The organism is Streptomyces sp. CA-251387, from assembly GCF_050936625.1.
Classification (GTDB): Bacteria; Actinomycetota; Actinomycetes; order Streptomycetales; family Streptomycetaceae; genus Streptomyces.
The window spans coordinates 2165675-2278842 of sequence record NZ_JBNJMJ010000001.1 but is presented as its reverse complement, the minus strand read 5'-3'; the positions used below and the strand labels follow the sequence as shown (position 1 = coordinate 2278842).

Sequence of the window (113168 nt, the reverse complement as noted above, 5' to 3'; positions counted from 1 at the left end):
CTTCACGCCGGCGCACACCACGGTGATCCGCGTGCGAGCCAGCAGCCCCAGGTCGGCCGACTCGTCCTGCGTCACCGTCCACTCCCGGTGCACGCCGCCGAGCCCACCCGTCGCAAACATCCGTACGCCTGCGAGAGCCGCCAGCAGAGCGGTCGCCGACACCGTGGTCGCCCCGCTCGCTCCCGAAGCCACCGCGAGCGGCAGGTCACGGTGCCCCAGCTTGCGGATACCGTCCTCGTTCGCGATCCGCTCCAGCTGCTCCTTGTCCAGTCCGACATGGGGCCGACCGTCCAGCACGGCGATCGTCGCGGGCACGGCGCCCTCCCGCCGTACGACGTCCTCCAGCTCCAGCGCCACCTGCAGATTGCGCGGGCGCGGCAGCCCGTGCGCAATGATCGTGGACTCCAGAGCCACCACGGGTCGACGCGCGTCGATCGCCTCTCGCACCTCTTCGGACACCACCAGCACCACGCGCCTGCCTCCTGTCTGTCGGTCTTCCCTCATCTCTGGCGGGCGGCGCACCGGGTCAAACCCTTGCGGCCTGTGGGAGACGACACCAGCCTTGGGTGCATGACGGACAACACTGCGCGTCTCGACCATGTCGTCCTCTGGGTACGTGACCCGGTGGCGTCGGCCGACTTCTACGAGAAGGCGGTCGGCATGGAGCCGGTCAGGCTCTCCGAATTCTCCGCGGGGGCTGTTCCGTTCCCCTCCGTGCGCCTCAACGAGGAGACGATCCTCGACCTCATGCCGCTCACCATGGCGGAGCGCATGCAGATGCTGCCCGGCAGCGTCGCCAGCTCCGGCCACCCGGTCAACCACGTCTGCCTGGCCCTGACCGGAGACGACTTCGACGCCCTGCGGGCCCGCCTGGAAGAACGCGGCGCGCCCGTGTCGGACATCTCCCACGACTCCTTCGGCGCCCGCGGCAAGGCCAAACGCAGCTTCTACTTCCGCGACCCCGACGGCAACGTCTTCGAGGCCCGGCACTACGACTAGCCTGCCGCGGTCTCACCCAGTCCGCCGGGGCCTCAGCCGTCCACCGAGACGTCCCGCGCCCGGCGCCTGCCCCGCGTGAACAGTGCCAGCGCCGCCAAGGGGACGAGCAGACACGCGGCGGTGAAGTTCAGCCAGGCGTAGCTCGCCTTGGCGACCACGAGCCCGGCCGCCGCTCCGCCGATGCCTGCGGAGGCGTTCATGATCAGGTCCGACAGCCCCTGAGCGGCGGCCCGCGCGGGCTGCGGCACGGAATCCGTGAGCAGCGCGGAACCGGAGACCAGCCCGGCCGACCAGCCGAGCCCGAGTACGAAGAGCCCGATGGCCGTCTGCCCGTGACTGCCGCCGGCCGTACCGGCGAGGAACACCGCGCAGGCGAGCAGCCCCACAGCGAGCCCGATCCCGGACAGCCGCCCCAGCCGGTCCGACAGCCGCCCCATGAGCGGCGCGAACGCGTACATGCCCGCGATGTGCCCGCTGATGACCAGCCCGATCAGATCGATGCCCGCCCCGTGATGGGCGAGGTCGACCGGAGTCATCGACATCACCGAGACCATCGCTGTGTGCGCCACGGCAACCGTCACCACCGCGAGCCGGGCTCGTTGCGAGGCTGCCACGGCGGCCAGCCCGGCCCGCAGCGAACGGGCCGCGGGCGACTGCTCCTCGGCCGGTGCGAGAGCACGCGCCGTCAGCAGCGGGTCCGGCCGCAGCAGTACGGCCACCACGACCGCGGATATCAGGAAGATCCCGGCCGCCCACAGGAACGGGCCGGCCGCCGCAGGTATCCCGAGGCCCGTGACGCTGCGGCCGGCGGGCGAGGCGATGTTCGGGCCGAGGACCGCGCCGATGGTCGTCGCCCATACGACCAGGGAGATGGCCCGGGCCCGCCGCTCCGGCTCGGCCAGATCGGCCGCCGCGAACCGCGCCTGCAGATTCGCCGACGAGGCCGCGCCGAACGCGGCCATCCCGCACAGCAACAGCGGAAAGCTCCCGACGCGGGCCGCGACCACCGTGACACCGGCACCCACCGCCCCGATGAGATAGGCCAGCACGAGCCCGGGACGGCGCCCGCGCGCGGTCATCAGCGCGGCCAACGGCATCGACAGCACCGCTGTACCGGCGACGGTCGCGGTGGGCGCGAGCCCGGACAGCGACTCGGTGCCGCTGACCTCCGTGGCGAGCACGGCCGCGAGCGCGATGCCGGTGGCGACACCCAGCCCGCCCAGGATCTGCGTCGTGATCAGCACGGCCGTCGTACGGCGCCGCAGGGCCGGCAACCGGTCGGGCGTGACGGACGCGACGACCTGCCGCTCGACGGCGGTCACGAGGCGCACCCGCCCGTGCGGCGCGCCGGACCGGACCACCGGGGACAGCACACCGGACCGGCCGCGTACGGGTGGGTGAAAAGTGTCGTCACAGGCGCAGTCTCCCCCTCTTCTCTCGCCCGCCCAACCCGGTCAAGGACCGGGCCCGACCGGGTGAAGGACCAAGAAGCCTCTCAGAACAGCGGCTCCGGCAGTACCCCCTCCAGCGCGAGCAGCCTCCGCTTGGTCTCCAGGCCGCCCCCGAAGCCGCCGATGCCGCCGTCGCTCTCCACGACCCGGTGACAGGGCACCACGACCGGCAGCGGATTGGCGCCCATCGCCATCCCCACCGCCTGGGCGGCGCCCGGCTGGCCGACCCGCCCGGCCAGATCGCCGTACCCGACGACCGTGCCGTACGGGACGCCGGCGGCCAGCTCGCGCAGGACCTGCCGGTTGAAGCCGGAGATGAGGGACCAGTCCAGCGGCAGCTCGAAGTCGCGCCGCGTACCCGCGAAGTACTCCTCCACCTGACGTATCGCCTCGGAGAGCAGCGGAGAGCCAGGCGCCTCCACCGGCTCGGTGCCCAGCCGGGACGCCAGATGCTCGAGTGCCTTGTCGCGCACCTTCTCCGTGGCATGGAACACGACACTGACCAGGCCGTCGCGGGTCGCGGCCAGCATCAGTGGACCGATGTCGGTACCGACGACGGCCCACACGACCTGCTGCTCGTACTGCCCATGGCTGTCCATGCGCCCACCGTACGACCCACCACTGACAACGCCCCGGGAGCGGGCCTCGGCCCCTGCACAGACCTCAGGCCCTCGGACAGGGCGTCCCGCACCACGTCGGGATGGTTGGTGATGATGCCGTCGACGCCGTACCCGGCGACCAGCCGGGCGGTGTCCGCGTCGTTCACGGTCCAGGTGAAGACCTCCAGCGGCCTGCCGTGCGGACCGGTGAAGGCGTGGACGGAAGCGACGTAGCCCCTGGAGATGGAGCCGTACGCGGGATTGATCTGGTCGGCGAAGGTCGCGTACCCGGCGAGGTCCGCCGCGGGCGGCGTCCCGAGGAAGCCGGTCCTGACGGCCGGCTTCAGCTTGTGGACGGTCCGCATGCTGTCGGCGCTGAAGCTCTGCACGATGAGCCGGCTCGCCAGGTGGGGCGGATCGAGCCAGCCCCCGTCGTCCAGCACCTCGAGGGTCTGCTGTTCGATGCCCGGGTACAGCTCGGGGTTCTTGATCTCCAGGAGCAGCTTCTGGTGGTGCAGCTCCACGCGGTCCATGAACTGTTCCAGCGTCGGCACGCGCGCGCCCGCGTACGCGGGGCCGAACCAGCTGCCCGCGTCCAGGCGGGCGATCTCGGCGGCGGTGAAGTCCTTCACCTTCCAGGGCGCCCGGTCGGGGAAGACCTGCTCCACGTCGGTCGTGCGCTTCAGGTTGTCGTCGTGGAGGACGACAAGCTCGCCGTCCCTGGTGCGCTGTACGTCGTTCTCCACCCAGTCGATGCCCAGTTCGGCGGCCTTGTCGACGGCGGCGAGCGTGTTCTCGGGGGCGTAGGCGGAGGCTCCCCGGTGAGCGATGACCGTGGGCTGCTCGGCGCCGGCCCGGGCGTCGGAGGCGGGAAGCAGCAGAGCGGCGGTTCCCAGGAGCGCGGTCGTCATGGCGGCTACGGCGCGCGCGTGCATGCGTACTCCTCGCGTCGAACGATCACGGACAGCTCAACTGTGACAGCAGACGGTCAACGACGAAGGAGTACAGAATGGCCACAGAATGAATGGAGTTGCCCAGGCCCGCTCACTCGTGCCGCACAACTGGGGCAAGGCCGTGTTTCTTTGCCGGAAAATCGTTCGACCATTCCGGTGGGAGTTACCCTCTGCCTCAACCCTGACCGCTCGGGCGGTGCTGGGAGGGGGCGCATTTCACGGGGTTCCGGGACGTAAAAGGGCGGGAAGGGCAGCCGCGTATGCAGGGCACGATCGACGGTTTCAGTTACGGACTCGTCACACCGCTGGTGGCCTACCTCATGGCCTGCCTCGGCGGTGCCCTCGGCCTGCGCTGCACCACCAGATCGATGCTCGTCTCGCAGTCCTGGCGCCCGGGATGGCTCGCTCTGGGAGCGGCGGCCATCGGCTCCGGCATATGGACCATGCACTTCGTCGCGATGATGGGGTTCACGGTCAAGGAGACGCCGATCCACTACGACAAACCCATGACGTTCGCGAGCCTGGCCGTCGCCATCGTCATGGTGGGCATCGGGATCTTCATCGTCGGTTACAAGGGCGCCAGCGGAACGGCCCTGTTCACCGGCGGCACCATCACCGGTCTGGGCATCGCCTCGATGCACTACCTGGGCATGGCCGGCATGCGGCTCGACGGCAAGCTGGAGTACAACACGATCACCGTGGCCGTCTCCGTCGTGATAGCCATGGTGGCGGCCACCGCCGCGCTGTGGGCCGCCGGACAGGTCAGAGGATTCCTGTGGAGCGTGGGCGCGAGCCTCGTCATGGGCCTCGCCGTCAGCGGCATGCACTACACCGGCATGGCCGCCCTCAGTGTCCATCTCCACGGCACGGGATCCCCCTCCACGGGCGACTCACCCGCCGCCCTGCTGGCGCCGATGCTGGTCGGCCCGCTCGCCTTCCTCCTCCTCGCGGGCGCCGTCGTACTGTTCGACCCGAAGATGGTCATGGGGAAACCCACAGTGGCCCCCGTCGAGCACAAGCCGGGTGTCCCGGCCCACGCCACCGTCCCGCACCCGACCCGTCGGCCGCCGCTGCGCCCCCGCCGCTCCCCGGAGCCCCGAGGGTCCCGGACCCCGCAGAACCACTGATCGGGCCGCGTTGTCAGTGGCGGGTCGTACGGTGGATTCCATGCGGCCCGTTTCCAGCATCGAACGCACGGTGGCGCCCTTCGAGGTCGTCAGCCCCTACCAGCCCAGCGGCGACCAGCCGCAGGCCATCGCCGAGCTCGCCCGGCGCATCGAAGCCGGCGAGAAGGACGTCGTCCTGCTCGGCGCGACCGGCACAGGCAAGTCCGCCACCACCGCGTGGATGATCGAGAAGCTCCAGCGCCCCACCCTGGTGATGGCGCCGAACAAGACGCTCGCCGCCCAGCTGGCGAACGAGTTCCGCGAGCTCCTGCCGAACAACGCCGTCGAGTACTTCGTCTCGTACTACGACTACTACCAGCCCGAGGCCTACGTCCCGCAGTCGGACACCTACATCGAGAAGGACTCCTCGATCAACGAGGAGGTCGAGCGCCTGCGCCACTCCGCGACCAACTCGCTGCTCACCCGCCGCGACGTCGTCGTGGTCGCCTCGGTCTCCTGCATCTACGGCCTCGGTACGCCGCAGGAGTACGTGGACCGCATGGTCCCCCTCAAGGTCGGCGAGGAGATCGACCGGGACGAGCTGCTGCGCCGCTTCGTGGACATCCAGTACACGCGCAACGACATGGCCTTCACCCGCGGCACCTTCCGGGTGCGCGGCGACACCATCGAGATCTTCCCGGTCTACGAGGAGCTCGCCGTCCGCATCGAGATGTTCGGCGACGAGATCGAGGCCCTCTCCACGCTTCACCCCCTCACCGGCGAGATCATCAGCGACGACCAGCAGCTGTACGTCTTCCCGGCCTCCCACTACGTCGCGGGCCCCGAGCGCATGGAGCGGGCCGTCAACGACATCGAGAAGGAGCTGGGGGAGCGCCTCGCCGAACTGGAGAAGCAGGGCAAGCTCCTGGAGGCCCAGCGCCTGCGGATGCGTACGACGTACGACCTCGAGATGCTCCGCCAGATCGGCACCTGCTCCGGTGTCGAGAACTACTCGATGCACTTCGACGGCCGCTCGCCCGGCTCCCCGCCCAACACCCTGCTGGACTACTTCCCGGACGACTTCCTGCTCGTCATCGACGAGTCGCACGTCACCGTGCCGCAGATCGGAGCCATGTACGAGGGCGACGCATCCCGCAAGCGCACCCTCGTCGACCACGGCTTCCGCCTGCCCTCCGCCCTCGACAACCGCCCCCTGAAGTGGGAGGAGTTCCAGGAGCGCATCGGGCAGACCGTCTACCTGTCGGCGACCCCGGGCACCTACGAACTCTCCCGCTCGGACGGCCAGGTCGAGCAGATCATCCGCCCCACCGGCCTCGTCGACCCGGAGGTCGTCGTCAAGCCCACCGAGGGGCAGATCGACGACCTGGTCCACGAGATCCGGCAGCGCGTCGAGAAGGACGAGCGCGTCCTGGTCACCACCCTCACCAAGAAGATGGCCGAGGACCTCACGGACTACTTCCTGGAGCTCGGCATCCAGGTGCGCTACCTGCACAGCGACGTCGACACGCTGCGCCGCGTCGAGCTGCTGCGCGAGCTGCGCGCGGGCGAGTTCGACGTCCTGGTCGGCATCAACCTCCTCCGCGAGGGCCTCGACCTGCCCGAGGTGTCCCTCGTGGCGATCCTCGACGCCGACAAGGAGGGCTTCCTGCGCTCCGGCACGTCCCTGATCCAGACCATCGGCCGCGCGGCGCGCAATGTCTCCGGCCAGGTCCACATGTACGCCGACAAGGTCACCCCGGCGATGGCGAAGGCCATCGACGAGACCAACCGCCGCCGGGAGAAGCAGGTCGCCTACAACAAGGCGAACGGCATCGACCCCCAGCCGCTGCGCAAGAAGATCAACGACATCGTCGCGCAGATCGCCCGCGAGGACGTCGACACCGAGCAGCTGCTCGGCACCGGCTACCGCGCGAAGAAGGACGGCCGCGGCACCAAGGCCCCCGTGCCTTCCCTCGGCGACAAGGCGGCCAAGGGCGCGAAGGCGGGCAAATCCGCCAAGGGTAAGGCCAAGGAGACGGTGCCGACCGACCGGCCGGCGGCCGAGCTGGCCGAGCAGATCGAGGAGTTGACGGAGCGTATGCGCGCCGCAGCCGCGGATCTGCAGTTCGAGATCGCGGCCCGGCTGCGCGACGAGGTGTCCGAGATGAAGAAGGAACTGCGCCAGATGAAGGAGGCGGGCCTGGCCTGACCGGCCACGGGCGCCGGTCACCGCCCCGATACCGGCGCCCCGAACCGCCTTCGGGGGCCCGCCAAGCACGCGCTGTGTTGCAAGACCGACACAAAGTGCGGACCGGGGTACGGCACTGTCAGTGCCCCTGCGTAGGGTTCTGGTCATCCGCGGAGTCCGCGGCCAACAGGGGACAGCTCGAGAGGGGAATCAGCACGTGACCGTCAACATGACCAAGGGTCAGGCCATCAGTCTGCAGAAGAACGACGGCGGCAGCCTGACCGCGGTGCGCATGGGTCTCGGCTGGCAGGCGGCTCCCCGGCGCGGCCTGTTCGGCTCGCGGACGCGGGAGGTCGACCTCGACGCCTCCGCCGTCCTGTTTGCGGACAAGCAGCCGGTCGACGTCGTCTTCTTCCGCCACCTGGTGAGCGACGACGGCTCCGTGCGCCACACCGGTGACAACCTCGTCGGCGGTGTCGGCCAGGGCGGCGACGACGAGGCGATCCTCGTCGACCTGGCGCGTGTCCCGGTCCACATCGACCAGATCGTGTTCACCGTGAACTCCTTCACGGGCCAGACCTTCCAGGAGGTTCAGAACGCGTTCTGCCGCCTGGTAGACGAGACCAACGGCCAGGAACTCGCCCGCTACACCCTCGCGGGCGGCGGCGCCTACACGGCCCAGATCATGGCGAAGGTGCACCGCAACGGCCCGGGCTGGACGATGACGGCCCTCGGCACCCCGGCCAACGGCCGCACCTTCCAGGACCTGATGCCGTCGATCCTGCCGCACCTGTAGGACCTGCAAGGCGGCCCGGCGAGCGGCACACGACACGACAAGCGACACAGGGGGACGAAGGCATGACGGCCGAGCTGGTGCGGGGGCAGAACCACCCGCTCTCCCAGGCCCGTCTGGAGATCCGGGTCTCGGCCGGCACGCCGATCGTGACCGCAGCCACGCTCGGCGACGAGCAGGGCAGGATCCACGGGGTCGAATGTGTGGCCCACCCCGGCGCCCCCACCCTGCCCGGCCTCGAAGTCTCCCGGCAGGCGGCCGCCGACCATCGCCTCGCGGTGGACCTGGACGCCATGCCGGAGGCCGTCCACCGCGTCAGTGTGCTGCTCGCCCTGCCGACCGGGAGTGGAGGAGGCCCGACCCGGTTCGGGGCCGTCGCCGCTCCCTTCGTCGCGATCACCGGCCTCGACGGCACCGAGGTCGTCGGCTACACCATCACCGGCCTGGAGGCCGAGTCCGCAGTCGTCGCCCTGGAGCTCTACCGTCGCCAGGGCGCCTGGAAGGTCCGCGCGATCGGCCAGGGCTACGCCGGCGGCCTCGCCGAACTCCTCACCGACCAGGGCCTGCCCCAGGCCCACCAACTCGCCGTCAGCATCAACGAAGCGGTGGCCCAGGGCATGGCCCGCTCCGTGCCGGCACCCCCGCCACGGACCGACGGCGACCGCTCCCGGCAGGCGGCCGCACCGGCGCTAGGCCCGGACCAGGGCGGCCCCGCACCACAGGGCGCCTCCAGCCCCGTCCCACCGCAGCCGACGTCGCCCTACGGCACCCAGGAACCGGGCGTGCCCGGCCAGCCGACACCGCCGTCGACCTCCCCGTACGGCACCCAGACGCCAGGAGTGCCGGGCCAGCCCACGCCGCAGCCGTCGTATCAGGGCGGAAGCGGCGCCACCGACCCCACCCAGCCGTCCGCACCGACGGGCGGCGGGCCGATCGACTACAGCCACCCGCGCCGCCAGAACGCGGCTCCGCCGCCGCCCCCGCCGACCGCGCCCCCCGCCCAGCCGGGGCAGCCCGCGCAGCCCGTGGCGGGTGATGCCACCGGTTGGTCCATGGAGGAGCGGCTCTACAACCAGGTGTGGGGCATGTTCGAGGACCTGGCCCGTACGACCGCCGCCTACCGCAGCGCGGTCGACTTCGCCGACTCGCGCATGGAGAAGGAACTCGACCAGGTCCTGTCGGATCCGCGCAGCAGGATCGGCGGACAGGGCGACGCCGCACGTGAGGCGGCCCAGGCCAAGCACGCCCAGCTCGTCAACCAGGCCAGGGCCACGCTCGACCGGGACATCGCCCAGCTCACCGCGGAGTCCGAGGTCGTCGAGCCCGCACTTCCGCCCGCGTACGCACGCTGGGACAACCCCGTCTGGCACGGCTACCGCGTACCGATGGAGATACCCATGGCCCTGCGGCTGGGTGACCTCCACCTGCCCGAGAGCGACCGGTTGCGCATCCCCATGCTGGTCCGGCTGCCGCTGGAGCGCGGCCTGTGGATCGACAGCGGACCCGGCGGGTCGCTCGACGGCTCGTTCACGGACTCCCATGACCTGCGGCGTCTCGCGATGGAGGAAGCCGTGGCGCACGCGGCACGGCTGCTCGCCGTCTATCCGGCGGGCGAGTTCACCGTGCACGTCATCGATCCGGCAGGGTCGGGCGCACAGGCACTGGCACCCCTGGTGCAGACCGGTGTGCTCGCGGCCCCGCCGGCCCTGGGCGCGGCGGGAGTCGCGGACGTCCTGGCACGGCTCACTCAGCGCGTCGACCTGGTGCAGATGGCGGTGCGCGGTGGTGCGCCCGACTCCCTGCCGCCCGGTTTCGACACCTCCGAGCAGCTGCTGATCGTCAATGACTTCCCGCACGGCTTCGACGACCGGGCCGTGAACCAGCTGCGCTACCTGGCGGACGAGGGTCCGGCTGTCGGCGTCCACCTGATGATGGTCGCGGACCGCGAGGAGGCCTCCGGCTACGGCCCGTTGCTCGACCCACTGTGGCGTTCGCTGCTGCGACTGACCCCCGTGCCGGACGACCATCTCGCCGACCCGTGGGTGGGGCACGCCTGGACTTACGAGCCCTCCCTGGTACCGCCCGACAGCCAGGTGCTCCAGCAGGTGCTCGCGCAGGTCGCCGCAGCCCGGGCCAAGCACTGGTAAAGCGCCTCTGACCAGCACACTTGGCACTTCTTTTGCCAAGTACTTTACCTTTCCTTGGTGATTGGGGTACTGTTCATCCCACGGAGGGGAGTACTCCCTGTCTGCTGCGACGTACCCGTCAATACGGATCCGGCCAGATCCCGGGGCGTCGGCCCATCGTGGGTGGAAGAGACCTCCGGCGCGCGACGACGCTGACATTTGCCGTTACGACTGCCGGAGGCGCAGTGGAAGTTTCCACGACCCTGTGGGTCCTGACCATCGTGGGCCTTGCCGCCCTGATCGCGGTCGATTTCTTCATCGGCCGCAAGCCGCATGACGTGTCGATCAAGGAAGCCGGAATCTGGACGGTCGTCTGGATCGCCCTGGCGGGCCTCTTCGGGCTCGGCCTGCTGATCTTCGGCGGCGGACAGCCCGCCGGAGAGTTCTTCGCGGGCTTCATCACCGAGAAGTCGCTGAGCGTCGACAACCTCTTCGTCTTCGTCCTGATCATGGCGAAGTTCGCCGTGCCGTCCCAGTACCAGCAGCGAGTGCTGCTCGTCGGTGTCCTCATAGCCCTGGTGCTGCGGGCCATCTTCATCGCCGCGGGCGCGGCCATCATCGCCAGCTTCTCGTGGGTGTTCTACCTCTTCGGCGCCTTCCTGATCTGGACCGCCTGGAAGCTCATCCAGGAGGCCCGGGCCGACGAGGAGGACGAGGAGTACGAGGAGAACAAGCTGCTCAAGGCCGCCGAGCGCAGGTTCGGTGTCGCCGACCGCTACCACGGCACCAAGCTGTGGATCCAGGAGAACGGCAAGCGGGTCATGACCCCGATGCTGGTCGTGATGCTGGCGATCGGCACCACCGACGTGCTGTTCGCCCTCGACTCCATCCCGGCGATCTTCGGTCTGACGCAGGACCCGTACATCGTGTTCACGGCCAACGCCTTCGCGCTGATGGGTCTGAGGCAGCTGTACTTCCTCATCGGCGGCCTGCTCAAGAAGCTGGTCCACCTCAGCTACGGCCTGTCGATCATCCTGGGCTTCATCGGCGTCAAGCTGGTGCTGCACGCGCTGCACGAGTCCGGCGTCCATGTCCCGGAGATCAGCATCCCGGTCTCGCTCGGTGTGATCTGCTCGGTCCTGATCGTCACCACGATCACCAGCCTGAGGGCCTCCAAGAAGCAGGCGGCGGCCGAGGCGGCGCAGGAGCGGAGCGAAGGCGCTCCGAAGGACAGCATCGACGTCTGACCACGTCGGACGTAGGAAGAACCAACACCGGGAGTGGTGCCCAGCGAATTGCCGAGCACCGCTCCCGGTGCTTCGTTGGGTGCTGGTGTCCCCGGCCGGGGACACAACAGCCGGGGGGTGGAGGCACCCGTGGACGCACCCATGAAGTTCGTGCAGATCATCGACTTCGAGACCGAACGCATCGACGAGATGCGGGAGCTGGCCCATGAGACGCAGCAGCGCTTCGAGGGCCGCAGCGGCGGCCCCACACGCCGTCTCGTCCTCAAAGACCGGGGCCAGGCCAACCGCTACCTCGTAGTGATCGAGTTCGACTCCTACGAGGACGCCATGCGCAACAACGACGACCCCGAGACGACCAAGTTCGCGGAGCAGATGGCCGCACTGTGCAGCAGGCCGCCGTCCTTCACGGACTGCGACGTACAGGAGATGACCGATTTCGCGTAGCGACATACGACACACAGGGCCCCCGCACCCCGAGGGCGCGGGGCCGCCCGACGGCCACAAGGACCGGAATGCGAACCCCCAGGGCCTCTGCGACGATCGCTCCATGATCGCTCGGCTCAGGCCGCTCACGACCCGGTGGACGTCCTTCATGCCGGTGCTCGCGGTCGTCCTGCTGGTCTTCACCTGGGGACGGGACCTGCCCGGCGCGGTCGTCGCGCTGGTGACTGTGGTCCTCGCGGGAGCCGTCCTGGCCGCCGTACACCATGCCGAAGTGGTCGCCCACCGGGTCGGCGAACCCTTCGGTTCCCTCGTCCTCGCGGTCGCCGTCACGATCATCGAGGTCGCCCTGATCGTGACCCTGATGGCCGACGGCGGCGACAAGAGCTCCACCCTGGCCCGGGACACGGTCTTCGCCGCTGTGATGATCACCTGCAACGGCATTGTCGGCCTGTGTCTGCTGGTCGCCTCGCTGCGGCACCGTACAGCGGTCTTCAACCCCGAGGGCACAGGAGCCGCGCTCGCGACCGTCGCCACCCTGGCCACGCTGAGCCTGGTGCTGCCGACGTTCACCACGAGCAAGCCCGGCCCGGAGTTCTCCAGCGTGCAGCTGACGTTCGCCGCGCTCTCCTCGCTGATCCTGTACGGCCTGTTCGTGACGACGCAGACCGTGCGGCACCGCGACTACTTCCTCCCCATCACCCGGCAGGGCGAGGTGATCACAGCGGACGACCACGCCGACGTACCCTCCGCCCGCGGCGCCTTGATCAGCCTGGGGCTGCTGGGCCTGGCGCTGATCGGCGTGGTCGGCCTGGCCAAGGGGGTGTCGCCGACCATCGAGTCCGCAGTGGCGGCCGCCGACCTGCCCCATGCCGTCGTCGGCGTGATCATCGCCCTGCTGGTGCTGCTCCCCGAGACGATCGCCGCGCTGCGCTCCGCCCGCAGAGACCGCGTGCAGACCAGCCTGAACCTCGCGCTGGGCTCGGCGATGGCCAGCATCGGCCTGACCATCCCCGCGGTCGCCCTGGCCTCCATCTGGCTCTCGGGCCCGCTCGTCCTCGGCCTCGGCCCCACCCACATGGTGCTGCTCGCCCTGACGGTCGTGGTGAGCTCGCTGACGGTGGTGCCGGGGCGGGCGACGCCGCTGCAAGGAGGCGTCCATCTGGTGCTGTTCGCGGCGTATCTGGAGCTCGCGATCAATCCATAGCCGCCGCGTTCCGCAGCCGCTGTGGCTCCGCGGCGATCGTCGTGCGGAGCTGCGGTGTCCCGGAGCCCGTCACCCGGTGGCGGGCTCCGCCGCCACAGCGGGCACCGGGCGCGTTTCGGGAAGCAGCGCGAAGCAGCCCAGGCTGAGCAGCGCGATGCCCGTCAGATACGCCCCCACCCCCCAGGGCACCCGACCGCCCTGCTCGGCCAGCGCCGTGGCCGCGATCGGCGTGAGCGCGCCCCCGAGGACGCCACCGAGGTTGTAGCCCACCGCGGCGCCCGTGCAGCGCACCCGGGGCTCGTACAACTCGGGCAGATACGCTGCGATCACGGCGAACATCGTGATGAACGCGATCATCGCCCCGGCGAACCCCAGGAACATCGGCAGCGGCGCGCCCGTCGCGAGGAGCGCGACCATCGGGACCATCCACAGGGCCGCGGCAGAGCACCCGATCAGGCAGAGGGGCCGTCGCCCGTAACGGTCGCCGAGGAGAGCCATCACCGGTGTGAGCGAGCCCTTCACCACCACCGCGCTCATGACGCAGGTCAGCATGACGCTGCGGCTCACCCCGAGCCGCTCCGTGGCGTACGCGAGGGACCAGGTCGTTACGGTGTAGAAGATCGCGTATCCGATAGACAGCGCCCCGGCCGTCAGCAGCACGAGCCGCCAGTGGTCGCGTACGACCTCGGCGAGCGGCACGCGCGCGTGGTCGTCGATTTCGAGGAACCGGGGGCTCTCGGCGAGCGACGACCGCAGCCACAGCCCCACCACCGCGAGCACACCCGCCGCCCAGAACGGCACGCGCCATCCCCACGCGGCGAACTGAGCCTCGGAGAGCGTCGCCGACAGCCCCAGCACCACACCGTTGGCGAGCAGGAAGCCCAGCGCGGGCCCGACCTGCGGGAAGCTCGACCACAGCCCGCGGCGCCCGGCAGGCGCGTGCTCCACGGTCAGCAGGACGGCCCCGCCCCACTCGCCGCCGATGCCCAGCCCCTGCAGGAAGCGCAGCACGAGCAGCAGCAGGGGAGCGGTGACACCGATCGTGTCGTACGTCGGCACGCAGCCGACCGCGACCGTGGAGGCACCGGTCAGCAGCAGCGAGGCTACGAGGACCGGCCGGCGTCCGTGCCGGTCCCCGATGTGCCCGAACAGCACCGACCCCAGGGGCCGCGCCACAAAGCCCACGCCGAACGTCGCGAAGGCGGCGAGGGTCCCCGCCACGGGCGAAAACGTAGGGAAGAACAGCGGGCCCAGGACCAGCGCCGCCGCGGTCCCGTAGACGAAGAAGTCGTAGAACTCGATGGCCGTCCCGGCGAGCGAGGCCGCCGCGAGCCGCAGCATGGAGGGTGCCCTTACGGTGCGTACGTCGTGCATGCTGCGTCAACTACCCACAGTGACCACGGGTTACGGGGGCGTACGGGCGCGCCGGGCCCTCCTCAGTACGTGACGGTGATGCGCCGGGCGAGGCCGTCGACACGGACGATGCCGCCGTAAGGGATGACGAGTTGCGGATCGGTGTGGCCGAAGTCCACGTCGAAGACGATCGGGGTGTTGGGGGCATATATGCCCATGGCCCGCAGCACTGCCTCACGCTGCGCGGCGGCGTAACGTGCGCCCTGTTCGGGGCTGTTGGGGCGCTCGAAGGACCAGGTCCTCGCCCGGCCCATGAGCAGCGCCGCGAAGCGCCGCAGAAGCCCGCGCTCGCCCATGTTCCGCAGGGTCCGGAAGACCTCGTCGGCGCTCGGCATGTCCTCCGACGTCTCCAGGAGCAGCACTCCGCCGTCGTATGCCGACAAGTCGCGCGAGATCTCGCGGTCGGCCATCAGCAGCCAGCCGACGATCTCCAGGCAACCTCCCCAAGTGCGGCCTTCCACCGCCCGGTCGGCATTGACCCAGGTCCATCCGTCGGCTGGGCGCATCTCCGGCTCCGCGTCGAAGGTCGCCGGGTCGGCCCAGTCGCCGTTGATGTCGCTCCAGCTCTCGGCCGGCTTGAGTTCGTACTCGCCCGAGGTGAACAGCGCGGCCCGCAGCGAGTCGGCGGTCTGCGGGTGCATGGCGCCGGGGCGGCCCAGCTCGCACATCACGGTCGCGCCGTGAAAGCCGACGATTCCGGTGTTGTACAGAAACATGAGCAGGTTCGTGTTGTCGCTCATGCCGAAGAACGGCTTCGGGTTCGCCCGGATCAACTCCCGGTCCAGCAGCGGCAACACGGTGATCTGGTCGTCGCCGCCGATGGACGCCATGACCGCCTTTATGCCGGGGTCGGCGAACGCGGCGTGGATGTCGTCGGCCCGCTCCTGCGGCGTCGAGCCCACCTTGCGGGTCGCCGGGTACTCGACCGGTTCGAGACCGTAGTCCTTGCGCAGCCGCTCCAGGCCCAGCTCGTAGGGGCGCGGGAAGAGCGCGGGCAGACCTGCGGAGGGGGAGATGACAGCGACGCGATCGCCGGGTAGGGGCTTCGGAGGGTACGAGATCATGGTCATGACCGGAGGGTAGGACCCATGGCGTGATGCATGCACCGTGATAAACCGGGGTCTGAGCAGCGGTCCTCGACGGGCCGCCCGACCCCGAACGGACCGGAGGAACCGTGCCCCGCACCCTGGCCAACGCCCCGATCATGATCCTCAACGGCCCCAACCTGAACCTGCTGGGCCAGCGCCAGCCGGAGATCTACGGCTCCGAGACCCTGGCCGACGTGGAGGCCCTGTGCGCCAAGGCGGCGGCTGCGCACGGCGGCACGATCGACTTCCGGCAGTCCAACCACGAGGGCGAGCTGGTCGACTGGATCCACGAGGCACGGCTGAACCACTGCGGGATCGTGATCAACCCCGGCGCCTACTCGCACACCTCGGTGGCGATCCTGGATGCGCTCAACACCTGCGACGGGCTTCCTGTGTTGGAGGTCCACATCTCCAACATCCACAAGCGCGAGTCGTTCCGGCACCACTCGTACGTCTCCCTGCGCGCCGACGGCGTCATCGCGGGGTGCGGTGTGCAGGGGTACGTGTTCGGTGTGGAGCGGGTCGCGGCGCTGGCGGGAGCGGGACAGGCGCACACCTGAACCCCGATCGGCAGGTAAGTACCGCCGACCATTGCGGGCGGTCCTTACAGCCGCCCCGCCTCCACGATCCGCCGCAGGAAGCGCCGCGTGCGCTCCTGCCGCGGATCGCCGAAGATCTGCTCAGCTGTGCCGCGCTCCAGCACCACACCTCCGTCCAGAAAACAAACCTGGTCGGCGACCTCGCGGGCGAACCCCATCTCGTGGGTGGCCAGCACCATCGTCATCCCGTCCTCCTTCAAGTCGCGGACGACGGCGAGGACTTCGCCCACGAGCTCCGGGTCGAGGGCGGCGGTGATCTCGTCGAGCAGCAGCAGCCGGGGACGTACGGCCAGGGCGCGGACGATCGCGACCCGCTGCTGCTGACCACCGCTCAGCCGGTCCGGGTACTCGCCCGCCTTGCCGGCCAGCCCGAGCCGCTCCAGCAGCTCACGCGCGCGTGCCTCGGCCTCCGCCCGGGACACGCCGTGCACCCGGCGCGGGGCGAGGGTGATGTTCTCCAGGACCGTCATGTGCGGGAAGAGGTTGTACGCCTGGAACACCACGCCGATACGGCGCCGTACGGCGTCCTGGTCGACGCGCGGATCGGTGATCTCCTCGCCGTCCAGCCAGATCGCGCCGTCGTCGATGTCCTCCAGGAGGTTCGCGCACCGCAGCAGCGTGGACTTGCCGGAGCCGGAGGCACCGATCAACGCGGTCACCGTGTGCGGGGCGACCTCCAGGTCGACATCCCGCAGCACGATCGAGCTCCCGAAGGTCTTGCGGACGGACTCCATGCGCAGCACAGGCGCGTCGCTCAAAGAGCTTGCGTCGCTCACAGGGCTCCTCCTTGGGCGCGCCGACGGTCCATCCGGGCCGTCACCCAGTCCGTGAAGCGGGTCATCGGGATGGTCAGCGCCACGAAGACCAGGCCCGCGACGATGTACGGCGTGTAGTTGAGGCTGCGGCCCACGATGATGTCCGCGGCCCGTACGGCGTCCACCGCACCGCCGATCGACACCAGACCGGTGTCCTTCTGCAGCGACACCAGGTCGTTGAGCAGGGGCGGCACCTGACGGCGCACGGCCTGCGGCAGGACCACGTGCCGCAGCGCCTGCCGGTTGGTGAGGCCGAGCGAGCGGGCCGCGGCGCGCTGCGAGGGGTGGACGGACTCGATGCCGGCGCGGAACACCTCGGCGACGTACGCCGAATACGTCAGCGTCAGCGCCGTGCCGCCCAGCAGCACCGGATCGACGGTGACGCCCTGCAGCCGCAGCGCGGGGACCCCCAGCACGACGATCATGAGGTTAATGATGAGCGGAAGGCCCCGGAAGAAGTCCGTGTACGCGGCCGCCAGCACCCGCAGCGGGAAGAACACCGGGCCACGCAGGGTGCGGGCGACGGCGATGAGCATGCCGAGGACCAGCACGGCCGCGCCGCAGATCAGCAGCAGCCGGACGTTGAGCCACAGCCCTTCGAGGACCTTCGGGACCGCCTCGCGCGCGTACTCCCAGTTGAAGAACGTCTCCTGGGTGCGCGGCCAGCCCGGCGCATTGACCACGACCAGGTAGAGCACGACCCCGGTGACCAGGGTGGAGAGGGCCGCGATCGCCGTGGCGCGGCGGGCGCGGGCGCGCTTGTAGCGCTCGCGGGCGAGACGTCGTTGCGAGGGGACGTAACCGTCGTCGCCCGCGCCGGGCATGCCACCGTTGTCGTCCGCGCCCTCGTGGCCGGACCTTTCCTTCGGGACCGTCACTTGCCGGACTCTTCCTTCGTGACCGTCACTTGAGCACCGGAGCGTCGACGGCGTCCGACAGCCACTGCTGCTCGAGCTTGTCCAGGGTGCCGTCCTCGCGCAGGGTGTCCACGGCGTCCGTCACGCACGCGGTGAGTGCGCTGCCCTTGTCGAGCACGAGCCCGAACTGTTCCGGCGTACCGCCCTGGTTCTCGAACTGCCCGACGATCGTCGCGTCCGTCACCTCGGCGGCGGTGATGTAGAACGCGGTCGGCAGATCGACGACGATGGCGTCGACCTGGCCGTTCTTCAGTGCGGACTTGGCCTGGTCGTTCTTGGCGTACGCGGCGGCCTGCTGCGTCGGCTTCACCACGTCGTCGATGTAGTCGAGGCTGGTGGTGCCCACCTGGGCGCCCAGCTTGAGGCCTTTGAGCTCCGCGATGCTCTTCGCCTTCGCGGCCTTGGTGCCCTTCAGCGCGATGACGGCCTGGCGGACGTCGTAGTAGCCGGAGGAGAAGTCCACGGCCTTCTTGCGCTCGTCGCTGATGGACACCTGGTTGATGTCGAAGTCGAAGGTCTTCTCGCCTGGTGCGAAGGCCTTGTTGAACGGCACGCTCTGCCAGACGACGGCGCCCTTGCCGTAGCCGAGCTGCTTCGCCACGGCATAGGCGACCGCCGACTCGAATCCCTCACCGTTGGCGGGCTTGTCGTCCTTGAACCAGGGCTCGTACGCCGGCTCGTCGGTTGCGATCGTCAGCTTGCCGGAGGTCTTGGTGGCCAACTTGCCCTTGGCGCAGGTGTTCCCGGCCGACCCGGACGGCGTGTCGGCGGCCTTGCCCTCCGGCTGCGGGGCACAGCCGAGAGCGGTGGCGAGGAGTGCTGTCGTTGCGACGGCGACGGCGCGACGCAGCGCGCGAGGGGCAAGGTGCATGGCGGGAGATTGACAGTACACCGTCGTGTTTGTCGAGGTCGCGACGGCAATCGTCCGCATAGTGGGAACGGGTGTTGCGTTCCTGTGAACACGTCCCGCCGCAGCCACAGCCGCAGTCGCCGGGGCCGCCGGTCGAGGGCGGGGATTGGGAGACCGGCGGCCCGTACCGCTCAGGAGCCGTCATCCTGCGCGGGGCTGCTTCCAGTTGACTGCGCAACAACGTCCGCCGGGAGCGCGCGCATGGCACCGGCGCGTGTGAACGATTCACACGGGGCGCGTACGCGGGGAGTGCACGGCGCGCATGCTCGCCGGTTGCGCGTCCAGCGGCCCGGCGGTCACCAGCCCCGCGCGTGCCACTCCGGCAGATGCGGCCGCTCCGCGCCCAGCGTCGTGTCGTTGCCGTGCCCCGGGTAGACCCACGTCTCGTCCGGCAGCACGTCGAAGATCTTCGTCTCGACGTCGTGGATCAGACTGGCGAACGCCTTCGGATCCTTACGGGTGTTGCCCACGCCGCCCGGGAACAGGCAGTCCCCGGTGAACACATGGGGGTGCCCGTGCGGGTCGTCGTAGACGAGGGCGATCGAACCCGGCGTGTGCCCCACCAGGTGGCGCGCGGTGAGTTCCACGCGCCCTACCCGGATGGTGTCGCCGTCGTCGACCAGGACGTCGGTCGGCACCGGGATGCCTTCGGCGTCGTCGCGTCCGGCGTACGTGCGCGCGCCGGTGGCCTCGACGACCGCGGCGAGCGCCTGCCAGTGGTCGCCGTGCCGGTGCGTGGTGACGACGGACGCGATGCCGTCGTCACCGATCATGCCGAGCAGCGCGTCCGCGTCGTTGGCGGCGTCGATCAGCAGCTGCTCGTCCGTGGCCCGGCAGCGCAGCAGATAGGCGTTGTTGTCCATCGGGCCGACCGCGATCTTGGTGATCATCAGGTCCTTGAGCTCGTGCACGTCGGCGGGGCCACCGACGGTCACCTGTCCGCTGTACGTCATGTCGGCAGCCTATAGCGGCAGGGCGGTCCCCGGGCTGTCCAGGCTCCCCAGCGGCAGGGCGGCCCGGGGAACGGACCACGGCGGCGAGGCGGCCCCGGGGACCGTCCAGGTGCTACAGCGGGGGAAGCGACGGCAGCGAGCCGCCCTCCACGCTCAGGCCGGATCCGTCGCGGCGCCCGGCGAGCCAGCCGAGCAGCTCGGGTGCGGGACCTCGGACGGTGACCTCGGCAGCGCCCTCCTCCCGGCCCGTGCTCCACGCGCGCGTGCCGTCCGTGAGACGGGTCGGCGGTACATCGGGGTGCCCGGTGAACCTCTCCGCGAGGAAGTCGATCTCGCGCTCAACGAACTCCGCCGGCAGGTCCTCCAGCTCGTACCCGATCCCGAGATCCACGTGGTGCAGCTCCACCTCGACCCACCGCCGGAACGGCACCCGGGCCGCCACGTCGGTGACCCCGTTGCGGAGCTCCACCGTGCGCGACCAGTCCGCGGGCGCCGCTCCCGTCTCCTGGAAGCGGGCCGCGCTCTCGCGCACGTCGGAGAGCTGGGTGTCGAGAGGGCGCGGGGCATCCCGTTCGATGTCGGCGTCCCGAGCGGTGGCGGAGAGGTACATGGGACGCCCTTCGAGGACGTTCACGAGGGCGTCGGCGTTGCGGGCGAGGTGCGCGAGGACGTGGCCGCGGGTCCAGCCGGGGAGCCGTGACGGCTCGGCCACGGACGCGTTGTCCAGTTTGGCGGCTGCGGTGAGCAGCCGGTCGGTCGCTTCACGTACAGACGCCAGGTCACGAGCGTGATCAATCATGCTGCTGACACTAGCCCCGCCACACCTTTGGGTGAAGGTGGTGAACGCGTGCCGTAAATCGAATGCGCGTGCTATAGGGTCGGTCGTGACGTCGGGCATGCTGGAGGGCCCGGGATTGTTGTCGCATCCGGGAATCCGACCGGCGTTGTCAGTGGCTCCCCCTAGTCTGAGAAAGCACGGGGGCCTCGAATCCGGGAAAGCACGGGGGCCTCGCCCCCCTGTCACTTCTCTCAAGAAAGGTGCGGACCGGCGTGGCCGACCGTCTCATCGTCCGTGGAGCGCGCGAGCACAACCTCAAGAATGTCTCGCTCGACCTCCCGCGCGACTCGCTCATCGTCTTCACGGGCCTGTCGGGGTCGGGCAAGTCCTCGCTGGCCTTCGACACCATCTTCGCCGAGGGGCAGCGGCGCTACGTGGAGTCCCTGTCGTCGTACGCCCGGCAGTTCCTCGGCCAGATGGACAAGCCGGACGTCGACTTCATCGAGGGCCTGTCCCCGGCGGTCTCCATCGACCAGAAGTCGACCTCGCGCAACCCGCGCTCGACGGTCGGCACCATCACCGAGGTCTACGACTATCTGCGACTGCTCTTCGCGCGCATCGGCAAGCCGCACTGCCCCGAGTGCGGCCGCCCGATCTCGCGCCAGTCGCCGCAGGCCATCGTCGACAAGGTCCTGGAGCTGCCGGAGGGGAGCCGCTTCCAGGTGCTGTCGCCGCTGGTGCGCGAGCGCAAGGGCGAGTTCGTCGACCTCTTCGCCGACCTCCAGACCAAGGGCTACTCCCGCGCGCGCGTGGACGGCGAGACGATCCAGCTGTCCAACCCGCCCACGCTGAAGAAGCAGGAGAAGCACACGATCGAGGTGGTCGTCGACCGCCTCACGGTGAAGGACTCCGCCAAGCGCCGCCTCACCGACTCCGTGGAGACCGCCCTCGGCCTGTCCGGCGGCATGGTCGTGCTCGACTTCGTCGACCTCCCCGAGGACGACCCCGAGCGCGAGCGCATGTACTCGGAGCACCTGTACTGCCCGTACGACGACCTGTCCTTCGAGGAGCTGGAGCCGCGCTCCTTCTCCTTCAACTCGCCCTTCGGCGCCTGCCCCGAGTGCACTGGCATCGGTACGCGCATGGAGGTCGACCCCGAGCTGATCGTCCCGGACGAGGAGAAGTCCCTCGACGAGGGCGCCATCCACCCCTGGTCGCACGGCCACACCAAGGACTACTTCGGCCGCCTGATCGGAGCCCTCGCGGACGCGCTGGGCTTCCGCACGGACATCCCCTTCGCGGGTCTGCCGCAGCGCGCCAAGAAGGCCCTGCTGTACGGCCACAAGACGCAGATCGAGGTCCGCTACCGCAACCGGTACGGCCGCGAGCGCGTGTACACGACGCCCTTCGAGGGTGCCGTCCCCTTCGTCAAGCGCCGGCACAGCGAGGCCGAGAGCGACGCCAGCCGTGAGCGCTTCGAGGGCTACATGCGCGAGGTGCCCTGCCCCACCTGTGAGGGCACCCGCCTGAAGCCGATCGTCCTCGCGGTCACGATCATGGAGAAGTCGATCGCCGAGGTCTCCGCGATGTCGATCAGCGACTGCGCGGACTTCCTGGGCGAGCTGAGGCTCAACGCCCGCGACAAGAAGATCGCCGAGCGCGTGCTGAAGGAGGTCAACGAGCGGCTGCGGTTCCTGGTCGACGTCGGCCTGGACTATCTGTCGCTCAACCGTGCGGCCGGCACGCTCTCCGGCGGCGAGGCCCAGCGCATCCGCCTGGCCACCCAGATCGGCTCCGGACTCGTCGGCGTCCTGTACGTCCTCGACGAGCCGTCCATCGGCCTGCACCAGCGCGACAACCACCGGCTCATCGAGACCCTCGTCCGGCTGCGCGACATGGGCAACACGCTCATCGTCGTCGAGCACGACGAGGACACCATCAAGACCGCCGACTGGGTCGTCGACATCGGCCCCGGCGCCGGTGAGCACGGCGGCAAGGTCGTGCACAGCGGCTCTCTGAAGGAGCTGCTCGCCAACGCCGAGTCGCAGACCGGCCAGTACCTGTCCGGCAAGAAGTCCATCCCACTGCCCGACATCCGCCGCCCGCACGACCCGTCCCGGCTGCTCACGGTGCACGGCGCCCGTGAGAACAACCTCCAGGACATCGACGTCTCGTTCCCGCTGGGCGTGTTCACCGCGGTCACCGGCGTGTCCGGCTCCGGCAAGTCGACGCTGGTCAACGACATCCTGTACACGCACCTGGCCCGCGAGCTCAACGGCGCGCGCAACGTCCCCGGGCGGCACACGCGCGTGGACGGCGACGACCTCGTCGACAAGGTCGTGCACGTCGACCAGTCGCCCATCGGCCGCACCCCGCGGTCGAACCCGGCGACGTACACCGGCGTCTTCGACCACATCCGCAAGCTGTTCGCCGAGACCACCGAGGCGAAGGTCCGCGGCTACATGCCCGGCCGCTTCTCCTTCAACGTCAAGGGCGGCCGCTGCGAGAACTGCGCGGGCGACGGCACCATCAAGATCGAGATGAACTTCCTCCCGGACGTGTACGTCCCGTGCGAGGTCTGCCACGGCGCCCGGTACAACCGGGAGACCCTGGAGGTCCACTACAAGGGCAAGTCCATCTCCGAGGTCCTGAACATGCCCATCGAAGAGGCCATGACCTTCTTCGAGGCCGTCCCGGCGATCAACCGCCACCTGAAGACGCTCAACGACGTCGGTCTCGGCTACGTCCGGCTCGGCCAGTCCGCGACCACCCTGTCCGGCGGTGAGGCGCAGCGCGTGAAGCTCGCCAGCGAGCTCCAGAAGCGCTCCACCGGCCGCACGGTCTACGTCCTCGACGAGCCGACCACCGGTCTGCACTTCGAGGACATCAGCAAGCTGCTGAAGGTCCTCTCCGGCCTGGTCGACAAGGGCAACACGGTCATCGTCATCGAGCACAACCTCGACGTGATCAAGACCGCCGACTGGGTCGTGGACATGGGCCCCGAGGGCGGCGCAGGCGGTGGCCTCGTCGTTGCCGAAGGCACACCTGAGCAGGTCGCCGGGGTGCCCGCCAGCCACACCGGCAAGTTCCTGCGCGAGATCCTCGGCGCCGACCGGATCAGCGACGCGGCCTCGGTGAAGGCCCCGCGCAAGACGGCGGCCAGGAAGACGGTCGCGGCGGCATCGACGGCGAAGAAGACGGCGACCGCCAGGACCACGAAGCCGGCCAACAACAAGGCCACCGACAAGGCGGCCGGGGCCACGAAGAAGACGGCAACCGCGAAGAAGTCGACGCGGGCCCGCAAGGCCTGAGGCTCGCGGGCAACGAGCCCGAACAAATCCTGAAACGTGCGGCGCCCCGCGGGAACTCCCCGCGGGGCGCCGCACGTTCCCTCATCAGCCGCCCGATCCCTGCGGCTGCGACGAACCTTGACTCCTCAACAGCGGAATGGAACGGAACCCAACGCCTCCTAGAAGTCCCCCAGTTCGGAGGCGTACGGCGGTTCAGCCCCCGCCCGGGAACAGGTGATCGCGGCAGCCCGCGCCGCGAACCGCAGCAGCCGTGTCCAGCCGTCGGCGCCCAGTCCCACAAGCGCCTCGGCGGACAGAGCGTCCTGGGCGGCCAGGCCGTGCAACAGGGCCGCGTTCACGGTGTCGCCCGCACCGATCGTGTCCACGACGTCGACCTTCTCGCCCGGCACGGCGTGCACCGCGCCGTCCCGCGTGAAGGCGATCAGCCCGTCACCGCCCTGAGTGATCACGACGGCCGCAGGTCCCGCGGCAAGCCACTCGCGCGGAGTGCCGCCCAGCCACAGCGCGTCCTCCTCGGAGAGCTTCAGCAGCGACACCGACGGCAGCCAGCTCTTGAACCGCGCCCGGTAGCCGTCCGGGTCGGGGATCAGGCCGGCCCGGATGTTCGGGTCGAGCGCGGTGAACACCCCTTGCGCGGCCGCGCTCCGCATCAGCTCCTCATAGGCGCTCGCCCCCGGTTCCAGGACGAGCGAGCAGGTACCGAAGGACACCGCGCGCGCCTCCGCGGGCAGCGCCCTGGGTGCCGTGAAGAGCCGGTCGGCGGTGCCCTCGACATAGAAGGAGTACGCGGCCGACCCGTTCGCGTCGATGGTCGCGACCGCGAGGGTTGTCGGCTCCATGCCGCGCTGCACGGCCGATGCATCGACCCCGGCCTTCCGCAGCCCGTCGAGCAGTGCCTCTCCGAAGGCGTCGTAGGACGTGCGGGAGTAGAAGGCGGTGGGCGAGCCGAGTCGGCCGAGGGCCACCGCGGTGTTGTAGGGGCCGCCGCCGAGCGCCGGCTTCAGACCCGCAAGGGCGCCCGGGCCCTGCGGTACCAGGTCGATCAGAGCCTCACCGGCGACGACGATCACGAGACGGTTCCTTTCACGGACGACAGGGGCTGGTCGGGACTGTCGGATGGCAGGGGCTGTGCGGTGGCCTCGGGCTTCCCGGACCCCTCTGGCACTGCGGACCCCGCCGGCATCCCGGGCCTCGTGGATATCACCGCCCGCCCGAGCGTCTCGGGTGTCCCGGCCTTTTCGGATCGCCGGGCCCGCCCGGACCGCGGCGGCTGTTCGTCGCAGCCGCACGACGTGCGATGCACGAAGGTGCACGGGAGACGCACCGTCCGGGCGGGCCGGTCCGGCGAGGCAAGGCGGTCCAGCAGCACACGGACCGCCTCAGCGCCGATGTCCCTGCTGGGCTGCGCTATCGCGGTGAGCCGGGGCGAGAACAGATCGGCCCAGGCGAAGTCGTCGAAGCAGCACAGTGCGATGTCGTCGGGCACGGACATGCCGCGGTCACGCAGGGCGCGCAGGGCGCCGATCGTCATCGCGTTGTTGGCGGTGACGAGCGCGGTGGGCGGTGCGGCGAGAGCCAGCAGCGCGGCGGTGGCCTGTTCGGCGCCGGCCGACTCGGAGTCGCCGTGCACGACGAGGTGTTCGTCGTAGGCGAGCCCGGCGGCGGCCAGGCCGTCCCGGTATCCGGTGAGCCGCTCGCTGGTGGTGCTGAGTCCGGGCAGGCCGGCGACCAGGGCGATCCGCCGGTGGCCGAGTCCGGCGAGATGGGTGACCAACCGGGCCACGGGTTCGGCGCTGTCGGCGCAGACCTGGTCGAAGCGGGGTGAGCCGTCCGCAGAGGTGTCGACCACGCGGTCGAGGAGGACGGTCGGCACATGGTGGCGGCCGAGGTAGGCGACCAGATCCCGGGGGTCGGCGGAAGGCGCGACGATCATGCCGTCCACCCGGCGTTCGTGTAGCAGTTGGACGACCTTGCGTTCATGCACCGGATCGTCGTGCGGGTCGGCGATGAGCAGGCTGTAGCCGTGTTCCAGGGCCGCGGCCTCGACGCCCTGGAGGATCTCCGTGAAGTACGGGTTGCTGATCGCCGACACCGCGAGCCCTATGGACCGGGTGCGGGAGGTGACCAGGGAACGGGCGAGGGTGTTGGGCGTGTAGCCGAGCTCGTCCATGGCGTCCAGCACCGCCTGGCGGGTGTGGGGCAGCACCGGCCGAGTGTCGTTCAGCACATGGGAGACGGTGGCCACGGACACGCCGGCGCGCCGGGCGACGTCGGCCATGGTCGCCATCGGGATCCCCTCCCTGTTCCGCCTGTGCCGCGCCCCTCCCCGGGGCGCGGCGGGTCTTCTGGCCGGGAACGTATCCCATTCGGAGCCGGACGTAAACGCTTGCGCAATCGTTTACGTCCCCTCCAGGCCTGCCAAGGGGAACGTCAGGCCGTGCTCGGATCAGAACGTGGCGGTCAGCCGGGCCGAGGCCAGGGTGGTGCGAGGGCGCCTCACTCCCACTCCCACCCGATGCCCACGATCCCCGTCCGCACCCGTGGCTCGACAAGGTGGACGGAGTGGTGCAGGCCGCTGAGGGCCAGTCCCTGGTGGCCGCTGCGGGGCGCTGCCGCCGAGTGCTGGGCGAAGCGGTGGCAGCGGACGGGGAGGGCGTTCTCGGCGAAACGGACCTGGAGGGCGTACTGGCCGCCCGCAAGCGGAAAGCCGCGGGCGTATTCACGGGACACATCGGCCGTGCCGTCCTCGACGCCGTAGCGGAAGAGGTAGGTGTCGCCGGCCCGCAGACGCCTGTCGAAGAGCATCTCGGCCACGAGGACACCGGTGTCGTGGTGCCACCGGACCCGTCCCGTGCGGCAGTTCTCCAGAGCCCGCACCGTCATGCGCTCCGGTACGCACCCCGGGTCGCCGTGATGGACGGCGACGAAGCGGTCCACGCCGTCCTTGTGGGCGCGCACGATGTGGTGGGACTCGCGCCCCGCCAGCTCACGGCGCGCGCCGATCCGTACCCGCTCGTGGTGGGCGAGGGTGTGCACGCCGCCGTCGACCGGCCAGTCCAGCTCCGCCAGCAGCTGCTCCAGGACGCCCGACGCCTCCACCAGGGAGCGGTAGGAGCGAGCCGCCGGCCGCTGAAGGGCCGCGTGGTCGTCGGCCTCGGCGAGCAGCCGGATCAGGGACTCCTCCGGCAGTTGGAGTATCTCCTCCAAGGCCCGTACCGCGCGCAATGACTCGGGGCGCTGCGGTCGGCGCGCCCCCTGCTGCCAGTAGCTCAGGCTGGTGACGCCCACCTTCACACCGCGACGGGACAGATGGTGCTGCACGCGCTGCAGCGGCAGTCCCCGGGCGGCTATCGCGGCGCGCAGGGCGACGTGGAAGGGGCCGCCTTGCAGGGCCGTGTCCAGTTCCGCGGTGGCGACGGCAGGGATGTCCGCGTGCTGTGTGGCGTGCGGCATGCAGGGGCCTTTCTGTGGTTGTTCACAACGGTTGGTCGGACCGTTCGCGCGGCTCGTCGGGGCCACCCCGTGGGCACGGCAGGGGGCTTCACATCCGTACGCCGTGGTTCACGGCCCCGAGTTCCCCCGCATTGAAGCGTGTTGACCAAGTCCCGACAACACCTGATGTCCGACGGCGGCGCACGGCTGGCCGAGTCCCGATGCCTTCGCGTGCCCGGCTGCCTCAAGTCGCGGGAGGTGCCCCGAATCCGGATGTGCATGCGGGCATGGCAGGGTGTGGCCGTGCATTCGACGGATGATCAGCCACGGCCCCTGGCGACTTGCTGGCTGTACTGGATCGCGGTACCGACCGGTGACCAGGCCGGGGTCATGGCGACACTGGGGCTCAGCCGGTCCAGGCCGGTGACCTTCGCGGAGGCCGAGGTGATCATCGACGAGGACGGCCACGGAGGGGCGGACGACAATCCCGACGGACTGGCCCGGGTGTACGTGAGCCCGGAGGTCGACGGATGGACCTTGGTCATCGGCCCGTGGTGCGACCCGTGCGGCAGCGCGCGCAGCGATGAGGTGCTGCGTCTGTGCGGGGAGCTGAGCGCACGGTACGGCCGGGCACAGGCGTACTACTACGGCATGCAGGGCGATGGTTCAGCCTGGCTCGTCACCGAGCGTGGCACGGTGCTGCGACGTTACAGCGAGACGGGGGAGGGCGAGGACGCCCTGCTCACCCTCGGCGAACCGCTGCCCTTCGAAAGTGCCCGGCGGGAGGAGCTGGGACTGCCACCGACCTGGGACGAGGCGACGGAGAGCGACGACGACCAGGACGAATGGAAGTGGGCCGCGTTCGATCTCGCTCCCGGGATCGCCGCCGCTCTGGGCGTCAGCCCGCTCACGCTGACGGCCGACACCCGGGTGCGTGGCACGGGCGTTCTCGCGATCACGAACGCCGCCGTGGCGGACCGCGCGGCCGACGGCGGCCCACGAGGGCCACGCTGAGGTCCTGAGCCGGTCTGTTCGCCCCCGCCCACAGCGTGCACGGACACGTCACCGCGGTGTCCGGCACCGGGCCCCGGAACGCGGCATGACCACCCCGTGCGGCGGCCGTTCTCCCGTCGCCGGCGTCCCGCCGAGCGCGCAGCCGGGTTGTCCACAGCCTCGCCGGACTGTCACCCCTCGCCAGTAGGGTGTGAGACATGGCCGACCCCTCCAGCTACCGCCCCAAGCCGGGACAGATCCCGGACTCTCCCGGGGTGTACAGGTTCCGCGACGAGCACCGCCGGGTGATCTACGTCGGAAAGGCGAAGAGCCTGCGCCAGCGCCTGGCGAACTACTTCCAGGACCTGGCGGGCCTCCACCCGCGCACCCGCACGATGGTCACCACGGCCGCGTCCGTGGAGTGGACCGTGGTGTCCACCGAGGTCGAGGCCCTGCAGCTGGAGTACTCCTGGATCAAGGAGTTCGACCCCCGGTTCAACGTCAAGTACCGCGACGACAAGAGCTACCCGTACCTCGCGGTGACGATGAACGAGGAGTACCCGCGCGTGCAGGTGATGCGCGGTCACAAGAAGAAGGGCGTCAGGTATTTCGGGCCGTACGCGCACGCGTGGGCGATCCGCGACACCGTCGACCTCCTCCTGCGCGTCTTCCCCGTGCGCACCTGCTCGGCCGGCGTCTTCAAGAACGCCCGCCGCACCGGCCGCCCCTGCCTGCTCGGCTACATCGGCAAGTGCTCCGCCCCCTGCGTGGACCGCGTCTCCGCCGAGGAGCACCGTGAACTGGCCGAAGAATTCTGCGACTTCATGACCGGCCGCACGAGCACCTATCTGCGCCGTCTGGAGAAGCAGATGATGGAGGCGGCCGAGGAGATGGAGTACGAGCGGGCCGCCCGCCTGCGCGACGACATCGAGGCCCTGAAGAAGGCCATGGAGAAGAACGCGGTCGTGCTCGCCGACGCGACCGACGCCGACCTCATCGCCGTCGCCGAGGACGAGCTGGAAGCGGCCGTGCAGATCTTCCACGTCCGCGGTGGCCGGGTGCGCGGCCAGCGCGGCTGGGTCACCGACAAGGTCGAGGAGATCACCACCGGCGCCCTCGTCGAGCACGCCCTCCAGCAGCTCTACGGAGAGGAGACCGGGGACGCCGTCCCCAAGGAGGTCCTCGTCCCGGCCCTGCCCGAGCCGGTGGAGCCGGTGCAGGAGTGGCTCACCGGGCGACGCGGCTCGAACGTGTCGCTGCGCATCCCGCAGCGCGGCGACAAGCGCGCCCTCATGGAGACCGTCGAGCGCAACGCCAAGCAGGCTCTCGTCCTGCACAAGACCAAGCGCGCCTCCGACCTGACCACGCGCTCGCGCGCGCTGGAGGAGATCGCGGACGCTCTCGACCTGGACAGTGCCCCCCTCAGGATCGAGTGCTACGACATCTCGCACCTCCAGGGCGACGACGTCGTGGCCTCCATGGTCGTCTTCGAGGACGGGCTGCAGCGCAAGAGCGAGTACCGCCGCTTCCAGATCAAGGGCTTCGAGGGCCAGGACGACGTCCGCTCCATGCACGAGGTGATCACCCGTCGCTTCAAGCGCTACCTCGCCGAGAAGGAGAAGACGGGGGAGTGGGCCGACGGCGAGAACGCTCTTGCGACCTCCGACGCGGACAGCACCCTCACCTCCGACGCACAGAGCACGCTCACCTCGCCCGGCGAGCCCCTTACCAACGGCCTCAAGGACGACGACGGCCGCCCCAAGCGCTTCGCCTACCCGCCGCAGCTCGTCGTCGTCGACGGTGGGCAGCCCCAGGTCGCCGCCGCCAAGAAGGCCCTCGACGAGCTCGGGATCGACGACGTCGCCGTGTGCGGCCTCGCCAAGCGCCTGGAGGAGGTGTGGCTGCCGGACGACGACGACCCGGTGGTCCTGCCCCGCACCAGCGAGGGCCTCTATCTGCTGCAGCGCGTCCGAGACGAGGCCCACCGTTTCGCGATCACCTATCAGCGCACGAAGCGGGCCAAACGTTTCCGGGCGAGCCCGCTGGACGACGTGCCGGGGCTCGGGGATGCGCGCAAGCAGGCACTGCTGAAACATTTCGGTTCGTTGAAGAAACTTCGATCCGCCACCATCGACCAGATCTGCGAGGTGCCCGGCATAGGCCGCAAGACGGCCGAGACGATCGCCGTGGCGCTTGCCCAGGCGGCACCGGCCGCACCCGCCGTGAACACGGCGACTGGAGAGATCATGGAGGAGGAACCCTCCACCATGGGTTCCAGCGGGGAGCCCGTACGGACGGGCGCCCCGGACGAGCGACGGGGGCAGGAGACATGAATGTGAACAAGCACGACGGGCAACAAGGCCACAACGGAGACGGAGCACAGGTGAGTACCGGCACGAACGGCGATACGGCCGGACTTCCCGAGGCGGCCATCCCGGAGCTGGTGATCATCTCCGGCATGTCCGGGGCGGGCCGCTCGACGGCGGCCAAGTGTCTGGAGGACCTCGGCTGGTTCGTCGTCGACAACCTCCCGCCCGCGCTGATCCCCACCATGGTGGAGCTCGGCGCCCGCTCCCAGGGCAACGTCGCCCGGATCGCGGTGGTCGTCGACGTCCGCGGCCGGCGCTTCTTCGACAACCTCCGTGAGTCCCTCTCCGACCTCGACACGCGGGGCGTGACGCGCCGGATCGTCTTCCTGGAGTCCTCCGACGACGCCCTGGTGCGCCGCTTCGAGTCGGTGCGCCGCCCGCACCCCCTCCAGGGCGACGGCCGTATCGTCGACGGCATCGCCGCCGAGCGCGAGCTGCTGCGCGAGCTGCGCGGCGACGCCGACCTGGTGATCGACACCTCCAGCCTCAATGTGCACGAGCTGCGGGCCAAGATGGACGCCCAGTTCGCCGGCGAGGAGGAGCCCGAGCTGCGGGCCACCGTCATGTCCTTCGGCTTCAAGTACGGCCTCCCGGTCGACGCCGACCTGGTCGTGGACATGCGCTTCCTGCCCAACCCGCACTGGGTTCCGGAGCTGCGCCCCTACACCGGCCTGAACGAGGAGGTCGCGGCGTACGTCTTCAACCAGCCCGGCGCGAAGGAGTTCATCGACCGCTACTCCGAGCTGCTCCAGCTGATCGCGGCCGGATACCGTCGCGAGGGCAAGCGGTACGTGACCATCGCGGTCGGCTGCACCGGCGGCAAGCACCGCTCGGTCGCCACATCGGAGAAGCTCGCAGCGCGCCTTGCCTCCCAGGGCGTGGAGACGGTGGTCGTGCACCGGGACATGGGACGCGAATGACGGGACGTACTCCGCGGCTGAGCAGGCTGCGCCGCGCGGTGCCCGAGTCGCGCGCCGGCCGGCCCGCCGAGGCCCGCGGTGCCAGGCCGCGGCGCCGGGGCACCCAGCCCAAGGTCGTCGCCCTCGGCGGCGGTATGGGCCTGTCCGCCTCGCTCGCCGCGCTGCGCCGGATCACCGGCGACCTCACCGCCGTCGTCACCGTGGCCGACGACGGCGGCTCCAGCGGGCGCCTGCGCGACGAGCTGGGCGTGCTGCCGCCCGGCGACCTGCGCAAGGCGCTGGCCGCGCTGTGCGGGGACGACGACTGGGGCCAGACCTGGGCCCGCGTCATCCAGCACCGCTTCCACTCCAAGGGCGACCTGCACGACCACGCGGTGGGCAATCTGCTGATCGTCGCGCTGTGGGAGCAGCTCGGCGATCATGTCCAGGCCCTCGACCTGGTCGGGCGGCTGCTCGGCGCGCAGGGGCGCGTGCTGCCCATGTCCGCGGTGCCGCTGGAGCTGCAGGCCCTGGTCAAGGGGCACGACCCGGACCGGCCCGAGGAGGTCGACACCGTGCGCGGCCAGGCCACCGTGGCCCTCACCCCCGGCGAGGTGCAGTCGGTGCAGGTCGTGCCGCACGATCCGCCCGCCGTTCCGGAGGCCGTCGCCGCCGTCCGGGACGCGGACTGGGTGGTGCTCGGTCCGGGCTCGTGGTTCTCCTCGGTCATCCCGCACCTGCTCGTCCCGGAACTCCTGGACGCCCTCATCGAGACGAAGGCGCGCCGGGTACTCTCGCTGAACCTCGCGCCGCAGCCGGGAGAAACCGAAGGCTTCTCCCCGCAGCGTCATTTGGAGGTTTTGGGACGACACGCCCCTAAACTCGCCCTGGACGTGGTGCTGGCCGACGAGGCCGCCGTGCCGGACCGGGATGTGCTCACCGAGGCCGCCAAGCGGCTCGGTGCCGCGGTCGAGCTGGCCCCGGTGGCCCGGAGGGACGGGACGCCCCGGCACGACCCGGAGCTGCTGGCCGCCGCGTACGACCGTATTTTTCGGATGCATGGAAGGATCGGCCCATGGCGATGACGGCAGCGGTGAAGGATGAGATCTCCCGGCTCCCCGTCACCCGGACCTGCTGCAGGAAGGCGGAGGTCTCCGCCATTCTGCGGTTCGCCGGCGGCCTCCACCTGGTCAGCGGACGGATCGTGATCGAGGCGGAGCTGGACACCGCGATGGCGGCCCGCCGGCTCAAGCGGGACATCCTGGAGATCTTCGGCCACAGCTCCGAGTTGATCGTGATGGCGCCGGGCGGGCTGCGCCGCGGCTCGCGCTACGTCGTGCGCGTGGTCGCGGGCGGTGACCAGCTGGCCCGGCAGACCGGCCTGGTCGACGGGCGGGGCCGCCCGATCCGCGGCCTGCCCCCGCAGGTGGTCTCCGGGGCCACCTGCGACGCCGAGGCCGCCTGGCGGGGCGCCTTCCTGGCGCACGGTTCGCTCACCGAGCCCGGCCGCTCCTCCTCGCTGGAGGTGACCTGCCCGGGCCCCGAGGCAGCGCTCGCTCTGGTCGGCGCCGCCCGTCGGCTGTCGATCGCGGCCAAGGCCCGCGAGGTGCGCGGCGTGGACCGCGTGGTCGTCCGGGACGGCGACGCGATCGGCGCCCTGCTGACCCGGCTCGGCGCGCACGAGTCGGTGCTGGCCTGGGAGGAGCGCCGCATGCGCCGCGAGGTGCGCGCCACGGCGAACCGTCTCGCCAACTTCGACGACGCCAACCTCCGCCGCTCGGCGCGCGCGGCCGTCGCCGCCGGCGCCCGCGTCCAGCGGGCCCTGGAGATCCTCGGTGAAGAGGTCCCCGAGCACCTCGCCGCCGCCGGACGCCTGCGCATGGAGCACAAGCAGGCATCCCTGGAGGAGCTGGGCGCCCTCGCCGACCCGCCGCTGACCAAGGACGCCGTCGCCGGCCGTATCCGCCGGCTGCTCGCCATGGCCGACAAGCGGGCCCAGGACCTCGGCATCCCGGGCACGGAGGCCAACCTCTCCGAGGAGCTTGCGGACAACCTCGCGGGATGACATAAGGGATCGTCAACGTGCCGGTGCCGACGCCCACTTGGGACGTCGGCACCGGTATTTGTCAGTCTTTGCGGCACTCTTGACTGGACCGTGAAGTGGCATGAGCCTGGCAGTCATTCGTCACTGTGGCGAAACACTGCTAGGGGGGTTCATGAGACCCAGAGCGAGATCGATCCTCGCTGCCGGTGCGCTCCTGATAGGCGGAGCGAGCATCGCACCCATCGCCCAGGCACAACCGGGCAGTTCACAGGAGACAGACCCGAACGAGGTCAAGGTCTTCCGCGCCGAGGTCACCAAGAAGCAGATACCCCTGCTGCTCGCGGCCGGCCAGGACGGCCACGAACTCAGTGAGCAGGCGCCCGAGAAGGGCACGGCCACCGTCGAGGTCTACCTCACCGACGACCAGGCCAAGAAACTCGAGAAGCAGGGCGTCGAGCTCACCGAGCACGACCTCTCCGCCAAGGCCGAGGCCCGTACCGAGAAGGCCGCCGAGGGCGTGTACCGCCCGTACAGCGGAAGCGGGGGCCTCAAGGAGGAGATCGTCCGGACGGGGCAGGAGAACCCCGGCCTCACCAAGGTCGTCTCCATCGGCAAGACCATCAACGGCCAGGACATCCTGGCGGTCAAGCTCACCAAGAACGCCAAGAAGACGAAGGACGGCGCCAAGCCGTCCGTCCTCTACGTCTCCAACCAGCACGCGCGCGAGTGGATCACGCCGGAGATGACCCGGCGCCTGATGCACTACTACCTGGACAACTACAAGACCGACAAGCGCGTCAAGAAGATTGTCGACTCGACCGAGCTGTGGTTCGTCATCTCGGCCAACCCCGACGGCTACGACCACACCTTCAAGGACTCCACGACCCGCCTGTGGCGCAAGAACCTGCGGGACATCAACGGCGACGGTGCCATCAGCACCGGCGACGGCGTCGACCTCAACCGCAACTTCCCCTACAAGTGGGGCTACGACGACGAGGGTTCGTCCCCCAACCCCACCAGCGAGACCTACCGCGGCGCGTCCCCGGCATCCGAGCCGGAGACGCGGGCGATGGACGCCTTCCAGAAGCGGATCGGCTTCGACTACGGCATCAACTACCACTCCGCGGCCGAACTCATCCTCTACGGTGTCGGCTGGCAGGTGGCCACCGACAGCCCGGACGACGTCCTCTACAAGGCGCTCGCCGGCACGCCGGAGAACCCCGCCGTCCCCGGCTATCACCCGCAGGTCTCCTCGGAGCTGTACACCACCAACGGCGAGACCGACGGCCACGCCTCGAACGTCAACGGCACAGCGATGTTCACGCCCGAGATGTCGACCTGCCAGACCGCGTCGAACATCGACCCGAACGACCAGTGGAACGCGCGGGACTGCCAGTCGGTCTTCAACTTCCCGGACGACGAGAAGCTGATCCAGGACGAGTTCGCCAAGAACGTCCCGTTCGCGCTCTCCGTCGCCGAGTCCGCCGCCAAGCCCGACCAGCCGAAGTCATCGGTCGGCCTGAGCGCCGCCGACTTCACGCCGGCGCCGTTCACCACGTCGTACTCCCGCGGCGCCGACCAGGAAGTCTCGGTCGTCGCACGGAAGTCCGTGCGCGACAAGGAGCTCAAGTACCGCGTCAACGGCGGCCGTACGGAGGACATGGCGCTCAGGCCCTGGAAGGGCGGCGAGACGTACGGCGGTGAGGACAACCTCTACTTCGACGAGTACCGGGCCAAGGTCGCCGACGGTGACCCGGGCGACAAGGTCGAGGTGTGGTTCACCGGTGAGACCAGGAGCGGAAAGAAGGTCTCCAGCGAGCACTTCACGTACACGGTGGCGCAGCGGCCGCGCGCGGACGTCCTCGTGGTCGCCGAGGAAGGCGCCACCGCCACGCACGCGCAGAAGTACGTCGACGCGCTGAAGGCCAACGGCCGCAAGGCGGTCGTCTGGGACGTCGCCACGCAGGGCGCGCCCGACGCGCTCGGTGTGCTGAGCCACTTCGACACCGTCGTCCACTACACCGGCGCGAACGTCCCGGGCAACGCCACCCAGCTCCAGCTGCGCGCCTTCCTCAACGAGGGCGGCAAGCTGATGGAGGCGGGCGAGCAGGCCGGCGGCGCCGTCGATCTCGGCGGTGGCACCCTGTCGAACGACTTCAGCCAGTACTACCTGGGTGCCTACTCCCGTACGTCGACCCCGGGGGCCACCGGCTTCACCGGCTCCGGCAAGCTCGGCGGCTTCACCGGAGCGCTCGGCGACGCCACCGGCAATCCGCTCGACAAGGCCGGTACCTACGCCGTCACCTCGGACGAGCTGCCCGCCGCCACGTACCCGCAGTTCGCCAGCGCGGGCGCGGGCCAGTTCGCCGGGACCGTCAACCCGTACGGGCCCTACGCGGGCTCCTCCATGGCGGCCGCCGTGCACACCGACGACGCTTACAAGCGGCTGACCAGGACCGTCGACCTCACCGGAGTGAACGCGGCGGACAAGCCGGCGCTGCGCACCCAGCTGCTGTGGGACGTCGAGCCCGGCTACGACAACGTCCTGGTCGAGGCCCACACCACCGGGGCGGAGGACTGGACGACGCTCCCCGAGGCGGGCGGTGCCACCAGCACCACCGTGCCGGCGGACTGCGAGGCCGGGTTCTACGTGGCCGAGCACCCGTGGCTGGCCCACTACCTCAGCGTGGCCAGCAGCGGCTGCACCGCGACCGGCAGCAGCGGCTCGTGGAACGCCCTCACCGGTGCTTCCGAGGGCTGGAAGCAGCTCAGCTTCGACCTGAGCGCGTACGCCGGCAAGTCGGTCGAGCTCTCGATTAGCTATGTCAGCGACCCGTCCTTCGGCGGGCACGGCGTCCTCGCCGACGAGACCTCGCTCGTCGTCGGCGGTACGGCGACCGAGACCGAGGGCTTCGAGACGTCGCTCGGCGCCTGGAAGGTGACCGGACCGCCCGCGGGCAGCCCGGCCGCACTCAAGGACTGGACGCGCACCGGAGCGCTGTTCCAGACCTATGGAGCGGTCACCACGGACGACACCGTGCTGCTGGGCTTCGGCCTGGAGCACGTCTCCGCGGCCGCCGACCGCAAGGCGCTCATCGGAAAGGCCCTCGACTCACTTGACGAGTGACACGCCGAGGTCAACTGTGCGCGACGCAGAGTGACCAAATCGAGTGATCCGGGCTTTCGGGCGAGGCGGTCCGTACCCCTACTGACGGGTACGGACCGCCGTGCCGTGTATGAGGCATCTGGATGTCACCACGGCGGCCTCAGAGAGGTAGGGTCGTAGGCGGTCGGGGACATCCCAAATAGAGCTCGCCGGCACCGCATGGCCGGCGTACCAACGAGGAGATCGGTTCGTGACGATCCGCGTAGGCATCAACGGCTTCGGTCGTATCGGTCGCAACTACTTCCGCGCGCTGCTGGAGCAGGGTGCTGACATCGAGATCGTGGCTGTCAACGACCTGGGTGACACTGCGACCACCGCTCACCTGCTGAAGTACGACACGATTCTGGGCCGCCTCAAGCAGGAGGTCACCCACACCGCCGACACCATCACGGTCGACGGCAAGACCATCAAGGTCCTGTCGGAGCGCAACCCCGCAGACATCCCGTGGGGCGAGCTGGGCGTCGACATCGTCATCGAGTCGACCGGCATCTTCACGAAGAAGGCCGACGCCGAGAAGCACATCGCCGGCGGCGCCAAGAAGGTCCTCATCTCGGCTCCGGCCTCCGGCGAGGACATCACCATCGTGATGGGCGTCAACAACGACAAGTACGACCCGGCGAACCACCACGTCATCTCCAACGCCTCCTGCACCACCAACTGTGTGGCGCCGATGGCGAAGGTCCTCGACGAGAACTTCGGCATCGTCAAGGGTCTGATGACCACGGTGCACGCGTACACGAACGACCAGCGCATCCTGGACTTCCCGCACAAGGACCTGCGCCGCGCCCGTGCCGCCGCCGAGAACATCATCCCGACCACCACGGGTGCCGCCAAGGCCACCGCGCTGGTCCTCCCGCAGCTCAAGGGCAAGCTGGACGGCATCGCGATGCGCGTCCCGGTCCCGACCGGCTCGGTCACCGACCTCGTCCTGGAGCTCGGCCGCGAGGTCACCAAGGAAGAGATCAACGCCGCCTTCCAGAAGGCAGCCGAGGGCGAGCTGAAGGGCATCCTCGAGTACACCGAGGACCCGATCGTCTCCTCCGACATCGTCAACGCCCCGGCGTCCTGCACCTTCGACTCCTCCCTGACCATGGTCCAGGAGGGCAAGAACGTGAAGGTCATCGGCTGGTACGACAACGAGTGGGGCTACTCCAACCGCCTCGTCGACCTCACGGTCTTCGTCGGCAACCAGCTCTGATATCCAGAGCAGGCACCTTGATGTGAGTCAGGGCTCGGGCGGCGCAGGGACGCGTCGCCCGAGCCCTGACTCACGTGCAGAACAGAGCTGTTGGATCACGAGCGCTTCCGAGCGATCACGAGCCCTTCTCAGGAGTCCCCTACATGAAGACGATCGACGAACTTCTCTCCGAAGGCGTCGCCGGCAAGCGGGTCTTCGTCCGCGCCGACCTGAACGTGCCGCTGGACGGCACCACCATCACCGACGACGGCCGTATCCGCGCCGTCCTGCCCACCGTCAAGGCCCTCACCGAGGCGGGCGCCCGCGTGGTCGTCGCCTCGCACCTGGGCCGCCCCAAGGGCGCCCCGGACCCGGCCTTCTCCCTCGCTCCCGCCGCCGCCCGCCTCGGTGAACTCCTCGGCGCCGACGTGGCGTTCGCGACCGACACGGTCGGCGACTCCGCCCGGGCCACGGTCGCCGGCCTCACCGACGGCCAGGTCGCCGTCGTCGAGAACCTCCGCTTCAACGCGGGCGAGACCAGCAAGGACGACGCCGAGCGCGCCGCCTTCGCCGACCAGCTCGCCGCCCTCGCCGACGTCTACGTCGGTGACGGCTTCGGCGCGGTGCACCGGGGGCACGCCTCGGTGTACGACCTCCCGGCCCGCCTGCCGCACTACGCCGGCCACCTCATCGCCACCGAGGTCGGCGTCCTGAAGAAGCTCACCGAGGACGTCAAGCGGCCGTACGTCGTCGCGCTCGGCGGCGCCAAGGTCTCCGACAAGCTCGCCGTCATCGACCAGCTGCTCGGCAAGGCCGACCGCCTGCTCATCGGCGGCGGCATGGCCTACACCTTCCTCAAGGCCAAGGGCTACGAGGTCGGCATCTCCCTCCTCCAGGAGGACCAGATCCCGGCCGTTCAGGAGTACATCGAGCGCGCGGAGAAGACCGGCGTCGAGCTGGTCCTGCCCGTCGACGTCCTGGTCTCCACCGAGTTCCCGGACCTGAAGACCAAGGCCCCGGCCAACCCCACGACCGTCGCCGCGGACGCCATCCCCGCCGACCAGGAGGGTCTGGACATCGGTCCGGAGACCCGCAAGCTGTACGCCTCGAAGCTCGCCGACGCCGCCACCGTCTTCTGGAACGGCCCCATGGGCGTCTTCGAGCACCCCGACTACGCCGAGGGCACCAAGGCGGTCGCCCAGGCCCTCGTCGACTCCAAGGGCTTCACCGTGGTCGGCGGCGGCGACTCCGCCGCGGCCGTGCGCACCCTGGGCTTCGACGAGAACGCATTCGGCCACATCTCGACCGGTGGCGGCGCCTCCCTCGAATACCTCGAGGGCAAGACGCTCCCCGGCCTCGCCGCACTGGAGGACTGACCTTTTATGAGCACGCGCACGCCGCTGATGGCGGGCAACTGGAAGATGAACCTCAACCACCTCGAGGCCATCGCCCACGTCCAGAAGCTCGCCTTCGCCCTCGCGGACAAGGATTACGAGGCCGTCGAGGTCGCCGTCCTGCCGCCCTTCACCGACCTGCGCTCCGTGCAGACCCTGGTCGACGGCGACAAGCTCCGGATCAAGTACGGCGCCCAGGACATCTCGGCGCACGACTCCGGCGCCTACACCGGCGAGATCTCCGGCCCGATGCTGGCCAAGCTGAAGTGCACGTACGTGGCGATCGGCCACTCCGAGCGCCGCCAGTACCACGCCGAGACCGACGAGATCGTCAACGCCAAGGTCAAGGCCGCCTACAAGCACGGCCTCACCCCGATCATGTGCGTCGGCGAGGAGCTGGACGTCCGCGAGGCCGGCAACGCCGTCCCGCACACGCTCGCCCAGGTCGAGGGCGGTCTGAAGGACCTCCCTGCCGAGCAGGCCGAGTCCATCGTGATCGCCTACGAGCCCGTCTGGGCCATCGGCACCGGCAAGGTCTGCGGCGCCGAGGACGCCCAGGAGGTCTGCGCCGCCATCCGCGGCAAGATCGCCGAGCTGTACTCGCAGGAGCTGGCCGACAAGGTCCGCATCCAGTACGGCGGCTCCGTGAAGTCCGGCAACGTCGCCGAGATCATGGCTCAGGCCGACATCGACGGCGCCCTGGTCGGCGGCGCCTCGCTGGACGCCGACGAGTTCGTCAAGATCGTGCGGTTCCGCGACCAGTGAGTATGCGCTAACGGCGATTCGTCGTACCCTTGCGGGGCCGAAGCTGTTATTTGGAGCCTGAAGCTTCAAGAAAGGCTTCGGCCCCGTCGTTATCCGAATCCGAGGAAGTTGGTCCAGCCGTGGTTCTGGGGTTCTCCATCGCCCTGATCGTCTTCAGCCTGCTGATGATGCTGCTGGTGCTGATGCACAAGGGGAAGGGCGGCGGCCTCTCCGACATGTTCGGTGGCGGTATGCAGTCGTCCGTCGGCGGCTCCTCGGTCGCCGAGCGCAACCTCGACCGGATCACCATCGTGGTCGGTCTGCTCTGGTTCGCGTGCATTGTCGTGTTGGGCATCCTGATGAAGGTGAACAACTGACCGGCACGCACATTCCGTACGTAAGGCCCCATGTTCGGTACGCGCAGCTGAGCGCGGCCTATCATGGGGCTTGCGTCTTGGTGTGGGGGATCTGTAACTCCAATCACTGGACGCGCGTTGGGCCTTACGTAGACTGAGGCGCTCGCAGCGAAGCGAAACGCCGACTCGCTTCGCGGCACCATCACGCAGGGAGTTACGACCGTGGCAAGTGGCAACGCGATCCGAGGAAGCCGGGTCGGGGCGGGGCCGATGGGCGAGGCCGAGCGCGGCGAGTCCGCGCCGCGGCTGCGCATCTCCTTCTGGTGCTCCAACGGGCACGAGACGCAGCCGAGCTTCGCCAGCGACGCGCAGGTACCCGACACCTGGGACTGCCCGCGCTGCGGCTTTCCCGCAGGACAGGACCGGGACAACCCGCCGGACCCGCCGCGCACCGAGCCCTACAAGACGCACCTGGCGTATGTACGGGAACGGCGCAGTGACGCCGACGGCGAGGCGATCCTCGCCGAGGCGCTCGCCAAACTGCGAGGCGAAATCTAGAAGTTGAGGACCGGCCCGGCATCCCAGGATGTCCGGCCGGACCAGCTCCACGCACCGGCGCCGATCCGCTCGCGGACCGATTGTCAGTGGTGCCCTCTACGGTTTGTTCATCGATGGTGTGCATCGATGGACCGTGAGGGGGAGTTGTGGCGACGGCTGAAGCGGCGGACCTGCGTGCGCCCGCGTGGCGCGGGGGGTTCGGACGGCTGTGGAGCGCCGCCGTGCTCTCCAGCTTCGGTGACTCCCTGCGCACTGCTGCCCTGCCGCTCCTCGCCGTGACACTGACGGACCGGCCACTGGTGATCGCCGCCGTCACCTCCTGCGGCTATCTGCCGTGGATTCTCTTCGGGTTGCTCGGCGGCGCTGTCGCCGACCGGGTGGACCAGCGGTGCGCGATGTGGATGGTCGACGCGTTACGAGGCCTGCTGGTCGGTGCTTTCGCGATGGCCGTGGCGCTCGGTCACGCCTCGATCGGCCTGCTCATCGCGCTGGCCTTCACCCTGACCGCGCTCCAGACGCTGTTCGACAACGCCTCCACGGCACTGCTCCCCGCCCTGGTGGACCGAGAGGCCCTCGGCAGTGCGAACGCCCGCCTCATGACAGGTCAGCGCATCGCCGGTGGGTTGGTCGGCGGGCCGGTGGTGCCGGTGCTGCTGGCAGGGGGAGCCGCCGTTCCCTTCGCGGCCGACGCCGGCACTTTCCTGGTGGCGGCCGTACTCGTGGCCTCGCTGCGGACCGAGGCACCCGAGCGGAAGCCGGCCCCGGCCGGCAGCACCCTGCGCCGGGAGATCGCGGACGGACTGCGCACCCTGTGGCACGACCGGGCCCTGCGAGGCCTGTGCGCCGCCACCGCACTGTGCAACATAGGCATGGGCGCTCAGCTCGCCACGCTGGTCGTCCTGGTGACGGGATGGCTGGACGCCGGTGCGGCGGGGTATGCGGCGGCGGGTGCCGCGTTCACCGTCGGCGGCCTGGCCGGGGGAGTGGTGAACGGACGGATCGTGAACCGTCTGGGCCGGATGCCGGCGGTGCTGCTCGCCGGCACGGTGCAGACCGCGGCCCTCGTCGTCATGGGCACCGTGCGCAGCCTGGCCGTGCTGCTGGCCGCCCTGGTCGTCTTCGGGCTCATGGGCATGGTGTGGAACGTCAACACGACGACGCTCATGCAGCAGCGCAGCCCCGCCGAGCTGCTGGGCCGGGTGGCCTCGGCCTTCCGGACCCTGGCCTTCGCTGGGGTGCCGCTCGGCGCGCTGCTGGGCGGTGCCGTCGCTTCCGCCTGGGGGCTCAACACCCCGCCGCTGCTCACGGCCGCCTTCTTCGTGCTGGCCGTCACCGCGTTGATACCGGCGCGCAAGCCGGACGTACCTGTTGTTGCGCCGGACGACGACGCCACGACGGCTCACGCGCCGCGCTGATCAATTAGGTTGGAACAGCTGGGACAGGCACGAAAGAAGGCTGAAGTCGGACATGAACGCAGACGGCCGTACCAGGCTGAACCGGACGCCCGAGTGGACCGCGCTGGCCAAGCACCGCGAGGAGCTGGGCGAGGTGCAGCTGCGGGAGCTGTTCGCCGCCGACCCGGGCCGCGGTGCGGGGTACACGCTGCAGGTCGGCGACCTGCACATCGACTACTCCAAGCACCTCGTCACCGACGAGACGCTGCGGCTGCTGCGCGAGCTGGCCGCCGCCACGGACGTGTTCGGGTTGCGGGACGCCATGTTCCGCGGCGAGAAGATCAACACCACCGAGGACCGCGCCGTGCTGCACACCGCGCTGCGCGCGCCGCGCGACGCGGTGATCGAGGTCGACGGGGAGAACGTCGTGCCGGCTGTGCACGCCGTCCTCGACAAGATGGCCGACTTCGCCGAGCGGGTCCGCTCCGGCGCCTGGACCGGCCACACCGGCAAGCGCATCAGGAACGTCGTCAACGTCGGCATCGGCGGCTCCGACCTGGGCCCTGCGATGGCGTACGAGGTGCTGCGCAGCTTCACCGACCGCGACCTCACCGTCCGTTTCGTGTCGAACGTCGACGGCGCCGACCTGCACGAGGCCACCCGCGACCTCGACGCGGCGGAGACGCTGTTCATCATCGCGTCCAAGACGTTCACGACGATCGAGACGATCACCAACGCCACGTCGGCGCGCAACTGGCTGCTGGGCGAGCTGAAGGCGGGTCAGGAAGCCGTCGCCAAGCACTTCGTCGCGCTGTCGACGAACGCCGAGAAAGTCGCCGACTTCGGCATCGACACGGCGAACATGTTCGAGTTCTGGGACTGGGTCGGCGGGCGGTACTCGTACGACTCGGCCATCGGGCTCTCGCTCATGATCGCCATCGGTCCGGACCGCTTCCGGGAGATGCTCGACGGCTTCCGGCTCGTCGACGAGCACTTCCGCACCGCGCCCGCCGAGGCCAACGTGCCGTTGCTCCTTGGTCTGTTGGGCATCTGGTATGGCAACTTCCACGACGCCCAGTCTCATGCGGTGCTGCCGTACAGCCACTATCTGTCGAAGTTCACGGCGTATCTGCAGCAGTTGGACATGGAGTCCAACGGCAAGTACGTCGGCCGGGACGGGCAGGAGGTCGACTGGCAGACCGGGCCGATCGTGTGGGGCACGCCGGGCACCAACGGGCAGCACGCCTACTACCAGTTGATCCACCAGGGCACCAAGCTGATCCCGGCGGACTTCATCGGCTTCGCCGAGCCGGTCGCCGAGATGAGCGACGAACTCAAGGCGCAGCACGACCTGTTGATGGCGAACTTCTTCGCGCAGACGCAGGCGCTGGCGTTCGGCAAGACGCCGGACGAGGTGCGCGCGGAGGGGGTGCCGGAGGAGCTGGTGACCCACAAGACGTTCAAGGGCAACCACCCGACGACCACGATCCTCGCGCGTGAGCTGACGCCGTCGGTGCTCGGGCAGCTGATCGCGCTGTACGAGCACAAGGTGTTCGTGCAGGGCGCGGTGTGGAACATCGACTCCTTCGACCAATGGGGCGTCGAGCTCGGCAAGGTCCTCGCCAAGCGTGTCGAGCCCGCGCTGACCGAGGGCGCGGACGTGCCGGGGCTGGACGCGTCGACGAAGGCGCTCGTCGCCAAGTACCGGGAGCTGCGCGGACGGCAGTGACGGGTCCCTCCGGGGGTTGCGCGGGGCGCCTATGAGCTCGGTGCCTTCTGTTTGATGGCGGCTGCGGGTTGTATGTGGTCGGTCGCGCCCACGCGGCGGAGCCGCATATCGACACAGCACCGCGCCCCTGGTCGGGTGCAACGACTGCGCCGCTGCACCCGACCTCAGGCGACCGCGCTCAAGGTGTCCGCGAGGCGGCGGCGTGCCGCGCGGGAGGCGGGGACGGCGGCGAGCGCGGCTGCGCCCGTGACCGCCGCGGCGCAGAACAGCAGCAGGAGCGCGGCGGACGGACCCTGGGCGATCCCGGCGCCGATGCCGCTCGATCTGCCCTGTTCGTCGATCAGCCAGTGCGCGAGGGGCGTGCCCAAGGCCGTGCCGATGACGACCGCGGCCAGGGCGGTGCAGGCCGTGGACGTGACGGTGATCGCGGTGATCTGCCGTGGGGACAGGCCCATGGCCTTGAGGGCCAGCAGGTCGCGCTCGCCCTCGCGGACGGTGCCGCCGATCGCGGTCAGCAGTTCGATGAGGCCGATGAGGGCCAGGACGGCGATCAGGCCCACGACCACGCCACGCAGGGGTGAGAGCCCTTCGGCGGGGTTGGGTACGGCGTGGACGTCCAGGCGTCCGTGCCCGGCGTCGGCCAGGCGGCCGGCGACGTCGTGCGGGTCCGCGCCCGGGCGGAGGCGCAGCTCGTAGAGGGTGGGGCCGAGGGCCGGGTCGTTCTCGCGGAGGGTGTCGAGGGAGGTGGAGATGACGCGGCCGGCGTTCTCCGGCTCGATACTGCGGCCCACGATGTGCAGGATCTGCGGCTGATCGCCCACGGTCATCCGCACCCAGTCGCCGACCCGCACGTCCAGCAGATCGAGCAGCCCCTGCCCGGCCACCGCCTCGTCGCGCCCGCGAGCGGGACGGCCCTCGGCGAGGGCGTACGGGTAGGGCTCGGCGCGGGTGCCGAGGCCGCGCAGGGCGATCGTGGCGGTCTGGCCGGGGACCAGGGCGGCCACCTCGACGCCCGGGTAGGCGGCGGCGACCTGCGGATCGCGTTCCAGCAGCGCGCGGGCGTCCAGGTCGGAGAGGCCGGAGTCGGCACGGGCGGTGAGGGCGGTCGGCAGGCCGATCCGGTCCGGCCTGCTGTCGAAGCGGTCGATGGTGGTCCACGCGCTCATCGCGACCACGATCAGCAGCAGCGGCAGCGCGAGCCGGGCGACCGTGGCCGGCGACCGCAGGCGGCGCGAGAACGCCCGGTGCCAGCCCAGCACCAGAGCGGGCGGCAGCCCCAGCCCGAGGGCGCGGCGGGACAGACCGGACAACCGCCCGGCCGGTGGAACCGCCGGTCGCAGCCCCAGAACGCGCCGGACGGCGCTCGTCAGGCGCCTGCCCGACAGAGCCGCTACGGATGGTGATCCGAGGGTCCGGCCGGTCGGGCCGGATGGACCTGCGTCCGTCGGTGGAGCCGCCGCGGAGCGTGTTCCGAGGGCCCGGCCCGTCACACCGGACAGGCCACCGCCCATCGGTGCCGCAGGCCGCGGCACCGGTACCGGAGGCACGCGCCCCGCCCGCCACGCCGCGAGCCCCGTGGTCGCGCCGATGAAAAGCACCGCGCCCACCGGCACGGTGAACAGCGCCACGGTGTGCCCGGGCAGCCCCTGCCACACCCCGACCGCGTCCCCGAGCCGCCCCGGGATACGGCTGCCCAGGGCCTGGATGAGGGACGCCGCGGCCACGGCACCCAGCAGCGCGTAGGCGAGGTGCTGCAGCAGGAAGACGCGTACGACCTGACCCGGCGTGAAGCCGATCGCCTTCAGCACCGAGATGTCCCGCAGATGGCCGCGGATACGGGTGCCGATCGCCCCGTGCACGGCGAGCCCGGCGGCGACCAGCGCGCCCAGCCCGAACAACCCCAGCACCTGCCCGAGCAGCCGGTTGTCGCCCTGCGCCTCGGCCCGCGCCTGCTTCCAGGTGGACACCTCGCTGACCGCGCCGGCGCCCAGCACGGTCACGGCGCGCTGGACGGCGTAGTCGGTGTCGTCGGGATCCGTCAGGCGCAGCCCGATCACCTGGCCGCCCGGGTTGCGCACCGCGGACGGCGGCGCCCAGACGAGCCCCGGCTGCTCGCCGGGCCGGTAGCGCGGCTCGGCGCTGTCGGCGATGCCGAGGACGGTAAGGGTCCGGCCGGTGCCCGGCAGGGTGAGGGTGTCGCCGGGGGCGGCCAGGAGGGCGCGGGCCAGGCGGCTCTCCAGGACGACGCCGTCGGGGTTCGCGGGGTCCAGCCAGTGCCCGGAGGTGAGGAGCGGGCGGTCGACGGCGGGGCGCTCGGGCGTGCCGCGCAGTTCGACGGAGGCACGGGTGCCGCGGGAGGAGAGGGTCGTGGAGGCGGTGGGGTAGGGGCCCGCGACGGACTCGACGACGTCGTCCAGCTCGGCCAGCTTGCCGGTGTCGGCCGCGGAGCCGGTGTGCAGCCAGACGTGCGCGCCGTGCGCCTGGGTGAAGACGCGCTGCCAGGGATTGGTGGCGTAGCCGAAGAGCGCCGTGGCCAGCAGCAGCGACACGACGATCCCGGCCGTGGCCAGGACGAGGAACAGCGCCTCGCCGCGGTGCGTACGCAGATCGGAGTGCGCCCAGCGCAGGGTGGCTCGCACGGGCCTCAGCCTCGCCGCTCGCGCGCGGAATGCGGACGGCGCGCCTCGCGCCCTGCGGACCCGGGAACCCGCGGCTCGGCCCGCCCTCGTCGCCCGCCCGCTGTAGACACGAGCACCCGCGCCCCGGCCTGGCTCCGGGACTCGTGTGCGTTCAAGCGGCTCGTCGGCCGACGGTCGTACACCCGCATGTCAGTCCTTGAGTTCCAGCACACCGGATATGCCCGAGCGGCGGGACGGGGGCGTGCCGTCCAGTTCAGCGTCGTCCGCGATCCGGCCGTCGAAGAAGCTGATCACGCGGTCCGCGGCGCTCGCCAGCCGTGCGTCATGGGTGACCAGGACGATCGTCTGGCCCCGCTGGTGGAACCGGGCCAGCAGCCGCATCACCTCACGGGTGCCCTTGCTGTCCAGGCTGCCCGCGGGCTCGTCGGCCAGCAGCAGCGGCGGACGGTTGACCAGGGCCCGGGCCAGCGCGACCCGCTGCTGCTCGCCGCCGGACAGCTCGCCGGGCATGCTCCGCTCCTTGCCCGCGAGGCCCAGCTCGGCCAGCAGCTCCGCCCGCTCGGCGCGGGCCCGCTTCGGCGGGACGCCGGCCAGCAGGGCGGGCAGCTCGACGTTGTCGGCGACGGAGAGGTCGGAGACCAGGTTGAAGAACTGGAAGACGATCCCGATGCGCTTCCTGCGCTCCACCGCCCAGCGGGCCTCGCGCCACGCGTCCGCGCACTCGCCGTCCAGCCAGATGCTGCCGCTGTCGGGTCGCTGCAGTCCCCCGAGGAGATGCAGCAAGGTCGACTTACCGGCACCGGAAGGGCCGGTGATCGCCACGAACTCGCCCTGCCGCACCGAGAGATCGACCCCGCGCACGGCATGCGCCGGAGCGCCCTCGCCGTAATGCGTCTTGACCAGGCCCTCGGCGCGCAGCACAGGGCTCCCGGGACCGTCCTCGGGCACCGCGGCACCGTCGGCGCCCAGCACAGGAGTGGAATCGTCGCTCACTCCAGCTCCTCCAGCTCTTCCTGGCACCGCTCCAGCCAGTCGAGGTCGGCCTGCAGATGCAGCATCGCGCCCTCTATCAGCAGATGGGCGATGCGGTTGTCCCGGTCCTCGGCGGCGGCCAGCTTCGACAGTTGACGCATGGTGTTCAGGTACTGGCGCCGCTGCTTGTTGATGAGGGCGATCTGGTCCGCGAGACCGGTCTGCGGGGCGAGGGCCAGCTTCATGAAGAACTCGTCCCGTACCCGCGGCTCGTCCTCGGGCTCCTCGAACCAGGCGCGCAGCGCCTCACGCCCGGCATCGGTGAGGTGGTAGACCTTTTTGTTGGGCCGGCTGGACTGCTCGACGTCCTCGCCCTCGATCAGTCCCTGCTTCTCGAGGCGGCCGAGGGTCACATAGATCTGGCCGACGTTCGGCTGAGGGTACGCGGAGCCCAGCATCTGCTCAAGGTCCTGCTTGAGCTCGTACCCGTGGGCCGACCCGCGCGCCAGCAGGGCCAGGAGGGGCAGCCGCACTCGCGCTCTCCTCCTCGCATCCTGGGTAATGTGCCGCAAGGCCCTAGGGCCTGGCGCCACTCTCCCGCCTGCCCGCCCTTCGGGCGGACGACGGTAGATTGCCGCCAGGCCCTAGTATCGCGCATACCTAACAGGTATACATGGCCCCTGGATCCGAGCGAAGATGCCCGGTGCCGGTATGCAAGGAGGAACCTATGCGGTGGATACACGCCGCCGGTAGGGGCCTCCTCGTCCTCGTTGTGATCTTGGCGGGTTACGTCGCCTCCGGTGCCCGGGGTGACGAGAACACCGCGAGCGGCAGGGGGCCGCTGACCCTCGCCACCGCCGGAGACCTCACCGGCTATCTCGGTTCCGTCCTGGAGGGATGGAACCGCACCCACCCCGGCGAGAAGGTCACCCTCGTCGAGCTGCCGGACTCCGCCGACGAGACCCGCGCGCAGATGATCACCGACCTGCGCGACGGCGACGGCGGCCGCTTCGACGTGCTCAACATCGACGTCAGCTGGACCTCGGAGTTCGCCGCGGCGGGATGGATCCGGCCCCTGCCCCGCGACCGCTTCCCCCTCGACAGCTTCCTGACGCCGGTCGTCGACACGGCGACCTACGACGACCGGCTCTACGCCGTCCCGTACGTCACGAATGCCGGGCTGCTCCTGTATCGCAAGGACATCCTGGCCAAGGAGGGCGTCGACCCGCCGCGCACCTGGGCCGAACTCGAGCGGGACGCCAGGACGATCGCGCCGAAGTACGGGCTCGACGGCTACGCCGGCCAGTTCCTGCCGTACGAAGGGCTCACCGTCAATGCCGCCGAAGCCGTCTACTCGGCGGGCGGCTCGATCCTCGGCGACGAGGGCGAGCGTGTCACCGTGAACTCGAAGGCGGCCCGCGAGGGCATCGGCTTCCTCGCGCGCGGCGTACGGGAGGGCTGGATCCCGAAGCGGGCGCTGACGTACAAGGAGGAGGAGTCCAAGCAGGCCTTCCAGGACGGCCGCCTGCTGTTCCTCCGCAACTGGCCGTACGCCTATGCCGTCGCGTCGGCCAAGGGCTCACCGGTCGCCGGGAAGATCGGCGCCGTACCGCTGCCGGGTCGGGACGGGCCGGGCAAGAGTGTCCTCGGCGGCTCCAACCTGGCCGTCAGCGCCCACGCCCGGCACCCCGACTCGGCCGCCCGTCTGATCGCGTACCTGACCAGCGAGCGCGTCCAGCGCCAGGTCCTCACGCGCGGCGCGCTGCCACCCGTACGCGCCGACCTGTACCGGGATCCGGAGCTGGTGCGGGCGTTCCCGTACCTGCCGACCCTGCGCGAGAGCGTGCGCACGGCCCAGCCGCGCCCCAAGAGCCCGCGCTACGACCAGGTGAGCCTGGTGGTGCAGGCGATCGTGCATGACGCGATGACCGGGCGGGACACGCCCGAGGCGGCGGTTCGCCGGCTGGCGCGGGAGCTCGACGCCGTCGCGCGCTGAGTAGTTACTCGTTAAGTAACGCGGACATCTCATCTTGGCGCTTCTCGCCCCCTTATGTCCGGAATTACCTGGCCAACTGCCCAGTAGCTTGTGCTCTTTTCATTGACACCCTCGCGACACGCCTACTTAACATGCATGCATAACTGCTGCCCTTCACAGAGACAGGTCAATGGGTTGGTGAACAGGCACCACTGGTGGCGCGACGCGGTGATCTACCAGGTGTACGTCCGCAGCTTCCTCGACAGCACAGGCGACGGGGTCGGCGATCTCGCCGGGGTCCGGGCCGGACTGCCGTATCTGAAGAAGCTCGGGGTGGACGGGATCTGGCTGAGCCCCTTCTATCCCTCGCCGCAGCACGACCACGGCTACGACGTGGCCGACTACTGCGACGTCGACCCGCTCTTCGGCGACCTCGCCGAGTTCGATCTGCTGGTCGCAACAGCCCGGCAGCTCGGCATCAAGGTGCTGCTCGACATCGTCCCGAACCACTGCTCCAGCGAGCACCCGTGGTTCGCTCAGGCGCTGGCCGCCGAGCCCGGCAGCGCGGCCCGTGCCCGCTTCCACTTCGCCGACGGCCGCGGCGCCGACGGGTCCGAGCCGCCCAACAACTGGCACTCCATGTTCGGCGGCCCGGCCTGGAGCCGGGTGACCGAGGCGGACGGGCGGCCCGGCCAGTGGTACCTGCACATGTTCGCGCCCGAGCAGCCCGACTGGAACTGGCGCAACCCCGAGATCGGCGCCGAGTTCGACCGCATCCTCCGCTTCTGGCTGGACCGCGGCATCGACGGCTTCCGCATCGACGTCGCCGCCGGCCTCTACAAGCACCCGGAGCTGCCCGACTCGGACGACCCCGAGGCCGACGCCCGCACCCGCGACTCGGTCAACCCGCTCGCCTGGAACCAGCCCGAGGTGCACGAGGTGTGGCGCCAGTGGCGTTCCATATGCGAGGAGTACACCGCCCGCGACGGCCGCGAGCGGCTCCTGGTCGGCGAGGTGTCCGTCCCGACCGCGCGTGAGCATGCCCTGTACGTCCGCTCCGACGAACTGCACCAGGCCTTCTTCTTCGACCTGCTCAGCGCCCCCTGGGAGGCCGACGCCTTCCGCAAGGTCATCTCCGAGGCCATGCAGGACATCGCCGGCACGGGCTCCACGGTCACCTGGGTCCTCAACAACCACGACCAGGTCCGTACCGTCACCCGCTACGGCGAACCCGCCACCGAGGGCAGCGGCCTCGGCGCCGCCCGCGCCCGCGCCGCCGCGCTGCTGATGCTGGCGCTGCCCGGAGCCGCGTACATCTACCAGGGCGAGGAGCTGGGCCTGCCCGAGGTCGTCGATCTGCCCGACGACGTGCTCACCGACCCGATCTTCCGCCGCACCGGAAGCCGCGCCCGCATCCGCGACGGCTGCCGGGTGCCGCTGCCGTGGTCGGGACAGGCGTCGCCGTTCGGCTTCACCTCCGGCGTGGAGAGCGCCAAGCCCTGGCTGCCGCAGCCGGACTACTTCGCCGAGTACGCGACCGACCGGGCCCTGGCCGACACCCGCTCCTTCTGGCACCTGTACCGCGACGGCCTCCAACTGCGCTCCGCACTGCCCCAGTTGGGCGAGGGCACGCTGCGCTGGCTGGACAGCCCGCCCGGCGTCCTGGCCTTCGTCCGCGGTGACGGCCTCGTCTGCGCCGTCAACTTCGGTACGGCTCCCACGTCGGCGCCCGTCTCCGGCACCCCGCTGCTGTCGAGCGGCCCCTGCCCGGCCGGGGTGCTGCCCGGTTCCACCGCGGCCTGGTGGATGAGCGACGGGACCGAGCTCACCACCGCCTGATTTTCCGTCAGTTTCCCCATCCTCGAAGGGACATCAACGATGATGCGACGACGTACCACCCTGCTCACCGGCTGCACCGCCCTCGTCCTGGCGCTCGGCGCGACAGCCTGCGGCGGCGGACCGGTCTCCGCCGGCGGCGGCGACAAGGCGCTCAGCGGTCAGACGGTCACCGTGGCCGGAGTCTGGACCGGCACCGAGCAGAAGAACTTCCAGAAGGTGCTGGACGCGTTCAGCGAGAAGACCGGCGCCAAGACCGAGTTCGTGTCCACCGGGGACAATGTCTCCACCGTCGTCGGCAGCAAGATCGAGGGCGGCAACGCCCCCGACGTGGTGATGGTCCCGCAGCTCGGCGTGCTCCAGCAGTTCGCGAAGAAGGGCTGGCTCAAGCCGTTGTCCGGTGCGGCCCAGAAGTCGGTGGACACCAACTTCGCACCCGTCTGGAAGAACTACGGCAGCGTCGACGGCACCCTCTACGGCCTCTACTTCAAGGCCGCCCACAAGTCGACCGTCTGGTACAGCCCCGAAGCCCTCGCCCAGGCGGGCGTCGAGGCGCCGAAGACGTACGACGAGATGCTGAAGGCCGGCCGGACCGTCTCCGACTCGGGCCTCGCCGCGTTCTCGGTCGCCGGGCAGGACGGCTGGACGCTGACCGACTGGTTCGAGAACGTCTACCTCTCGCAGGCCGGACCCGAGAAGTACGACGCCCTCGCCGCGCACAAGCTGAAGTGGACCGACGCGTCCGTGGTCGAGGCGCTCAGCACCCTCGGCAAGCTGTTCAAGGACAAGCAGCTGATCGCGGGCGGCCAGAAGGAGGCCCTCAACACCGACTTCCCGGGCTCGGTCGAGAAGGTGTTCGGGCCGAAGCCCGAGGCGGGCATGGTCTACGAGGGCGACTTCGTCGCGGGTGTCGCCAAGGACCAGTTCGGCAAGTCGATCGGCGAGGACGCGAACTTCTTCCCGTTCCCGGCGGTCGGCGGTGGCGAGGCGCCGGTGGTCAGCGGTGGTGACGCGGCCGTCGTCCTGAAGGACGGCAAGAACCAGAAGGCCGGCATGGCCCTCCTGGAGTACCTGGCGACGCCGGAGGCCGCGGCGGTCTGGGCCGAGGCGGGTGGCTTCCTGTCCCCGAACAAGAACGTCGACCTCGCGTCGTACGGCGACGACGTCACCCGGGCGACCGCCAAGTCCCTCGTCGCGGCCGGGGATTCGGACTCGGTCCGCTTCGACATGTCCGACCAGGCCCCGGCGGCGTTCGGCGGCACCAAGGGCGCCGGCGAGTGGAAGCTGCTGCAGGACTTCCTGCGCGACCCGTCGGACCCGAAGGGGACCGCGGCGAAGCTGGAGGCCGCGGCGGCCAAGGCGTACCAGGGCCAGGGCTGACCGGTCATGACCGCCACACTCGTGAAAGAGACGAGCCCGGCGCCCTCCACGGGCGCCGGCAAGGCGCGGGGCCGCCGCACCCGGCGGCGCGGCCGGATCATCGCCCTGCTCTTCGTCTTCCCCGCGCTGCTCCTGCTGGGCGCGCTGGTCGTCTACCCCGTGCTGTTCTCCGTCGGACGCAGCTTCTTCGACGCCTCCGGCACCCGTTTCGTCGGCGGCGAGAACTACGCCGAGATGTTCCGCGACCCGGCCACCCTCAAGGCCATCCGCAACACCACGATCTGGGTCGTCGTGGCCCCGGCCCTGCTGACCGGCCTCGGCCTGATCCTGGCCGTGCTGGTGGAGAAGATCCGCTGGGCGACCGCCTTCAAACTGCTGCTGTTCATGCCGATGGCGGTGTCCTTCCTCGCGGCCGGCATCATCTTCCGGCTCGCGTACGACGAGGACCCCGACAAGGGCGTGCTGAACGCCGCCGCCGTGTCCGTGCACGACGCCTTCACGGGCACGTCGACGTATCCGACGGCCCGGGCGCGCGACGGGCAGGGGCTGACGAAGGGGGCGGACGGCTCGTACCGCACGAGCGCGAGCGCGTCTGCGGGCGAGGCGGTGACGCTGGGCCTGGTCGGCGTCCTGCCCGCCGACCTGCCCGGGGATGCTCGGCCGGCGTATGCGGCAGCGGAGCGGAAGGCGGGCCCCGGTGAGCTGCGCGGGGTCGTGTACCTCGATTTCACTCCCGGCGGGGGAGGGGAGCAGGGCAAGGTCGACCGGCGCGAGAGCGGGCTGCCGGAGATGAAGGTCGAGGCGGTGCGGGCCGGGAAGACGGTCGCTTCGGCGACTACCGCGTCCGACGGTTCCTTCCGCTTCGAAGGGCTGGACGACAGGTCGTACACGGTCAAACTGCCGGCCTCGAACTTCGCCGCGCCCTACGAGGGCATCTCCTGGCTCGGTCCCACGCTCGTCACGCCGGCGATCATCGGGGCGTACCTGTGGATCTGGACGGGCTTCGCGATGGTCCTGATCGGCGCGGGCCTGTCGGCCCTCCCCCGGGACGCGCTGGAGGCGGCGCGGATGGACGGCGCGAACGAGTGGCAGATCTTCCGGCGGATCACGGTGCCGCTGCTGGCGCCCGTCCTCACGGTCGTGTTCGTCACCCTCGTCATCAACGTGATGAAGGTCTTCGACCTCGTCTACATCATCGCGCCCGGGCCGGTGCAGGAGGACGCGACCGTGCTCGCCACACAGATGTGGCTGGTGTCGTTCGGCGGCGGCAACAACCAGGGCCTGGGCAGCGCGCTCGGCGTACTGCTTCTGCTGCTGGTCATCCCGGCCATGGTCTTCAACGTCCGTCGTTTCCGAGGGAGTCAGCGATGAACGCGGCCATGAACACGGTCAGGCGCGGCCTGGGCAACGGGCTGGTGCAGGCCTTTCTGGTGGTGATCGGCCTGGTGTGGCTGACGCCGCTGGCCGGGCTGTTCCTGTCGTCACTGCGGTCCGCCGAGGACACGGCGAAGGGCGGCTGGTGGACGGTGTTCGCCAGCCCCGGCCAGCTGTCCTTCGACAACTACTCGGCGCTGCTTCAGAACGCCGGGATCACCCAGGCCTTCTGGAACACCGTGCTGATCTCCGTGCCGGCGACCTTGCTGGTGGTGGTCATCGCGGCGCTCGCCGGGTACGCCTTCGCGTGGCTGGACTTCCCCGGGCGGGAGGCGATCTTCCTGGTCGTGGTGGCGCTGCTCGTGGTGCCCGTGCAGATCGGGCTGCTGCCGGTCGCCAAACTCTTCGGCCAGCTGGGCCTGTTCGGCACGATTCCCGGTGTCGTCCTCTTCCATGTGGCGTACGGGCTGCCGTTCGCCGTGTTCCTGCTGCGGAACTACTTCGCCGAGATGCCGAAGGAGATGCTGGAGGCGGCGCGGATGGACGGGGGCAGCGAGTGGCGGATCTTCACACGGCTGGTGCTTCCGGTGGGGCGGCCGGCGATCGCCTCACTGGCCATCTTCCAGTTCCTGTGGGTGTGGAACGACATGCTGGTGGCGCTGCTGTTCGCCGACAGCGCCTCCCAGCCGCTGACCGTGGAACTCCAGTCGCAGATACGGCAGTTCGGCAGCAACATCGATGTGCTGGCGCCGGGGGCGTTCGTGTCGCTGGTGGTGCCGGTGGTCGTGTTCTTCGCGTTTCAGCGGCACTTCGTGCAGGGGGTGATGGCGGGGTCCGTGAAGTAGCGCGGACACCTTGCCGTGGCGCGGCTGTGCGGCACATGTGCTTCGGGCCCTCACTTCACTGAGAAGCGAGGGCCCGAAAGGCGTTCACGGAGACGCTGTTGGATACAGCGACCTCGGCAGCTGCGATGCCGCCGCCGAGTCCAGCAGCCACAGGGTCCTCGAACGGCCGTACGCCCCCGCTGCCGGTGCCTGGATCTCGCCCGCGCCCGACAGCGCGATAGCCGCGGCCTGCGCCTTGTCCTCGCCGGCCGCCAGGAGCCACACCTCGCGGGCCGAGCGGATCGCCGGGAGCGTGAGGGTCACGCGGGTCGGCGGCGGCTTCGGGGCGCCGTGGACGCCGACGACCGTGCGTTCCGTCTCGTAGAGCGCCGGGTGCTCCGGGAACAGCGACGCCACGTGGGTGTCCGGGCCCACGCCCAGCATCAGGACGTCGAACGTCGGAACCGAGCCGTGGTTCTCCGGGCCCGCCGCCTTCGCCAGTTCCTCCGCGTACGCGGCCGCCGCCGCATCCGCGTCCGTGCCGAACGGGCCGTCCGACGCCGGCATCGCATGCACCCGCTCCGGGTCCAGCGGCACCGCGTCCAGCAGCGCCTCGCGTGCCTGTGTGACGTTGCGCTCCGGGTCGCCCTCGGGGAGGAAGCGCTCGTCGCCCCACCAGAGGTCCAGCCGGGCCCAGTCGATGGCGTCCCGGGCGGGGGCGGCCGCCAGCGCGGCCAGCAGGCCGTTGCCGTTGCGGCCGCCCGTGAGGACCACGGACGCGGAGCCCCGGGAGGCCTGCGCGTCCACGATCTTCGTGATCAGCCGGGCCGCCGCGGCCTGGGCCATCAGCTCCTTGTCGTGGTGCACGACCAGCTGCGGTGCCGTACTCACTTCGCCGCCGCCTTCTTCACCGGTTCCAGCGCCGCCGCTTCCTTCGCGGGTGCTTTCGCAGCGGCTTCGACGGGAGTCTCGACCGCTGCTCCTTTGGCCGGCGATCCCCCCTTGTCCTGCGACTCTTCGGCCCGTGACTCCTCAGCCCGTGACTCTTCGGCCCGTGAGTCCTCGGCCGACGGCTCCTCCGCCCTGGCCACAGCGGCCTCGGCCAGGGCCACGGCCTGCGCGGCCTTCGCCACGGCGGCCTCGGCGCCCCGAACCGCCGGAACCGGAACGGAGCTCAGCCGCTCCACGCCGAACCGCAGCGCCGACGCATACGTGTCGTCCGGGTCGAGCCGCCGCAGTTCCTCGGCGATCAGCTCGGCCGTCTCGCGCCGCTTCAGCGCCACCGCACGGTCCGGCTGGCCCTGGATGGAGAGGGTCGCCAGGGAGCCGTCCGCACGGTCGAGCGTGATCGGGCCGCAGTCGGTGGCCATGCGGACCGCGGTCAGACCGGGGCCCGACGACAGCGACCGCTTCACGGGGACGTCCAGCCGGTCCGCGAGCCACATCGCCAGCAGCTCACAGCTCGGGTTGAACTCCTCGCCCTCCACCTCGACGGCCCGCACCTCGCAGACCACCTGGTCCAGAGCCGCCGCCAGCATCGACCGCCACGGCGTGATCCGGGTCCAGGACAGATCCGTGTCGCCCGGCGTGTAGGCGTCGGCGCGCGCCGACAGCTCCCGCACCGGCTGCTCCGAGGCGTACGTGTCCGTCACCCGGCGCTGGGCCAGTGCCCCCAGCGGGTCGTTCGCCGGGTCGAGCGGCGCGTTCACCGGCCACCAGACCACCACGGGGGCATCCGGCAGCAGCAGGGGAAGGACGACGGACTGCGCGTGTTCGGAAACCTCGCCGTACAGCCGCAGCACCACCGTCTCGCCCGTGCCCGCGTCCGCGCCCACCCGCACCTCGGCGTCCAGCCGGGACTGCGTACGGTCGCGGGGCGAGCGGGAGACGCGCTTGATGACGACCAGGGTGCGTGAAGGGTGCTCGCGCGAGGCGTCGTTCGCGGCCTTCAGGGCGTCGTACGCGTTCTCCTCGTCCGTCACGATGACCAGCGTGAGCACCATGCCGACGGCCGGCGTGCCGATCGCCCGGCGGCCCTGCACCAGCGCCTTGTTGATCTTGCTGGCCGTGGTGTCGGTCAGGTCTATCTTCATGGCCGGCGCCAGCTCCGTCCGTCTCGCTCGAGCATTTCGTCCGCCTCGACGGGACCCCACGTACCGGCCGGGTACTGGGCAGGCCTGCCGTGCTTGTCCCAGTACTCCTCGATCGGGTCGAGGATCTTCCAGGACAGCTCGACCTCCTCGGTGCGCGGGAAGAGGTTGGCGTCGCCGAGCAGGACGTCCAGGATCAGACGCTCGTACGCCTCCGGGCTGGTCTCGGTGAAGGACTCGCCGTAGGCGAAGTCCATCGACACGTCCCGGATCTCCATCGACGTACCGGGCACCTTCGAACCGAAGCGGACCGTGACGCCCTCGTCGGGCTGGACGCGGATCACGATCGCGTTCTGCCCGAGTTCCTCGGTGGCCGTCGTGTCGAAGGGGGAGTGCGGCGCCCGCTGGAAGACCACCGCGATCTCGGTGACCCGGCGGCCGAGCCGCTTGCCGGTGCGCAGATAGAAGGGGACGCCCGCCCAGCGGCGGTTGTCGATCTCCAGCTTGATCGCGGCGTACGTGTCGGTCTTCGACTTGGCGTCGATGCCCTCCTCCTGGAGGTACCCGACCGCCTTCTCGCCGCCCTGCCAGCCGGCCGCGTACTGCGCGAACACCGTGTCCCGGCCCAGGTCCTTCGGCAGCCGCACGGCACCGAGCACCTTGGTCTTCTCGGCGGCCAGCGCGTCCGCGTCGAAGGAGGCGGGCTCCTCCATGGCGGTCAGGGCCATCAGCTGGAGCAGGTGGTTCTGGATGACGTCACGGGCGGCGCCGATGCCGTCGTAGTAGCCGGCGCGGCCGCCGATACCGATGTCCTCGGCCATGGTGATCTGCACATGGTCCACGAAGGACCGATTCCAGATCGGCTCGAACATCGTGTTGGCGAAGCGCAGCGCCAGGATGTTCTGGACGGTCTCCTTGCCCAGGTAGTGGTCGATGCGGAAGACCTGGTCCGGGGCGAAGACCTCGTGGACGACCTTGTTGAGCTCCTCGGCCGACGCCAGGTCGTGACCGAACGGCTTCTCGATCACCGCGCGCCGCCAGGAGCCGCCGGTCTGGTCGGCCAGCCCGTGCTTCTTCAGCTGCTGGATGACCACCGGGAAGGAGCGCGGCGGCACCGAGAGGTAGAAGGCGAAGTTGCCGCCCGTGCCCTGTGCCTTGTCCAGTTCCTCGATGGTGCCGCGCAGCCGCTCGAAGGCGTCGTCGTCGTCGAAGGTGCCCTGCACGAAGCGCATGCCCTGGATGAGCTGGTGCCAGACCTCCTCACGGAAGGGGGTCCGGGCGTGCTCCTTGACCGCGTCGTGGACCTCCTGCGCGAAGTCCTCGTTGGCCCACTCGCGGCGGGCGAAGCCGACCAGCGAGAAGCCCGGCGGCAGCAGACCCCGGTTGGCGAGGTCGTACACGGCGGGCATCAGCTTTTTACGTGACAAATCGCCCGTAACGCCGAAGATCACCAGGCCCGACGGCCCCGCGATACGCGGGAGCCGTCGGTCGGCGGCGTCACGAAGCGGGTTCGCTTCCGTGACGGTGAAGGGTGGCAAGGGATCAGCCCTCCGAGGGGGCGAGGCGCTCGAGCACGGCCTCGGTCGACTTCAGCAGGTCGTTCCAGGACGCCTCGAACTTCTCGACGCCCTCGTCCTCCAGCAGCTGGACCACGTCGTCGTAGGAGATGCCGAGCTTCTCGACGGCGTCCAGCTCGGCGCGGGCCTGCTCGTAGGTGCCGGCGATGGTGTTGCCGGTGATCTCGCCCTTCTCCTCCGTGGCCTGAAGGGTGGCCTCGGGCATGGTGTTGACCGTGTTCGGCGCCACCAGCTCGTCGACGTACAGGGTCGGCTTGTACGCCGGGTCCTTCACGCCGGTCGAGGCCCACAGCGGACGCTGCTTGTTGGCGCCCGCGTTCTCCAGCGCGCTCCAGCGGTCGGACGAGAAGACCTCCTCGTACGCCTGGTAGGCGAGGCGCGCGTTGGCCACGCCCGCCTTGCCGCGCGCGGCCTTGGCCTCGTCGGTGCCCAGCGCGTCGATGCGCTTGTCGATCTCGGTGTCCACACGGGACACGAAGAAGGAGGCCACCGAGTGGATCTTGGACACGTCCAGGCCCTTGGCCTTGGCCTTCTCCAGGCCGGCCAGGTAGGCGTCCATGACCTCGCGGTAGCGGTCCAGCGAGAAGATCAGCGTGACGTTGACGCTGATGCCGTTGCCGATCGTCTCGGTGATCGCCGGCAGGCCCGCCTTGGTCGCCGGGATCTTGATCAGGGTGTTCGGACGGTCCACCAGCCAGGCCAGCTGCCGGGCCTCGGCGACGGTCGCGCGGGTGTTGTGCGCGAGGCGCGGGTCGACCTCGATGGAGACCCGGCCGTCCTGGCCGCCGGTGGCGTCGAAGACCGGGCGCAGGATGTCGGCGGCGTCCCGGACGTCCGCCGTGGTGATCATGCGGATCGCCTCTTCGACCGTCACCTTGCGGGCGGCGAGGTCGGCGAGCTGCTGGTCGTAGCCGTCACCGCTGCTGATCGCCTTCTGGAAGATCGTCGGGTTGGTGGTGACACCGACGACGTGCTGCTGGTCGATCAGCTCGGAGAGGTTGCCGGACGTGATGCGCTGGCGCGACAGGTCGTCCAGCCAGATCGCGACGCCTTCCTCGGAGAGGCGCTTCAGTGCGTCTGTCATGGAAAATCAAACTCCTACGTCTCGTATATGAGCGTCAGCGCTGGGCCGCGGCGAGGGATTCCCGCGCGACGGCAGCCACGTTCTCGGCAGTGAAGCCGTACTCCCGGAAAAGGACCTTGCCGTCGGCCGACGCACCGAAGTGCTCCAGGGAAACGATGCGACCCGCGTCCCCGACGTACTTGTGCCAGGTGAGACCCACTCCGGCCTCCACCGCGACACGCGCCTTGACGGCCGGCGGAAGGACGCTGTCCCGGTACCCCTGGTCCTGCTCCTCGAACCACTCCACGGACGGCATGGACACGACTCGCGTCGGCACCCCGTCGGCCTGCAGCTGCTCGCGTGCCTCGACGGCCACATGCACCTCGGAACCGGTCGCGATGAGGATGACCTGCGGCTCGCCACCGTCGGCCTCGAACATCACGTAACCACCGCGCGCGGCGTCCTCGTTGGCCTCGTAGGTCGGCACACCCTGCCGGGTCAGCGCGAGCCCGTGCGGGGCACCCTTGCCGAACTCCTTGGTCCAGCGCTTGAGGATCTCGCGCCAGGCGATCGCGGTCTCGTTGGCGTCGGCCGGGCGGACGATGTTCAGGCCCGGGATCGCACGCAGCGAGGCCAGGTGCTCGATCGGCTGGTGCGTCGGGCCGTCCTCACCGAGGCCGATGGAGTCGTGCGTCCACACGTACGTCACCGGCAGGTGCATCAGCGCCGACAGACGCACGGCGTTGCGCATGTAGTCGGAGAACACCAGGAAGGTGCCGCCGTAGATACGGGTGTTGCCGTGCAGCGCGATGCCGTTCATCTCCGCGGCCATGGAGTGCTCGCGGATACCGAAGTGGATCGTACGGCCGTACGGCTGCGCCTCCGGGAGCGGGTTGTCCGCGGGGAGGAAGGAGCTGGTCTTGTCGATCGTCGTGTTGTTGGAGCCGGCCAGGTCGGCCGAACCGCCCCACAGCTCGGGGATCACGGCCCCCAGCGCCTGGAGGATCTTGCCGGACGCGGCACGCGTCGCGACACCCTTGCCGGGCTCGAAGACCGGGATCTTCTCCTCCCAGCCGGTGGGCAGCTCGCCCTTGCTGATGCGGTCGAACTCGGCGGCGCGCTCCGGGTTGTTGTTGCGCCACTCTTGAAGCTGCTTCTCCCACTCGGCCTTGGCCTGACGGCCGCGCTCCAGCGCCTTGCGGGTGTGGGTGATGACCTCGTCGGAGACCTCGAAGGACTGCTCCGGGTCGAAGCCGAGGACGCGCTTGGTGGCCGCGACCTCCTCGTCACCGAGCGCCGAGCCGTGGGCGGCCTCGGTGTTCTGCGCGTTCGGGGCGGGCCAGGCGATGATCGAGCGCATCGCGATGAAGGAGGGCTTGTCCGTGACCGCCTTGGCCTTCTGGATCGCGGCGTAGATGGCGGCCGGGTCGAGGTCGCCGTTGGCCTGCGGCTCGACGCGCTGCACATGCCAGCCGTACGCCTCGTACCGCGCGGCCGTGTCCTCGGAGACGGCCGTCTCGGTGTCGCCCTCGATCGAGATGTGGTTGTCGTCCCACAGCAGGATCAGGTTGCCGAGCTTCTGGTGGCCGGCCAGCGAGGAGGCCTCGGCGGAGATGCCCTCCTGGAGGCAGCCGTCACCGGCGATGCAGTAGATGTAGTGGTCGAAGGGGGAGGTGCCCTCGGGGGCCTCCGGGTCGAAAAGACCGCGCTCGTAGCGGGCGGCCATCGCCATGCCGACGGCGTTGGCGACACCCTGCCCCAGCGGACCGGTCGTCGTCTCCACGCCCACGGTGTGGCCGTACTCCGGGTGACCGGGGGTCTTCGAGCCCCACGTCCGGAACGCCTTCAGGTCGTCCAGCTCCAGGCCGAAGCCGGCCAGGTACAGCTGGGTGTAGAGGGTCAGGGACGAGTGGCCGGCGGACAGCACGAAGCGGTCGCGCCCGACCCAGTCGGCGTCCGCCGGGTCGTGCCGCATCACCTTCTGGAAGAGGGTGTAGGCGGCAGGCGCCAGGCTCATCGCCGTACCCGGATGGCCGTTGCCGACCTTCTGTACGGCATCGGCGGCCAGGACGCGGGCGGTGTCGACGGCCCGCTGGTCCAACTCGGTCCACTCGAGGTCTGTGGTGGTCGGCTTGGTGCTCACCCTGGGTCAGGGCTCCTCTCCACATGTCACGCATGTCGAATGCCGGTGCACGGGGCGCCCCGGCCGTGGTCGAGCCTACCCCCGTAAGTACGTGCGTCTTTTCGAGTCATTCCAGACTGCCGGGACTCTCGGGGATCCGCCTCCCCACTGGGCTGGATCGCATTCGGCAACTGAATACGCAGGCGCTCGTCCGAGTGCTCAACCGAGTGCCGGTCGGCTCTTCCGGGGGTGGCTTCCAACACGACCCGACCCCCGCGAATGTCCGGGTCTGGGCAACGTCTACAGTGGCGTGGTACGCGCGAGCCTTTACCGGGACTTCACACGGGGAGGCTTGCTGGGATGTCTCTGTCAGGGGTGTGCGTGACGGCCGTTGAATCCCGTCCAGCGGGGATTATCGGGACGAGCCAGAGCCCGAGCCGGCGGCCGATCGGGGCCCGGGTCAAGGCGTTCGTGGCGCTGACCAAGCCGCGGATCATCGAGCTGCTGCTCATCACCACCGTTCCGGTGATGTTCCTCGCCGAGCAGGGCGTGCCCGACCTCGGTCTGGTGCTCCTGACCTGCATCGGCGGCTACCTCTCGGCCGGTGGCGCCAACGCGCTGAACATGTACATCGACCGGGACATCGACGCGCTCATGGACCGGACGTCGCAGCGTCCGCTGGTCACCGGCATGGTCAGCCCGCGCGAGTGCCTGGCCTTCGGCATCACCCTGGCGGTCGTCTCGACCCTTCTCTTCGGCCTCACCGTCAACTGGCTGTCGGCCTGGCTCTCCCTCGGCGCGCTCCTCTTCTACGTCGTCGTCTACACGATGATCCTCAAGCGCCGAACGTCGCAGAACATCGTGTGGGGCGGCATCGCGGGCTGCATGCCGGTCCTGATCGGCTGGACGGCCGTGACGAACTCCCTCACCTGGGCGCCGCTCATCCTCTTCATGGTCATCTTCTTCTGGACGCCGCCGCACTACTGGCCGCTCTCCATGAAGGTGAAGGAGGACTACGCGCGCGTGGGCGTGCCGATGCTCCCGGTGATCGCCTCCAACAAGGTCGTCGCCAAGCAGATCGTGATCTACAGCTGGGTAATGGTGGCGGTGTCGCTCCTGCTCACGCCGCTCGGCTACACGGGCTGGTTCTACACCGCGGTCGCGCTGGGCGCGGGCGGCTGGTGGCTGTGGGAGGCGCACGCGCTGCAGAACCGCGCGAAGGCGGAGGTGACGGGCGCGAAGCTGAAGGAGATGCGCCTGTTCCACTGGTCGATCACGTATGTGTCGCTGCTGTTCGTGGCGGTCGCGGTGGACCCCTTCCTGCGCTAGAGGCTGTGCGGCACGTTCCTGCGGTAGAGGCTGTGAGGCACGGGTCACGCACCCCTCCCGTCGCCATTCGATCTACTCGTCGGTAGCATCCTGGCCATGGCAGACAAGGTGGCCAAGCTGGCCAAGCAGATCAACACCTTCGCGAAGTCCCACGGCGGCGCCGAGGCCCAGGTCGCCTACATCGGACAGCGCGGCGCCCGCATCGTGCTCGTCGGCGAGGACGGGGGCTGGGGAGACCTGGTGGCCCCGTCGTACGAGATCGCCGAGCAGGCGGTGGAGAAGGCCGGTATCACCCGCCACGAGTCCTTCGACGGCGAGTTCGCGGCAAAGGTGACGACGGGCAAGTACGAGTGGAAGCGGATGGCGGGCATCCAGATCGGCGGCTGAGCAGCGCCCTGAAGGGGCGCGGGGCTGTGTCGATTTGCGGCTCCGCCGCGTGGGCGCGACAAGCGCCACCAACCCGCACCCGCCGAACAAACTGAGCCACCCTCCCCCTTCCGCAACACCAAGTTGCCGGTTCACCCGTTAGGACCTGTAGAGCAAGCGCAGCGCCTGGCGTCCACCACGGGGAGAACCGGATGATCGACACGCCATCCCTCGTGGACCAGTACTGCCACGGCGTACTGCGCACGGAACTGGGCCTCGGCACCTTCGAGGCCCAGCTGGCCCGCACGGAGGGCCCGCCCGCTCCGGGCACCACCCTCTTCGACACGCAGACGGGCTTCGCCGTACGGCGCTGGTGTCCCCCGTTACTCGGCCTGGAACCGCACTGCCCGCCCGCCCGCTATCTCGCCCGCCGTCGTGAGCTGGGCGTGCTGGAAGCGGGCCGCAGACTGCTGCGCGGCAGCGGCATCACGACGTACCTGATCGACACCGGCGTACCCGGCGACCTGACCAGCCCTTCCGAGATGGCCTCCACGGGCGAGGCCGACGCCCACGAGATCGTGCGGCTCGAGCTGCTCGCAGAGCAGGTCGCCGACACCTCCGGCACCGTCGAGTCCTTCCTCGCCAACCTCGCCGAGTCGGTGCACGGCGCGGCGGCGAACGCGGTGGCCTTCACGTCGGTCGCGGGCGTACGGCACGGACTCGCACTCGCGCCGGAGCCCCCGGGGCCGGGAGAGGTACGGGGCGCGGCGGGCCGCTGGCTCGCGGGGCGCAGGGTGGGAGGGGAGCTGACCGACCCGGTCCTGCTACGGCACCTGCTGTGGATCGCGGTGGCGTCGGGGCTGCCGCTGCAGCTGCATGCGGGGCTGGGGGAGCCGGGCGTGCGCATCGACCGTACGGACCCGGTGCTGCTCACGGACTTCGTCCGCGCCACGGCCGGCCTCGGCACCGACCTGATCCTGCTGCACGGCTACCCGTACCACCGCCACGCCGCCCACCTGGCGGGCGTCTTCCCGCACGTCTACGCGGACTCGGGCGCCGCCCTCATCCGCACGGGCGCCCGCGCAGCCACGATCCTCGCGGAGATCCTGGAACTGGCCCCCTTCGGCAAGATCCTCTTCTCCAGCGGGGCACAGGGCCTGCCCGAACTGCACGTGGTGGGCGCGGGGCTCTTCCGCGAGGCCCTCGCCAGGGTGCTCGGCGGCTGGGTCGCCGAGGGGGCGTGGTCGCCGGCGGATGCGCAGCGGGTGGCGGGGATGGTGGCGGCGGGCAACGCCCGGCGGGTGTACGGGCTGGAGTGAGGCGTACGCCGCCCCGGACGCCGACGCCGACGCCGACGCCGACGCCGACGACGGAGGCGATACGGGATGTGCCCGTACCGCCTCATGACTCTCACTCCGGTCGACCGGCCCATATGACGGGCAGTGGCGGCAGGGCGCCCGGCGTGGCCTCGGGCGGCCTGCCGTCCTCGTCGCAGACGACCCGGGCGAGGTCCGTGCCGCTCGACGAGCGGCAGAACTGCGTGGGGTACTTGGTGTACTTCGTCGGCGGGGCAGGCGCCGGACCGACGACGGCGCAGTTGAAGCAGTCCTCTGGATCGAGGGGCGGAGTGATCCGCATCTCCTTTCCGACAGCCAGGCTGTTGGCGAGGACGACCCAGGTGCCCAACTGCTCGACGCAGTGTTCGGCCGCGTCGCGCTCCCAGCGCCTTTGCTGCTTGCTGATCGGGGAGGCGAACAGCGGGACGAAGATGTGGGAGACGCCGAAAGCCTGGCACTTGCCCAGCCAGGTGGCCGACTGCTTGATGTCCTCGCAGATGAGGATGGCGACGCGTCCCAGCGCCGTCTCCAGTACGGCCACCTTCTCGCCGTGGGTGATGTCCTCGGCGGCCGGTTCGTGCTTGGGCCGGCCCGGCAGCTGCCACTCGGCCGCCTGTCCCTCGCCCAGCGTGAAGCCGGCCATCTTATCCTGCCACCACAGGACCCGGGCGGTCTGACGATCGACCATCATGGCCCGGTTCGGCGGCGGATCGGAGCAGCCGAGCGGGCCGGTGCCGAGCGGGCCGGAGCCCACCGGACCGGCGGCGACCGGACCCGTGCCGATGAGGATCCACTGCAGCTTGCTGTTCGGGGCGGGGTCATTGTGCAGCAGCGTGTCCCAGTGTTTGATCAGGTCCTCGGACATGGTGTACTCGGGCAGCACACCTATCTCGGCTCCCGAAGCCTCCAGGTTGCGGAGCACGACGTCGATCCGCGGGAGCAGTTCGTCGTCGGCGGGCGAGATCCGGTAGAGACCGATATCCGCATCCTCCGGGAATTCGAACTTCAGATCGGTGTGCCTTTCCAATAAGGGCGCCGATCCTACGGCAATCGCTTTCCCCGGGAATCCTGGTTCATTCTCCAAGATCCCGCCGTGCCAGATTCCTTCACAGTCCGCGGGAGTCACCCGGTGTACGGAGAAGAAATCGGCCTTCCTGGTCCATGCGGCGACCACCCGGCTCGGGCGGGTGTAGCGGGGCAGCAGCAGTCCCGCGTGCTTTGTGTTGGTGTTGAGGCTGCTGGTCGACAAATAGCGCCAGCCGATGTCCGCCATCGCCGGCGTCGCCGTCTCGCCGGCGTAGAGGCCGGCGACCTCGAAGGAGCGGTCGAGGCCCATGAGCACGGAGAAGACGCCCTCGTCGCCGTGTTCGGCGATGATGTCGCGGATCAGCGGGACGCTCGCGAACCCGTCACTCAGCACGTCTTCGCACACCAGCTCCGCCCGCTTCCTCACCTTCTGGTCCTTGAACCACTTCCTCGCCGTGTGGTTGCTGAAGTACTGGGTCGGAAGCGTGTCGTAGAGCAGGACGAAGAGATCGGCCGGATCCGCCGGTAAATCGATCTCGTCGGGCGAGCGGGCAGGGTCACGCGGCTCTTTGCTGTTCATCGTCCCCCCGGTGCGTGAGTGCGTAGCCCGGATATTAACGGCGTGTCACGCATATGCGTATTGGAATTGTCGAAAAACAGGCAACGAAAACGATTCAGGTGATCGACTGAGACTTGGGAGGTCTCTTCGTAAAGCCGTCGTACGGATCATGGATTATCACTTGACAGTCACTTGACATGCCCCCATGGTGGGATGGCACCCCCATGACCAAGGGCCAGGAAAGAGAGGGTGACATGAGTGAGTCAAAGGGACCCAGGCGTGACCGGTTAACCGCAGTGCAGGCCGTGCTGGAGGAAATGACGGCGGAACAGCAAATTCCGCCCGCGATATTCAGCTCGCTGGCCATGCTCGTCACCGACGCGTCGCTGACCGCCGACGAACCGGCGATACGGGCCGCCCACGACGGGCTGCGGAGGCTGTACGGGCATCATGTCCGCGCCGACCGCGACCAGGACGCGCACGCCGAGCTGCGCGGACATCTGCTCGGGCTGATCGACATGACGACCTGGGCGCTGCGCAGGCTGCCCTCGGGACTTCAGCTGAGCCTCGATCCGCAGGGGCACGCCGCCCGTTTCCTGGTGGCCATCACCCAGCAACCCGGCCTGAGCAACGAACAGCTGGCCGAACTGCTGGACGTCGACATCACCGAAGTCAGTCGCATCGGCCGGAAGATGATCGCCGCGGGCGTGGCCTGGAAGAGCCGTCAGTGGCGCCACAACTCCTGGGGCATCACGCCACGGGGCGCGCAGTACCTGGAGGAGTCGGGGCTCATATCCGCGGAGCCGGACAGGCTCGACCACTGCGTGGGTGTGAAGGTGCGCCCCTCCGCCCTGACCGGCGTGGTCACCGACGCCAACGGGGATGTCCAGGTCAGCATGGGTGTCGAGGTGGGACTCGGCAGCAGCCAGGAGGAGCTGACCGAGGCCCTGGCCCACTTCGTGCACGACCTGCTCGACAAGGTGCCGCCCGCCGCCGAGGGCGCGAAGGCCGGGCGGACAGGGCTGGGCGTGGAACTGGGCGGCCATGTGGAGACTGGCCGTGGCGACATCGTCAACGCGCCCAACTACGCGGGAGCGGACTGGTCGGGCCTCTCGCTGGCGGGCGCCCTCCAAGAGGCGACCGGTCTGCCGACCGTCCTGGAGAACGACGCCAACGCCCTGGCCCAGCTGACGCTGAACCTGGGGGACGCCGGCGACAGCGGCGACTTCGCCGTGGTCCTGCTCGACCAGGGCGTGGGTGCCGGACTGATGGTCGGTGGCCGGATCCTGCACGGGGCGGCGGGGGCCGCGGGGGAGATCGGCCATGTGGTGGTCGACGGATATCGCGAACACCGGTGCAGTTGCGGCAACATCGGCTGCCTGGAGAGCGTCGCGGGTACCGGTGCCATCGCCCGCCGCGTCCATGAGCTGACCGGGCACGAAGTACCGGATCTCGGCGCGGCGCTGGCCCTCTTCGGAGGCGAACGCAAGAGCGTCGACGATTCCCTGGGAATGGCCGGCCGGGCACTTGGCCTCGGCATTGCCGATCTGCTCAACCTCACGAACCCGGCACGCGTCGTGGTATACGGCCCGGAGGCGCTGGTGACGGAGGGGCGGGACGAGTTCCCCGCCGCGCAGGTCTTCATGGCGGCCGTGCGCAGGACGTACACGGAGCATGCGTTCTCCACCGCGCGCGACGTCGAGCTGGTGACCAGGGCCTACGACGACGAACTCGGTGCCCGGGCGGCGGCCGCGGTCGCCCTGGACAGGCTCGGCCGGCGTTAGGAGCCTGCGATGGCGGAACGGGGGACGGCGCAGGGCATGACCACCGGCACCGAGTACGCGACGACACGGGATGTCGTCCTGCTCATCGCCGTCCTGCTCGTCCTCACCGTCACGCTCGCCATGGTGCTGGTCCAGTCCTGGCCACCGCCCCCGGCACCAGGTGGCGGCACGGCGGGGCCCGACCGCACACAGATCCTGTTCTGGACGCCCGACGTGTCGCTGGACACCCGGCTCTTCCTGGTCGTCGTGGCGGCGGGTGGTCTGGGCGCCCTGATCCATGTGCTGCGCTCGGCGTACGAGTATGTCGGCAACCGGCGGCTGCGGCGCAGCTGGCTGACGATGTACCTGCTCGAGCCGTTCGTCGGGGCGACCTTGGCTCTCGTCGCGTACTGCGTTCTGCGCGGCGGGCTCACGACCAGCGTCGCCTCGTCCGGCGACATCAACCCCTATGGGACGGCCGCGGTGGCCGCGCTGGTCGGGATGTTCTCCCGGCAGACCGTGGACAAGCTGCGCGCCGTGTTCAACACGCTGCTGGCACCACCGCAGGACAGCCCCGGGGAAGGGCTGCCCAGGCCGTCGTCCCCCGAGAGCCCGGCTCCGAGTGGTTCAGCCGCCCCGGAGGGAGGGGCTCCCGGTTCCTCAGACCCCAGCTCCCACCGCTGACCCCGACTGCGCCGGCCCCGGGACCTCCACGTCCGGTGCAGGCCGTTCCCGCAGCGCCAGCAGCAGCCGCAGCACCGCGATCCACACCACGGCCGAGCCCAGCATGTGCAGGCCGACCAGGAGCTCCGGGAGGTCCGTGAAGTACTGGACGTAGCCGATGACGCCCTGGGCGAGGAGGATCAGGAAGAGGTCGCGGGTGCGGTTCAGGGGGCCCTTCGGGGCGTCGACCGCCTTGAGGACGAACCACAGGGCGAACGTCAGCGTGACCACGATCCAGGCCAGCACGGCGTGCAGCTTGGTGACGTTCTCCCAGTCCAGCGGCATCCGCTCGACCTTGCTGGAGTCGCCCGCGTGCGGACCCGCGCCGGTGACGACCGTGCCGACCGCGATCAGCAGCACGGACGCCGCGACCAGGAACCACACCAGCTGCTGTACCGCCTTGCCGACCAGGGGGCGCGGTGCCGCGTCGCCCTCCCGGGTGCGCTGCCACATCACCGTGGCGACGGCGATCAGGGCGGAGGAGAGCAGGAAGTGCGCAGCGACCGTGTACGGGTTGAGGCCGACCAGGACGACGATGCCGCCGAGCACCGCGTTGCTCATCACGATCCAGAACTGCGCCCACCCGAGCCGGGTCAGGCCGCGCCGGTACGGCTTCTCGGAGCGCGCCGCGATGATCGCCCAGCCGACGGCGGCACACAGCACGTAGGTGAGCATGCGGTTGCCGAACTCGATGGCACCGTGGAAGCCCATCTCACGCGTCGCGGTCAGCGAGTCGTCCGTGCACTTGGGCCAGGTCGGGCAGCCGAGCCCGGAACCGGTCAGCCGTACGGCACCGCCGGTGACCACGATGACCACCGACATCACGAGCGCGGCGAGAGCCGCCCGCTGGACCGTCCTCCGGGTCGGGGTCCAGCGTGCGGCGATGAAGGCGAGGGGGTTGCGCACGGCCGCTAGGGCGTCGGCGCGGGTCACGTTTGGCACGCGCTCTATCGTAGGCGGCCGCTTGTGCACGCTTTCACGAGGGTCCGCACCGGGTGCACGGGCCCTACTCCCAGCGGAAGAACTTCCCGGCCGCCGCCAGCCCCACGACCGCCCACACGGCGAGAATCCCCAGGTCGCCCCAGGGCATCCCGGCGCCGTGCTGGAGCACGTCGCGCAGTCCGTCCGACAGCGCCGAGATCGGCAGCAGCCCCAGCACGTCCTGCGCGCCCGCCGGGAACTTGTCCAGCGGCACGATCACCCCGCCGCCGACGAGCAGCAGCAGGAAGACCAGGTTGGCGGCGGCCAGGGTGGCCTCGGCCTTGAGAGTGCCGGCCATCAGTAGGCCCAGACCCGAGAAGGCGGCCGTCCCGAGGACCAGCAGGAGCACGACGGCAGCCGGGTTTCCGTGGGGGGACCAGCCGAGCGCGAAGGCGATCACCGTCAGCAGCGCGATCTGGAGGACCTCCGTGACCAGCACCGACGCCGTCTTCGCCGTCATCAGGGCCCAGCGGGGCAGCGGAGAGGAGGCCAGCCGCTTCAGTACGCCGTACCGGCGCTCGAAGCCCGTGGCGATCGCCTGCCCCGTGAACGCCGTCGACATCACGGCGAGCGCGAGGATGCCGGGGGTGAGGAAGTCGACGGCCTTGCCCGCGCCGGTGTCGACGATGTCCACCGAGCTGAAGAGGACCAGCAGGAGCGTGGGGATCACCACGGTCAGCAGCAGCTGCTCGCCGTTGCGCAGCAGCATCTTCGTCTCGAGTGCCGCCTGAGCCGCGATCATGCGGGGGAGGGGGCGGCGCCCGGCTTCGGGGTGTACGTACCCGTACCGACGGTGGTCACGAACGCAGCTCCTTGCCGGTGAGCTCCAAAAACACGTCCTCGAGGGTGTGCCGTTCGACCGAGATCTTCTCCGGCATCACGCCGTGCTGCGCGCACCACGACGTCACCGTCGCGAGCAGCTGGGGGTCGACCTTGCCGACGACACGGTACGAGCCCGGCGTCAGCTCCGCGGCCGAGCAGTCGGCGGGCAGGGCCTTGAGCAGGGACCCGACGTCCAGGCCGGGGCGGCCGGTGAAGCGGAGGGTGTTCTCGGCGCCGCCGCGGCACAGCTCCTCGGGGGAGCCCTGGGCGATGACCCGGCCCGCGTCGATGATCGCGACGTCGTCGGCGAGCTGCTCGGCCTCGTCCATGTAGTGGGTCGTGAGGATCACGGAGACGCCGTCGGCGCGCAGGTCCCGGATCAGGTCCCAGGTGGCCCTGCGGGCCTGCGGGTCGAGCCCGGAGGTCGGCTCGTCCAGGAACACCAGCTCCGGGCGGCCGACCACGGCCATGGCGAGCGCGAGCCGCTGCTGCTGGCCGCCGGAGAGGCGGCGGTAGGTGGTCCTGCCGCAGCTGCCGAGCCCGAGGCGTTCGATGAGGGCGTCCACGTCCAGCGGATGCGCGTGCAGCTTGGCGACATGGCGCAGCATCTCGTCGGCCCGCGCGCCCGAGTAGACGCCGCCGGACTGCAGCATCACGCCGATGCGGGGCCGCAGCTCGCCGGACTGTCTCACCGGGTCGAGGCCCAGGACGCGCACCGTGCCGGAGTCCGGCTTCCGGTAGCCCTCGCAGGTCTCGACCGTCGTGGTCTTGCCCGCGCCGTTGGGTCCGAGCACGGCGGTCACGCCCGCCTCGGCCACCAGGTCGAGGCCGTTCACCGCGGTCTTCGTGCCGTACCGCTTCACCAGGGCCTGGACCTGGACCACGGGCTCAGTTCGCATGGCTCCAGAGTCTAGGTACGGCCGCCGCGCCCGCGGTGGGCGGGTTCATATCTCCTCCTCACGGGGCCGGTGCACGGCCAGCCACTGCTCCGCGTACGCCACCGCGTCGGCCAGCGGGAACAGTCGTGCGTCGGCTGCCCCGACCTTCCCGCGTACGACGGGGCGGTCCCGCTCGAAGTCGTACCCCAGCTCGTCGAACCGGTCCGAGGTGATCGACACCTCGGTCACCACCTCCCAGCCCGTCGGCCCAGGCCGCCCCACCTTCACCAGCGGCGACGGGATGCGGTACTCGGCCAGGTGAAAGCTGGTGCACGCGTCGTAACCGGCGCCGAGCAACAGCACGCGCGCGTGGCGCGCCTCCAGCCGAGCGAGCGGGCTGCGCTCGCCGAGGCGGCAGTCCGGGGCGTGCCCCTCGACGATCTCCGCGGCGCGCGGGCCGACGGCGGCGAACGAGGTCTGAGGGTGCGCACTGCGCAGGGCACCCGGCCATGTCCGTACGGTCTCCGGGATCACGCCGACCCCGCGCGTGGGCGTGACCAGGGGGTCGTACGCGGGCATCGTGGCCCGGATCGTGTCCCACCACTCCTCGGGAACCGGCGGGTTGCTCCACACCGCCGGGTCCGAGAGGTCGCCCGACTGTGTGGGGACGACCAGAGTGCCCTCCTGGCCGAGCGCGTCGAGCAGTCCCTGGACGACTGCGACGGCTCCTCCGCAGACCCAGCCGAGGGAGCTCAGCGAGGAGTGCACGAGGAGCGTCTCACCGCTTCGGACGCCGAGCTCGCGCAACTGTGCGGCGAGGGTGTTCCGAGTGACAAGAGGGCCGGTCGGAGGGGGTGTCGACATGCTTCGGAAGTGTCCCGGAGGGCGCCGCGCGACGCCAGCGATTTGATCGATCAAAGATCATTTCCGCAGGTCAGATTAGGTATGCCTAAGTGACGCAGCGCACCGTCGAGGCGCCCGGACGCGGCTTGCCCGGTCTTGAGGAATTACGCAACAATGGCGTTGTGAAAAACGTCGGCGAGGCTCGGGAGACCCCCATGGGAACCCCTCAGGAGGAGCTCGCGACCGGGGAGCGCTCCACGCGCAACCGGGTCGCGCGATCCATCCTGGACCACGGGCCGTCGACCGTCGCCGAGCTGGCCGGCCGGCTGGGACTCACCCAGGCAGCCGTACGCAGGCATCTGGACGCGCTGGTCGCGGACGATGTCGTGGAGGCCCGGGAACAGCGGGTGTACGGCACGCGCACGCGTGGCCGTCCCGCCAAGGTCTTCGCGCTCACCGACTGCGGACGCGACGCCTTCGACCAGTCGTACGACAAGCTCGCCGCGGACGCCCTGAAGTGGATCGCCGAGCGCGAGGGCGGGAGCGAGGCGGTCGCCGCCTTCGCCCGGGCCCGGATCGCCGCCCAGGCGAGCGCGTACCGCAAGGCGATCGAGGCCGTCAGCCCGGATGAGCGCACCGAAGCCCTGGCCAAGGCCTTGAGCGTGGACGGGTACGCTGCTACGGCGCGCAGCGCACCCCTCCCTCAAAAGGGCGAGCAGCTCTGCCAGCACCACTGCCCGGTCGCCCATGTCGCGGAGCAGTTCCCCCAGCTGTGCGAGGCGGAGACGGAGATCTTCGCCGAGCTGCTCGGAACGCACGTCCAGCGACTGGCGACCATCGCGCACGGCGACGGCGTCTGCACGACGTTCATCCCGAAGATTTCCCACACCACCGATAACGCATCTGCAAGCACGGCCGGGAGGAACCCCGCATGACTCTCCCCATCGAGGAGACTGCCCACCCTGAGCTCGAGGGCCTGGGCAAGTACGAATACGGCTGGGCCGACTCCGACGAAGCCGGCGCCTCTGCGAAGCGCGGTCTGAGCGAGGATGTCGTCAAGGACATCTCCGCGAAGAAGTCCGAGCCGGAGTGGATGACCAAGCTCCGTCTCAAGGGTCTGCGTCTTTTCGACAAGAAGCCCATGCCGAACTGGGGCTCGGACCTTTCCGGTATCGACTTCGACAACATCAAGTACTTCGTACGCTCCACGGAGAAGCAGGCGGAGTCCTGGGAGGACCTGCCCGAGGACATCAAGAACACGTACGACAAGCTCGGCATCCCCGAGGCGGAGAAGCAGCGCCTCGTCGCCGGTGTCGCGGCCCAGTACGAGTCGGAGGTCGTCTACCACCAGATCCGCGAGGACCTGGAGGAGCAGGGCGTCATCTTCCTCGACACCGACACCGCTCTGAAGGAGCACCCGGAGCTCTTCAAGGAGTACTTCGGGACGGTCATCCCGGTCGGTGACAACAAGTTCGCGTCGCTGAACACCGCCGTGTGGTCGGGCGGCTCCTTCATCTACGTCCCGCCGGGCGTCCACGTGGAGATCCCGCTCCAGGCCTACTTCCGTATCAACACGGAGAACATGGGCCAGTTCGAGCGGACCCTGATCATCGTCGACGAGGGTGCCTACGTGCACTACGTCGAGGGTTGTACGGCCCCGATCTACAAGTCGGACTCGCTGCACAGCGCCGTGGTCGAGATCATCGTCAAGAAGAACGCCCGCTGCCGTTACACGACCATCCAGAACTGGTCGAACAACGTCTACAACCTGGTCACCAAGCGCGCCGTCGCCTACGAGGGCGCGACCATGGAGTGGATCGACGGCAACATCGGCTCCAAGGTGACGATGAAGTACCCGGCCGTCTACCTGATGGGCGAGCACGCCAAGGGCGAGACCCTGTCCATCGCCTTCGCGGGCGAGGGGCAGCACCAGGACGCCGGCTCCAAGATGGTCCACATGGCGCCGAACACGTCCTCCAACATCGTGTCGAAGTCCGTCGCCCGCGGTGGCGGCCGTACCTCCTACCGTGGTCTGGTGGAGATCGGCGAGGGCGCCCACGGCTCGAAGTCCAACGTGCTGTGCGACGCGCTGCTCGTCGACACCATCTCCCGCTCCGACACGTACCCCTACGTGGACGTCCGCGAGGACGACGTGTCCATGGGCCACGAGGCGACCGTCTCCAAGGTCTCCGAGGACCAGCTCTTCTACCTGATGAGCCGCGGTCTGAGCGAGTTCGAGGCGATGGCGATGATCGTGCGCGGCTTCGTCGAGCCGATCGCCAAGGAACTGCCCATGGAGTACGCCCTTGAGCTCAACCGGCTGATCGAGCTGCAGATGGAAGGCGCGGTCGGTTAGGACCGGTCTTTCGGTAAGCAGCTAGCGAAATCTGACGTAGGAAAGAGAGCAGACCGACAGCCATGGCTGAGGCTCAGAACATCCCCGTGGGGTCCACCACCGCGGGCCAGATCGCGGTGGCCGCCGAGTCGACCGTCGCCACGCGCATGAGCGCGCCCCCGTCCTTCGACGTGGCGGACTTCCCGGTCCCGCACGGCCGCGAGGAGGAGTGGCGGTTCACTCCGCTGGAGCGCCTGCGCGGGCTGCACGACGGCACCGCGGTGGCGACCGGCGACGGCCTGCAGGTCACCGTCGAGGCCCCCGAGGGCGTCACCGTCGAGACCGTCGGCCGCGACGACGCGCGCCTCGGCAGGGCGGGCACGCCCGTGGACCGCGTCGCCGCCCAGGCGTACTCCGCCTTCGAGAAGGCCGGTGTCGTCACCGTCCCCAAGGAGACGGTCCTCACCGAGCCGATCCGTATCGCCGTGCACGGCACGGGCGGGGTCGCCTACGGCCACCAGGTCGTGGAGCTCGGAGCCTTCGCCGAGGCCGTCGTCGTCATCGACCACACCGGTGACGCGGTGCTCGCCGCCAACGTCGACTACATCCTGGGCGACGGCGCCAAGCTCACCGTCGTCTCCGTCCAGGACTGGGACGACAAGGCCGTGCACGTGGGCCAGCACAACGCGCTGATCGGCCGGGACGCCACCTTCAAGTCGTTCGTGGTCACCTTCGGCGGCGACCTCGTGCGCCTCCACCCGCGCGTCGCCTACGCCGGCACCGGTGGCGAGGCCGAGCTGTTCGGCCTCTACTTCACCGACGCGGGCCAGCACCAGGAGCACCGCCTCCTGGTCGACCACAACACCCCGCACTGCAAGTCCAACGTCGCCTACAAGGGCGCGCTCCAGGGCGACGACGCGCACGCCGTGTGGATCGGCGACGTGCTGATCGAGGCCAAGGCCGAGGGCACGGACACGTACGAGATGAACCGCAACCTCGTCCTCACGGACGGCGCGCGGGTCGACTCCGTGCCGAACCTGGAGATCGAGACCGGCGAGATCGTCGGAGCCGGCCACGCCTCCGCGACCGGCCGCTTCGACGACGAGCAGCTCTTCTACCTGATGGCCCGCGGCATCCCGGAGCACGAGGCCCGCCGTCTCGTCGTCCGTGGCTTCTTCGCCGAGCTGGTCCAGCAGATCGGTGTCGAGGACATCGAGGAGCGCCTCATCACGAAGATCGAAGAGGAGCTGGAGGCGTCGGTCGCATGACCACCTTCGTACGCGCCTGTGCGCTGAGCGAGCTGGAGGAGGACACCCCGAAGCGGGTGGAACTCGACGGCACGCCGGTGTCCATCGTGCACACCGAGGGCGAAGTCTTCGCGATCCACGACATCTGCTCGCACGCGAACGTCTCGCTGTCCGAGGGCGAGGTGGAGGACTGCCAGATCGAGTGCTGGCTGCACGGCTCCAGCTTCGACCTCCGCACCGGCAAGCCGTCCGGCCTCCCCGCGACGCGCCCCGTCCCCGTATACCCCGTAAAGATCGAAGGGGACGACGTTCTCGTCTCCCTCACCCAGGAGTCCTGAGGCACCCATGGCAACGCTTGAAATCCGAGACCTGCACGTCACCGTCGAGGCCGACAACGCCACGAAGGAAATCCTCAAGGGCGTCGACCTCACCGTGAAGCAGGGCGAGACGCACGCCATCATGGGCCCCAACGGCTCGGGCAAGTCGACCCTCGCCTACTCCCTCGCGGGTCACCCGAAGTACACGATCACCGGCGGCACCGTCACCCTCGACGGCGAGGACGTCCTGGAGATGTCCGTCGACGAGCGCGCCCGCGCGGGCCTGTTCCTGGCGATGCAGTACCCGGTCGAGGTCCCGGGTGTCTCCGTGTCGAACTTCCTGCGCACCTCCGCCACCGCCATCCGCGGCGAGGCCCCCAAGCTGCGCACCTGGGTGAAGGAGGTCAAGGAGGCCATGGAGCGCCTCAACATGGACCCGTCCTTCGCCGAGCGCAACGTCAACGAGGGCTTCTCCGGCGGTGAGAAGAAGCGCCACGAGATCCTCCAGCTGGAGCTGCTCAAGCCGAAGGTCGCGATCCTCGACGAGACGGACTCCGGTCTGGACGTCGACGCGCTCCGCATCGTCTCCGAGGGCGTCAACCGAGTCCGTGAGACAGGCGAGGTCGGCACCCTGCTGATCACGCACTACACGCGCATCCTGCGCTACATCAAGCCCGACCACGTGCACGTCTTCTCCGGCGGCCGCATCGTCGAGTCCGGCGGCGCCGAGCTCGCCGACAAGCTGGAGAACGAGGGCTACGAGGCATACACGAAGGGTGGCGCATCCGCGTGACACAGCTGCCGGGCCTCCTCGACACCGAGGCGCTGCGCAAGGACTTCCCGATCCTGGACCGCGTCGTCCACGACGGCAAGAAGCTCGTGTACCTGGACAACGCGGCGACCTCGCAGACGCCGCGCCAGGTGCTCGACGTGCTCTCCGAGTACTACGAGCAGCACAACGCCAACGTCCACCGTGGCGTGCACGTCCTCGCCGAGGAGGCCACGGCGCTGTACGAGGGCGCGCGTGACAAGGTCGCGGAGTTCATCAACGCGCCCAGCCGTGACGAGGTGATCTTCACCAAGAACGCTTCCGAGTCGCTCAACCTCGTGGCGAACATGCTCGGCTGGGCCGACGAGCCCTACCGGGTGGACTCCAACACCGAGATCGTCATCACGGAGATGGAGCACCACTCCAACATCGTGCCGTGGCAGCTGCTCGCGCAGCGCACGGGCGCGAAGCTGAAGTGGTTCGGTCTCACGGACGACGGCCGTCTCGACCTGTCCAACATCGACGAGATCATCACGGAGAAGACGAAGATCGTCTCCTTCGTGCTGGTGTCGAACATCCTGGGCACGCTCAACCCGGTCGAGGCGATAGTGCGCCGCGCGCAGGAGGTCGGCGCGCTGGTCTGCATCGACGCCTCGCAGGCGGCGCCCCACATGCCGCTGGACGTGCAGTCGCTGCAGGCCGACTTCGTGGCCTTCACCGGCCACAAGATGTGCGGCCCGACCGGCATCGGCGTCCTCTGGGGCCGGCAGGAGCTGCTGGAGGACCTGCCTCCGTTCCTGGGCGGCGGCGAGATGATCGAGACGGTGTCGATGCACTCGTCGACCTACGCTCCCGCCCCGCACAAGTTCGAGGCGGGCACGCCCCCGATCTCCCAGGCGATCGGCCTCGGCGCGGCGATCGACTACCTCAACTCGATCGGCATGGACAAGATCCTCGCCCATGAGCACGCGCTCACCGAGTACGCGGTGAAGCGGTTCGCGGAGGTTCCGGACCTGAGGATCATCGGCCCCACCACGGCCGAGGACCGCGGCGCCGCGATCTCCTTCACCCTCGGCGACATCCACCCGCACGACGTGGGCCAGGTCCTCGACGAGCAGGGCATCGCGGTCCGCGTCGGCCACCACTGCGCGCGGCCCGTCTGCCTCCGGTACGGAATTCCTGCGACCACGCGAGCGTCGTTCTATCTGTACTCCACGCCGGCCGAGATCGACGCTCTGGTCGACGGCCTGGAGCATGTACGGAACTTCTTCGGCTGACGGGACGGAACGAGCGATCGCATGAAGCTGGACTCGATGTACCAGGAAGTCATCCTGGACCACTACAAGAACCCTCATGGGCGTGGTCTGCGGGATGGCGACGCCGAGGTGCACCATGTGAACCCGACGTGCGGCGACGAGATCACCCTCCGCGTGAAGTACGCCGGCACGAAGATCGAGGACGTCTCGTACGAGGGCCAGGGCTGCTCCATCAGCCAGGCGAGCGCGTCCGTACTGAACGAGCTCCTCGTCGGCAAGGACCTGTCCGACGCGCAGAAGATCCAGGAGACCTTCCTGGAGCTGATGCAGTCGAAGGGCCGGATCGAGCCCGACGACGCGATGGAGGAGATCCTGGAGGACGCGGTCGCGTTCGCCGGTGTCTCCAAGTACCCGGCCCGGGTCAAGTGCGCCCTCCTCAGCTGGATGGCGTGGAAGGACGCGACGGCCCAGGCGCTGGGCGGAGCCGACGCCGAAAGGAAGACGGCATGAGTGACACCGTGGAGATGAAGCCGGCCTCGGAGGAGGAGCTCCGCGAGGCCCTGATGGACGTCGTCGACCCCGAGCTGGGCATCGACGTCGTCAACCTGGGCCTGATCTACGGCATCCACATCGACGACTCGAACGTGGCCACGGTCGACATGACCCTCACGTCGGCGGCCTGCCCGCTGACGGACGTCATCGAGGATCAGGCCAAGTCCGCCACGGACGGCCTCGTCAACGAGCTCCGCATCAACTGGGTGTGGATGCCGCCGTGGGGCCCGGACAAGATCACGGACGACGGCCGGGAGCAGCTTCGGGCGCTGGGGTTCAACGTCTGACGCCGGCAGACCACACGAACAGACGGCGAGGTCCGATGGACGGACCTCGCCGTCTGTCGTCTCAGGCCAGCCCTGCCACCAGCTGGAACGCGGAGTCCGACAGGTAGAGGGAGCTGTTCTGGAAAGGGGCCAGTTTCAGCTGGAAGTTCTGGTGGCGCAGGAACCGGCCGGGGTAGTTGACCGACTCCAGCATGACCGCGCCCGAGTACGCCGCCGCTCGGGGGCAGAACGTGGCGTCCTGCCGGAACAGGGCGGAGCCGTCGTTGCGCTCGGAGCGCAGGACGAAGTCGCGGTGGCGGAGGTACGTGCCGTCGGCCGTGGCGAAGGAGTAGCAAGAGGCGTCGGCCAGGCCCTTGACCAGCTTGAAGGTGGAGTCCTCGCGGCTCTCCGAGCCCCCGACGGTGTCCAGCTTCACGTAGCCGCTGTTCACATGCCAGTAGCGGTCGGGGTAGTTGACCGAGCGGACGGATCGCCAGGTGCCGGCTGGGGGTTTCGGCGCGGTGGTCGGTGAACCGGTCCCGCTGGAAGGCGACTTGGACGGCTCCGGCGCGGGCTTGGGTGTGGTGGCGTGCTGTTGGCCGGGTGCCCGGGGCGCCGCCTGTGGGGTTGCCAGGCCGCTCTTGCCCTTCGCGGGAGTCGTCTGCGACGGGGTGGCGAAGGAGATCAGGCCAGGGGTCGTGGTGTCCGAGGCGGAGGACGAAGCTGCGGCTGACGTATGGTCAGGTGCCCTGTCCGATACGGCGATTGCCGTGACGCAGGCGACGACCGTTGCCACCGCCATCCCGCCCGCCAGCCAGAGGCGGCGCGTCCCCGGCGTCCGGGAGGTGTCCGGGGCCCAGCCGTTTTCCCAAGGTTGATCCTGAGGCGGCCGGGTCTTGTTTTCTGGCATGCGCTGTTCCTCCAGCGGCGTCATGAGGAGACGGCCGCGGCTGCGAAGGCCCGGTATGTGAACGGTGAAACACTAGTGGACCCTGTGGCTCGGGAGCAGCCCTTTGCGAGAGCCGTATCCACATCGAGTTCTCAGCGCTCTTTGAGGCGCGCGTTGTTCGGCGAACGGCCCGTGTTCGCCCTTGATCGGTCCCGACCAAATGCGCTGAGCGGCGTGTGAATTCGGAGGTGGGGCATCATGAGCGGCGGCATCGGAGATCACGTACTGGAGGAGTCCCGCATCATGGTGCACCGCGTCCGCCGTGCCCTCCGTCGAGCGTCGGCGGCCGCAGCCCTGTGCGGTGCGCTCGCCATGGCCGCGGGCGGATGCACGGCGTCCGGCGGGGATGACGCCGACGCGTCGGGCCGCCCGACCGCCTCGCCGACCGCGGGACCGGGCGGCGGTGGGAAGGTGGTGCTGCCCGAGCCGGGGGTCCGCTTCGACTACCAGATCGGCGGTTCCTACCGGCCGCCCGCCGGCGTACGCGCCGTCTCCCGCGACCGCACCGCGAAACCGGCGCCGGGGGTCTACAGCATCTGCTACGTCAACGCCTTCCAGGCCCAGCCGGACGCCGACGGCTGGTGGCAGGCCCACCACCCCGACCTGCTGCTCCGTGACGCCGACGGCACGCCGGTCGTCGACCGGGACTGGGACGAGGCCCTGCTGGACATCTCGACGGCCGCCAAGCGGAAACGGCTTGCCGGGATCGTGGGGAAGTGGATCGACGACTGCGCCGCGGCCGGATTCCAGGCGGTCGAGGCCGACAACCTCGACTCGCACGAGCGGTCCGACGGACTGCTGACCGCCGAGGACAACGTGGCCTTCGGGAAGCTGCTCGCCGCCCGGGCCCACGCCGCCGGTCTGGCGATCGGCCAGAAGAACGCCGCCGGACTGGCGCGCCAAGGGCGTGGCCTCGGCTTCGACTTCGCGGTCGCCGAGGAGTGCGGACAGTACGACGAGTGCGGCGCCTATGCGGACGCCTATGACGACCGGGTCTTCGTCATCGAGTACCGGTCGGACGGCCTCGCCGCCGCGTGCGCGGAGTGGGGCGACCGGCTGTCGGTGGTTCTGCGGGATCTGGATGTCGTACCGGCCGGGGAAGCCGGGTATCGCCGCCGCACCTGCTGATCCGGTCCGGCGGCCACATTGCTCCGAGCGCACCGATGTGTGGTGTCGTTGTGTACGGCCGTACGCAACGTTGTGTACGCTCGTACACATGGGATACCTGATGCTCGCGGCTGCCATCGCCGCCGAGGTGGGCGGTACGACCGCCTTGAAGTACAGCGACGGGTTCAGCCGTCTCTGGCCGTCTGTGCTGACGGTGCTCGGGTACGCCGTCTCGTTCCTGCTGCTCGCCCAGACCCTGAAGACGGTGTCGGTCGGCACGGCGTACGCGATCTGGTCCGGTGTCGGCACCGCGGCCATCGCCACCATCGGGATCCTGTTCCTGGGCGAGGGGATGACGGTCGCCAAGGCCACCGGGATAGCGCTGATCATCGTCGGTGTGGTGGTGCTGAATCTGGGGGGCGCGCACTGATGCCTCGGCGCTACGACCCCGAGCGGAGGCAGCGGATCATCGATGCGGCGATTCGGGTCGTCGGGGAGAAGGGGATCGGGGGGCTGAGCCATCGCACCGTCGCCGCCGAGGCGGATGTGCCGCTCGGTTCCACGACGTACCACTTCAAGACCCTCGACGATCTGCTGGTCGCCGCCCTGCGTCAGGCCAATGAGGGCTTTGCCGAGGTGATCGCCTCGCGGGGTGGGCTGGAGGACCCGGGGGCCGACCTGGCCACCGAGCTCGCGGGGTGGATGGGGGAGTGGCTTGCGGGGGACCGGACGGGCGTCGAGCTGGAGTACGAGCTCTATCTCGCCGCCCTGCGTCGTCCTGCGCTGCGGCCGGTTGCGGCGGAGTGGGCGCAGGATCTTGCCGATCGGTTGTCCCGTCGTACGGATGCGGTGACGGCGCGGGCGCTGGTGGCGTTGATGGACGGGATCTGTCTGCAGGTGCTGCTTGCCGGGGGCACCTATGACGAGGAGTACGCGCGGGAGGTGTTGGCGCGGGTCATTCCGTGACCGCCGTGTGTTCTTCGCCCCCGCCGCCCCTACCCGTCCCATCCTGAAGGGGCTCCGCCCCTTCGACCCCGGTTCCTGGGGGCCTGCGGCCCCCAGACCCCCGCTTCGGCCCTGAAGGGGCCTCGTCCTCAAACGCCGGACGGGCTGAATGATGCGGGCCGGCATTCAAGGTGCGGGCTTCGTCCTCGAACGCCGGACGGGGTGAATGATGCGGGCCGGCGTCTCGCCGTACCGCCCGGCACGTGAGACGCACCCCCGTCGGTTCGCTCCCGCGGTGGGGGTCACGTTAGGTTGCCCTTATGACCGACACGACTGCTCCTCGCACCACCGGCGCCGTGGCCGCCGGCCTTGCCACGATCGCTGCTGACGGCACTGTTCTCGACACCTGGTTCCCCGCGCCCGAGCTCGTCGCCGAGCCCGGTCCCGCCGGCAGCGAGCGGCTGTCCGCCGAGCGTGCCGCGGAGCTGCTCGGTGGTGGCGCCACCGCGGCGATCGGGCCGGACGCGCGCCGGGGCGTCGAGGTCGTCGCGGTCCGCACGGTCATCGCCTCGCTCGACGAGAAGCCGATCGACGCCCACGACGTGTACCTGCGCCTGCACCTGCTGTCGCACCGGCTCGTCAAGCCGCACGGCCTGAGCCTGGAGGGCCAGTTCGGCTTCCTCGCCAACGTCGCCTGGACCTCCCTCGGCCCGGTCTCCGTGGACGACATCGAGAAGGTCCGGCTCAATGCGCGGGCCGAGGGGCTGCACCTTCAGGTGACGTCCATCGACAAGTTCCCGCGCATGACGGACTATGTGGCGCCCAAGGGCGTACGCATCGCCGACGCCGACCGCGTGCGGCTCGGTGCCCACCTCGCCGCGGGCACCACCGTCATGCACGAGGGCTTCGTGAACTTCAACGCGGGCACCCTCGGTACGTCCATGGTCGAGGGCCGTATCTCCGCGGGTGTCGTGGTCGGTGACGGCTCCGACATCGGCGGCGGTGCGTCGACCATGGGCACGCTGTCCGGCGGCGGCAACGTGATCATCTCCATCGGTGAGCGCTGCCTGATCGGCGCCGAGGCGGGCGTGGGCATCGCGCTCGGCGACGAGTGTGTCGTCGAGGCCGGTCTGTACGTCACCGCCGGCACCCGTGTCACCATGCCCGACGGGCAGATCGTCAAGGCCCGCGAGCTCTCCGGCGCCTCCAACATCCTCTTCCGCCGCAACTCGGTCACCGGCACCGTCGAAGCCCGCCCGAACAACGCGGTCTGGGGCGGCCTGAACGACATCCTGCACAGCCACAACTGATCAACGGCGGCCGTAACCTGCGGCCGCCTCATCGATCAACATCCTGACCTGCTGCCGAGTTGTCGGCAGTTGTTGGGGTTGGTCATCGTTGAGCGCCCTTCCACGGCCCGAGGACGGCCCGGGAGGGCGCTCGCGCATACAGGGTGCTCGCGCATAGGAGACACCTCCCCAAGTCCGTCACGTACTACCTTGAGGTGCCAGCCATGCCAGGATTGCAATAACCAGGGCCGCGAGACCGGCGAAGCCTCCAATTACAGTCCATAGGGCTTGCGTTCGTGGGGTCGGGCTCCAGCTAAGTATTCCATGCAGTCCCCGGGGATCCCTCAGGAATATGTGTGCGCTGTTTGGATAGATGAAGAAGGCGGCCCGCCAATAGAACATGCTCAACAGTGCGACAGCGTACGGGCCGTCACTGAGGTCTATGCCCAGCACTGTCAGGCCCACGAAAAATACGGCACCAAAAATTTCTAGGATCGCAGGAAGCAGGGAAAAGGCGCCGACGCGCAGTGTGGTTATCCTCTCTCCGCGCAGGGCCGACAATGCTGCTGCGAGCATTCGATCCGCATCTTGCGCGCTTGCGCTTCGAGTCGTGATCCTGACATCCCAAGTTTGCACCCTGCGGAACCACCCTCGAAATGCTTGAAATCGTGATGGTCCTTCCGGATTCCCAAACTCGATATGGATTGAATCGGCGTTTGGGGTTGAGGCTCCTGACGCCTTGATCAGTAGGTGGTGGAGTTCTTTCATGCCTGTCGCTTGATTTTTGAGATCCGTGACGCTTGATCCTGTCAGGTGTACTGCGCCCTTTGCTCCTGTTCCTTCCACTTCGATGGACATTCCAGGAAAGGTCGCGCTTAGTGTCTGAATGGCTGTATCTATCCTGCTGTATCTTGATGCCGTAAAAGGCGCCCTCTTGTGTCTGATCTCGGTCCGCACGTGTTCCTCTGTCGTAAGTCGTCAACTAATGCGCTGGTTGCGGGAGGAGGATAGACGTTTACCACGGAACGGGGCGTGGCGAGGGGTACTTGGGTGCAATGAGCCATTGGCTGACGCCTGTGCCGTTTCGCAAGGATTGGTGGCGTGCCGTCATGGAGTGAGTGCGATCAGCCCGTCGTGGACGGGGTCGTCGCGGTGCTCGCGGGTGCGGACGGCGTCAGGAATGCAGTCGATGATCACCGGTGGCCAATCCCGTCTCCGACCCCACCCCAGACATCCCCGACCTCGCTCGCATCCGCCTGACCATCCCGGCGGCGGCCATCGCAGCGAACTGGCCACGAGGGTCCGCTCCTGCTGGGCCTCGGCCCGACCCACCAGGTCTCGCTCTTCATCTCCATCGCGTGGGCACTCTGACGGTCATCCCCGGCTGCGCGACGCCGCGCAGCCGGGCCGCCTCCATCTGGTGCCGTTCGCGGCGTACTTGGTGCCGGCGGTCACCCCCTGGCGGCAGCGGCTGCCGCCCCGGGGGACCTGCCGGCCAGCCCCGGGATCAGCACCGCCGCCACCGCCAGGTGCATCAGAGCGAGGGAGACCCGGGTGCCGCCGTCCATGCCGTCGCCGACGAACGGCAGGAAGGACACGGCCAGCACGGCGCCGGCCACCCCGGTCCAGATGGCGCGGGCGCGCCGCGCCCCGAACCGCTCCAGGGCGGCCAGCAGTCCCCAGCCGGAGAGCGACGCGAGCAGTGCGACGACCGCCACGGGCGCGGCGCCGATGTCGAGGGTCTGCTCGCCGTCGGCGATCCGCAGCCGGTGCCCCAGCAGCGGGTCCGCGACCAGCCACACCAGGACGGGGGCCAGGACGGCCAGGGCCGTAACCCCCAGGCGCCTTCTTCGCGCGCTCACTTGGCGTCTCCCGAGAGCGCCCCGTGCAGGAAGACCTCCACCAGCTCCTGCGGAGTCAGGTCGGGCTCGTCCTCCGTGCGCGGCTGGGTGAAGAGCAGCCCGAAGAAGAGGGCCGCGATCTGCTCCGGCGGCCGGCGCAGGGCGGCCTTGTCGGGCTCCAGCAGTTCCGCGAGGGCCGCGCGGATACGGGTCGTCGACTCGGTGCGGCCCGCGCCGCGCACCGTGCCGGGGTGCTTGCCGCCGCGATGCCCCAGCGAGCCGGCGATCGCGCCCATCCTGGACAGGTGCGCCTGCAGCGCCTCGGCCGCCTCCGCGAGCCGGTCGGGCAGCGGCTGGGATACGTCGATCGCGTCGAGCTCGCGGACCGCGTGCTCGGGGGAGAGCGCCTCGGCCATGCAGGCCTGCAGCAGCTCGTCCTTGTCGGCGAAGACCCGGAAGATCGTGCCCTCGCCGATGCCCGCGGCGCGGGCGATCTTCGCGGTCGTCACCGCGGCGCCGTACTCGGCGATCAGCGGGATCGCGGTCTGGATGATCATCGCGCGCCGCTGCTCCGGCGACATGCCGGGGGCGCGGCGTCGGGGGGTCTGGTTCTCCTTGGGAGCAGTCATGACCGCGAGCGTACGGAGTGAGTACTCACTCCGTCAATGAGTGAGTACTCACTCCGCTCGCTTTTCCCGTACTCGGCTGCCTGTCAGCGGGCTGGTCCTGCGAGGCGGCGCACCAGGAGCAGGGTCATGTGAGGTGGATGGCGTTCTCCGCCACTCTTCCCGCGCCCGCGCCCACTCCCGCGCCGACGCCGGCGTCGTAACCGAGGCGCGGCGGCGCGCTCACGTACGGGTTACTCCACGTGACCTCAGTGCGGTCCAGGCAGATGAACGGGTGGACGCAGTGTCCGATCACACGCCGAACCGACGAGATGAGGACCGAGGGCCGATGACGGGTCGAGTGAAGATGAACGAGCGGACGAGGACCGTACTGCGCCTGGTGGTCGGTGCGTTGACCCTGGCGGGGGCGTGCTGGCTCCCGGTCGGGACCGCGTACGCCGACGAGACCAACACGGGCTCGCACAACGGTCCCCGCATCGGGCTGGTCAACGTCGGTCAGGTGGACGATCCGATGGAGGATGTGCTGGAGCACTTCCTGCTCCTCGGCGACGGATACCGCTGGGGCTGACCGCGCACCGGGCCGAGCGCCGGGCCGGGCCCGTACCGCACACGGATGCGGTACGGGCCCCGCCCTGTTCCACGAATGGTTCCGGCGACGGGCCGGCCGCGGCGGTATGGCGGGGTAGGCAGCCCGCCTTCGCCGAGCGCCGATCAGCCGGCCGTCAACTCCGCGTACGCCGCCAGCAGGCCGTCGACCGCCTCACGGCCGGCGGCCCGCAGTGGTGCGCGGACCGGGCCCGCGGGCAGGCCGAGGGCGTTGAGGAGCGCCTTGGCGGTGACGGTGCCCGGCAGGCCCGAGGCCATCATCAACTCGATGAGCGGCGTGGCGCGTTGCTGGAGGTGTGCGGCCACGGCGGTGTTGCCGGCATCGAACGCGTCCAGCACGGAACGAAGATGACGGGGGATCACGTTGGCGACCGTGCTGACATACCCCGCACCGCCCACCGCGTACAGCGCGAGGTTGTGCTCGTCGCAGCCCGCGTAGTACGCCAACTCCGTGCGGGCGAGGACCTTCTGGGCGGCGAGGAAGTCGTACGAGCAGTCCTTCACGGCGACGATCCGCGGGTGCTCGGCGAGCCGGATCAGCGTCTCCGGCTCGATGCGGGTGCCGGTGCGGCCCGGGATGTCGTACAGCGCGAGCGGCAGCCCGGCCGCGTCGGCGACCTCGCGGAAGTGGGCCTCGACGGCGTCCTGCGGGGGCTTGCTGTAGTACGGCGCGACCACCAGCAGGCCGTCCGCGCCCGCCTTCTCGGCCGCCAGGGCCAACTCGACGGTGTGCCGGGTGTCGAAGGTGCCCACACCCGCGACGACCGACGCCCGGTCGCCCACCGCCTCCCGAACGGCCCTGATCAACTCCGACTTCTCGGCGTCGCTCGTGGTCGGCGACTCACCCGTCGTACCGGAGAGCACCAGGCCGTCGCAGCCCTCCCCCACCAGCCGGTCGGCGAGCCGCTGCGCGCCGTCGACGTCGAGCGATCCCGCCTCGGTGAAAGGCGTGATCATGGCGCACAGGGCGCGGCCGAAGGGAGGCGCGGAGGCGGCGGTCGTCGTCATAAGAGTAGTGTCGGCGCGGCAATTGCGTAGCTCCACTTAATTCTTCTACGAGGTGCCGGTAAGCAACGCTGAGGAATGGTGGGTGTCGTGGGCGTCCTTGGCCGTTGTAGGCCCTATGTCCAAAGTCGGCCGTGATGGGTCACCATGGCCGGGACGGTCAACGACCCCTGGTCATGGGAGGCGTCATGAAGCTCGGCAAGGCACTCGCCACCGGAGTCGCGGAAGAGCGGCCGCAGACCCACGACGAAGAACTCGAACTGGCCGAGGAGATCGCGGAGATCACGGCCGTCGAGGCGGCCGCGCCCGAAGAGGCCCCGGCCGCCCGATGAGGCTGCGGCTTCCGGAGGAACGCCCGACGGAGCCGCCGACCGGATACAAGATCGCCCACCCGATGCTGTCCCAGGACGGCACCCGGGCCGCCTTCACCGGTGTGTCGCTGGGTGGCGCGCTGCCGTACGGAGTCCTGGCCGACGCGTCCTGCGTCTACGGCCTGCGGCACCGGGCGCCGAGCCGCCGCTGCGACTGCGGCTTCCACTGTGTGCACGACCGTACGGCGGCGGAGGCGCTGCTGTGCACGGCCGAGCACCGGGCGGCCGTGCTGCTCGACGTCACCGTGCTGGGCCGGTACATCCGCTTCGAGCGCGGCTTCCGCTACGCCCGCCAGCGGGTGCGCACCGCCACGGTCGGCCCGTGCGCCTGCGGTACGGTCGCCGCCGCCCTGGCCGACGCCGGCTGGGGCCGCCCCGGCTGGCGGGCGCTCGCCCCCTCCTGCGCGGGATGCCTGCGCGGCCGTACGTCCGTCTCGCTCGCGGGGTTCGCCCGGCTGGCGGGGGAGGGGCTGCGGGTGGTGGCCGGGAAGGCGGCGTCCGGGGCGGTGGCCGGCCTCGGGGACACCGACGAGCTGGGCGTACCCGAACTCGCCGCCGAGGCTGCTTTGTTGCAGGCCCGCCTCGACTGGTTCCAGGCCCAGCTGGCCCGGCTCGGGGAGGGGAAAAGTGGTGGGGGAGCCAAGGGGCGGTAGGAGGAAATCCGGCGGGGCGTGAAGCGCCCCCAAGGGGCGCGGGGCTGTATCGATATGCGGCTCCGCCGCGTGGGCGTGACCGGCCACGACGGAACCCGCAGACCGCGTACGGCAGCCACCCGGCAGATGCGTCCCGGTGTCCGGCGTAGCGGGGGCCCCGCCGGGTACCCGGAGTGTTCCGAAACCGAGAGGAGGCGGAGCACCGTGACCGGGACCACGGACACCGCGCGGCCCGTGCGCGACGAACACCACTCCGTGGGCGAACTCGTCAGCCAGGCCACCGAGCAGCTTTCCCACCTCGTGCGACAGGAGGTCGCCCTCGCGAAGGAGGAGCTGGCCGCCAAGGGCCGGCGCGCCGGACGCGGTGGCGGACTGCTGGGCGCGGCGGGTGCCGTCGCCTACGCCGGTCTGCTCGCCCTGGCCGGCACGGCCACCGCCGCACTCTCACTGACGCTGTCCGTCTGGGCCGCGGCACTGATCGTCACCGGGGCGCTGTTCCTGTTCGCCGGCCTGCTGGCCGCGGCGGGCCGTGCCCAGCTGCGGCGGGCCGCACCCCCCAGGCCCGAGGAGACGCTCGGCAGCGTCAGGGCCGATGTCGAGGAGATCAGGGAAAGGGCGCATCGATGACGCACAGGAAGGCGGGAGACAAGGGCGGCAAGGCCCACTCCGCGGCGAAGGCGACCGTCGGAAAGGCGGCCGGCGGCGCCAAGGGACCCGACGAGCTGCGCCGCCAGATCGAGCGGACCAGGAAGCAACTCGGCGACACCGTCGAGGAGTTGGCGGGCAAGGCGGACGTGAAGGGCCGAGCGCGGGCCCGCGCCGCCGACCTGCGGGACAAGGCCGGCGCGATGACCGTGCAGCTGCGCAGCACCGCGGCCCAGGCTGGCCACACGGTGCAGGACCGGGCGACGCGGGCGGGCCACACCCTGCAGGACCGGGCGAGCCATGCGGGCCACGCCGTGCAGGACCGGGCGAGCCATGCCGGTCATGCCGTCCAGGGCCGGGCGGGCCAGGCCGGACACACGGTGCAGGACCGGGCGACCCGGGCGGGTCAGACCGTGGAGAAGAACGTGCCGTATCCGCTCCGGACCGCCGTCCGGTTCGGGCTGCGGCATCCGGCGCCGGTGGTGGCCACGGTCGTCCTGGCGGTGATCGTGGTGGAGGTGATGCGCAAGCAGCGCCAGTACCCGTGAGGCGGCCGCCTCCATGCGGGTCCACCCCATACGCGGGTCTCACCCCAACACGCTTGACCTGAAGCTCGGTTGAGGTTGAAGGGTGGTCGGTGCAGAGAGCACCGATCAGCACCGATCACCCCTCACCGAGCCACGGGAGTCCGCCATGACCCGCCGTACCATGACCCGCCGTACCGACACCCACCCCGACCTCACCCGCCCCGAGGTCGGGGCACCCTTCTTCAGCACCTGGCGCGTCGGCACCCCCGAACGGCAGAAGCAGGCCGTCGAGGCCATCGCCGGCACCTGGGAGCGCCGCCCCTGGCCCGCCGCCGGCCTCCTCGGCTACCACGTCTACGCCGGCCACGACGGCTCCACCCTCCTGCACTACTCGCAGTGGAGGAACGAGCAGGCCTACGACGCCTTCGTCAAAACCCACCGCCAGGAGCGCAACGACGAGATCGACACCGCCGTACCCGGAATCGAGCGACTGAGGCTCGACCGATACCGGCACTACCGCAGTGGCACCCGGGACGACCACGACACCCGGGTGCCGGGCTGCATCGTGATCGTCGACGTCGAGTTCGAGGGGCCCGACCCCGACCGGCAGCGCGCCTGGGTCGACGCAGTCTTCGAGGCCCTGGACAGCGAGCCGAACCCGCATCCCGGCGGAATCGCGGCCCACTTCCACCTGAGCACCGACGGCACGCGGGTCCTCAACTACGCCGAGTGGGAGACCGCCCAGCACCACATCGACGCCCTGGCCAAGCCCGGTGAGGGCGTCGGCTCGGGGTCCGCGCTGTGGGAGCGCGTGCAGAACTGGCCCGGGCTGAAGGGCAGCACGGTCGACCGGTACGACCACGCCCTGGGCCTCGTACCCGACTGAGTTCCGCCGACCCGCCGCACGCCCACTGGCCGCCGCACGCCCACTGGCCCGCCGCACACCCACTGACCCGCCCCACACTCATTGGCCGCCGCCCCATGGCCCGCGCCGAACACTCGATCCGTCTGGACAAAAAAAGTTTTCGGTGAGACGGTGGACGCATGCTGGACGTCACCGTCATCGAGGACCCCGAGGCCGCAGCCGTCTCCCTTGACCCCATAAGGGCCCGGCTGCTCGCCGAGCTGGCGGCCGGGCCCGCGTCGGCCACCATGCTGGCCGGCAAGGTCGGGCTGCCCCGGCAGAAGGTGAACTACCACCTCAAGGCGCTGGAACGGCACGGCCTGGTCGAGCTGGCCGGCGAGCGCCGCAAGGGCAACGTCACCGAGCGGCTGATGCAGGCGACCGCCGCGTCGTACGTGATCTCGCCGCTCGCGCTCGCCTCCGTGCAGCCCGACCCGGACCGCTTCCGCGACCAGCTCTCCGCCCGCTGGCTGCTCGCGCTCGGCGCCCGGCTCGTCCGGGACGTCGGTTCGCTGATCACCGGCGCGGCGAAGGCCCGCAAACGGCTGGCGACGTACGCGCTGGACGGCGAGGTCCGCTTCGCCTCGGCCGCCGAACGTGCCGCCTTCATCCAGGAGTTGACGGCGGGCGTGAGCGCGTTGATCCGCAAGTACGACGCACCCGACGCCGAGGGCGGCCGGGACCACCGGATCGTCGTCGCCGTCCACCCCACGGTCAAGGAACAGCCCACGATCAAGGAACAGCCCACGGTCGAGGACCAGCAGCCCGCCCAGGAAATCGAGCAGTAGGCCCCAGGAGCCCGCCATGTCAGAGAAAAAGGAATTCGAGATCGCCCGCGAGTTCGAGGTCGACGCCACCCCTCAGGAGGTGTGGGAGGCGATCACCACCGGGACCGGTGGCTACCTGTGGCCGATGGAGCCGCCGGAGCCCAAGGTCGGGGGCAAGGGGCCCTTCGGGTCCACCGTCACCGCCTGGGACCCGCCGCACCGCTACACCAACCGCGTCGAGGACGTCGAGGGCATCGCCGAGCAGACCGCCAACCAGCTCGACTACACCATCGAACCGCGCGACGAGGGCCGGCGCGCCTGGGTGCGGTACGTGCACAGCGGGATCTTCGTCGACGACTGGGACAACCAGTACGACGGCGCCGCCAAGCACACCGACTTCTATCTGCACACCCTGCGGGAGTACCTGGTCCACTTCGCGCCCCGGCCGGCCGCGTTCGCGACGTTCGACGGCCCCGAGGCGTCGAAGGCCGCAGACGCTCTCGCCGCCGTCGGGCGAGCGCTGGGTGTCGGGGAGGACGTGGCCGCCGGGACGCGGGTGACGGTCCACGGGCCCGACGAGTTCGACGCCGTGGTCGACTATCGCGACCCGTACTTCATCGGGCTGCGCACGGACCGGGGCCTCACCCGCGTCTTCGGACGCAACCACTGGGGCTACCCGGTCGGCATCTCGCTGCACGATTTCACGCCGGGCGCCGACATCAAGGAGTGCGAAGCTGCCTGGCAGGACTGGCTGAACGGCGTGTTCAGCCAGTCCTGAGCCCGGGCGGGCCTGCCGGCTACGGCCGGAACCGCAGCACCTGCGGGTCGTGGTCGCTGATCTGGTCGTTGAACTCCGCGTTGATGTGCACGCTGTCGTACTCGAAGTCGCAGGAGCGCCGGATCGACGGACTGATCAGGATCTGGTCCAGCGTCTGGGCGTTGCCCTGGTAGACGTACGAGTAACGCTCGCTCCTGGGCAGCGACTTGATCGCCGACCACAGTTCGCCGTCGCCCTCGAGGATGTTCACGGTGTCGGAGAACTCGAAGTCGTTGATGTCGCCGAGGGCGATGACGTCCGCGTTCTTCTGCGTGTCGAGGATGTCCTTGACGAAGGAGTGGATCGCCGTCGCCTGCGCGTGGCGCTGGATCTCCGAGGTCCGGGCCGGCGGCTGGTACTGAGAGGTCAGACCCTGGTCGCCGCCCTTGGAGTTGAGGTGGTTGGCGATCACGAAGACCGTCTTGCCGCGGAAGACGAACTCGCCCACCAGCGGCTTGCGGCTGTTGGTGAAGGCCGCGTTCACCGGGTCGATCCGGCCGGGGGAGACCGTCAGGGCGGCCTTCCCGCGCTCCTTCGTCACACCGACCGCGGTGGTGGCGTCGCCGCCCGCGCGGTCGGTGAAGGAGACCCGCTCCGGGTTGAACAGGAACACCTGGCGGATGTTGCCGCCGGGCTCGCCGCCGTCGGTGTTGTTCACCGGGTCGATCGAGCGCCAGTCGTACTTGGGGCCGCCCGCCGCGACGATCGCGTCGGTCAGCTTGGCCAGCGTCTGGTCGGCGGCGACCGTGCCGTCGTTCTTGGCGCCGTTGTTGTCCTGGATCTCCTCCAGGGACACGATGTCGGGCGACTGCAGGTTGTTCACGATCGCGGAGGCGTGCTCCTCGAACGTCGCGTCGGACGGGTCGAGGTTCTCCACGTTGTACGTGGCGACCGCGAGCTCGCCGCGCGACTGCTGCTGCGTGGTCTCCCGCTCCAGACCGGCGCTCTTGAGGGTGCCGAGCTGGTTGGCGACCAGGGTGTAACCGCCGAACTGGTTGTAGTCCAGCGGGCCGGCCGTGGTGCCCTCCAGGACGTCACCGACGTTCGCCACCGGGAAGTCGGCGGGCTTGCCGAGCGACTGGATCTGCAGCCGGCCGGTGTTCTGGGACTCGTAGGAGCCGTAGACCGTGCCGCCGCGGCGGTTGCGGTGCTCCCACGGCTTCACCGTGACCCACAGCTCGGTGTACGGGTCGGTGGCGCCCACCACGCGGGTGTCGGCGACCTGGACGTTCTCGCCCTCCAGCGACTCGTAGTAGTCCAGGGCGTACTTGGCGGGCTCCAGGGGCAGGCCGTTGACCGAGCCGCCCGCGGCGGTGTCGCCCGCGGGGCTGTAGGCGGCCGGGACCGACTTCGCGTCGATCACCTTGGCGGCCGGGACCGCGTTGCCGCTGGAGACGACGGTGACCGTCGGACGCGTGATCTCGGTCAGCGACTGGTTGCCGGAGGAGGCGCCGCCCGGGACGTACTCCGTAACCGTGCCCGAGACCAGGACCGAGTCGCCGACGGCGACCTTCGGGACGGAGCTGGTGAAGACGAAGACGCCCTCGCTGGTGGCCGGGTCGGCGTCGGGGTTCGGATCCTGGATCCAGAACCCTCTGGAGGAGCCGTAGGTGCGCACGCCGGTGACGATTCCGGCCACGTCCGTGACCTGCTTGCCGGCGTACGGGGATATTCGGGTGCTGCCCTGGATGTCATGGATGCGCACGGAGTCGGCGTGCGCCGGTGAGGGCAGGACAACTGCCTGGGTGACCGTCGCCGCGGAGCAGACGGCGGCGACGGTGAGCGCGGCGAGACGCGCGGACTTCTTGCTCGGCAACGGGATCCCTCCGGGGACATACATGGGTGCCGGGACGAGGGTGGAGCGTGGAACAGGTCAGTCGCGACCGGTGGGGCGGCGGCAACGCGCGTAGAAAATACAGTGAACAGATGTCCGCCAGATTTCTACGCGCGTAATCTCCTGCCTGGTCACGCCACTTGTCAAGGTTTCGGCCATGTACGCGGCCTGACGGGGAGATGAACCGGGCGGCATGGGTGGAAATCCGTCTAGGCTGAGCGGCTGAGCCGTGTTGTGTAACGGCTGAGCCGTGTTGCGTACGGCCATGCAGAGCGCCCTAGGAGAACCAGCCGATGTCAGACAGCTCCCGCTCCCCCCTGCCGCCGGTGCGGCTGCACCCCGAGGCGGAGCTGGCGCGGGACGCACTGTCCACGCCGCTGCTCTCCCGGGCCGCGCGGCTGGCCCGCTGGGCCGGGCCCGACACCCGGGTCGACGCCGGGGGCGGGCTCGTCGACGAGCAGTTGCCGGCCGCCGCCGAGGTGCTCGGGCTGAGCGGGGACGACGCCGCCGCCTACGCGAGCGAGGCGTGGCGGGTGGCCGTGGACACCGGGCTGGTCGAGATCGTCGACGAGGACGCGGGCACGGTCGCGGCCGGCGCGGACCTCGCGCTGCTGACCGGCGGTTCCCCGCAGGACGTGCTCGGAGTGTGGCTGGGCGCGCTGGAGACGGTCCTCGCGGACGCGAGCGTGCCCGATCTCGACGACCTGGTCGACGTCATGGACGCCGGTGGCGAGGTCGACTTCTCCTCGCTGGACTGGGATCCGGAGGCCGAGGCCGAGTTCCTCGACGGGGTGCTCGGCAACCTGTACCTGCTGACGGTCAGCGACGACGGCCCGGGCGACGGGCCTGTCCCGCTGCCCGCCCTCGCCGCATCGATGATCGTGCCCAGCGACATGGGCGAGCCCACGAACGACGTGCTGGAGCAGGTGTCCGACGCGATGATGCGCCTCGACGACCAGTTCCGGCTGCTGCAACCGGTCGGGCTGGTGGAGTACCAGCCGGTGGACGAGGCGCTGATGGCGGACGCCGAGGCCGCCGCCGAGGAGCCACCGGCCGGCCTCGACGACACCGACGTGTCGCGCTACGGCATGGTCCGGCTGACCCCGCTCGGACGGTACGGGCTGCGCTCTCGTCTGCTGGAGGCCGGGTTCGAGGCACCGGCGGTCGGGGACCTCGCCGACAAGGGTGCCGACGCGCTCCTCGACGGCACGGCCACCTACCCGCAGGCCGCCGCGCAGGCCGAGACCGAGCAGTGGCTGGCCCGGCGCGAACCGCTCGCCGCGGCACGGGAGTTGCTGGCTGCGGCAAAGGGCCTGGACTCCGGGGCGCCGCTGCGGCGGCTGCGCTGTCAGCAGGCGCTGTCCCTGGTGGGTGCGGAGGCCGAACCGGCGCTGCGGGAGGTCCTCGACGATCCCGAGCTCGGCGGGCTGGCGCGGGTCTGGCTGACCGAGGCGGGATTCTCCGACGTTCCCGCGCCGTCCCAGGACCTGGTGTTCTGGCTGACCGTCGACACGGTTGCAGCGCAGCTGGCGGCCGAGGGGAACTCCGACGAGCTGAGGGCGCTGGTGCAGGGGCTTGCCGCGCAGCACAGCGGGTTCTTCGCGGCGGCCTGGCGGGTGGATCATCCGGCGACTGCCGATGTGCTGGAGGCAATGGGGCGGTTGCATCCGGACAAGAAGATCGCCAAGGAAGCGCGGAAGGCCGCGTTCAAGGCGCGGTCGCAGCAGGGCGGGTAGCGGCCGGGTGGCGTCTGCGGGTGCGTGGGGGCTGGTCGCGCCAGCGCGGCGGAGCCGCATATCAGATACAGCCCCGCGCCCCTTTGAGTGTTGTTCAACCGGCGTTCATACGTGGGCGGGACCGTTGCGCCGATTCGAAGTCCGCCACCCTCCACGGCGCACCCACTGTCACAGGAGACACCATGTCGCTCAGCCGCAGGGACTTCGCCAGGAATTCCGCGATCACCGGTGCCGGGGTCGCGCTGGCGGGCAGCGCCGGCGTTCTCGGCACCGCGCCGAACGCGCTCGCGTCCACGGAGACGGAGGACGGGGCCGCGAGCGAGGAGTCCGCGGACGCCTATGGTGGCGGCGTCGGATACGGACCGCTGATCCCGGACCCCAAGGGTATCCTGGCACTGCCCGCCGGGTTCAAGTACCGCGTCATCACCTACAGCGGCAAGACCAAGCTGGAGTCGGGCGAGTTCACCCCCTCCAACCACGACGGCACGGCCACCTTCGACGGCCCGCGCGGCACCACCCTCCTCGTCAACAACCACGAGCTGAAGGGCCCGCGCGCCAACTGGAAGTACCCGGTCCCGCTCACCGAGGGCCTGGTCTACGACACCGCCGCGTCCGGCGGCTGCACGGTCGTGGAGGTCCGCCCCGACGGACAGGTCGCCGAGTGGGTCGGCATCGCCGGCACCTCCACCAACTGCGCGGGCGGCAGCACCCCTTGGGGCACCTGGCTCACCTGCGAGGAGAACTCCGACAAGGCCGGCACCAACGGCATGACCAAGGACCACGGCTACGTCTTCGAGGTCGACCCGATCGACCGCCGTGCCAACCGTGACCCCAAGCCGCTGAAGTTCTTCGGCCGCTACGACCACGAGGCCGTCGTCATCGACCCCAAGCGCGGCCACGCCTACCTCACCGAGGACGCCGCCTCGCCCAACGGCCTCTTCTTCCGCTGGACCCCGCCGAAGGGCTTCGAGTACGGCCGCGGCAAGTTCCGCACGCTCGCCGACGACGCGGGCGTCCTGCAGGCCCCCAAGTGCTTCGACTCCGGCGGCAAGTTCGTCGACGACCTGTCCCGCGCCACGAAGATCGGCACCGTCTACGGCGTCGACTGGGTCGACGTCCCCGACCGCGACGCGAAGACCACGCCCGTGCGCAAGCAGTTCGCCGCCGGCGAGGTCACCCGCGCCCGCAAGCTGGAGGGCATGTGGTGGGGCGACGGCGGCGCCTACATCGTCTCCTCCTACGCCCGCGCGGAGAGCCCCGTCCAGCACGACGGCCAGGTCTGGTTCTACGACCCCAAGCGCCGCACGCTGACGTTGAAGGTCCTCCTCGGCGTCAACCCCGACCCCTCGAAGGACGGCGCCCTCGACGGCCCCGACAACATCACCGTCTCCCCGTACGGCGGCCTCGTCATCGCCGAGGACGGCGAGGGCATCCAGCACCTCTTCGGCGCCACCGACAGCGGCCGCACCTACCCCATCGCCCGCAACGAACTCAACATCGGCACCGAAGACGAGCCGGAATACAGCGAGTTCACCGGCGTCACCTTCTCGTGCGACGGCCGGACCCTGTACGCCAACATCCAGACGCCGGGCATCATGCTGGCCATCACCGGGCCCTGGAAGCGGCAGAAGCGCGGCTGAACTTAATTCGCTCGCTCCACCCGAGTTGCGCCTCCTACAGTGAGATCACGACATCGCACCTCCCGGTGCGAAGGCAGCGGCTACTTCTTTTGCAAAGAGAATCCAGTGCCGCAGCCGACTTGATCTCGGGAGGCGCAGCTCATGGTGGGTGCCCGGTGCGCAGGCAACGGTTACTTCCTTGGATCTGGCGGTTGCGGGTTCGAATCCCGTCATCGACTTCGGGTCGGTGTAGCTCAATTCGGAAGAGCACCAGGCTAAAGTCCGTCGCCGACTCCTGATCTCGGGCACCCTCCTTTTGCCGCGCCTCCTCCCTGAACATCAAATAAACGGGGGGAATTCATCATGGCGCGATTCAACACCCGGGCGGCCAGGCCGACGCCCACTTCGCGGGTGACATCGACGGGACGGGTGCTGCGTACCTACGAAGGCGGCCGAGGCCGTGAGCGCGATCCGCGCTCCGAGCTCTTCCTGCTCGCGGTCGCCAACTTCGTCACGCAGCGAACCTTCTACGAGACCGGCACGGACCGCGACGACCGGTTCGCGCGTCTCGTCGGCGAGCTCGCCGTCACCGACCCGACCTGGACCGCCGGCCTGCTCGGCTGGCTGCGCGGCGAGGGCAACCTGCGGACGGCCTCGATCGTGGGCGCCGCCGAATACGTGAAGGCCCGCCTCGACGCGGGCGTCACCGACGGCCCCTCGAACCGCCAGGTCATCGGCTCCGTACTTCAGCGGCCGGACGAGCCGGGCGAGCTGCTCGCGTACTGGACGGCGACCTACGGCCGCAACGTACCCAAGCCGGTCAAGCGCGGTATCGCCGACGCCGTACGGCGTCTCTACAGCGGCAAGTCGCTGCTGAAGTACGACACCGCGTCCAAGGGCTACCGTTTCGGCGACGTCCTGAACCTGGTGCACGCGGCACCGGACCCGGACAAGCCGTGGCAGGGCGAGCTGTTCCGGTACGCCCTCGACCGGCGGCACAACCCGGACACCGCGCTGCCGGCCGAGTCGAGCCGTGTGCTCACCGCGCACCGCGCGCTGATGGCCCTGCCCGTCGAGGAGCGGCGTGCGGTGGTCACGTCGGAGGGAGGTGCCGAGCGGCTCGCGGCGGCCGGGATGACCTGGGAGGCGCTGGCCGGCTGGCTGCAGGGGCCGATGGACAAGGAGGCCTGGGAAGCCGTCATTCCGTCCATGGGCGCGATGGCTCTGACGAGAAACCTGCGGAACTTCGACGAGGCCGGTGTCTCGGACGAGGTGGCCGCCCAGGTCGCGGCCCGGATCAGCGATCCGGCCGAGGTCGCGCGCTCGCGGCAGTTCCCCTTCCGGTACCTCGCCGCGTACCAGCATGCGCCCTCGCTGCGCTGGGCGTACCCGCTGGAGCAGGCGCTCGGCCACTCGCTGGCCAACGTGCCCGCGCTGCCCGGCCGCACTCTGGTGCTCGTCGACCGCTCGGGCTCGATGTTCTGGTCGCGGCTGTCCGACCGCTCGGAGCTCAACCGGGCCGACGCGGCGGCGATCTTCGGCGCGGCGCTCGCGCTGCGGGCGGCGGACGCGGACCTGGTCCAGTTCGGCACGGACAGTCACAAGGTCGCCTTCCGGCGTGGTGAGTCGGTGCTGAAGGTGCTGGAGCGGTTCGGCGACCTCGGCGGCACGAACACCACCGAGGCGGTGCGCCGGCACTACCGCAAGCACGACCGGGTGCTGATCGTCACCGACGAGCAGTACGCGCCCAGCCACCACGGCGACCCGACCGAGCAGGTCCCGGCCGACGTGCCGGTCTACACCTGGAACCTGGCCGGCTACCGGGCGGGCCACGGCCCGTCGGGGAAGGGCAACCGGCACACCTTCGGCGGCCTGTCGGACGCGGCCTTCCGGATGGTGCCCCTGCTCGAGGCCGCCCGGGACGCCGACTGGCCCTGGACCGCCTGAAGTCTGAACCGAGCCGTGGCCCGCATCTTCACGGGGGATGCGGGCCACACCCTTGTCCGCTCTCCGTGCTGACATCTAACATTTCAGTTCATGAAGGCGATACGACCCGTCGGCCGCACCCTGCTCAGGGACCAGGCCTACACGGCGATCCGGGACGCCATCGTGGCCGGCGAGATCGAGCCCGGCGCGGTGGTGCGGGACGCCGAGCTCGCCGAGCGGCTGGGGCTGTCCCGGGCGCCCGTACGGGAGGCCTTCTCACGGCTCGTGGACGAGGGGCTGCTGGAGAGCAAGCCGCAGAGCTACACGCGGGTGACGCCTGTGGTCGCCGCTGAAGTACGGGACGCGGCGGCCGTGGTCGGTGCCATGCACGAGCTGGTCACGCGGGTTGCCGTACCCCGGCTGATGGCTGCGGACGTGGAGATCATGCGCACGGCCAATGAGCGGTTCGCCGCCGCCGTGCACTCCGGTGACGTGGACGCGGCCCTGCGTGCCGACGACGAACTGCACGACGTCCTGGTGCGCGTCAGCGGCAACCGCGCGGCCGCCGCCACCATCACCCGGTACACCCCCCTCATCCGCCGGCTGGAGCGACGCCGCTTCGGCGAGGGCGGCAACTGCCGTTCGGCCGGGCTGCACGAGCGGTTGATCGAGGCCTGCGCACACGGTGACGCGGACGAGGCGGTCCATGTCACGGCGGAGATCTGGCGGGGACTGGAGGAACTCGCCGACGACATTCCCTGACAGCCCCCGCATCCCGGAGCACTCTGGAGGATCCGCATGTCCCTTTCCTCGTACGAGCGTTACCCCCTCCTCTTCGGCCCATCCCCGGTACACCCCCTGGAGCGCCTGACCGCCCACCTCGGCGGCGCCACCCTCTGGGCCAAGCGCGAGGACTGCAACTCCGGGATCGCGTACGGCGGCAACAAGACCCGCAAGCTGGAGTACCTGGTCGCCGACGCGCTCGCGCGGGGCCGTGACACGCTCGTCTCGATCGGCGGCGTCCAGTCCAATCACACCCGTCAGGTCGCCGCGGTCGCCGCCCGCGCCGGTCTCAAGTGCGTGCTGGTCCAGGAGAGCTGGGTGGACTGGCCGGACTCCGTCTACGACAAGGTCGGCAACATCCTCGTCAGCCGCCTCGCCGGAGCCGACGTACGCCTCGTGCGGGCCGGATTCGGCATCGGCTTCAAGGAGAGCTGGGAGCAGGCGCTCAGGGAGGTCGAGGAGTCGGGCGGCAAGCCGTACGCCATCCCGGCCGGCGCCTCCGACCATCCGCTCGGCGGGCTGGGGTTCGCCGGTTGGGCGCACGAAGTCGCCGAGCAGGAACAGGAGTTGGGGGTCTTCTTCGACACCGTGGTGGTGTGCTCGGTGACGGGGTCCACCCAGGCGGGCATGATCGCCGGATTCGCCGCGATCGAGGAAGCGGGCGGCAGGCCGCGACGCGTCCTCGGCGTCGACGCCTCCGCGAAGCCGGCCCGGACCCGGGCGCAGATCGCCCGCATCGCACACAACACGGGACAACTCATAGGCCTCAAGCGGCAGTTGACCGCGACCGATGTCGAGCTGGACGAGCGCTACCACGCCGGCACGTACGGCATCCCGGACGAGACGACCCTGGAGGCGATGCGACTCGCGGCACGGACCGAGGGGATGGTCACCGACCCCGTCTACGAGGGGAAGTCGATGGCCGGAATGATCGACCTGGTGCGGCGCGGGGAGATCGGCCGGGACTCGACCGTCCTGTACGCCCACCTGGGCGGCCAGCCGGCACTGAACGCGTACAGCGCGTTGTTCTGAGTGGGCGGCAAGTCGCCGGGGGGAGGCGCAAAGCACCCGCCCCTGGGAGGCGCGAAGCGCCCCCCAGGGGTGCGGAGCTGTGCTGATATGGCGGCTCCGCCCCGTGGGCGCGACCAGCCACGACGGTGCCGCAGACAGCAGACGGCCCAACGCGGCACAAACCGGCGGAGCGCTACAGTGCACAGCGTGTGGGCGGACGATCAGGGGCGGGAGCCGAGTCTCGTACGGCCGGACGGCCCTCGCCGCCGGGCCACGATCCACGATGTTGCGAAGCTGGCCGGAGTGTCCCGGCAGACGGTCTCCCGCGCGGTCAACGACAAGGGCGAGATCGACCCGGCCACCAAGGAACGCGTGCTGGAGGCGGCGCGGCTGTTGGACTACCGGCCGAGCCGGTTCGCGCGGGGCCTGGTGCAGAAGGGGACCGTCACGGCGGGTCTGGTGATACCGGACCTGATGAATCCCTTCTTCCCCGAGGTGGCCGCGGGTGTGCTGGAGGCGGCCGAGCAGCGCGGCTGGCAGGTGGTCGTGTGGGACTCCCGCATCGACGAGGCCCGGGAGCGGGACGCGCTCGATGTGCTGTCCCACCAGGCGGACGCGGTCGTGGGCTACTTCAGGAGCCCGGACGACGTGCTCACCCGGCACCTCGGCGGCGTACCGCTGGTGCTGCTGGAGCGCGGCCCGCAGCAGACCCGCTTCGCGGCCGTGGGCATCGACGCCGCCGCAGGGCTCGAACAGGGCATGGCGCACCTGGTGGCGGCGGGGCACCGCAGGATCGGCATGCTGGACGGCGTGCACGGCCCCGGCCCGCGCAGGCAGGCCTTCCTGGCGGAGGCCCGGCGGCACGGCCTGCCCGTCGACGAGAAGTGGATAGAGCTGTGCGACGAGCACAGTGTGGCCGGGGGCGAGGCCGGCATGGAGCGACTGCTCGACGCGCGGCCCGAGATCACCGCGGTGTTCGGCTTCAACGACCTCATCGCCGTCGGCGCGATGCGCGCCGCACGGCGCCGCGGGCGGCGGGTCTCGGACGACCTTGCCGTGCTGGGCTTCGACGGACTGTCGCTGGGCGAACTCGTGGAACCCGGCCTGACCACCCTGCACATAGACAAACGGCGGCTCGGTCGGCTGGCCGTGGAGCAGGTGGCCCGGCTGCGGGCCGGGGAGGATCCGATGAGCGGCGCGGACGCATGGGTGATCCCCGAGCTCGTGATTCGGGCCTCGGCCTGACCGGCCCTGTCGGCACCCTCCGGAAACCTCAACACATGGCTGTGCACGACAGGGGCACCCCTGGAGCGGGGCGCCCCGGACGTCGTACGGACTGCTACAACGCCTGCGCGGCCGGCTTCACCATCCCCCTCACGGTGCGGGACTTCACGAAGTCGCCCATGGCCGTCATCTCCCACTCACCGGAGAACTGCTTGATCAACTTCGCCATCATCACGCCCGTCTGCGATTCGGCGTTGGTGAGGTCGAAACGGACGAGTTCCTCGCCGGTCGCGGCGTCGAGGAGGCGGCAGTAGGCCTTGGCGACCTCGGTGAACTTCTGTCCGGAGAAGGAGTTGACGGTGAAGACCAGTCCGGTGACCTCCTGAGGCAGCCGCCCGAGGTCCACCGTGATGACCTCGTCGTCGCCCCCTCCCTCGCCGGTGAGGTTGTCGCCGGAGTGACGGATCGCGCCGCCCACGATCTGGAGCTTGCCGAAGTAGCAGCTGTCGATGTGGTTGCGCTGCGGGCCGTAGGCGATGACCGAGGCGTCCAGGTCGATGTCCTTGCCGCGGTACGCCGGCTCCCAGCCGAGGCCCATCTTGACCTGGGAGAGCAGGGGGCGGCCGCCCTTGACGAGGGAGACGGTCTGGTTCTTCTGGAGGCTGACCCGGCCCTTGTCGAGGTTGATCTTTCCGGCGCCCGGGGCGGGGGCGGCCGGTGCCGCGGGCGCCGGCGGAGCGGGGGGAGCCGGGGGAGTGGACATCGGCGGGGCCGGCGGGGTGACCGGCGGCTGCATGGCGGGCGCGGGCGGTGTGACCGGCTGCGGTGGGGCCACCGGTGCGGGCGCCGGGGCCGGTTCCTCGACCGTGACGCCGAAGTCCGTCGCGATGCCCGCCAGCCCGTTGGCGTAGCCCTGGCCGACCGCGCGGGCCTTCCACTGGCCGTTGCGCAGGTAGACCTCGACGATCACCAGGGCCGTCTCGGTGCCGAGCTGCGGGGGCGTGAAGGTGGCCAGGACGCTGTTGTCGTCCGCGTTGCGGATGGTGGCCGTCGGTTCGATGCCCTGGAAGGTCTGGCCGGCGGCGTCCGGGCTGGCGGTGACGACGATCTTCTCGATGCCTGGGGGTACGGCGGTCGTGTCGACCGTGATCGCGTCGGGGCTGGTGCCGCCGCCCGAGCGGTACGTCACGCCGGGCCCGCTCGGCTGGTTGTAGAAGATGAAGTCGTCGTCGGAGCGCACCTTGCCGTCGGCGGTGAGCAGCAGGCCCGATACGTCGAGCCGCACCGGGGCGGCGACGTCCACCGTCACGCGCGTGGCGGAGAGAGGGATGTTCGAGCCGGGGGTCATAGCTGTCATGCCCGGTGAACGAGCGGGGGCGTTTTACCGTTCCCTTACTCAGGGGCCATTTGGTGGAAGGAGGGGCGGGGTCAGCGGCGGTTGCGGGGGTGGTTGCGGGCGGTGCGTTCGTTGCCGCGTTTGTAGTTCCCGGTCCAGCGGGCCATGACGAGCTGGGGGTCGCCCGTTTCCACCTCCGTGCGGAAGTCGTCGGCTCGGGGGCCGCGGAGGGTTGTGGCGGGGTGGCCGTGGTGGGTGATGCGGATGGTGCCGTCCGGGTGGGCCTCGTAGTGGAAGCCGTGGGGGCTTGGCATGGCCGGATCGTACGGGCGTACGGCGGCCCGACCCACCGATTTTCGCCCCGCCGCCGCCCCTACCCGTCCCATCCCCAGGGGCGCTGCCCCTTTCGACCCCGGTTCCTGGGGGCCTGCGGCCCCCAGACCCCCGCTTCGGCCCTGAAGGGGCCTCGTCCTCAAACGCCGGACGGGCTGAGTGCAGCTGACCACGGGCGAGAGGTGGCTCCCCGCCCGGAGTCTGGGGCGGGGGCGAAGGAGGCTACGGGACGACCACGATCTTGCGGCCCACTCCGGACGCGAACTGCTCCAGCGCCTCCGGGTAGCGCTCCAGCGGGATGCGGTCGCTGATGAAGACCTCGGGGTCCAGGACCCCGTTCGCGAACAGCTCCGCCGCCCGCTCGAAGCTGTGCAGGACCGCCATGGAGCCCGTGATGGTGATCTCCTGGTTGTAGATGCGGTACGGGTCGATCGTCACCCGCGTCGCATAGTCCGCCACCCCGAACTGCAGGAACGTCCCCGCCTTCGCCACCCGGTCCAGGCCGTCCTGGATCGCCGCCGCGTTGCCGGTCGCGTCCACCACCAGGTCCCAACCCTGCGGCCGGTCCAGTTCGTCGGGGTTGGCCGCCGACGCCGAGGCGCCGAGGCGGCGGGCCGTCTCCAGCCGTGCCGGGTTCACGTCCACCACGTCCACGCTCGCCGCGCCGGTCCGCTTGGCGAGCTCCAGCATCATCAGGCCCATCGTTCCCGAGCCGTAGATGAGGACGTGGGCGCCCAGGCGGGACTGCAGGACGTCGTAGCCGCGTACCGCGCACGACAGGGGCTCCACCAGAGCCGCGTCCTGCGTGCGGACGTGCTCCGGCAGCTTTACGCAGTTCGCCACCGGAGCGACCGCGTACTGCGCCGCGCCCCCCGCCGTCGTCACGCCGATCGCCGCCCACCGCTCGCACAGGTTGTTGTGGCCGGTACGGCAGTAACGGCACTCGTAGCAGTACAGGGACGGGTCCACCGCCACCCTGTCGCCGACCGACAGTTCCGTGACCCGGGTGCCGACCCCGACCACCTCGCCCGCGAACTCGTGCCCGGGCACGATCGGCAGCTTCGGCGCGAACTCGCCCTGCAGGATGTGCAGATCGGTTCCGCACAGGCCGCACGCCGCGACCTCGACCACGACCTCGCGCGGTCCTGGCGTCGGGTCCGGGACCTCGGCGACGACGGCCTTGCCCACGGACTCGATGACGGCGGCCTTCATTTCACGGCTCCCAACGACAGGCCCTGGACCAGCTTGTCCTGGGCGGCGAACCCCGCGGCGAGCACCGGCAGGGAGATGACGAGCGACGCGGCGCACACCTTCGCCAGGAACAGGCCCTGGCTGGTGATGAAGCCGGTCAGGAAGACAGGGGCCGTCTCGGCCACCACGCCGGTCAGCACACGAGCGAACAGCAGCTCGTTCCAGCTGAAGATGAAGCAGATCAGGGACGTTGCGGCGATGCCCGGCAGGGCGATGGGGGCGACCACGCGTCCCAGGATCGTCGGCAGCCTCGCGCCGTCGATCTGCGCCGCCTCGATGATCGCGACCGGCACCTCGGCGAGGAAGGACTGCATCATCCACACCGCGATCGGCAGGTTCATGGCCGTGTAGAGGATGACCAGCGCCCAGATGTTGTCGAGCAGGCCGGAATTCTTCGCGAACAGGTAGATCGGCAGCAGGCCCGCCACCAGCGGCAGCATCTTGGTGGAGAGGAAGAAGAACAGGACGTCCGTCCACTTCTTCACCGGGCGGATCGATAGTGCGTAGGCGGCGGGCAGCGCCAGGAGCAGGGTCAGCAGCGTCGAGGCCAACGAGGCCGTCAGCGAGTTGATCAGGGAGGGCCAGGGGCTGGCGCCGCCGCCCGCGCCGAAGAACTCGCGGTAGCTGTCCAGGGTGAGAGAAGCGGCGAGGGAGGGCGGGTTGGTCGCGGCGTCCGCCTCCGAATGGAAGGACGTCAGGGCCATCCAGAGGATGGGGAGGACGAACAGGATGCCGGCCAGCCAGGCGGCGACTCCCAGGGCAGCGCCCTGGAACCGGCCGCGGAACGGCAGTCGTCGCGGGCCTGCGGTGGTGAGCGTGGTCATCAGCGGGACACCTCCGCGCGGAACAGGGACGACACGACGCGCAGGGCGAAGGTCGCGAGGATGATCGAGCCGATGACGACGATGACGCCGGCCGCCGAGGCGAGGCCGTTCTCGTGGGCCTGGTAGAAGGTCTGGTAGATGGTGTACGGCAGGTTCGCGGTGCCCAGACCGCCGGAGGTGATGGTGTACACCGCGTCGAAGTTCTGCACGATGTAGATCGAGCCGAGCAGCACGCTCAGTTCGATGTAGCGGCGGATGTGCGGCAGCGTCATGTGGACGAACACCTGCCAGTCGTTCGCGCCGTCCACCCGTGCCGCCTCGATGAGCTGCGGGTCGCGGCTCTGCAGTCCGGCGAGCAGGATCAGCGTCATGAACGGGGTCCACTGCCAGATCAGGGACGCTTCGACGGCCATCAGCGGCATCTCGGAGATCCAGTCCGGCTGGGTCGCCCCGTCCCCTCCGATCCAGTGCAGGATGCCGTTGAACAGGCCGTATTCAGGGTTGAAGAGCACGTGCTTCCACAGCAGCGCGGCCGCGATCGGCACCAGCAGGAACGGGGCGATGAGCATGGTGCGGACCGCTGCCCGGCCGCGGAATTTCCGGTCCAGCAGCAGCGCCAGCAGCAGGCCCAGCACCAGGCTGACGAGTACGACCGTGGCGGTCAGCAGGACCGTCGTCCACACCGACTTGCGCAGTTCGGGTGTGCTCAGCACTTCCGAGTAGTTGGCGAAACCGGCGAAGTGGCGGTCGTCGGGGTAGAGGGCGTTCCAGTCGAAGAACGAGATGACCAGGGTGGCCACGAAGGGCAGCTGCGTCACGACGATCATGAAGATCAGCGCGGGGAGCAGCGGGGCCCGGGTGGCCCAGGCGCGCATACGGTTGGGCCGCCGGGCCGCCGGCCGCGGGGAGGCGGCGGCGACCCGGGTGGGGGGAGTCGTCACGGTCATTACTGGTACTTCTTTCCGACGGCCTCGGCGAGCTTCTGCGCCTTGCTCAGCGCGCTGTCCACCGACTGGCGGCCGGCGATCGCGGAGCTGATCTCCTGGGAGACCTTGGTGCCCAGGTCGGTGAACTCGGGGATGCCGACGAACTGGATGCCGGGCGCGGGCCGGGGCTGCACGCCCGGGTCCTCGGGCTTGGCGTTCGCGATGGCGTCCCGGGTGACGTCCGCGAAGGCGGCCGCCTCCTTGCGGTAGTCCGGGATGTCGTAGGTCGAGGCCCGCTTGCCGGCCGGCACGTTGGCCCAGCCGATCTTCTCGCCGACGAGCTTCTCGTAGTCCTTGCCGGAGGCCCAGGAGATGAACTTCCAGGCGTTCTCGGCGTTCTTGGACGCCTTCTGGATGCCCCAGGCCCAGGTGTAGAGCCAGCCGGAGCTGTCGGTCTTGTCGACCGGGGCGGGTACGTAGCCGATCTTGCCCTTGACCGGGGAGCCGGAGGCCTCCAGGGAGCCGGCGCCGGCGGTGGCGTCGTACCACATGGCCGTCTTGCCCTGGGTCATGTTGTTCAGGCACTCGGCGTAGCCGGACTGGGCGGCGCCGGACTCGCCGTGCTTGCGGACGAGGTCGACGTAGAACCGCGTGGCCTCCTTGGACTCCTTGGAGTCCAGCTGTGCGTTCCAGTCCTTGTCGAACCAGGTGCCGCCGAAGGTGTTGATGACCGTGGTCAGCGGCGCCATGACCTCGCCCCAGCCGGGCAGGCCGCGCAGGCAGATGCCCTTCATGCCGGACTCGGCGCCGCCCACCTTGGCGGCGAGGTCGGCGACCTGCTTCCAGGTGGGCTTGGCCGGCATGGTCAGCCCTTCCTTCTCGAAGACGTCCTTGCGGTACATCAGGAAGGAGGACTCGCCGTAGAAGGGCTCGCCGTAGAGCTTGCCGTCCTCGGCGGTGAGGGCCTGCGTCATCGGCTTGAGGATGTCGCCCTGGTCGAAGGCCTTGTCGCCCTTGACGTACGAGTCCAGGGAGTGGAGCCAGCCGTTCTTGGCGTAGATCGGGATCTCGTAGTTGCTCAGGGTGGCGACGTCGTACTGGCCCGCCTGGTTGGCGAAGTCCTGGCTGATCTTGTCGCGGACGTCGTTCTCGGGGAGCACGGTGAAGTTCACCTTGATCCCGGTGTCCTTGGTGAAGTTGTCAGCGGTGAGCTTCTGCAGCTCGACCATCTGCGGGTTGTTCACCATCAGGACGTTGATGGAGTCGCCGCCGGAGGATCCGGACCCGCCGGCGCCCGCGCAGGCGGCGAGCGGAGTGATCAGCGTCCCTACGGCAGCCACGAGGAGGAGGTGGCGTGGCGCGCGTCGGCTCTGGGTTCGCATGTGGTGCTCCTGGACATTAGGAACAAAGGGGACGGGGGTGGGTATGGAGGTGCCTTGTGGAGTGGGTTGGCTGGATTTCTGGATCTTCGGTTGGGTGCGTGCTGCCGGGGATCGGCTCGGCCGTCAGACGCGGATGACCTGCGGTCCCAGCAGGGAGTAGCGGTGGGCCTCGGCCGCGGGGAGCAGGGTGCTCGTCACGATCGCCTCCAGGGCGCCGACGTCGGCGAACCGGCAGAAGCTGACCGCTCCGAACTTGGTGTGCACCCCGGCGAAGACCGTGCGCCGCGCGGACCGGATCGCCTGCGACTTGACCTCGCTGACGGCGGGGTCGGGGGTGGTGAGGCCGTGATCGCGGGAGATGCCGTTGGCGCCGATGAACGCCAGGTCGATGACGAAGCCGGCGAGCATCTTCGTGGTCCAGTGGTCGACGGTCGCCAGCGTGCCGGAGCGCACCCGCCCGCCGAGCAGCAGGACCGACATGTTCTCGGCCTCGGCGAGCGAACCCGCGACCGGCAGGGACGCGGTGACCACGGTCAGCGGCCGGTCCCTGGGCAGGGCCTCGGCGACGAGCTGCGGGGTGAAGCCCTCGTCGACGAAGACCGTCTCGGCGTCCCCGAGCAGCCCGGCCGCCGCGGCCGCGATCCGGCGCTTCTCGGGCACATGGCTGGTGGCGCGGAAGGCGAGCGTCGTCTCGAAGCCGGCGCTCTCCACGGGGTAGGCGCCGCCGTGGGTGCGGCGGAGCAGGCCGTGGTCCTCCAGGACACGCAGGTCCCGGCGTACGGTCTCCTTGGCGACGCCCAGTTCGGTGGCGAGCTCGGTGACGTCGACCGAGCCGGCGGCCCGCGCCAGGCGCACGATCTCACGCTGGCGTTCCTCGGCGGTCTTCGCCGCATTCGCCGTCGTCATCGTCGACACCCGCTTCCGTGCTGTGCTGCGTGACTCGATCGCCTCCGGGGCGGTCGGGTCGTGTTGCCCGTTCGGGCCCGGTGGGGCCCATGGGGGAAGTTCTACAGCGGCAAAGCGGGACTGAACAGGCCTGTTGTCAAGTCGATGCTGCCCGTTTCTGCCCGTTCGGCGCTGCGCGTGACCGTCTCGGACCTGGGCGGCCGTAGATCGCGACGTGAGATCGGGCAGCGCGGATGCCCGAATACGGAAGCGGACGGGTCCGTTCGGTGCCCGTCCGCTCTCCGGACGCTCGTTTTCCGCCGCGCCGGCGGCCTCAGTACGGCCAGATCGGCGGGTCGCTCACGAAGTGGCCGCCCAGGTAGGCGTGCGCGATGTTCTCCGGGTCGAGCTCGCCCTGCTCGGCGATGAGCTTCTCGGCGTACGGCTCGGAGTCGTCCTGCGGTTCGTAGCCGAGGGCGCGGGCGGTGGTCAGGTCCCACCACAGGCGCGTGTTCGCGGAGGAGCCGTAGACGACCGTGTGCCCGACGTGCCCGGCGGTCAGCGCCGCGTGGAAGAGGCGGGCGCCGTCGGCGGGGCTCATCCACACCGAGAGCATGCGGACGCTGGTCGGCTCGGGGAAACAGGAGCCGATGCGCACGGACACCGTTTCCAGGCCGTGCTTGTCCCAGTAGAACTGGGCCAGGTCCTCGCCGAAGGACTTGGACAGGCCGTAGAAGGTGTCCGGGCGGCGCGGGGTGTCGATGGGGATGAGGGCGCCCGGGTCGTGCGGTGGCTCGCCCTGGGGGCGGGGTGTGAAGCCCACCGCGTGGTTGGAGGAGGCGAAGACGATGCGGCCCACGCCCTCCTCGCGGGCGGCCTCGTACAGGTGGTAGGTGCCCTCGATATTGGCCTTGAGGATCTTCTCGAAGGGGGCTTCCAGGGAGATGCCCGCGAGGTGGATGATCGCGTCGACGCCCCGGACGGCCTCGCGCACGGCGTCCTTGTCGGCGAGGTCGGCGACGATCGCGTCCGGTTCGCCCTCGACGGGGCGCAGGTCGAGCAGCCGCAGTTCGTAGCCGTACGCCGGGAGCAGGTCCCGCATCAGGGTGCCGAGCCCGCCTGCGGCGCCGGTGAGCAGAACGGTGCGGGGGGCTGGCATCCTCGGTTCTCCTTCGGTCAGCGGCCGCATGTGTGCACGGTATTCACATTCGTGGACTAGTTAAGGATCATCACCCTCTCGCGTCAAGGGTGGTGCAGTGCGTGTTCATAAACATAAACTCTGATCAGTATCCTGCACTCACTCGTTCCCGTTCCCGTCTCGTCCCAGGGAGAGCCCGTGACGCCTGCCCCCCTCGCCGCACGACTCAGCATTCCCAGCGGGCCCTTGTTCTTCCCGGTCACGGCGTACGGCCCCGACGGCGCGGTCGACCTCGACACCTACCGCGCCCATGTGCGCCGAGGCGTGGAGGCCGGGGCCGCCGCCGTGTTCGCGTGCTGCGGCACCGGGGAGTTCCACGCGCTCACGCCCGAGGAGTTCGAGGCATGCGTGCGGGCGGCCGTCGAGGAGACGGCGGGCCGGGTGCCGGTCGTCGCGGGCGCCGGATACGGCACCGCCCTCGCCGTGCGGTACGCGCGGCTCGCCGAGGCGGCCGGGGCGGACGGGCTGCTCGCCATGCCGCCGTATCTCGTCGTCGCCGGACAGGAGGGGCTGCTGCGGCACTACAGGGAGGTGGCCGCGGCGACCGCGCTGCCCGTCATCGTCTACCAGCGCGACAACGCCGTGTTCACCCCGGACACCGTCGTCGAACTGGCCCGCACCGACGGGATCATCGGCCTCAAGGACGGTCTCGGCGACCTGGACCTCATGCAGCGGATCGTCAGCGCCGTACGCACCGTAGTCCCGGGCGACTTCCTCTACTTCAACGGCCTGCCGACCGCCGAGCAGACCCAGCTCGCCTACCGTGCCATCGGCGTCCCGCTCTACTCCTCCGCCGTGTTCTGCTTCGCCCCGGAGATCGCCCTCGCCTTCCACCGGGCCCTGGAGGCGGGCGACGACACCACCGTCGGCCGCCTCCTCGACGGCTTCTACCGCCCGTTCGTCGAACTGCGCGCCCAGGGCCGCGGATACGCCGTCGCCCTCGTCAAGGCGGGTGTACGGCTGCGCGGTCTGGACGTGGGGGAGGTCCGGCCTCCGCTGCACGAGCCGAGCGAGGATCATGTCAAGCAGCTCGCTCAGATCATCGAGCGCGGGTACGCGCTGCTGGAGAAGGAGCCGGAGGACACCAAGTGAAGGCGTCGGCATTCGTCTACCCCTGGGACGTCAACGGAGACCCGGAGGCACCCGGGAGGATCGCCGCCCTCGGCGTGGATCAGGTGACGCTCGCCTCCGCCTACCACTCCACCCGCGCCCTCACCCCCCGCCACCCGCACCACCGCATCGTCACCGCCGAGCACGCGGCCGTGCTCTACCCGGCGGACGGCCGGTGGCAGGGCCGGGAACTGCGCCCGTACCCGGCCGGGGACTGGGCGCCCGGCGATGCCTTCGGCGAGGCGGCCGCCGCGCTCGCGGGCGCCGGCCTCGAGGTGCACACCTGGGTGGTCCTGGCCCACAACTCCCGCCTGGGCGCCGAGCACCCGGACACCTCGGTCGTCAACGCCTACGGCGACCGTTACCCGTGGGCCCCCTGCATCGCGCAGACCGCCACGCACGCGTACCTCGTCGACCTGGCCGCCGAGGCCGCCGTACGCCCCGGGGCACACGGCACCGAGCTGGAGTCCCTCGGCTGGTACGGGCTCCAGCATCTGCACGCCCACGACAAGACGGCCGGGGTGCCGCTCGGGGACGCCGGGCAGTACCTGATGTCGCTCTGCTTCTGCCCCACCTGCCGGGAGGGCTACGGCGCCCAGGGCCTGGACGCCGACGAGCTCGCGGCCGCCGTACGCGCCGCCCTGGAGCCGCTGTGGCAGGGCACGGTTGCCGCCGAGGGCTGGGCCGGGGTCGAGAAGCTGCTCGGCGAGTCGAACGCGACGGCCACGCGCGCGTGGCGCGACGAAACCGCCCGCACGCTCCAGGAGGCGGCGGTCCAGGCGGTTCGCCGGGCCGCTCCCGACGGCTTCCAGGTGCTGCTGCACGCGGACCCGGTGACGTACCACTGCGGCGCCAACGCGGGCGTCGACCCCGCGCACATCCTGTCCGTCGCGGACGGCGTGGTCGTGCCGTGCGCGGGCGGCCCCGGGCTGCTGACGCCCTTCGCCGAGCAGGGCCGCGAGGGCGCCGTCATCGCCGCCAACTTCGGCGTGGTCTCCGGGATGGGCGGCAGCCCGGGCACGCTCGCGTCGGACGCGGCACGCGCGCGTGAACTCGGGGCCACGGAAATCCGGCTCTATCACGCCGGGTTGGCGTCGGACGGGGACTTGGTGGCGGTGCGGGAAGGGCTCGCCGGACTCTGAAGCAGCGGCAGGGCGGTCACCAGCCATGTCAGGCCGATGACCGCCAACAGCGGCCGTACGTCGAGCAGTTCGACCAGGGCCGCCCCCGCCGCCAGCCCGACGACGTTCGGCGTGAGGACGAGGGTGTTCGCCGTGGCGGCCGTACGGCCCAGCAGCGCGTCCGGCGTCTCACGCTGTACGGCCGTGAGCGCGGCGATCAGGACGCAGGGCAGGCCCGCACCGATCG

At 70.0% G+C, this 113168-nt stretch carries 101 protein-coding genes and 2 pseudogenes (2 of these 103 running past the window's edge); 61 read left to right on the top strand and 42 right to left on the bottom strand.

The window, feature by feature from the left end:
- A protein-coding gene (locus ACQEV2_RS10120) for a pseudouridine-5'-phosphate glycosidase (RefSeq protein WP_433038801.1) crosses the window boundary here: on the bottom strand, positions 1 to 471 show its 5' portion. Its footprint begins 438 nt before the window's first position; only the first 471 of its 909 coding nucleotides appear in the window; its start codon is at positions 469 to 471; the stop codon falls past the left edge of the window.
- Between the two features lie 99 nt (positions 472 to 570).
- Here ACQEV2_RS10120 and ACQEV2_RS10115 point away from each other — a divergent pair, with 99 nt between their 5' ends.
- Positions 571 to 999, top strand: a complete 429-nt coding sequence (locus ACQEV2_RS10115) for a VOC family protein (RefSeq protein WP_433038799.1) — start codon at positions 571 to 573, stop codon at positions 997 to 999.
- Between the two features lie 32 nt (positions 1000 to 1031).
- On the opposite strand, the gene ACQEV2_RS10110 is transcribed toward ACQEV2_RS10115, so the two are convergent.
- The 3 genes and pseudogenes from ACQEV2_RS10110 to ACQEV2_RS10100 form a co-directional block, all read right to left on the bottom strand.
- A complete protein-coding gene (locus ACQEV2_RS10110) occupies positions 1032 to 2321 on the bottom strand; it encodes an MFS transporter (RefSeq protein WP_433038797.1) in 1290 nt (429 codons plus the stop codon).
- Positions 2322 to 2494: 173 nt separating this feature from the next.
- Positions 2495 to 3049, bottom strand: coding sequence for a methylated-DNA--[protein]-cysteine S-methyltransferase (locus ACQEV2_RS10105; RefSeq protein ID WP_433038795.1), 555 nt, complete (start codon positions 3047 to 3049; stop codon positions 2495 to 2497).
- 77 nt (positions 3050 to 3126) lie between these two features.
- Positions 3127 to 3984: pseudogene (locus ACQEV2_RS10100) on the bottom strand (glycerophosphodiester phosphodiesterase); the annotation flags it as partial.
- A gap of 278 nt (positions 3985 to 4262) precedes the next feature.
- On the opposite strand from ACQEV2_RS10100, the gene ACQEV2_RS10095 reads away from it, so the two are divergent.
- The 7 genes from ACQEV2_RS10095 to ACQEV2_RS10065 all read left to right on the top strand — a co-directional run bounded on the left by ACQEV2_RS10095 (position 4263) and on the right by ACQEV2_RS10065 (position 13110).
- Positions 4263 to 5129, top strand: a complete 867-nt coding sequence (locus ACQEV2_RS10095; RefSeq protein ID WP_433038793.1) for an MHYT domain-containing protein — start codon at positions 4263 to 4265, stop codon at positions 5127 to 5129.
- A gap of 40 nt (positions 5130 to 5169) precedes the next feature.
- Positions 5170 to 7317 carry an excinuclease ABC subunit UvrB gene (gene uvrB, locus ACQEV2_RS10090; protein WP_433038791.1) on the top strand — a complete coding sequence of 716 codons (2148 nt, stop codon included), beginning with the start codon at positions 5170 to 5172 and terminating at the stop codon, positions 7315 to 7317.
- 196 nt (positions 7318 to 7513) lie between these two features.
- On the top strand, positions 7514 to 8092 hold the full coding sequence (locus tag ACQEV2_RS10085) for a TerD family protein (RefSeq protein WP_433038789.1): 579 nt from the start codon (positions 7514 to 7516) through the stop codon (positions 8090 to 8092).
- 62 nt (positions 8093 to 8154) lie between these two features.
- Positions 8155 to 10236, top strand: coding sequence for a TerD family protein (locus ACQEV2_RS10080; protein ID WP_433038787.1), 2082 nt, complete (start codon positions 8155 to 8157; stop codon positions 10234 to 10236).
- A 224-nt stretch (positions 10237 to 10460) separates the two neighbouring features.
- Positions 10461 to 11462 carry a TerC/Alx family metal homeostasis membrane protein gene (locus tag ACQEV2_RS10075; protein WP_433038785.1) on the top strand — a complete coding sequence of 334 codons (1002 nt, stop codon included), beginning with the start codon at positions 10461 to 10463 and terminating at the stop codon, positions 11460 to 11462.
- A 141-nt stretch (positions 11463 to 11603) separates the two neighbouring features.
- Positions 11604 to 11906, top strand: a complete 303-nt coding sequence (locus ACQEV2_RS10070; protein WP_433054327.1) for a hypothetical protein — start codon at positions 11604 to 11606, stop codon at positions 11904 to 11906.
- Positions 11907 to 12009: 103 nt separating this feature from the next.
- Positions 12010 to 13110, top strand: coding sequence for a calcium:proton antiporter (locus tag ACQEV2_RS10065; protein ID WP_433038783.1), 1101 nt, complete (start codon positions 12010 to 12012; stop codon positions 13108 to 13110).
- A gap of 69 nt (positions 13111 to 13179) precedes the next feature.
- On the opposite strand, the gene ACQEV2_RS10060 is transcribed toward ACQEV2_RS10065, so the two are convergent.
- Complete coding sequence (locus ACQEV2_RS10060; RefSeq protein ID WP_433038781.1) at positions 13180 to 14484, bottom strand: MFS transporter; 1305 nt, start codon at positions 14482 to 14484, stop codon at positions 13180 to 13182.
- Positions 14485 to 14546: 62 nt separating this feature from the next.
- The gene (locus tag ACQEV2_RS10055; RefSeq protein ID WP_433038779.1) at positions 14547 to 15593 is read right to left on the bottom strand and encodes a S66 family peptidase; all 1047 of its coding nucleotides are present in this window, start codon (positions 15591 to 15593) and stop codon (positions 14547 to 14549) included.
- Between the two features lie 104 nt (positions 15594 to 15697).
- Between ACQEV2_RS10055 and aroQ the strand changes: the two genes are divergently transcribed.
- A complete protein-coding gene (gene aroQ, locus ACQEV2_RS10050; protein ID WP_433038777.1) occupies positions 15698 to 16171 on the top strand; it encodes a type II 3-dehydroquinate dehydratase in 474 nt (157 codons plus the stop codon).
- Positions 16172 to 16215: 44 nt separating this feature from the next.
- Here the strand turns inward: aroQ and ACQEV2_RS10045 are convergent, their stop codons facing one another.
- From ACQEV2_RS10045 to ACQEV2_RS10025, 5 genes are all read right to left on the bottom strand, one after another.
- Positions 16216 to 16944 carry an amino acid ABC transporter ATP-binding protein gene (locus ACQEV2_RS10045; RefSeq protein ID WP_433054324.1) on the bottom strand — a complete coding sequence of 243 codons (729 nt, stop codon included), beginning with the start codon at positions 16942 to 16944 and terminating at the stop codon, positions 16216 to 16218.
- 38 nt (positions 16945 to 16982) lie between these two features.
- Positions 16983 to 17903 carry an amino acid ABC transporter permease gene (locus tag ACQEV2_RS10040; RefSeq protein WP_433038775.1) on the bottom strand — a complete coding sequence of 307 codons (921 nt, stop codon included), beginning with the start codon at positions 17901 to 17903 and terminating at the stop codon, positions 16983 to 16985.
- 25 nt (positions 17904 to 17928) lie between these two features.
- Positions 17929 to 18813 (bottom strand): ABC transporter substrate-binding protein, encoded by an 885-nt coding sequence (locus ACQEV2_RS10035; protein ID WP_433038772.1) that lies wholly within the window; start codon positions 18811 to 18813, stop codon positions 17929 to 17931.
- Between the two features lie 335 nt (positions 18814 to 19148).
- Positions 19149 to 19805, bottom strand: a complete 657-nt coding sequence (locus tag ACQEV2_RS10030) for an MBL fold metallo-hydrolase (protein ID WP_433038770.1) — start codon at positions 19803 to 19805, stop codon at positions 19149 to 19151.
- A gap of 112 nt (positions 19806 to 19917) precedes the next feature.
- Positions 19918 to 20604, bottom strand: a complete 687-nt coding sequence (locus ACQEV2_RS10025) for a maleylpyruvate isomerase family mycothiol-dependent enzyme (protein ID WP_433038768.1) — start codon at positions 20602 to 20604, stop codon at positions 19918 to 19920.
- Positions 20605 to 20855: 251 nt separating this feature from the next.
- Between ACQEV2_RS10025 and uvrA the strand changes: the two genes are divergently transcribed.
- On the top strand, positions 20856 to 23894 hold the full coding sequence (gene uvrA / locus ACQEV2_RS10020; protein ID WP_433038766.1) for an excinuclease ABC subunit UvrA: 3039 nt from the start codon (positions 20856 to 20858) through the stop codon (positions 23892 to 23894).
- Positions 23895 to 24052: 158 nt separating this feature from the next.
- Here the strand turns inward: uvrA and ACQEV2_RS10015 are convergent, their stop codons facing one another.
- The 3 genes from ACQEV2_RS10015 to ACQEV2_RS10005 all read right to left on the bottom strand — a co-directional run bounded on the left by ACQEV2_RS10015 (position 24053) and on the right by ACQEV2_RS10005 (position 27347).
- Entirely contained in the window at positions 24053 to 24964 is a 912-nt protein-coding gene (locus tag ACQEV2_RS10015) for a carbohydrate kinase family protein (RefSeq protein WP_433038764.1), read from the bottom strand.
- On the bottom strand, positions 24961 to 26181 hold the full coding sequence (locus ACQEV2_RS10010) for a LacI family DNA-binding transcriptional regulator (RefSeq protein ID WP_433038762.1): 1221 nt from the start codon (positions 26179 to 26181) through the stop codon (positions 24961 to 24963). Before ACQEV2_RS10010 ends, ACQEV2_RS10015 begins: the two co-directional genes overlap by 4 nt.
- A 209-nt stretch (positions 26182 to 26390) precedes the next feature.
- The gene (locus ACQEV2_RS10005; RefSeq protein ID WP_433038760.1) at positions 26391 to 27347 is read right to left on the bottom strand and encodes a hypothetical protein; all 957 of its coding nucleotides are present in this window, start codon (positions 27345 to 27347) and stop codon (positions 26391 to 26393) included.
- A 369-nt stretch (positions 27348 to 27716) separates the two neighbouring features.
- Between ACQEV2_RS10005 and ACQEV2_RS10000 the strand changes: the two genes are divergently transcribed.
- The 13 genes from ACQEV2_RS10000 to pgi all read left to right on the top strand — a co-directional run bounded on the left by ACQEV2_RS10000 (position 27717) and on the right by pgi (position 44149).
- Entirely contained in the window at positions 27717 to 28340 is a 624-nt protein-coding gene (locus ACQEV2_RS10000) for a hypothetical protein (protein WP_433038758.1), read from the top strand.
- A 197-nt stretch (positions 28341 to 28537) separates the two neighbouring features.
- Positions 28538 to 30652, top strand: a complete 2115-nt coding sequence (gene uvrC, locus ACQEV2_RS09995; RefSeq protein ID WP_433038756.1) for an excinuclease ABC subunit UvrC — start codon at positions 28538 to 28540, stop codon at positions 30650 to 30652.
- Positions 30649 to 31608: an RNase adapter RapZ gene (gene rapZ / locus ACQEV2_RS09990; RefSeq protein WP_433038754.1), complete on the top strand. Its 960-nt coding sequence runs from the start codon at positions 30649 to 30651 to the stop codon at positions 31606 to 31608. Before uvrC ends, rapZ begins: the two co-directional genes overlap by 4 nt.
- Positions 31605 to 32672: a gluconeogenesis factor YvcK family protein gene (locus ACQEV2_RS09985; protein ID WP_433038752.1), complete on the top strand. Its 1068-nt coding sequence runs from the start codon at positions 31605 to 31607 to the stop codon at positions 32670 to 32672. The genes rapZ and ACQEV2_RS09985 overlap by 4 nt, the downstream gene beginning before the upstream one ends.
- Positions 32663 to 33652, top strand: coding sequence for a DNA-binding protein WhiA (gene whiA / locus ACQEV2_RS09980; protein WP_190070616.1), 990 nt, complete (start codon positions 32663 to 32665; stop codon positions 33650 to 33652). Before ACQEV2_RS09985 ends, whiA begins: the two co-directional genes overlap by 10 nt.
- 151 nt (positions 33653 to 33803) lie before the next feature.
- Positions 33804 to 36758 (top strand): M14 family zinc carboxypeptidase, encoded by a 2955-nt coding sequence (locus tag ACQEV2_RS09975; RefSeq protein WP_433038750.1) that lies wholly within the window; start codon positions 33804 to 33806, stop codon positions 36756 to 36758.
- A 229-nt stretch (positions 36759 to 36987) separates the two neighbouring features.
- A complete protein-coding gene (gene gap, locus ACQEV2_RS09970) occupies positions 36988 to 37995 on the top strand; it encodes a type I glyceraldehyde-3-phosphate dehydrogenase (RefSeq protein WP_126391134.1) in 1008 nt (335 codons plus the stop codon).
- Positions 37996 to 38138: 143 nt separating this feature from the next.
- On the top strand, positions 38139 to 39350 hold the full coding sequence (locus tag ACQEV2_RS09965; protein WP_433038747.1) for a phosphoglycerate kinase: 1212 nt from the start codon (positions 38139 to 38141) through the stop codon (positions 39348 to 39350).
- A gap of 6 nt (positions 39351 to 39356) precedes the next feature.
- Positions 39357 to 40133 (top strand): triose-phosphate isomerase, encoded by a 777-nt coding sequence (gene tpiA / locus ACQEV2_RS09960; RefSeq protein WP_433038745.1) that lies wholly within the window; start codon positions 39357 to 39359, stop codon positions 40131 to 40133.
- Between the two features lie 125 nt (positions 40134 to 40258).
- Positions 40259 to 40489 carry a preprotein translocase subunit SecG gene (secG, locus tag ACQEV2_RS09955; RefSeq protein WP_062713769.1) on the top strand — a complete coding sequence of 77 codons (231 nt, stop codon included), beginning with the start codon at positions 40259 to 40261 and terminating at the stop codon, positions 40487 to 40489.
- A gap of 201 nt (positions 40490 to 40690) precedes the next feature.
- The gene (locus tag ACQEV2_RS09950) at positions 40691 to 41026 is read left to right on the top strand and encodes an RNA polymerase-binding protein RbpA (protein WP_003957010.1); all 336 of its coding nucleotides are present in this window, start codon (positions 40691 to 40693) and stop codon (positions 41024 to 41026) included.
- A 146-nt stretch (positions 41027 to 41172) separates the two neighbouring features.
- Positions 41173 to 42441: an MFS transporter gene (locus ACQEV2_RS09945; protein WP_433038743.1), complete on the top strand. Its 1269-nt coding sequence runs from the start codon at positions 41173 to 41175 to the stop codon at positions 42439 to 42441.
- A 52-nt stretch (positions 42442 to 42493) separates the two neighbouring features.
- On the top strand, positions 42494 to 44149 hold the full coding sequence (gene pgi / locus ACQEV2_RS09940; RefSeq protein ID WP_433038741.1) for a glucose-6-phosphate isomerase: 1656 nt from the start codon (positions 42494 to 42496) through the stop codon (positions 44147 to 44149).
- Between the two features lie 164 nt (positions 44150 to 44313).
- Here the strand turns inward: pgi and ACQEV2_RS09935 are convergent, their stop codons facing one another.
- From ACQEV2_RS09935 to ACQEV2_RS09925, 3 genes are all read right to left on the bottom strand, one after another.
- Positions 44314 to 46788 carry an ABC transporter permease gene (locus ACQEV2_RS09935; RefSeq protein ID WP_433038739.1) on the bottom strand — a complete coding sequence of 825 codons (2475 nt, stop codon included), beginning with the start codon at positions 46786 to 46788 and terminating at the stop codon, positions 44314 to 44316.
- A 189-nt stretch (positions 46789 to 46977) separates the two neighbouring features.
- Positions 46978 to 47760, bottom strand: coding sequence for an ABC transporter ATP-binding protein (locus ACQEV2_RS09930; RefSeq protein ID WP_433054321.1), 783 nt, complete (start codon positions 47758 to 47760; stop codon positions 46978 to 46980).
- A 17-nt stretch (positions 47761 to 47777) separates the two neighbouring features.
- The gene (locus ACQEV2_RS09925) at positions 47778 to 48293 is read right to left on the bottom strand and encodes a PadR family transcriptional regulator (protein ID WP_433038737.1); all 516 of its coding nucleotides are present in this window, start codon (positions 48291 to 48293) and stop codon (positions 47778 to 47780) included.
- Positions 48294 to 48487: 194 nt separating this feature from the next.
- On the opposite strand from ACQEV2_RS09925, the gene ACQEV2_RS09920 reads away from it, so the two are divergent.
- From ACQEV2_RS09920 to ACQEV2_RS09900, 5 genes are all read left to right on the top strand, one after another.
- Positions 48488 to 49756 (top strand): ABC transporter substrate-binding protein, encoded by a 1269-nt coding sequence (locus ACQEV2_RS09920; protein WP_433038735.1) that lies wholly within the window; start codon positions 48488 to 48490, stop codon positions 49754 to 49756.
- 135 nt (positions 49757 to 49891) lie between these two features.
- A complete protein-coding gene (locus tag ACQEV2_RS09915) occupies positions 49892 to 51574 on the top strand; it encodes a glycoside hydrolase family 13 protein (RefSeq protein ID WP_433038733.1) in 1683 nt (560 codons plus the stop codon).
- A gap of 39 nt (positions 51575 to 51613) precedes the next feature.
- On the top strand, positions 51614 to 52951 hold the full coding sequence (locus ACQEV2_RS09910; protein ID WP_433038731.1) for an ABC transporter substrate-binding protein: 1338 nt from the start codon (positions 51614 to 51616) through the stop codon (positions 52949 to 52951).
- Between the two features lie 6 nt (positions 52952 to 52957).
- Entirely contained in the window at positions 52958 to 54322 is a 1365-nt protein-coding gene (locus ACQEV2_RS09905) for a carbohydrate ABC transporter permease (protein WP_433038729.1), read from the top strand.
- Positions 54323 to 54330: 8 nt separating this feature from the next.
- Entirely contained in the window at positions 54331 to 55170 is an 840-nt protein-coding gene (locus ACQEV2_RS09900) for a carbohydrate ABC transporter permease (RefSeq protein WP_433054318.1), read from the top strand.
- Positions 55171 to 55254: 84 nt separating this feature from the next.
- Here ACQEV2_RS09900 and pgl read toward each other — a convergent pair whose 3' ends face one another.
- From pgl to tkt, 5 genes are read right to left on the bottom strand one after another with little or no spacing between them, the layout of a single operon-like run.
- The gene (gene pgl / locus ACQEV2_RS09895; RefSeq protein WP_433038727.1) at positions 55255 to 56040 is read right to left on the bottom strand and encodes a 6-phosphogluconolactonase; all 786 of its coding nucleotides are present in this window, start codon (positions 56038 to 56040) and stop codon (positions 55255 to 55257) included.
- The gene (gene opcA / locus ACQEV2_RS09890) at positions 56037 to 57242 is read right to left on the bottom strand and encodes a glucose-6-phosphate dehydrogenase assembly protein OpcA (protein WP_433038725.1); all 1206 of its coding nucleotides are present in this window, start codon (positions 57240 to 57242) and stop codon (positions 56037 to 56039) included. The genes pgl and opcA overlap by 4 nt, the downstream gene beginning before the upstream one ends.
- Entirely contained in the window at positions 57239 to 58777 is a 1539-nt protein-coding gene (zwf, locus tag ACQEV2_RS09885; protein WP_433038723.1) for a glucose-6-phosphate dehydrogenase, read from the bottom strand. The genes opcA and zwf overlap by 4 nt, the downstream gene beginning before the upstream one ends.
- Positions 58778 to 58781: 4 nt before the next feature.
- Positions 58782 to 59900 carry a transaldolase gene (tal, locus tag ACQEV2_RS09880; protein ID WP_433038721.1) on the bottom strand — a complete coding sequence of 373 codons (1119 nt, stop codon included), beginning with the start codon at positions 59898 to 59900 and terminating at the stop codon, positions 58782 to 58784.
- 34 nt (positions 59901 to 59934) lie between these two features.
- Entirely contained in the window at positions 59935 to 62022 is a 2088-nt protein-coding gene (gene tkt / locus ACQEV2_RS09875; protein ID WP_433038719.1) for a transketolase, read from the bottom strand.
- Positions 62023 to 62361: 339 nt separating this feature from the next.
- Here tkt and ACQEV2_RS09870 point away from each other — a divergent pair, with 339 nt between their 5' ends.
- From ACQEV2_RS09870 to ACQEV2_RS09860, 3 genes are all read left to right on the top strand, one after another.
- Positions 62362 to 63330: a heme o synthase gene (locus ACQEV2_RS09870; protein WP_433038717.1), complete on the top strand. Its 969-nt coding sequence runs from the start codon at positions 62362 to 62364 to the stop codon at positions 63328 to 63330.
- Between the two features lie 96 nt (positions 63331 to 63426).
- Entirely contained in the window at positions 63427 to 63717 is a 291-nt protein-coding gene (locus ACQEV2_RS09865; protein ID WP_433038715.1) for a hypothetical protein, read from the top strand.
- Between the two features lie 191 nt (positions 63718 to 63908).
- A complete protein-coding gene (locus ACQEV2_RS09860; RefSeq protein WP_433038713.1) occupies positions 63909 to 65015 on the top strand; it encodes an amidohydrolase family protein in 1107 nt (368 codons plus the stop codon).
- Positions 65016 to 65106: 91 nt separating this feature from the next.
- Here ACQEV2_RS09860 and ACQEV2_RS09855 read toward each other — a convergent pair whose 3' ends face one another.
- Positions 65107 to 66639: a hypothetical protein gene (locus ACQEV2_RS09855; protein ID WP_433038711.1), complete on the bottom strand. Its 1533-nt coding sequence runs from the start codon at positions 66637 to 66639 to the stop codon at positions 65107 to 65109.
- A 296-nt stretch (positions 66640 to 66935) separates the two neighbouring features.
- On the opposite strand from ACQEV2_RS09855, the gene ACQEV2_RS09850 reads away from it, so the two are divergent.
- Positions 66936 to 68402: an ROK family protein gene (locus tag ACQEV2_RS09850; RefSeq protein WP_433038709.1), complete on the top strand. Its 1467-nt coding sequence runs from the start codon at positions 66936 to 66938 to the stop codon at positions 68400 to 68402.
- Between the two features lie 9 nt (positions 68403 to 68411).
- Positions 68412 to 69065: a hypothetical protein gene (locus ACQEV2_RS09845; protein ID WP_433038707.1), complete on the top strand. Its 654-nt coding sequence runs from the start codon at positions 68412 to 68414 to the stop codon at positions 69063 to 69065.
- Here ACQEV2_RS09845 and ACQEV2_RS09840 read toward each other — a convergent pair.
- From ACQEV2_RS09840 to ACQEV2_RS09825, 4 genes and pseudogenes are all read right to left on the bottom strand, one after another.
- Positions 69042 to 70046 (bottom strand): COX15/CtaA family protein, encoded by a 1005-nt coding sequence (locus tag ACQEV2_RS09840; protein ID WP_433038706.1) that lies wholly within the window; start codon positions 70044 to 70046, stop codon positions 69042 to 69044. The two genes, ACQEV2_RS09845 and ACQEV2_RS09840, sit on opposite strands and share 24 nt — an antisense overlap.
- A gap of 64 nt (positions 70047 to 70110) precedes the next feature.
- Positions 70111 to 70886: pseudogene (locus ACQEV2_RS09835) on the bottom strand (ABC transporter permease).
- Positions 70883 to 71806, bottom strand: a complete 924-nt coding sequence (locus ACQEV2_RS09830; protein WP_433038704.1) for an ABC transporter ATP-binding protein — start codon at positions 71804 to 71806, stop codon at positions 70883 to 70885. The pseudogene ACQEV2_RS09835 and the gene ACQEV2_RS09830 overlap by 4 nt, the downstream one beginning before the upstream one ends.
- A 45-nt stretch (positions 71807 to 71851) precedes the next feature.
- Entirely contained in the window at positions 71852 to 72649 is a 798-nt protein-coding gene (locus tag ACQEV2_RS09825) for an aminoglycoside N(3)-acetyltransferase (protein ID WP_433038702.1), read from the bottom strand.
- Positions 72650 to 72810: 161 nt separating this feature from the next.
- Between ACQEV2_RS09825 and ACQEV2_RS09820 the strand changes: the two genes are divergently transcribed.
- The 8 genes from ACQEV2_RS09820 to ACQEV2_RS09785 all read left to right on the top strand — a co-directional run bounded on the left by ACQEV2_RS09820 (position 72811) and on the right by ACQEV2_RS09785 (position 79391).
- A complete protein-coding gene (locus ACQEV2_RS09820; RefSeq protein ID WP_433038700.1) occupies positions 72811 to 73563 on the top strand; it encodes a helix-turn-helix transcriptional regulator in 753 nt (250 codons plus the stop codon).
- On the top strand, positions 73560 to 74984 hold the full coding sequence (sufB, locus tag ACQEV2_RS09815; protein WP_128437113.1) for a Fe-S cluster assembly protein SufB: 1425 nt from the start codon (positions 73560 to 73562) through the stop codon (positions 74982 to 74984). The genes ACQEV2_RS09820 and sufB overlap by 4 nt, the downstream gene beginning before the upstream one ends.
- A gap of 62 nt (positions 74985 to 75046) precedes the next feature.
- Positions 75047 to 76231: a Fe-S cluster assembly protein SufD gene (gene sufD, locus ACQEV2_RS09810; protein WP_433038698.1), complete on the top strand. Its 1185-nt coding sequence runs from the start codon at positions 75047 to 75049 to the stop codon at positions 76229 to 76231.
- Positions 76228 to 76548, top strand: a complete 321-nt coding sequence (locus tag ACQEV2_RS09805) for a bifunctional 3-phenylpropionate/cinnamic acid dioxygenase ferredoxin subunit (RefSeq protein ID WP_053762338.1) — start codon at positions 76228 to 76230, stop codon at positions 76546 to 76548. The genes sufD and ACQEV2_RS09805 overlap by 4 nt, the downstream gene beginning before the upstream one ends.
- Before the next feature lie 7 nt (positions 76549 to 76555).
- Positions 76556 to 77320, top strand: coding sequence for a Fe-S cluster assembly ATPase SufC (sufC, locus tag ACQEV2_RS09800; RefSeq protein ID WP_345009932.1), 765 nt, complete (start codon positions 76556 to 76558; stop codon positions 77318 to 77320).
- On the top strand, positions 77317 to 78573 hold the full coding sequence (locus ACQEV2_RS09795; RefSeq protein ID WP_433038695.1) for a cysteine desulfurase: 1257 nt from the start codon (positions 77317 to 77319) through the stop codon (positions 78571 to 78573). Before sufC ends, ACQEV2_RS09795 begins: the two co-directional genes overlap by 4 nt.
- 21 nt (positions 78574 to 78594) lie before the next feature.
- Positions 78595 to 79062 carry a Fe-S cluster assembly sulfur transfer protein SufU gene (sufU, locus tag ACQEV2_RS09790; RefSeq protein WP_433038693.1) on the top strand — a complete coding sequence of 156 codons (468 nt, stop codon included), beginning with the start codon at positions 78595 to 78597 and terminating at the stop codon, positions 79060 to 79062.
- Positions 79059 to 79391 (top strand): metal-sulfur cluster assembly factor, encoded by a 333-nt coding sequence (locus ACQEV2_RS09785; RefSeq protein ID WP_208031583.1) that lies wholly within the window; start codon positions 79059 to 79061, stop codon positions 79389 to 79391. The genes sufU and ACQEV2_RS09785 overlap by 4 nt, the downstream gene beginning before the upstream one ends.
- A gap of 61 nt (positions 79392 to 79452) precedes the next feature.
- On the opposite strand, the gene ACQEV2_RS09780 is transcribed toward ACQEV2_RS09785, so the two are convergent.
- Complete coding sequence (locus tag ACQEV2_RS09780) at positions 79453 to 80280, bottom strand: AbfB domain-containing protein (RefSeq protein ID WP_433038691.1); 828 nt, start codon at positions 80278 to 80280, stop codon at positions 79453 to 79455.
- A 237-nt stretch (positions 80281 to 80517) separates the two neighbouring features.
- Here ACQEV2_RS09780 and ACQEV2_RS09775 point away from each other — a divergent pair, with 237 nt between their 5' ends.
- From ACQEV2_RS09775 to dapD, 4 genes are all read left to right on the top strand, one after another.
- The gene (locus ACQEV2_RS09775) at positions 80518 to 81447 is read left to right on the top strand and encodes an endo alpha-1,4 polygalactosaminidase (RefSeq protein ID WP_433038688.1); all 930 of its coding nucleotides are present in this window, start codon (positions 80518 to 80520) and stop codon (positions 81445 to 81447) included.
- Positions 81448 to 81535: 88 nt separating this feature from the next.
- Positions 81536 to 81856 (top strand): DMT family transporter, encoded by a 321-nt coding sequence (locus ACQEV2_RS09770; protein WP_433038686.1) that lies wholly within the window; start codon positions 81536 to 81538, stop codon positions 81854 to 81856.
- Positions 81856 to 82392 (top strand): TetR/AcrR family transcriptional regulator, encoded by a 537-nt coding sequence (locus ACQEV2_RS09765; RefSeq protein ID WP_433038684.1) that lies wholly within the window; start codon positions 81856 to 81858, stop codon positions 82390 to 82392. Before ACQEV2_RS09770 ends, ACQEV2_RS09765 begins: the two co-directional genes overlap by 1 nt.
- Positions 82393 to 82691: 299 nt before the next feature.
- Positions 82692 to 83681 carry a 2,3,4,5-tetrahydropyridine-2,6-dicarboxylate N-succinyltransferase gene (gene dapD / locus ACQEV2_RS09760; RefSeq protein ID WP_433038682.1) on the top strand — a complete coding sequence of 330 codons (990 nt, stop codon included), beginning with the start codon at positions 82692 to 82694 and terminating at the stop codon, positions 83679 to 83681.
- Positions 83682 to 83858: 177 nt separating this feature from the next.
- On the opposite strand, the gene ACQEV2_RS09755 is transcribed toward dapD, so the two are convergent.
- From ACQEV2_RS09755 to ACQEV2_RS09745, 3 genes are all read right to left on the bottom strand, one after another.
- Complete coding sequence (locus ACQEV2_RS09755) at positions 83859 to 84518, bottom strand: hypothetical protein (RefSeq protein ID WP_433038680.1); 660 nt, start codon at positions 84516 to 84518, stop codon at positions 83859 to 83861.
- 593 nt (positions 84519 to 85111) lie between these two features.
- Positions 85112 to 85522 (bottom strand): DUF6069 family protein, encoded by a 411-nt coding sequence (locus ACQEV2_RS09750; protein ID WP_433038678.1) that lies wholly within the window; start codon positions 85520 to 85522, stop codon positions 85112 to 85114.
- Positions 85519 to 86130, bottom strand: a complete 612-nt coding sequence (locus ACQEV2_RS09745) for a TetR/AcrR family transcriptional regulator (protein WP_433038676.1) — start codon at positions 86128 to 86130, stop codon at positions 85519 to 85521. The genes ACQEV2_RS09750 and ACQEV2_RS09745 overlap by 4 nt, the downstream gene beginning before the upstream one ends.
- Positions 86131 to 86455: 325 nt before the next feature.
- Between ACQEV2_RS09745 and ACQEV2_RS09740 the strand changes: the two genes are divergently transcribed.
- The gene (locus tag ACQEV2_RS09740; protein WP_433038674.1) at positions 86456 to 86695 is read left to right on the top strand and encodes a hypothetical protein; all 240 of its coding nucleotides are present in this window, start codon (positions 86456 to 86458) and stop codon (positions 86693 to 86695) included.
- Between the two features lie 143 nt (positions 86696 to 86838).
- Here the strand turns inward: ACQEV2_RS09740 and dapA are convergent, their stop codons facing one another.
- The gene (gene dapA / locus ACQEV2_RS09735) at positions 86839 to 87741 is read right to left on the bottom strand and encodes a 4-hydroxy-tetrahydrodipicolinate synthase (RefSeq protein ID WP_433038671.1); all 903 of its coding nucleotides are present in this window, start codon (positions 87739 to 87741) and stop codon (positions 86839 to 86841) included.
- Positions 87742 to 87926: 185 nt separating this feature from the next.
- On the opposite strand from dapA, the gene ACQEV2_RS09730 reads away from it, so the two are divergent.
- The 7 genes from ACQEV2_RS09730 (at position 87927) to ACQEV2_RS09700 (ending at position 92383) form a co-directional block, all read left to right on the top strand.
- Entirely contained in the window at positions 87927 to 88070 is a 144-nt protein-coding gene (locus tag ACQEV2_RS09730; RefSeq protein WP_433038668.1) for a hypothetical protein, read from the top strand.
- Positions 88067 to 88762 carry a hypothetical protein gene (locus tag ACQEV2_RS09725; RefSeq protein WP_433038665.1) on the top strand — a complete coding sequence of 232 codons (696 nt, stop codon included), beginning with the start codon at positions 88067 to 88069 and terminating at the stop codon, positions 88760 to 88762. Before ACQEV2_RS09730 ends, ACQEV2_RS09725 begins: the two co-directional genes overlap by 4 nt.
- 204 nt (positions 88763 to 88966) lie before the next feature.
- Positions 88967 to 89389, top strand: coding sequence for a phage holin family protein (locus ACQEV2_RS09720; RefSeq protein ID WP_433038663.1), 423 nt, complete (start codon positions 88967 to 88969; stop codon positions 89387 to 89389).
- Positions 89386 to 89955 carry a DUF3618 domain-containing protein gene (locus ACQEV2_RS09715; protein ID WP_433038661.1) on the top strand — a complete coding sequence of 190 codons (570 nt, stop codon included), beginning with the start codon at positions 89386 to 89388 and terminating at the stop codon, positions 89953 to 89955. Before ACQEV2_RS09720 ends, ACQEV2_RS09715 begins: the two co-directional genes overlap by 4 nt.
- Before the next feature lie 160 nt (positions 89956 to 90115).
- Positions 90116 to 90820 carry an antibiotic biosynthesis monooxygenase gene (locus ACQEV2_RS09710; protein ID WP_433054315.1) on the top strand — a complete coding sequence of 235 codons (705 nt, stop codon included), beginning with the start codon at positions 90116 to 90118 and terminating at the stop codon, positions 90818 to 90820.
- A 158-nt stretch (positions 90821 to 90978) separates the two neighbouring features.
- Positions 90979 to 91626: an ArsR/SmtB family transcription factor gene (locus ACQEV2_RS09705; protein WP_433038658.1), complete on the top strand. Its 648-nt coding sequence runs from the start codon at positions 90979 to 90981 to the stop codon at positions 91624 to 91626.
- A gap of 16 nt (positions 91627 to 91642) precedes the next feature.
- A complete protein-coding gene (locus ACQEV2_RS09700; RefSeq protein ID WP_433038655.1) occupies positions 91643 to 92383 on the top strand; it encodes an SRPBCC family protein in 741 nt (246 codons plus the stop codon).
- 19 nt (positions 92384 to 92402) lie between these two features.
- Here the strand turns inward: ACQEV2_RS09700 and ACQEV2_RS09695 are convergent, their stop codons facing one another.
- A complete protein-coding gene (locus ACQEV2_RS09695; protein ID WP_433038653.1) occupies positions 92403 to 94238 on the bottom strand; it encodes an endonuclease/exonuclease/phosphatase family protein in 1836 nt (611 codons plus the stop codon).
- A gap of 311 nt (positions 94239 to 94549) precedes the next feature.
- On the opposite strand from ACQEV2_RS09695, the gene ACQEV2_RS09690 reads away from it, so the two are divergent.
- The 6 genes from ACQEV2_RS09690 (at position 94550) to ACQEV2_RS09665 (ending at position 102576) form a co-directional block, all read left to right on the top strand.
- Complete coding sequence (locus ACQEV2_RS09690) at positions 94550 to 95992, top strand: hypothetical protein (protein ID WP_433038651.1); 1443 nt, start codon at positions 94550 to 94552, stop codon at positions 95990 to 95992.
- Positions 95993 to 96174: 182 nt separating this feature from the next.
- Positions 96175 to 97632: an alkaline phosphatase PhoX gene (locus ACQEV2_RS09685; RefSeq protein ID WP_433038649.1), complete on the top strand. Its 1458-nt coding sequence runs from the start codon at positions 96175 to 96177 to the stop codon at positions 97630 to 97632.
- 342 nt (positions 97633 to 97974) lie between these two features.
- A complete protein-coding gene (locus ACQEV2_RS09680) occupies positions 97975 to 99558 on the top strand; it encodes a TROVE domain-containing protein (RefSeq protein ID WP_433038647.1) in 1584 nt (527 codons plus the stop codon).
- 90 nt (positions 99559 to 99648) lie between these two features.
- Positions 99649 to 100299: a GntR family transcriptional regulator gene (locus ACQEV2_RS09675; RefSeq protein ID WP_433038644.1), complete on the top strand. Its 651-nt coding sequence runs from the start codon at positions 99649 to 99651 to the stop codon at positions 100297 to 100299.
- Between the two features lie 36 nt (positions 100300 to 100335).
- Positions 100336 to 101352 carry a 1-aminocyclopropane-1-carboxylate deaminase gene (locus ACQEV2_RS09670; RefSeq protein ID WP_433038642.1) on the top strand — a complete coding sequence of 339 codons (1017 nt, stop codon included), beginning with the start codon at positions 100336 to 100338 and terminating at the stop codon, positions 101350 to 101352.
- A 186-nt stretch (positions 101353 to 101538) separates the two neighbouring features.
- Positions 101539 to 102576: a LacI family DNA-binding transcriptional regulator gene (locus ACQEV2_RS09665; protein ID WP_433038640.1), complete on the top strand. Its 1038-nt coding sequence runs from the start codon at positions 101539 to 101541 to the stop codon at positions 102574 to 102576.
- Positions 102577 to 102670: 94 nt separating this feature from the next.
- Here the strand turns inward: ACQEV2_RS09665 and ACQEV2_RS09660 are convergent, their stop codons facing one another.
- From ACQEV2_RS09660 to ACQEV2_RS09625, 8 genes are all read right to left on the bottom strand, one after another.
- On the bottom strand, positions 102671 to 103903 hold the full coding sequence (locus ACQEV2_RS09660) for a TerD family protein (protein ID WP_433054312.1): 1233 nt from the start codon (positions 103901 to 103903) through the stop codon (positions 102671 to 102673).
- Between the two features lie 80 nt (positions 103904 to 103983).
- Positions 103984 to 104205, bottom strand: a complete 222-nt coding sequence (locus ACQEV2_RS09655) for a hypothetical protein (RefSeq protein WP_433038638.1) — start codon at positions 104203 to 104205, stop codon at positions 103984 to 103986.
- Between the two features lie 241 nt (positions 104206 to 104446).
- Positions 104447 to 105436: a zinc-dependent alcohol dehydrogenase family protein gene (locus ACQEV2_RS09650; protein ID WP_433038635.1), complete on the bottom strand. Its 990-nt coding sequence runs from the start codon at positions 105434 to 105436 to the stop codon at positions 104447 to 104449.
- Positions 105433 to 106299 carry a carbohydrate ABC transporter permease gene (locus ACQEV2_RS09645; RefSeq protein ID WP_433038633.1) on the bottom strand — a complete coding sequence of 289 codons (867 nt, stop codon included), beginning with the start codon at positions 106297 to 106299 and terminating at the stop codon, positions 105433 to 105435. Before ACQEV2_RS09645 ends, ACQEV2_RS09650 begins: the two co-directional genes overlap by 4 nt.
- Positions 106299 to 107246: a carbohydrate ABC transporter permease gene (locus tag ACQEV2_RS09640; protein ID WP_433038631.1), complete on the bottom strand. Its 948-nt coding sequence runs from the start codon at positions 107244 to 107246 to the stop codon at positions 106299 to 106301. Before ACQEV2_RS09640 ends, ACQEV2_RS09645 begins: the two co-directional genes overlap by 1 nt.
- Complete coding sequence (locus ACQEV2_RS09635; protein ID WP_433038628.1) at positions 107246 to 108607, bottom strand: ABC transporter substrate-binding protein; 1362 nt, start codon at positions 108605 to 108607, stop codon at positions 107246 to 107248. The genes ACQEV2_RS09640 and ACQEV2_RS09635 overlap by 1 nt, the downstream gene beginning before the upstream one ends.
- Before the next feature lie 123 nt (positions 108608 to 108730).
- A complete protein-coding gene (locus tag ACQEV2_RS09630; protein WP_433038624.1) occupies positions 108731 to 109513 on the bottom strand; it encodes a DeoR/GlpR family DNA-binding transcription regulator in 783 nt (260 codons plus the stop codon).
- Between the two features lie 313 nt (positions 109514 to 109826).
- Positions 109827 to 110651: an NAD-dependent epimerase/dehydratase family protein gene (locus ACQEV2_RS09625; RefSeq protein ID WP_433038622.1), complete on the bottom strand. Its 825-nt coding sequence runs from the start codon at positions 110649 to 110651 to the stop codon at positions 109827 to 109829.
- A 177-nt stretch (positions 110652 to 110828) separates the two neighbouring features.
- On the opposite strand from ACQEV2_RS09625, the gene ACQEV2_RS09620 reads away from it, so the two are divergent.
- Positions 110829 to 111782, top strand: coding sequence for a 5-dehydro-4-deoxyglucarate dehydratase (locus ACQEV2_RS09620; RefSeq protein ID WP_433038619.1), 954 nt, complete (start codon positions 110829 to 110831; stop codon positions 111780 to 111782).
- Complete coding sequence (locus tag ACQEV2_RS09615) at positions 111779 to 112942, top strand: hypothetical protein (protein ID WP_433038617.1); 1164 nt, start codon at positions 111779 to 111781, stop codon at positions 112940 to 112942. Before ACQEV2_RS09620 ends, ACQEV2_RS09615 begins: the two co-directional genes overlap by 4 nt.
- On the opposite strand, the gene ACQEV2_RS09610 is transcribed toward ACQEV2_RS09615, so the two are convergent.
- A protein-coding gene (locus ACQEV2_RS09610; protein ID WP_433038615.1) for an MFS transporter crosses the window boundary here: on the bottom strand, positions 112879 to 113168 show its final stretch. Its footprint extends 946 nt past the window's final position; 290 of the gene's 1236 nt are visible here — the last part of the coding sequence; its start codon lies beyond the right edge, outside the window — the gene reads right to left on this strand; the stop codon is at positions 112879 to 112881. The two genes, ACQEV2_RS09615 and ACQEV2_RS09610, sit on opposite strands and share 64 nt — an antisense overlap.

Excerpts from the sequence above, each read along its gene's own strand:
- ACQEV2_RS10035 (WP_433038772.1), bottom strand. The coding sequence starts at position 18,813 with ATGCACCTTGCCCCTCGCGCGCTGCGTCGCGCCGTCGCCGTCGCAACG.
- ACQEV2_RS09920 (WP_433038735.1), top strand. The coding sequence starts at position 48,488 with ATGCGGTGGATACACGCCGCCGGTAGGGGCCTCCTCGTCCTCGTTGTG.
- opcA (WP_433038725.1), bottom strand. The coding sequence starts at position 57,242 with ATGAAGATAGACCTGACCGACACCACGGCCAGCAAGATCAACAAGGCG.
- ACQEV2_RS09690 (WP_433038651.1), top strand. The coding sequence starts at position 94,550 with ATGTCAGACAGCTCCCGCTCCCCCCTGCCGCCGGTGCGGCTGCACCCC.
- sufU (WP_433038693.1), top strand. The coding sequence starts at position 78,595 with ATGAAGCTGGACTCGATGTACCAGGAAGTCATCCTGGACCACTACAAG.
- ACQEV2_RS09870 (WP_433038717.1), top strand. The coding sequence starts at position 62,362 with ATGTCTCTGTCAGGGGTGTGCGTGACGGCCGTTGAATCCCGTCCAGCG.
- ACQEV2_RS09975 (WP_433038750.1), top strand. The coding sequence starts at position 33,804 with ATGAGACCCAGAGCGAGATCGATCCTCGCTGCCGGTGCGCTCCTGATA.
- ACQEV2_RS09675 (WP_433038644.1), top strand. The coding sequence starts at position 99,649 with ATGAAGGCGATACGACCCGTCGGCCGCACCCTGCTCAGGGACCAGGCC.
- ACQEV2_RS09755 (WP_433038680.1), bottom strand. The coding sequence starts at position 84,518 with ATGTCCATCGAAGTGGAAGGAACAGGAGCAAAGGGCGCAGTACACCTG.
- ACQEV2_RS10065 (WP_433038783.1), top strand. The coding sequence starts at position 12,010 with ATGATCGCTCGGCTCAGGCCGCTCACGACCCGGTGGACGTCCTTCATG.
- rapZ (WP_433038754.1), top strand. The coding sequence starts at position 30,649 with ATGAATGTGAACAAGCACGACGGGCAACAAGGCCACAACGGAGACGGA.
- uvrC (WP_433038756.1), top strand. The coding sequence starts at position 28,538 with ATGGCCGACCCCTCCAGCTACCGCCCCAAGCCGGGACAGATCCCGGAC.
- ACQEV2_RS09850 (WP_433038709.1), top strand. The coding sequence starts at position 66,936 with ATGACGGCGGAACAGCAAATTCCGCCCGCGATATTCAGCTCGCTGGCC.
- ACQEV2_RS10005 (WP_433038760.1), bottom strand. The coding sequence starts at position 27,347 with ATGCCGCACGCCACACAGCACGCGGACATCCCTGCCGTCGCCACCGCG.
- ACQEV2_RS09985 (WP_433038752.1), top strand. The coding sequence starts at position 31,605 with ATGACGGGACGTACTCCGCGGCTGAGCAGGCTGCGCCGCGCGGTGCCC.
- dapA (WP_433038671.1), bottom strand. The coding sequence starts at position 87,741 with ATGACGACGACCGCCGCCTCCGCGCCTCCCTTCGGCCGCGCCCTGTGC.
- sufD (WP_433038698.1), top strand. The coding sequence starts at position 75,047 with ATGGCTGAGGCTCAGAACATCCCCGTGGGGTCCACCACCGCGGGCCAG.
- ACQEV2_RS09900 (WP_433054318.1), top strand. The coding sequence starts at position 54,331 with ATGAACACGGTCAGGCGCGGCCTGGGCAACGGGCTGGTGCAGGCCTTT.
- ACQEV2_RS09730 (WP_433038668.1), top strand. The coding sequence starts at position 87,927 with ATGAAGCTCGGCAAGGCACTCGCCACCGGAGTCGCGGAAGAGCGGCCG.
- ACQEV2_RS10095 (WP_433038793.1), top strand. The coding sequence starts at position 4,263 with ATGCAGGGCACGATCGACGGTTTCAGTTACGGACTCGTCACACCGCTG.
- ACQEV2_RS09680 (WP_433038647.1), top strand. The coding sequence starts at position 97,975 with ATGGCGCGATTCAACACCCGGGCGGCCAGGCCGACGCCCACTTCGCGG.
- ACQEV2_RS09650 (WP_433038635.1), bottom strand. The coding sequence starts at position 105,436 with ATGAAGGCCGCCGTCATCGAGTCCGTGGGCAAGGCCGTCGTCGCCGAG.
- ACQEV2_RS10025 (WP_433038768.1), bottom strand. The coding sequence starts at position 20,604 with ATGATTGATCACGCTCGTGACCTGGCGTCTGTACGTGAAGCGACCGAC.
- ACQEV2_RS09645 (WP_433038633.1), bottom strand. The coding sequence starts at position 106,299 with ATGACCACGCTCACCACCGCAGGCCCGCGACGACTGCCGTTCCGCGGC.
- ACQEV2_RS09660 (WP_433054312.1), bottom strand. The coding sequence starts at position 103,903 with ATGACCCCCGGCTCGAACATCCCTCTCTCCGCCACGCGCGTGACGGTG.
- whiA (WP_190070616.1), top strand. The coding sequence starts at position 32,663 with ATGGCGATGACGGCAGCGGTGAAGGATGAGATCTCCCGGCTCCCCGTC.
- ACQEV2_RS09825 (WP_433038702.1), bottom strand. The coding sequence starts at position 72,649 with ATGTCGACACCCCCTCCGACCGGCCCTCTTGTCACTCGGAACACCCTC.
- ACQEV2_RS09915 (WP_433038733.1), top strand. The coding sequence starts at position 49,892 with ATGCATAACTGCTGCCCTTCACAGAGACAGGTCAATGGGTTGGTGAAC.
- ACQEV2_RS09780 (WP_433038691.1), bottom strand. The coding sequence starts at position 80,280 with ATGCCAGAAAACAAGACCCGGCCGCCTCAGGATCAACCTTGGGAAAAC.
- ACQEV2_RS09905 (WP_433038729.1), top strand. The coding sequence starts at position 52,958 with ATGACCGCCACACTCGTGAAAGAGACGAGCCCGGCGCCCTCCACGGGC.
- dapD (WP_433038682.1), top strand. The coding sequence starts at position 82,692 with ATGACCGACACGACTGCTCCTCGCACCACCGGCGCCGTGGCCGCCGGC.
- ACQEV2_RS10105 (WP_433038795.1), bottom strand. The coding sequence starts at position 3,049 with ATGGACAGCCATGGGCAGTACGAGCAGCAGGTCGTGTGGGCCGTCGTC.
- ACQEV2_RS09705 (WP_433038658.1), top strand. The coding sequence starts at position 90,979 with ATGCTGGACGTCACCGTCATCGAGGACCCCGAGGCCGCAGCCGTCTCC.
- ACQEV2_RS09855 (WP_433038711.1), bottom strand. The coding sequence starts at position 66,639 with ATGAACAGCAAAGAGCCGCGTGACCCTGCCCGCTCGCCCGACGAGATC.
- ACQEV2_RS09635 (WP_433038628.1), bottom strand. The coding sequence starts at position 108,607 with ATGCGAACCCAGAGCCGACGCGCGCCACGCCACCTCCTCCTCGTGGCT.
- ACQEV2_RS10070 (WP_433054327.1), top strand. The coding sequence starts at position 11,604 with ATGAAGTTCGTGCAGATCATCGACTTCGAGACCGAACGCATCGACGAG.
- sufC (WP_345009932.1), top strand. The coding sequence starts at position 76,556 with ATGGCAACGCTTGAAATCCGAGACCTGCACGTCACCGTCGAGGCCGAC.
- ACQEV2_RS09805 (WP_053762338.1), top strand. The coding sequence starts at position 76,228 with ATGACCACCTTCGTACGCGCCTGTGCGCTGAGCGAGCTGGAGGAGGAC.
- ACQEV2_RS09845 (WP_433038707.1), top strand. The coding sequence starts at position 68,412 with ATGGCGGAACGGGGGACGGCGCAGGGCATGACCACCGGCACCGAGTAC.
- ACQEV2_RS09785 (WP_208031583.1), top strand. The coding sequence starts at position 79,059 with ATGAGTGACACCGTGGAGATGAAGCCGGCCTCGGAGGAGGAGCTCCGC.
- tpiA (WP_433038745.1), top strand. The coding sequence starts at position 39,357 with ATGAGCACGCGCACGCCGCTGATGGCGGGCAACTGGAAGATGAACCTC.
- ACQEV2_RS10000 (WP_433038758.1), top strand. The coding sequence starts at position 27,717 with ATGGCGACACTGGGGCTCAGCCGGTCCAGGCCGGTGACCTTCGCGGAG.
- ACQEV2_RS10115 (WP_433038799.1), top strand. The coding sequence starts at position 571 with ATGACGGACAACACTGCGCGTCTCGACCATGTCGTCCTCTGGGTACGT.
- ACQEV2_RS10030 (WP_433038770.1), bottom strand. The coding sequence starts at position 19,805 with ATGACGTACAGCGGACAGGTGACCGTCGGTGGCCCCGCCGACGTGCAC.
- tal (WP_433038721.1), bottom strand. The coding sequence starts at position 59,900 with ATGACAGACGCACTGAAGCGCCTCTCCGAGGAAGGCGTCGCGATCTGG.
- ACQEV2_RS10080 (WP_433038787.1), top strand. The coding sequence starts at position 8,155 with ATGACGGCCGAGCTGGTGCGGGGGCAGAACCACCCGCTCTCCCAGGCC.
- ACQEV2_RS09715 (WP_433038661.1), top strand. The coding sequence starts at position 89,386 with ATGACGCACAGGAAGGCGGGAGACAAGGGCGGCAAGGCCCACTCCGCG.
- ACQEV2_RS09910 (WP_433038731.1), top strand. The coding sequence starts at position 51,614 with ATGATGCGACGACGTACCACCCTGCTCACCGGCTGCACCGCCCTCGTC.
- ACQEV2_RS09630 (WP_433038624.1), bottom strand. The coding sequence starts at position 109,513 with ATGACGACGGCGAATGCGGCGAAGACCGCCGAGGAACGCCAGCGTGAG.
- ACQEV2_RS09700 (WP_433038655.1), top strand. The coding sequence starts at position 91,643 with ATGTCAGAGAAAAAGGAATTCGAGATCGCCCGCGAGTTCGAGGTCGAC.
- ACQEV2_RS09685 (WP_433038649.1), top strand. The coding sequence starts at position 96,175 with ATGTCGCTCAGCCGCAGGGACTTCGCCAGGAATTCCGCGATCACCGGT.
- ACQEV2_RS09745 (WP_433038676.1), bottom strand. The coding sequence starts at position 86,130 with ATGACTGCTCCCAAGGAGAACCAGACCCCCCGACGCCGCGCCCCCGGC.
- ACQEV2_RS09655 (WP_433038638.1), bottom strand. The coding sequence starts at position 104,205 with ATGCCAAGCCCCCACGGCTTCCACTACGAGGCCCACCCGGACGGCACC.
- ACQEV2_RS09670 (WP_433038642.1), top strand. The coding sequence starts at position 100,336 with ATGTCCCTTTCCTCGTACGAGCGTTACCCCCTCCTCTTCGGCCCATCC.
- ACQEV2_RS09770 (WP_433038686.1), top strand. The coding sequence starts at position 81,536 with ATGGGATACCTGATGCTCGCGGCTGCCATCGCCGCCGAGGTGGGCGGT.
- ACQEV2_RS09740 (WP_433038674.1), top strand. The coding sequence starts at position 86,456 with ATGACGGGTCGAGTGAAGATGAACGAGCGGACGAGGACCGTACTGCGC.
- ACQEV2_RS09775 (WP_433038688.1), top strand. The coding sequence starts at position 80,518 with ATGAGCGGCGGCATCGGAGATCACGTACTGGAGGAGTCCCGCATCATG.
- ACQEV2_RS10010 (WP_433038762.1), bottom strand. The coding sequence starts at position 26,181 with ATGGCGACCATGGCCGACGTCGCCCGGCGCGCCGGCGTGTCCGTGGCC.
- ACQEV2_RS09965 (WP_433038747.1), top strand. The coding sequence starts at position 38,139 with ATGAAGACGATCGACGAACTTCTCTCCGAAGGCGTCGCCGGCAAGCGG.
- sufB (WP_128437113.1), top strand. The coding sequence starts at position 73,560 with ATGACTCTCCCCATCGAGGAGACTGCCCACCCTGAGCTCGAGGGCCTG.
- ACQEV2_RS09830 (WP_433038704.1), bottom strand. The coding sequence starts at position 71,806 with ATGCGAACTGAGCCCGTGGTCCAGGTCCAGGCCCTGGTGAAGCGGTAC.
- pgi (WP_433038741.1), top strand. The coding sequence starts at position 42,494 with ATGAACGCAGACGGCCGTACCAGGCTGAACCGGACGCCCGAGTGGACC.
- uvrB (WP_433038791.1), top strand. The coding sequence starts at position 5,170 with ATGCGGCCCGTTTCCAGCATCGAACGCACGGTGGCGCCCTTCGAGGTC.
- ACQEV2_RS09640 (WP_433038631.1), bottom strand. The coding sequence starts at position 107,246 with ATGACCGTGACGACTCCCCCCACCCGGGTCGCCGCCGCCTCCCCGCGG.
- ACQEV2_RS10045 (WP_433054324.1), bottom strand. The coding sequence starts at position 16,944 with ATGGAGTCCGTCCGCAAGACCTTCGGGAGCTCGATCGTGCTGCGGGAT.
- ACQEV2_RS09765 (WP_433038684.1), top strand. The coding sequence starts at position 81,856 with ATGCCTCGGCGCTACGACCCCGAGCGGAGGCAGCGGATCATCGATGCG.
- ACQEV2_RS09725 (WP_433038665.1), top strand. The coding sequence starts at position 88,067 with ATGAGGCTGCGGCTTCCGGAGGAACGCCCGACGGAGCCGCCGACCGGA.
- ACQEV2_RS09865 (WP_433038715.1), top strand. The coding sequence starts at position 63,427 with ATGGCAGACAAGGTGGCCAAGCTGGCCAAGCAGATCAACACCTTCGCG.
- ACQEV2_RS09710 (WP_433054315.1), top strand. The coding sequence starts at position 90,116 with ATGACCCGCCGTACCGACACCCACCCCGACCTCACCCGCCCCGAGGTC.
- ACQEV2_RS10055 (WP_433038779.1), bottom strand. The coding sequence starts at position 15,593 with ATGACCATGATCTCGTACCCTCCGAAGCCCCTACCCGGCGATCGCGTC.
- ACQEV2_RS10060 (WP_433038781.1), bottom strand. The coding sequence starts at position 14,484 with ATGCACGACGTACGCACCGTAAGGGCACCCTCCATGCTGCGGCTCGCG.
- ACQEV2_RS09625 (WP_433038622.1), bottom strand. The coding sequence starts at position 110,651 with ATGCCAGCCCCCCGCACCGTTCTGCTCACCGGCGCCGCAGGCGGGCTC.
- ACQEV2_RS09860 (WP_433038713.1), top strand. The coding sequence starts at position 63,909 with ATGATCGACACGCCATCCCTCGTGGACCAGTACTGCCACGGCGTACTG.